Raw genomic sequence first — 115,343 nt, forward strand, 5'->3', positions numbered from 1 at the left:
CTGTAATACATTTTACCTTCATGCCAGTAAGCTCTGTGGTATAAATGTGCTTCTCCAGTAATAGGACATGTAGCGATTTGAGCTACAGTAGCTTTATAATGTGTTCTTCTCTTATCTCTTCTTGTTTTCGAGATTTTTCTCTTAGGATGTGCCATTTTACTATATTATTTATCCGTTAATAGTTTCTTTAATTTGTCCCAACGCGGGTCAATATCTTCTTCTTGTTTACTCTCTTCTTTTTGTTCTTTGACTTTGTTTACTGTCAGTTCATTTAGTTTTTTCAAGGCTTCGGTTTGCAAACTTCCGTCTTTTACTCCTGGATGAACTCGTTTTAGCGGCACCGAAAGGGCAATCATTTCATAAATGTATTGCGCAACATCTATTTCATGTTCTCCGTGCGGTAAGATCAACAGCTCTTCGTTATCATTATTGAATTCATCTCCAAAACGAACAATTAATTTCATTTTTCCCTTTATAGGAAGATCGAAATCTTCGCCTGTTAGATCACAAGGCACATTTACAGTTCCTTTGTGTTTGAATTCCAACTCTAACATGTTGCTTTTCTTATCTAAAACTAAACCTACTTTGATATCTGAACTTTGAAATTCGTCGTAATCAAAGTTCGCAAAGAACGTGTTACTTATTTGATACTCAAAATGGTGTTTTCCTAGCTTTAACCCTATGAAAGGAATTAAAAATTCTTTTGTTTTGCTCATTTCAACATCAATTTCGCCAACTCGTATCTAAAAATCAGATACCTGAATTGGGGTGCAAAGATATAAAATTATTATAAAACTAATAATCTTATTCACCTTTTTTTGTTTATAACTGTTTTTCTTTTATTTTAAGAGGTTTTTGAGTAATCTCTTCGTACTGATTTCTCGAGTGAAAAATATCTATTGCAAGATAAACTGCCTCTTTAAATGAATTATAATCTGCCATGTCTTTTCCAGCAATATCGTATGCTGTACCATGATCCGGCGATGTTCTGATCTTATTTAATCCTGCTGTGTAATTTACTCCTTTTCCAAAAGACAATGTTTTAAAAGGTATCAATCCCTGGTCATGATACGTTGCTACAATAGCATCATATTTTTCATATTGACCGCTTCCAAAAAAACCATCGGCAGAAAATGGTCCAAAAACCATCGTTCCGGCATCAAATATTTTCTTTAAAGCAGGTTTTAAAACCAAATCATCTTCTTTTCCTATTACGCCGCCATCACCCGCATGCGGATTCAATCCTAAAACAGCAATTTTCGGCCTTACAATACTAAAATCCTGAATCAAAGATTTTCTGACGGTTTCAATTTTTCTTGTAATTAATTCTTCTGTCAAATGCGAAGAAACTTCACTTAAAGGAACATGATCCGTCAATAAACCCACTCTCAAATTATCCTGAACCATCATCATCAATGCATTCCCTTCTAATTCCTGATCTAAATAATCGGTATGTCCTGGAAATTTAAAATCTTCTGACTGAATATTATACTTATTGATGGGCGCTGTAACCAATACATCAATCAAACCTTCTTTTAAAGCCTTAGTCGCCGCAACAAATGATTTTATAGCATACTCGCCAATTTTCTCATCGTTTGTCCCTAAATTGATATCTACTCCTTCTTTCCAAAGATTAAATACGTTTACTTTTCCAACCACAACCTGATCGAGTTTATCAACGCCATGAAACTGAACTGTAGAAGTAAAGCTCTTTTTTACAAAAGAAAGTATTTTAGCATTGGCAAAAATAACCGGCGTACACATTTCTAACATGCGAGAATCTTCGAATGTTTTAAGTATAACTTCGCTTCCAATACCGTTTAAATCTCCAATTGAAATTCCAACAATTATATTTTCTGCTTTTTTATTCATGAGCTCAGGTTATTTATTACTAATTTTGATGTGCAAATTTAGTAAAATAAAACAACAATGTTTACAGGAATTATAGAAACCCTTGGAAGGATTCACGAAATAAAAAAAGAGCAAAGCAATCTTCACGTAACAGTAGAAGCTTCGATTACAAATGAATTAAAAATAGATCAAAGCGTTTCGCATAACGGAATATGCCTGACGGTTGTCGCGATAAAGGACTCTTTTTATACGGTAACTGCTATTGAAGAAACGATTTCGAAAACAAATATTGGCAACTGGAAGGTTGACGATATTGTAAATCTGGAAAGAGGAATGAAATTGGGCGACCGCCTTGACGGACATATTGTACAAGGTCATGTTGACCAAACAGGAACGTGCATTAAAATCGAAGAAGCAAACGGAAGCTGGAATTATACTTTTGAATACGACAAAAACCTCAGCAATATCACCATCGAAAAAGGATCAATAACTGTAAACGGAGTAAGCCTTACAGTTGTAAACTCTAAAACAAACGAATTTAGTGTTTCGATTATTCCGTATACTTACGAAAATACCAATTTTAAAAGCTTTCAAGTTGGAACAAAAATCAATCTGGAATTTGATGTGGTTGGAAAATACATATCAAGACTTTATTCCATCAATAAATAATTTCAAAAACTCGTTTCTACAAAAAAAGCTTCAATTTACATTGAAGCTTTTTTTATTTTATGCCTATATACAACAGTAGTACCTAAAACTAATCCCGCAACCAATAAGAAAACAATATTTGTATCAATTGGCATTTCAAAATCTGGCGGCGGTGGACCTTCAGATTCATCCCCTAACATATTTGCTGATCGAGCATTTTGAGGACTAGGAGGATGAACTCCTGCTTTAACACTTGATATCGAAACCAAAACAATAAAAAACAACAAAAAAACTATTCTTATTCGCTTCATAATTTTAACATGCTGCATTACAGCAAGGTAGATTGTTAAATTTATTAAAATTTAATATAATTCGCACAAAAACAGGGGCTTAGACGCAAATATTTGACAAAAGTATATGTTTTTTACAAAAAAACAAGATTTAAAGCAAAAAACGACCAAATAAGTAAAAATAACTTTTTAACGTAAGAATAGACCCAAAAAAAAGCAAAATATCTTTTAATTATTTATGTATTATTTTACAATTTAAAACCTCAACATTAATACATTTCACCACCAAACAACAGCTAATCAGTTAACAGACATGATATTAAAGATTTTTCAGACAAAAAAATCATTAAAAAACTCCAAAAAAAAATGCCTTTACATTTCTGTAAAGGCATTTTTATGTGGTCCCACCTGGGCTCGAACCAGGGACCACCTGATTATGAGTCAGGTGCTCTAACCAGCTGAGCTATAGGACCGGTTTGAGGATGCAATATTACTACTATTTTTAATTCACTCCAAATATTTTGGGATATGATTTCTAATTAATTTCAAATAATAGTCAGTCTTTTTAAAACACAATTGATTTTCAATCGATTATTTCAGATTCTTAAAAAATATTTTTTTATCTGATTTCCTGGCAAAGCTCTACTAAAACCCCATTTGTGTTTTTTGGATGCAAAAAAACTACCAATTTATTGTCGGCGCCTTTCTTTGGGACTTCATTTATCAAGACAAAACCTTCGTTTTTTAAGCGAGCAATCTCTGCATGTATATCTTCGACATCAAAAGCAATATGATGAATCCCTTCTCCTTTTTTTTCTAAAAACTTAGCAATTGGACTTTCCGGATTTGTTGCCATCAAAAGTTCAATTTTATTGGTTCCTGTTTGAAAAAAAGACGTTAAGACTCCTTCACTCTCCACCACTTCTTCTTTATATGATGGAACGCCTAATAATTTTTCGAACAAAATAGTAGCATCTTGCATGTTTTTTACCGCGATTCCGATATGCTCAATCTTATTGACCATCTTAATTACATTTACTGATTTATATAAGTATTAAAATAACCGCATTCTGCAATTACATCCTGATAGTATTTTGTGTCTGAATACTCTTTTTTCAAAGTTTTAAAACCACTCCATGCTATAAAATTAATTTTATCATCATTTGCGTCCCACCAGTTTTTCAGATCATTGAACTTATTATTATAATATTCGTTTCGCTCGCATTTCGCCAACATATAGATGCATTTTGCTTTTTGCTCTTTTGTTGTTGCAGCTTCAAATGCTTTTTGATAATACATTTTAGGAACATCACAATTGGTAATCATTTTTTTCATCGAATCCCTAAACGAATACGGATTTGAACCGTAACCTACAATACTGGTTTCATAGAAAGTTCTGCCGTTCCCGAAATGGGTGATATTATAGAATGCATTCCCAAGCAATAAACTATTCGTATAGACATCTTCTTTTTGTGCCAGTTTATCCTGCATGGCTTTTATGGTATTCAAAAATTCAAGTTGAGAATATTTCTTTTTTTGATAAGCTGTGTGATCACAATCATGACAATCTTTAATATTCCCGTTAAACGGATTTCCTAAGAAAGTATAGTGCTGAACTGAATCTGTTTGCTGAATAAACGCAATCGCTTCAGGAATTTTATTGTTGAATGTTGCCTGAACTGCCTGAAAATTATTAATATCTTTTAATTTGAGATAGTAAATTCCAACCCCAATTTTCTCGATCTCGGTTTTATTTGGCTTAGCCAAAAATCCTTTCATATCTAACAAATTCTTCTCGTTATCATAAAAAGCATTCCCTGCACCCCAGTAATACAAATTCGAATGAGAATCGCCGCCAAATAACTCCTCCATTACAGGATTTGCTTTTGCTTTGTATAACGTAGCCAAATAATTCTTGCTCCATTGCGCCGCATTTTGATAACGGAATTCCTGACCCTTGTACGTTTTTGGAAGTTCCTGATACAACCAATTCAAATCGGCCAGGATTGTTTTTTCGTTTTTATCGGTGAGTTTATCGATTTTACTCATGTTATTTACAAAACGAAGTAATCTCAGTTGGTAATTGGCCAATTCGGTTTTTGGCATTGTTTTCTCCGCTTTATTCAAATTAGTATCGGCGGCGGCATAATCACCTTTTAAAGTTTGCAAATATCCTAATGAAATATCCCACAAATAAGGTTTTTCGGTATTTCCTGCAGCAGCAATTTTAGAAACTAAATCAAACGCTTTGGCATTCATTTTAGCTTTATTTGCTTCTCTGTTTTCAGTAACTGTTTGTTTAACCGTTGGCGAATTATAATCGTCAACATTTGTTTTTACCTCAAATGAATTATTTATTGCCTGCTCCTGATTGTTCACCAATCTGGTTAACAAATAGTTTAGATGTTCACTTTTGGGATCTAATTCGTAAATTTTTCCGATGGCCTGAGCTTCATCTTTATAATAACCATGAATGGCCCAAAGTGCTGCTTTTTCTTTATTATTTTTTGCCATTGCCAAAGACTTGTTCCAATCGGCATCGTTTTGCGGACGAAAGCTATAAGCAGTCACCACACGCAATTCAGGACATTTATCAAATACCTGCGCATACAAATAATTTGAAGTCGAATACTTTTTCTGCTGATAGTTTATTCCCGCCACGTAAGAAAGGGCGCGGTAATACAACGTATTTTTCGCTACAGAAGCTTCGGTTTTATTAAAAAACTCAATTGCTTTTTTCTTGTTGCTGCTGTAAAAATAAGCTTTCATGGTAAGAAACCAATATCTGTTTTTTAGAAATGAATCTGAGGTTGTATTGTAAACATTCTCGATGGACTGAATCATTTTTAAATCATCAAAAGTTTTTGCCACAACGGGATCATAACTCCAATAATCATTGTTTATCGAAACAGTCTCTATTTTTTGTGCCAAATACAAAAATTCGACAAAACCCATCACTTTTGCATCTTTCAAATCAATCTTTTTACCCCATTTTAATGAAGTCTGATTTTCTTTTTTATTTTTAAAGAAAACATGAAGCTGCGTAATATCTGTTTTATTTTGAGCCGTTTTTTTCTCAGAAGAATATCTTGGCGTTTCCTCTCCTATTAAAAAATAATTTACGGTTGCCGTATCTATTTTTCCTTTCAAAAACGTACTCCAATCCGATTTTATATCGTCATTGAATCTTGAATTGTGTTGCGTATCAAAACCAATTCCGTAGAAAACATCGCCGGACAAAAAAAGCGGCGAATATGATTTGTCAGTAAATGTTTCAGGCGTAAAGTTAGAATTATAACCAAAGAAATCCCAGTCATCTCCGCCTCCACACGCATGAATTATTCCGTAAACAGAAAGTAAAGCAGCACTAGAAACAAGAAATAACTTGTTTAAAAATATTCTTTTCATAGTTTTTAATATTGAATTCGTCTAAATCGTAAAATATAATTTCCTTTGGGCGCTGAACTAAATTATCATCTAATTCTTCTGCCATTTCTTTTAAATCTTCTGAAGATATGGCTTCTATTTTAAGCAAATCATTTTCTTCATAAAAAGTTCCATTTTTATAATTTGATTTTTTCACTTTAAAAAAGAGACCGTCAATCAGTTCAAAATTAGCATCTTTTTTAAGTTCTTTCGCATTGATTTTCGAACGCAATCCAATTACTTTTTGATTCCGGATATGAACTGCCCAGGAATATATGGGCAAAGCAAAATCGAGATGCAGTGGATATTTTTTCAGGCTCTTTAAATATTTTCCGGCAATTTTTTTGCTGTAAATCGAATTTAACGAATCCGGCGCAATTGTCCCCATATTATAATACATTAAAACTCCTGAATCGACATTCGGAATTTTAGTCTTTTTAAAATACTTCACCTGATGCAAACGAATTGTTGCCGAAAGTTTTTTCTTCGAAAGTTTTTTAAATTGTTCTATAAATTTAAGATAATTAGCTTTGCTTTTTAATGTCCAATCGCAATCGATTTGAATTTCCTGACAAGAAATTTTATTCTTAGCATTAATTTCTTCGACCAACCCAACGGTTTTCTGAGCCAAATCATCAATATCAAGATGAGGCAAAGACATGACCTTATTTTGAATAAAAACTACCGGAACTACATTAAAAGCATTACTATTTTCCTGAAAACGAATGGGACTTATAGGGATTGGTTCTTTGGTTTCCGGATAGAAACCTATGTCGAAATAGCGAATATAAAGCTTACTGACTTCATTATCCTGCAGGACTTTTTTCTCGGTCTCCGATAATTTAAAGATGGTTTTCCAATAATAAAAAGCTACGACTGGCTTTTCATTTTTACCACAAGAAATCAGTAAAAAAAACAATACACCAACGAAAAATCTTTTTGTCAAAACGGGGAAAAATTATATTTAAAATCAAAAGTAAGAAATTATATCGTGGCGGTAATTTCAAATTTAAAAAAATTAACCCTTGACGAAAGCTACAAATCCTAATAAATGGATAAAAAATTTCAATTAAAGCAAATATAATCGTTATTTTGTGCAATCAAATTCAGAAAACATTATGTTGAAAAACAACTTCAGATATATTTCCTTTTTACTGGTATTTTTAATGTTGAGCTGCGCCAAACGAGGCAGCATTACCGGCGGATTAAAAGACACGCTTGCTCCGGTTTTAAAATATAGTTCTCCAAAGAACATGAGTACTAATTTTGAAGGAGACGAAATTATTTTAGGATTTGATGAATATGTAAAGCTTAAAAACCTGAACAAACAGCTTATTATTTCGCCTCCTATGAAACATGAGCCGTTGATTTTGCCAACAACTGCAAGTAAAGTTATTACGATAAAGATAAAAGATACTTTACAGCCTAATACAACGTATAGCTTTAACTTCGGGCAAAGTATTGCAGACAATAATGAAGGAAATGCCATCAATCAGTTTAAGTATATTTTTTCGACAGGATCTTATATTGATTCGCTTTCTATTAGCGGACAAATTAAAGATGCGTACGAAAAAAATGTAGATAATTTTGTATCTGTAATGCTTTATGAAGTGAATGATACTTTTAAAGATTCAGTAATTTACAAACAAAGCCCCAGATACATTACCAATACTTTAGATAGTTTGAGAACTTTTAAATTAGAAAATTTAAAGGCAGGAAAATATCTGTTGGTAGCACTAAAGGACAAAGGCGGAAACAACAGATACAATCCAAAAGATGATAAAATTGGATTCCTGAAACATTATATCACGGTACCAAATGACACTGTATTTGAGTTAGAATTATTTAAAGAAGTGCTTCCGCTAAAAACTTTTAAACCTATTCAGGCATCCGGAAACAGATTGTATCTGCCTTATGAAGGAAAACAAAACTTTAAGGAGTCTAAACCTAAAATTGTACTGAAACACAATAATGAAGTTTTGGAAACAATTGTAACTGCCTTTCCTAAAAAGGATTCTCTACAAGTTTGGTATAAACCACTAAAAGCAGATTCTCTGTCTATGGAAGTTAGCAGGGATACCTATAACAAACGTTTTTCATTTAAAGTAAAAGACCTCAAAAAAGACACCTTAAATATTACAGCCGTACAAAACGGAGTTATAAATTTCAGAGACCGTTTTACCTTAGAATCAGCAACACCATTGGTTAAATTTGACAAATCAAAGATGACCTTAGTCAACAAAGATTCCGTGGCTGTAGACTTTACTACGGAATATGACGAATTCGAACAAAAACTATATGTCGACTTTAAAAAAGAACCGGTCGACAAATACAATATGACATTTTTCCCAGGTGCACTGACTGATTTTTACGAAAAAACAAACGACACGCTTGCTTTTAAATTAACTACAAAAGAACACGCAGATTACGGAAATCTTGTTTTGAATTTACGAAATGTAAAACGTTTTCCTATAATTGTTGAGATTACGAATAAAAAAGGAGATGTTGTACTCGCAAGTGCGTATTCTGAAGGAAATACAAAAATCACTTTTGACTTACTGCAGCCTGAATCCTTTACGCTGCGAATAACCTACGATGATAATAAAAACAAAAGGTATGACGCTGGAAGTTTCCTAAGCAAGACCTATGCTGAGGAAGTGTTTTATTACCAAAAAGAAGTTGATGTAAGAACCAATTGGGATGTAGACGAAACAATCGATTTAAGCATACCATATAATCCTGAAGTCGAGAAAAAACAACTTGACAAGAAGAAAAAAGAAGACGCCAAAAAAAGAACAGCGTTCTAGATTTTAATCTCAAAAATATCTTTATCATTTAAGAAATCGAGTTTTTTTCGCGTTTCTATCATGGCTTTTTTATCTAATTCAACGATAAAAACAGACTCGGTTTCTTGTGGTTCCAGAATAAAATTTCCTAAAAAATCAATGACTTGTGAATGTCCAACATGTTCGTAATTGTTGGCATCCAGACCTACTCTATTTACGCCTGCCACATAACTTAAATTTTCAATTGCTCTTGCTTTTAGTAAAGTATCCCAAGCATTCGTTCTCACTTTAGGCCAATTGGCAACATATAAAAGCAGGTCATAATTTTCGACATTTCGGGCAAAAACCGGAAACCTTAAGTCGTAACAAACCTGTAGGCAGATCTTCCAATCCAGATATTCTACAATTACTTTTTCTTTTCCGCTGGTGTAAAATTGATCTTCTCCTGCAAGCGAAAACAAATGTCGCTTGTCATAATACTCAATTTTGCCTGACGGAAAAACAAACAGCATTCTGTTATAATACTTTTCATTCTCAAGAATAATCAAACTTCCTGTAATGGCGAAGTTTTTTTGTTTTGCCAAAGATTGAAGCCAAAGTACGGTTTCACCCTGCATAGTTTCAGCAACTTCGGGAGCATTCATAGTAAATCCTGTTGAAAACATCTCAGGAAGAACCACCAAATTAACGCTGGAATCGATCTGATTTATCTTCGATTCAAAGCTTTTTCTGTTTTTAAAAACATCTTCCCAATAAAGATCTGATTGTATAAGTGCGATTTTCATTTTATATTTTTTTGGCTTAAAGCTAAATAAGAACTAAATCTGGAAAAGCTGCCTTATAAGCCTTTAACTTTTCGTTTTCCGAATCAACTTCGGTAACGATATAATCAACATCAGATAAACTTGCAATTTTCATTTTCAGCACTGTATTGAGTTTTTCGGTAATTGTTATAATTGCTGTTTTTTTTGAGGCCTGAATCATCGCTTTTTTTACTTGTACGGTTTCCCAATCTGAATCAGAATACCCACCGTCTACATCTAAAGCATTTGTTCCTAAAATCAATAAATCTGCCTTAATATTTGCCAATTGATGATATACCTCTCCACTCACACACATTTGACTGTAAGATGACACGCTACCCCCAATCATGATGACTTTTATATTAGGTTTATCCAAAAGCTGTACCGCTGTAACAACAGTAATTGTAAAAATAGTAAGATTTAAATCATTCGGAATTAATCGAATAAACTCCCTAATCGTAGTTCCCCCATCAAGCAACAATACCATACCATCATGTAGCAAATTCACTGTTTTCTGAGCAATGATTTGCTTTGACTCGATTTCATATGTTTGATTTGATGATGTATAATGATACCCTTTTGTCATAGCACCACCTTTTACCTTAATCAATAATGATTCTGATTCAAGTTCATTAATATCGCGTCTAACGGTATCTTCTGAAACGCCTAACTTAGCCGAAAGCGTTTCAAAACTTACACGGGTATGGAGGTTAATCTCTTTTAGGATATGTTTTTTACGCTCTTCCTTAGTATAATTTACTAATTCACTATCATTCATTAGGATTCATTTTATTGGAGTAAATTTAAGCATTTAATGCAATATTATTGCAAAACAAAAAACGCATCTGCTATGGCAGATGCGTTTTTTTATTAAACTAAATATAATTTAGATTATCCTTTTAAGCTTGCTGCTAAATACTCACGGTTCATACGCGCGATATTTTCAAGAGAAATTCCTTTAGGACATTCTACTTCACAAGCTCCGGTATTAGTACAGTTACCAAAACCTTCTAAATCCATTTGGTGTACCATGTTTAATACACGATCAACCGCTTCTACTTTACCTTGAGGTAATAATGCATATTGGGATACTTTCGCAGAAACGAACAACATTGCTGATGAGTTTTTACAAGTTGCAACACAAGCTCCACAACCAATACAAGCAGCAGCATCAAATGATTTATCTGCATCGTGTTTGTTAATCGGAATTGTATTTGCATCGATTGTATTTCCTGAAGTATTTACCGAGACAAATCCTCCAGCATGTTGAATTCTGTCAAAAGAACTTCTGTCAACAACTAAATCTTTAATTACCGGGAAAGCTTTTGCTCTAAATGGCTCAATAAAAATCGTATCACCATCTTTAAACATACGCATGTGCAGCTGACAAGTTGTTACTCCTCTGTCTGGTCCGTGCGCTTCTCCGTTGATGAACAAAGAACACATTCCGCAGATTCCTTCACGACAATCGTGGTCAAATGCTACTGGCTCTTCTCCTTTATTGATCAATTGCTCGTTAAGAACATCAAGCATTTCAAGGAAAGACATATCTGGTTCGATTCCGTCGATTGGGTAATCAACAATTCCCCCTTTATCTTGGGCGTTTTTCTGACGCCATATTTTTAATGTAAGTTTCATTTTGTATAAGTTTTAAGTATCAAGAAGTCTGAACTTTCTTAAATACTATTTGTAGCTTCTTTGAACTAATTTAATGTTTTCGTAAACCAGAGGTTCTTTGTGTAATACGGCATCACTTGGTTTTCCTTTGTATTCCCAGGCTGCAACGTATGCAAAGTTTTCGTCATCACGAAGTGCTTCTCCTTCTTCTGTTTGGTATTCTTCACGGAAGTGACCTCCACAAGACTCATTACGGTGTAATGCATCTTTCGCGAACAATTCTCCTAACTCTAAGAAATCGGCAACACGTGTCGCTTTCTCTAATTCCTGATTAAATTCGTTAGCGCTTCCAGGAACTTTAACATCTTTATAAAACTCTTCACGTAAAGCGGCAATTTCTTCGATAGCTTCAGCTAAACCTTTAGCATTACGAGCCATACCAACTTTATCCCACATGATTTTCCCTAATTTCTTGTGGAAATAATCTACAGAATGAGTTCCTTTATTATTGATAAATCTGTCGATTTGATCTTTTACTTCTTTTTCTGCTGCTAAGAATTCCGGTAAATCTGTAGAAATTTCTCCCATTTTAATATCCGGAGCTAAATAATCTCCAATAGTATAAGGTAATACAAAATATCCATCAGCTAAACCTTGCATTAAAGCAGAAGCTCCAAGTCTGTTTGCTCCGTGATCAGAGAAGTTAGATTCTCCAATTGAGAAACATCCCGGAATTGTAGTCATTAAATTATAATCAACCCAAGTTCCACCCATTGTGTAGTGAACCGCTGGGTAAATCATCATTGGTGTTGTATAAGGATCTTCGTCAACGATTTTGTAATACATCTGGAATAAGTTTCCGTATTTACTTTTCACGATTTCAGCTCCTAATTTTGTTACCAAAGCAGCATCATTAGCATCTAAACCTTTTACGAAAGCTTCTTCAGTTCCGTAACGTTTGATCGCTGCAGCAAAGTCCAGGTAAACAGCTTCACCTGTTTTGTTCACACCAAAACCGGCATCACATCTTTCTTTTGCAGCACGAGATGCTACGTCACGAGGTACTAAGTTACCAAAAGCAGGATATCTTCTTTCTAAGAAATAATCTCTCTCCGCTTCAGATAAATCAGTTGCTTTTTTCTTTCCTTCACGGATTGCTTTTGCATCTTCTAATTTTGCCGGAACCCAAATACGTCCGTCATTACGTAACGATTCAGACATCAAAGTCAGTTTTGACTGGTGATCTCCAGAAACCGGAATACAAGTTGGGTGAATTTGTGTGTAACAAGGATTTGCGAAAAATGCTCCTTTTTTATGAATTTTCCAGGCAGCTGTTGCGTTACTTCCCATAGCGTTTGTTGACAAGAAAAACACGTTTCCGTATCCTCCAGAACCAACTACTACTGCGTGAGCAGAATGTCTTTCTATTTCTCCAGTGATTAAGTTACGAGCAATAATACCTCTTGCTTTTCCGTTCACGATTACGATGTCAAGCATTTCGTGACGGTTGTACATTTTTATTTTTCCACGACCAATCTGACGGTTCATTGCAGAATAAGCTCCTAGCAATAATTGTTGTCCGGTTTGTCCTTGTGCATAAAAAGTACGGGAAACCAAAGTTCCTCCAAAAGAACGGTTATCTAAAAGTCCGCCATATTCACGAGCCAATGGCACCCCTTGAGCCACACACTGGTCGATAATATTTGCCGAAACTTCAGCCAAACGGTGAACGTTTGCTTCACGAGCACGGTAGTCACCCCCTTTTACAGTATCATAAAATAATCTGTAAACCGAGTCACCATCACCTTTATAATTTTTTGCTGCATTGATTCCCCCTTGTGCTGCAATAGAGTGCGCACGACGTGGTGAATCCTGAAAGCAGAAAGCTTTTACGTTATATCCCTGCTCAGCCAAAGTAGCCGCAGCTGAACCTCCAGCCAAACCTGTACCAACGATAATAATATCTAAATTACGTTTGTTTGCAGGGTTTACTAAATTAATATGATCTTTATAATCTGTCCATTTGTCCGATATTGGGCCATGTGGAATTTTTGAATCTAATGCCATTATAATTGATATTAATTATGTTGATTGAAATGATGAAATAATGCGATAATTACGAAAGCGGCTGGTACTACAACTGCAAAACCGTAACCCACTTTACTTAAAAATCTTGAATATTTATTGTGCATCCCCATTGACTGAAGCGATGAACCGAATCCATGCCAAAGGTGAAACCCTAGCAATACAAATGACACACAATATATTCCTGTACGGATTGGGTCATGAAATTTATGAACTAATTCTCCATAATACCTTGTAGCATCTGGCGTAGCACCTGCAATATATTTGTAGTTAACCTCTGGAAACCAGAAATCATAAAAATGCAATCCTAAGAAAGCCAAAATAACCAATCCAGAAATAATCATATTTCTAGAACTCCATGAAGCATTTGCAGCTCCGTTGTATTTTGCATACGAAATTGGTCTTGCAGCTGTGTTTTGAGCAGTCAATACAAATCCCATAACGAAATGGAAGATTACTCCGATTGCCAAAACTGGTTGCATTACATATTGAATCAGCGGATTGTATCCCATAAAGTGAGATGCTTCGTTAAAAACATTTTCACTAATAATAGAAATAAAATTTAAGGAAACATGCAGCGCTAAAAACGTGATTAAGAATATTCCCGAAAGGGCCATAGCCACTTTCTTTAAGATGGAAGCATTCAACTGTGCAGATTGTGCCATAATTGTTTAAGTAGTTTGTTTTAAAAAATTAAACAAAAATAACTCAATTAACAAAGAACTACAACCATTTCGCTGTTATTTATAATGATTTTAAAATAGACTAAGTAATACGTATTTTTACGTATAAACAATGTTGTATCCCAAATTATTTCATTATAAAAATCAATAAAAATGCTTTTAAACCGTATTTTAAGGATAAAAACAAGCATATTCGTTGATAAAAGTTTATCATATTATTATTTTAAGTAAACTTTTAATTTGTTTTCATCAAAAGTTACTCCTTACCTAAATTTTATAAGGTTTAAAAATTGTCATTCCGCAACATAATTTTACCTTTATCGGCTTCAAAAAAAATATAATGAAAACAGGAATTGACGCTATCTCTTTTGATGTAGCCAACATACATTTACCCATAAAAACTTTGGCAGTTGCCAGAAATATTGAACCCGAAAAATTAGAAAAGGGCCTGGGATTATTAAAAATGACTTTGCCGGACGTTCATCAGGACGCTGTGGTTTTTGGAGCCAACGCTTTGACAAAACTTATTATTGACAACAAAATAAACTTAAACGAAATTAGCCGAATCTATGTTGGAACCGAAAGTGGCATAGACAGCTCGAAACCAATAAGTTCTTTCTTAATTAGTTTAATGGAGCAAAAATTTGGAGAAGATACATTAGCAGAATGTGATGTAGTCGATTTTACTTTTGCCTGCATTGGAGGTGTTGATGCCTTGCAAAACTGTATTGATTTTGTAAAATTAAATCCAAATAAGAAAGCAATTGTGGTTACCACAGATTTTGCCAAGTACGATTTAAATTCTACCGGAGAATATACTCAAGGTGCCGGAGCTTTGGCAATGCTAATCACTTCGAACCCTCGAATCATTGCCTTTGATGAAAATTGGGCAACAAGTACAAAAGGCGTTTTTGACTTTTTCAAACCTTACAGAACTATCTCAAAAGAAGCAATTACGCAAAACAAAAACAACGAAGCGTGGTTTGATAATTTAGAAGCCAAAATCGAAATTCATAAAGATCAACCGGTTTTTGATGGCCAGTATTCGAACCAATGCTACATGGATCGTACGCGTAACGCTTACTTTTCATTTAAGAAATTAAAAAATACAACAGAAACTTTATACAATTCCTGGAACAGTATTATTATGCATCTTCCCTATTCTTTTCAGGGGCGCAGAATGTTGTCTGAAATTTATGCTTTAGACAGTGCAGATAAAATCATTTCAGAAAATATTGAACCCGCAGATTATCAAACTAAAATTAAGGAAGTTGGAAAATCTGATGAATACAGAAAGTTTGTAACCGAGAAATTACAACCCGCAGAATTGGCTTCATCTTTAATAGGAAACCTTTATACAGGATCCATTTTCATGGGATTATTATCGACTTTGGCTCATTATTATGATACAAAACAAGAAGTTGCCGGAAAAAAGTTCGGTTTTCTGGCTTACGGAAGCGGATCGAAATCGAAAGTTTTTGAAGGAACAATTCAACCGGAATGGCAATTAGCTATAGCTAAAGTTAAACTTTTTGAAAATCTGGAAGAAAGTACAGAAATTGGTTTTGAAACTTATGAAAGTCTTCATAAAAAACAAGAAAAACAAAGCGTTCGAACTCCTAAAAACGAATGGGTTTTAGATCGAATTGAAAAAGAGATTCCTAATTTGATTGGGGCTCGTTATTATAAATGGATTAATTAATAAAATTCCAAATTTTTTAAATTCCAAATCCCAATTAATTAAATACGCAGAACCTTTGTCAAAGTTTAAACTTTGACAAAGGTTTTTTTTATGCGCAATAAAATTATAGACAATCTTGTCATTTCGACGGAGGAGAAATCACACAAGTAATTCCTCAAACAAAGTCGCCAATCTTTATAGAGTTTCTAGTGTGATTTCTCCCTTCGGTCGAAATGACAAAAATACGTTAGAACCTCAATGAAGACTAATCCTTCTTATGCAGTTCTGTATAATTTTGATTTCCTTTAATTGCTTCATCATGTACGTTCATTCCGTTTGACATTCCAAGCATAAAGGTTGTAATAATTAAAAGTAGTTTCCTTTTTATCCAATGAAGTGGTTGTTTAGATTGCTCTAAACTTGTTTTATTTTTGTGTTTATACATTTTGAAAATGATAAATGATTAGACATTATTGCATCATCTTATGCGTTGAAGCGCACATAAATGCTCAGAAATTATCTAAGCGCTGTATAAACTTTTATATAAATTGTTTGAAGTGATTATTTCATTTATAAAAACAGCTTGTCTTATGAATGAATTAATATTTTGATGAAGAAGCGTTTGTAATTTTTGAATTATCTGAATTTGAGAAGTGCGAACCTGTTTAAACTCGAGATAGTTTACAGGAATTAAAAACGCAATTTTTACTTGGGAAACAAATTGATTGAATACGTATAAACGAGATTTTTCAGCATCTACTTCTCGTCTTGAAATTACAAACGAAGATTGATAATAATCCGCCGGTTTTGATTGACAAACCAAAGTACCATCACTCGCAATCACAACAAAAGCGAGAAAGACATAGATTAGGTATTTTAGGTGTTTATTCAATTTGTTTCGACTGTTATTCATTTCTTGCAACTAAAATACAAATTAAAACAAAATAGCCATTATGCTTTCTTTATAATTCTTAGAAACCGGAAGTTCTATTTGAGTCAGAATAACGGTATTTGAATTTCTCCAGGATTTAAAATGAAGTGGGTTTATTAAATGAGAACGATGAATTTGGATTAAAAAAGTAAAATCTTCCAGAATTTTTTTGAGGGAAGAACGAATCAGTTTTGAATGTAATTTTTCGTTTTCGATATAAAAAATCTCCACATAATTTTGAGCGTTAGAAATACAAACCAAATCGGATTTTTTGATTTTTAAAATATCTAGTTTATTTTCTCCTGTGAATGTTACAATATCATCTTTTACCGGAATGAGTTTGATTAAATATCTTCTTGCCAGAATAATTACAGGAGTTAAAATCAAGGCAATTTTAATGAAAATGGTGGAGAAAAATTCAGCAAAACTATAACCGCCATTTAAAATGGGACTTTTATAATAAATATAAATTCCAATTAAATAGATAATATAAAAAAGGCTAAGAAATAGAATTTCTAAACCAAAATTCCATTTTGATATTTTTTTGAAAACCTTTTTTTGAAGAACAGCGACAATACCATAACACAAAAAAGCCAACACACTAAAACCACAACTAATTAAAAACCAAGCCCTAAAATCTATAGTCCCATCGTCAAAAGGTTTTATGATGAAAGCAAAAACAAATAACCAGACACTAATTAGTAATCCAACTATTAAATGATATTTTATTTTCGGATTTAATTCTTTCATTTTTTCATAAAGCAATTATTCAGTATACAATATTAGACTTTAATTTTAAATTGTTTGAAGTAAGATTCACGAGTTTTCCACTTTTTTTAAGATGAAATTACAATAAAAGCACAAAAGAAAGAATTTAACCAAATTCATCTTAAAACAGAAGAAGATCACAAATTGTTAAATAATCAACCAGAATAGAAAGTATTTATTTTGTAAGTTTTTATTTCGAAAATAATTTGTATTTTTATCAAAGTCGTATCCGAAAAACTTATAGAGTAGGAAAATCCAAAAAACAAATTACTTATGAAAAATTTCCAAAAATTATCAAAAGAAGAATTAAAATCAATTAATGCTGGGACTACCACTTGTGAACCATATCCGCTATGTGAGGGTGAAGAAAAAACTTTTTTATCAATAAACTCATGTGGTTGGTATATATACAAAACATCAGGAAAAGGTCACTGCATGGAATACGGATTATCATAAAAACATAATTATCAATTTATTAAAACTGCTATTAACCAAAATAGCAGTTTTTTTATATTCAGTTTTCTCATCATCAGAAAGCTTATTTATAAATCGTAAACTTATTATGCGTCAGGCCAAAACCAAGATTTTCGTATATCAGCACGTTTTCTACTCTTCTTTTATTTGTTGTAACTTCAATACTTTTCAAATTATTCAGATCTGCATACTGCAAGATCCTGTTTATTAATTGTCTTCCAATTCCTTTACCACGATAATTTTCGTTGATAAAAAATTCCTGGATTTCACCCACCAAACCGCAATGATGCAGAAGATTTTGTGTATGAAAACTAATAAAACCTACTCCTTCAGTTTCGTTTTCGGCTATTAGATACAAATTCTTTGGATTCGAAATATTCTCATTGAAGATTTCTTTGAATACTTCAAAATCTAATTCTTCATTTTCGAGTTCGCAGATTGCTTTGTAGACAAAATCCAAATCTCTGTTTTCAACTTTTTTGATTTTTATTTTTGATTTCATAACCTTATAAATCGCAATGCTGTTTTTTTTAATACATTCGAGATAAATTTGCGCTTCCATTACCAATTTTTCTTAACTCTTCAAGACCTGCTAACCATTCAATTGCTATAAATTTTGAACAATCATTTTTCAAGTCATCAGACCAGTCAATTAAAATAGCTGCGCTATCGTTTTTAATTTCGTTCTTGGCAAATTGATATGTTTTATTAAAATATGCAGCTCCTTCTCCCCTAAGATCAAAAGAAACATATTTTGTTTTTGAAAAAACTGCACACAATGAAAGTCGTTTTCTCTCACTGGTTTCAAGATTTTTCACTTTGTCTTTTTTAGTAAAATTATCGATTTCGAAAATTCTCAAGACTGATTTTTTTAGATTTGCATTCTTTTTTAAATACCTTCCCACACTCATCGGATTAAATATTCTTTTTAGTGCTGATTCTTCGATTGGTGCTGCAAAAGTCAACGGTTTTATTACTTTTACATTTTCATGATGTACTTTTCCTGCAAAAATAGCCGCCAATTGCTCTTTCAGATCATCAAAATAAGCTCCACCTTCTAAATATATAATAACCAACTCTCCTTCTCTTAATTCAAAAGGCGGTATAAAATAATGATCTGTCTTGATTCCTTTACTTTCAATTATAAGTTCCTTCATAATATCTTTACAAATACTCATTTAACTCAAGACGCTCAAATTTAACCTTGTATTTCTGAACGTAATTATTCCATCCCTGTTTATGATTTTCATTATTATAAATTGCTGCTGCATAATCAACAATTTCTTTACTAAAATGATTTCCAAAAATAGCATCTAAATTCTCTATTCCAGCATCAACAATTCGTTTTAAGATCGATAATTTATCTTTTTCGTTCTCTTTACAAACCTTATCGAGCCATAATCCTTTACCTATTTTTACATATTCCTCTAGCAAACTATCGGTAATAAATTCATACGGCACGTCATTGATGTCGGGCTCATGTTTTCCATTTTTGAATGTCGTTAAAATCAATTCTTCAGAATAAAATTCTATTGGAATAAGCGAAATGAGCGTTCCGCTTTTTGCCGCTTTTAGGCAAAGTTCTTTTGTTATAAATTCATTCGGTATTTTCTGAATAGCAAATCCATCTTTAGTTACTAATTTTTCGCAAAGTTCATGAGTAATAAATTCCTGACTAACATATTGTAATGCATGAAATGTAATATTTAATGCAAGTTCACACAATTCCTGAGTTTTGTATTGAGACGGAACTAACTTTAAATCACGATAATTTACCAAAACACGATTTTTCCAATATTCATAAGTTTTCAAGGGCGGATTATTTTCTCTCAAAACCAATTCTCCGCTTTCTAATTCGCGTTTTAACTCTTCGAAAGTTTCTATTAAAGGATTTTCAAGATATTTACGTAATTCTATCGAGATAATATCTTCTTCACTTTCATCGTCATATTCACAACTATTTTTAGCATCAAAATCATCTGTTTTATCGTTGTAATAAAACAAATCATTTTTTCGCCCTGTAAAAGTCGTGTAGTGATCTTCGACTATAAAAACAGGAGCTTCTATTATGCCTGAGCATTTAAAATTTCCGTGATTATACGACGTCATGACAACTTCCTGAGCTTTTACATTGCCCATTATTTCGACATACGAACCGCCTAATAATAAACTCTGGCAATCAACATTGCCTTTTATAAAAATATAAGGTCCGTAATCGCCTTCGGCATTTATTATTGTTCCGGTTGTTGATAAATTTCCGTTTATCAAAATGCCCTCGATTCTTATTTTTTCAATTTCTTTTAATGGATGGCTTAAGATATTCGCAAGCCATTTTTTCTCTTTATCTTCATAAAGATCTAAATAGAAATCACCTTCAAAAGTCACATCTTCGTTTGCAATAAGAAAGAAATCCTGATCGTCCCATTCTTCAAAATAATCAAATCCTTCATGATCGATTAAAAATGGGAATTGAGATTTTACTTCTTTTATTGTTATTAGTTTAAAGTTTGAATTTTGCATTTTATTTTTTTATTAGAAACTGTGTAGCTTTTTATGCCACAGATTAAAACGATTTTAAAGATTTCTTAATATAACAACGCAATAATTACATTTTCAATTCCATTATGGGCAAATGTCGATCTTTGATAGAAGTTTCTATTTGACCGATCTTTACAAACCCGAATTTAATGTAAAAACTCTCCGCATTTGGTTCTGAATTCAGCACTACTTTTTGCACACTTAAGTCTTGTAAACGAACAAGAAAATCATTCATTAATAATTTCCCAAATCCTTTGCCAATAAAATCCGGCAAAACAAACAAATTATCGAGCTTTATACTATTTTCACTTTCGTGAAAGAATGAATAATAGCCCAATATTTCATTATCTAACATTAAATTAAAAACTGAATTCGTCTCGATATATTCTTCTGTAACCGTTAGAAACGGAGACCAATCTTCTATTTGTTCATTAGAATATCCCCAATAAGCTTTTGACTTTTTGGTTATTTGGGTTAAAATTTCGTGATCGCCTGGGATTGCTTTTTGTATGGTCATTATTATATTTTGCTTCAAAATTTTTATTTAAAAAAATCATTAAATTTATCTAAAAAGCTTTTTCTATTTTCATCATTTTTAATTCCAACAGAAGAATTTGAAGACTTATAATTCTTATTGTGCTTTTCTGATTCATCTATAAATTGAGGAATACCATCAAGAAGCATTTTAGATATTACTTTTTATCCATAAAAATATACAAATTCAAACAATTTAAAACTCATTTTTTACACAAACATAAATATCTTATTATTCGAGTTGCGCGAGGAATAGAGACGGTATCTCCCGATTTAGAAAAACAAGGCTTTTTAGCCGTAGTTTTTCTAAATCGGGAATATAGCCGAAAGCCCGGTTCGCCGCGGCAAAACACATCCTTATTAAGATTTTAAGGTTCTAGGAAGCTAAGTTGCTGAGATTTCTAAACCTTTGTGTCAATTCCTAAGGAGATTGCTTCGTTCCTCGCAATGACAAAACTTTGTGCCTTAGCGCCTTCGTGGCAACCAAAACAAATAAGAAAACTTTAATAAATCAACTATACGCCACTTCTGTAAAAATCACTATTTTTGAAATACGAAGTTCAAAACTCACATTATTATGAAATATCATCAAATAAACAGCGCTCTTTTTGTAAAAAATCGCAAAAAATTCACGGCAGAAATGAAACCTAACAGTGTTGCCGTTTTTAACTCAAATGACATTTATCCGGTTAGTGCTGATAGTACTTTGCCGTTCGCGCAGCACAGAGATATTTTTTATCTAAGCGGTGTAGATCAGGAAGAAAGTATTTTGCTTTTGTTTCCGGATGCGCCTTACGAGAACCAAAAAGAAATTCTTTTTTTGAAAGAAACCAACGATCATATTGCGGTTTGGGAAGGTGAAAAATTAAGTAAAGAACGCGCATTTCAGGTTTCTGGAATTAGAACTGTTTATTGGTTGCAGGATTTTCATAAAGTTTTGAACGAAATGATGACGTATGCTGATACGATGTACATTAATACTAACGAACATTATCGCGCCTCTGTTGAAACTGAAACCCGCGAAGCTCGTTTTATAAAATGGTGGAAAGAACGTTATCCGGCTCATAACGTTGCTAAAAGCAATCCAATTTTGCAACGTATTCGTTCTGTAAAAGAAAGCGAAGAAATCGATTTGATTCAGAAAGCTTGCGACATTACGGAGAAAGGTTTTCGTAGATTATTACCATTTGTAAAACCAAATGTTACGGAATATGAAATTGAAGCCGAATTGATTCACGAATTTGTTCGTAACCGTTCTAAAGGTTTTGCTTATACGCCAATTATTGCTTCGGGAAATAATGCAAATGTTTTACATTATATCGAAAACAATCAGCAATGTAAAGCCGGAGATTTGATTTTATTGGATGTTGCGGCTGAATATGCTAATTATTCCAGCGATATGACAAGAACAATTCCGGTTTCAGGAAAATATTCTGAAAGACAAAAAGCGGTTTACAATGCTGTCTTGAATGTGAAAAATGAAGCTACAAAAATGCTGACTCCGGGAACGCTTTGGAAACAATATCATATTGAAGTAGGTAAAATCATGACATCTGAATTATTAGGTTTGGGCTTATTAGACAAAGCCGATGTTCAGAACGAAAACCCGGAATGGCCAGCGTACAAAAAATATTTCATGCACGGAACTTCTCACCACATGGGACTTGACACACACGATTACGGATTACTTCACGAACCTATGAAAGCCAATATGGTTTTTACGGTTGAACCAGGAATTTATATTCCGGCAGAAGGTTTCGGGATTCGTTTAGAAGATAACATTGTGGTTCAGGAAAAAGGTGAACCTTTTAACTTAATGCGCAACATTCCGATCGAAGTTGATGAAATCGAAAGTTTGATGAATTCTTAAAGAAAGAGAAAAGAATATAGATTATTGAATAAAGACGGTTCGCAGCAATGTTGACCGTCTTTTTTTATTTTACCATATTAAGTGATATAAATTCATTTAAAATTGAACCGAATAACTATTTTTTTGACTCTATTGAACTTATACTCTTTCTAAGATTTTAGCTTTTCTTATCTTTGCAATTATAATTAAAACACTATTTTGAAAACTCTTTTATATAAAAATACCAAGATTTCTTATACTGATTCAGGTCAGGGAAGTGCAATTGTGTTGCTTCACGGCTTTCTAGAAAACAAAAAAATGTGGAAGGAATACGTGACTCTTTTCTCTGAAAAATACCGCGTTATCACAATCGATTTGTTAGGTCATGGCGATTCTGATTCTTTGGGTTATGTACATTCTATGGAGGATAATGCAAATGCTGTTCAGGAAGTTTTGCAACATTTAAAAATAGAAAAAGCGACAATTTTAGGCCATTCTATGGGAGGTTATGTTGGTTTGGCTTTCGCCGAATTATTCCCGAAGAACATTCATAAACTGGTTTTATTAAATTCTACTTCTAAGGAAGATAGTGCGGAGAAAAAACTAAACCGAAGCCGCGCTATAAAAGCGGTAAAACAAAATTACGTGAACTTTGTAAGTCTCGCGATTAGTAATTTGTTTAGCGAAAACAACCGAACAAGATTAGCTGATGAAATAGAAAAAACAAAAGTTCAGGCGCTAAAAACTCCCCTGCAAGGAATTGTAGCTTCGCTTGAAGGAATGAAAATTAGAAAAGACAGAGAATCACTTTTAAAAGAAAATCTATTTCCGGTTTTATTGATTTTAGGTAAAAAAGATCCGGTTTTGAATTATGAAGAAAACATTTCTCAAATCGAAAATACAAACGTAAAACTAGTTTCTTTTGAAGATGGACATATGAGCCAAATTGAAAATAAAGAAGAACTGAAAACTACTTTATTAGATTTTTTCGAATAATATAGTCCGTTTATAAAATCAAAAAAGGCTGTTCAAAAATTCTGAACAGCCTTTTTCTCTTTCTTGGGGGCAAAAATTATAATTTTGTTATAATGTCTTTTTTAAATTTAGCCAAAGTTGCTCTTGTTAATCCAAGATTTGCTTTAGTTGAATCTACTGCTAAATAAATAAAATATTTACCATCTTCAGACACATCTATAATATGTATTTGATCTGTAAGTGTTATTAAGATATCGTTGATTTTTTGATCTAATCCTAAAGCTTTAATTGCGCTTAATTTTGCTTTTACAACTTCTAAATTATAAGCAGATGCTAATTCCGGGTCAAAATTTGGATTTAAAGAAAGTGAACAGTAAGACATTCCTGTTTCAACTTCTGTTACTGAAACTGCAATGAATCCGTTAATATTCTCTTTTAAATCATTTTGAAAATTCTGTAAAAAATCTGACATGTTTTAATTGTATTTAAATTAATTATTGAAAACGGTATCCATCTTGCGCAGCAAAAGACCCATTTTACTTATATCTTTAGAAAGCAGCGCAACACAGTTATCCTGCTCGTCTTTATTGGCCACCACAATACCATCTTTGTTCTTAATCATGACTTGCTTAAGATCACCATTATTTACGTCTTCAGACATTTCTAAACACATCTTTAATATCATTCCAATCATTGCTGCTACATTTCCGTCATACTCTAAATTAACTGATTCAAGCAAAATGCCATCAATGTTAAAAGTTAATCCCGACTCAGCTCCAGTTTCTTCTACAAGTGTATTTAAATCAATCATATTCTTATTTATTTCATTTTTAAGAAGCTCAAAGATATTTTAATAAACAGAATTGCCCGATAAACACTTGTTAAAAAAAAGACACACCTAACCGTTTGAAACACTTTTATTTATACGATAATGTTTCTTTATTTTTAGAATAAAATTTTTAAAAAACGTTAACAAAAAAAGAAGATCTGTTTAAAAAAATAAAGTTCTGTTTCAAATACCTTAAATATTATTTTAACATTTATAACAAATTCCGTTTACAGTTAGTTTTTCATAGCTTTGCAAAAAAATTATAATCAAATGAAAACAGTTGACGAATTACGCTTTGACCTAAATGTAAAACTGATGAAGTTTAGAAGATTTCGTTTTGAGAACGGAAGTTTAAACAATTTAAATTCGAAAGAGAGCGAGAAGAAAGGCTTTTTCAAAAAAATATTCAGTTAAAAAGTACTTACAAAGATCCCAAATCTACCAGGTAACCTTTTTCTACAAGTTCTGCATTATTCCTGACATAATGTGTTTTACCTTCCTTAATCAAAATAATTTGAGATGAAATTTTGATTACATTTTTATAATTATGATCGGTAACAACAATACCCTTTTCAAGCGAATTTGCTGTTATCATTTCGCTTACTAAATCTGCCATTATTGGCGACAATCCGTTATAAGGCTCATCGAGTAAAACAAACTTCGAAGGATTGAATAATACTATTTTAATTTCCAGATATCGTAATTCTCCACCGGACAAATGGCTTATTCTTTTATTCAAAATAGTCTGAATAAATTCATCTTCGCAGAAAAATTTTATTTTTTGTTTATCGACAGATAATCGGATTGCCTTATTTACCGATAAATGATTCGGAATAAATTGCTCCTGCGACAAATAACTAATCTCATCTGAAAGGTTATTTTCGTTGTTTTTTGAAACAGAATCAATACGAATGCACTTGTTTGGAGCTGCTATAACTCCAAAAATAATCTTCAATAAAGTCGATTTTCCAGAACCATTTCTTCCTAACAAACCAATAATTTGCGAGGTTTCACATTTTAAGTAAACATCAGAAAGAATTATCCTTTCACCATATTTCTTCTGAATTCCGTCAACTTCTAAAATATGCTTTTTCAAAATATTTTCTTTATTAAAAAGACAATCAGACCGATTAAAATTGTAGCCGCAAAAGTCATCAGGTAACTAAAAACTAAAAGCCAGAGTTTTGAAATTCCGTTATTCGAATAAAACAAATAATCATTTTTTCTATACAACTCTTTAAAACCAACACTCATTAAAAATCCGAAACTCAGGAACGTGATAAAAAAATAATCAAAACCGCCTAATAAAACAGCAATAGCACAAACAGTTAAATTAATAACTAATGTCGTTTTAAAAAACTCAAAAATGTTGTTTAGCTTTCTGATACCTTAAATTATTTTTTCCTCAAACGGGATATCAATATTAAAAATTTCGATGAGCAAGAGCACAATTTCTTCCAAATAATTCTTCAAAATCTCTTTTGAAACCACCATATCCAATTCTTTTTCTTCTTTAAATCCAAAAGGAAGAAATCCTGATTTCAAATTTTTAAACGAGATAATCCCAACTTCAATTGGCAAACCTGCAGCTTCGTTCTCGAACATAAAAGCATAAGCCAAAACCTGAATGATTTTATCGTTTTTAAGCTCTTGTGTTAATCCGTTCCAGGATTTAAGTATCACATTGTTTTTTTCTACTTTGCCGGTCTTATAATCGATAATTCTTATTTTTCCGTTACGCAATTCAATCCTGTCAACATTTCCTTTTATTAAAACCGGAAAGGGCAAATTTGGATGATTTAATTCACGTCCGTACGTTTGTTCCAAGGCTATAATTTTAACCGCATCTCCGTTTTTGATCGCTTCCAATTCCATTTTCAAGAAGTTAGAAACATTTCGCTTTGCCACTTCAAAAGCCAGCAGGTTACGTCCTTTTTTAATTTCACCTTCTTTATAAACTACTTTAAATTGTCGTAAAACTTCATCGTCTAATAATTTGAAACAATTCTCAAGATCAGTAGCCGAAATAAACTTACCAATAAAAGGATCATACAATGCTTTTAAAGTTTCATGAATTATTGTTCCCAGTGTATTTAACGCGATATTTTCTTCAACCTCTTCTACTTCGCGAATACGGAGTATTTTTTGAAAATAAAACTCAATAGGATTTCGAATATAACTCGTCAATGCCGATGGCGAAAAACCAGCAGCTGCAATTTCCTTCAAACGCTCCATAACCGCATCAGATTTTGGAACTACCATAGGCTGATACGCTGATGTAGGTAAAACAGGGTTATAAATGTCAAATGTCAGATTGTGTTTAGATTGCTTCTCTACCTCCAATTGTGTTATAAAACGACTTCGTTCTCCCGCATCTAAACCGTCATTTTCGGTATTATAAATCAGATAAATATTTTTAGCTCTTTGCAATAAATGATAAAAGTGATATGTATAAATGGCATCTTTTTCTTTGAAAGTCGGTAACCCCAATTCTCTTTTTACATCATACGGAATAAATGAATTCTGAGATTTTCCGGCAGGAAATTTTCCCTCATTCATAGAAGTTACGATCACGGTATCAAAATCAAGAACACGGCTTTCTAAAACTCCCATAATTTGTAACCCATGCAAAGGTTCACCTTCAAACGAAACTTCGGCCACATCAATAATTTGTTTATAAATAGCGTGCAAAGTATCAATATTATCAATATGATGATGTTGCGAATAGTAATTAATTAATTTATTTATGACTTTAAAAACAGCAAAAACAAATGCTTTGGCAATCTTTTCTTCTTCATTATCATTACTAAAATTCTCTTTGATTAAAAGCAAAAGTGCCGATACATTTTCAAGAACTGCAATCGATCCGTTTTCCCATTTCTGAAACAACAATTGAAACAATTGCGACGGATAGGAATTAAGTTCAATAATTCGGTTATGAGTAATAAACGTATAATTGTTTTCTTTGATGATTCGAACCAAATTACCTGAATTTGCATAAGGTTCAACTAAAGGATGGGTTAAAATATCAAGTACATCTTTATAATAAAACACATAACTCTCGCCCTTTCTGGAAAGTGCATTGGTATGCATTTTAAATAATTTTGCAATCAATATTTGAGACGGATTGTTTTTCCCGGAATATCCCATTGTAATATTCAGACTTCCAACAGAAGAAGGCAATGAATACAAAACAGGCATTAATAAATTTTCTTCACCCAGCACAATGGCAACTTTATCCAAAGATGTGGAAGGATTTTCATTAATTATATTTTCGACAATACTTCCTGCTAACTTGGCCTGACCAATTGTTTTAGGAGTTCCTATTACCTGAATATTTTTAGACTGCGAAAAATCATCTACAATCCATTCAAAAATATTTGTTTTGTAATGTTTCCAGTTTTCTTTAAAACGACGAACAAAAAGTCCCGCATCATGATAAGGATCATTAAGAAAGGTTTGATCTACATCCCAATAAATTTTTGCCTGATCCAATGCCAATAAATGCTGTACAATTTTTTCTTCGGCCGCATTTAAAGCATTAAAGCCTGCGAAAATAAAATATCTGCCTGTAATAGTATTCGAAAAGTGATTCAGATTATTTACTGCTTCTCTATAAATCAGACCTTGGTATCCAATTGATTTACTTAATAAATGATTGTACAATGAATCATAGTATAAAGGAAGAAGTTTCCAAAAATCAATATAGTTTTCCAAAAGTTTGGTTTTGTTTTCGACCTCAATTCCCCATTTTTTGATATCTTCTATATCTTTCAAATAGGACAAAACATGAACCGGATCCAATAAGTAGCGATCAATTTCATTAAAATCCTGCAAAAGCGTTTTAGCCCAATTAGCAAATAACTCAAATGATTGCTGATTTTGTTTTTCTGTAACAGAAAGATAAACTTCATAAAACTCAAACAAAAGCTCAATCGAATCTATAGATCGTATTGAGGCTACGTCCTGCACAAAGTCTTCGATACTAATAATCTCCGGAGAAAGAATAGTGTTTTTCGTTTCATTTTTCAAAGCTTCAATCAAAAAAACCTTAGCTCTTTTGTTTGGCAAAACAATAGTAGTTGCAGTAAGCTTATCCGAATAATCCTGAATTATAACACTTGCTATTTTTCCGAGAAAAGATGTATTTATCATTGTATAAAAATAAAAAAAGCCATTCAATTAAGAATGGCTTTTAGTATTTATTTAGAAAGTAAATTAGATTTTACCTTGGTATTTAGAACCAATGTGTCTAATTTCTGTTCTTCTGTTTTGTGCTTTACCTGCAGCAGTTTTGTTAGTTGCAACTGGTTGAGACTCTCCAAAACCTTTAGAAACTAAGTTATCAACGTTTACTCCTCTTTCGATCAAAGCGTTCATAACAGCAGTAGCTCTTTCTTCAGAAAGTTTTTGGTTCAATTTGTCAGAACCATCGCTATCTGTGTGACCTTCAATACTGAATTTCGCGTTTGGATAGTTTTTAAGGATTTCTTTAATAGCATCTAATCTAGCTGGAGTTTCTTTGTCACCAGTTTTGAAAGTAGCTTTTCCAGAGTTAAAGTAGATAGCTCTTGCTTGAACTTTAAGATCTTCTAAAGCTTCAGTAGTTACTTCAGGACAACCTCTGTTAGAAGCAGGACCTGCAACTGTAGGACAATCATCATCTTTGTCTAAAACACCATCTTTATCAGCGTCTAAGAAAGGACAACCACCATTTTCTTTAGGACCAGCAACTGTAGGACATTTGTCATCTTTATCAGCGATTCCGTCTCCGTCAGTATCAGGACAACCTTTTAAAGCAGCTAAACCAGCAACATCTGGACAAGCATCATCTTTATCAGCAACTCCGTCTCCGTCTCTATCAGGACATCCGTTTAATGCAGCTAAACCAAATTCAGTTGGACAAGCATCACTAGCGTCAACGATTCCGTCTCCGTCAGTATCAGGACATCCGTTGAATTGTTTTAAACCAGCAACATCTGGACAAGCATCATCTTTATCATAGATTCCGTCTCCGTCAGTATCTTTACCTCCGAATTTGAAAACTAGACCAGCAGTGTGTTGAAAGTGAGATGGAGCATCTGGAGTTCCAGAAGCATCTTCTCTATCACCACTAACTGACCATTTGTATCTTGTAGCAAGCTCAAGACCAATAGCATCTGTAAACCAGAAAGTTATTCCAGCACCTGGATTCACAGTTCCGTAGCTGCTATCACCAAAGAAAGTATAACCTCCACCAACAGATAACGAAGGATCGATTACTTTAGATTTAATTAATTCCTGGAAGCTATATTTAATAGTAGCATCAATTCCGTAGTACATTAAATCGCCAGGATTACTTACAACATTACCTCTTGAATCATGCCCTGGAGCAGTTGGAGAAAAAGTAACATATTTATCAATTTTGTTTACAGAACCTTGTAAACCAACAGAGAAACCACTACCTACATATCTAGACACACCAATGTAAGATAGAGAAGGAAGAATATTCCAGTTGTCTTTTACAGCGAATGGCTGAGAAAAGTGTTGTTGAAAGAAACCACTTCCTCCACCAGAACTGGTTCTAGTGTCAACGGCATTAACTCCAAAAGAGATAGCCCATGGATTGTTACTGTCTTGTGCGTGAGAACTTAAACCCATCACCATCATCACAGCAACTAAAAGTTTGTTAAGATGTTTCATACTTAATTTTTTTTAATTACAATTTAGTTAATTACAAGCAAAAGTAACACCAAATTTTTTAAATACAAAATGAAATGTTAAAAAAAACCTACAAAAAATTCACTATGTGGAAATTATATAACTTTTAACATTTTTCCGACAACTATAAAGGCAGCTATAGCTCTATCTAAGTGATCTTTGGTGTGCGCAGCAGACAATTGAACCCTGATTCTGGCTTTTTCTTTTGGCACAACAGGAAAGAAGAATCCTATTACATAAATGCCTTGTTTTAAAAGTTCATTGGCCATTGTTTGCGATAATTTTGCATCATATAACATCACTGGAACTATTGCAGAGTCCCCGTCAATGATATCAAATCCTGCTTTTTTCATTCCGTCTTTAAAATAATTAGTATTCCATTCTAATTTATCACGCAAAGAAGTATCTTTTTCTAGTAATTCAAAAACTTTAATAGAAGCCCCAACAATAGCAGGCGCTAATGAATTTGAAAACAAATAAGGGCGTGAACGCTGACGTAATAATTCGATTATTTCTTTTTTAGCAGTTGTATAACCTCCCATTGCTCCACCAAGGGCTTTACCAAGAGTTCCTGTTATTATATCAACTCTCCCCATAACCCCTTTTGCTTCAAGCGTACCTTTACCAGTTGCCCCAATAAATCCAGCTGCGTGACATTCATCCACCATCACCATTGCATCGTACTTATCTGCCAAATCGCAAATTTTATCCAAAGGCGCCACAAGACCATCCATAGAGAAAACTCCATCTGTAACAATTAATTTAAAACGAGCGCCAGCTTCATTTGCTTTTATTAATTGCTGTTCAAGATCTTCCATATTACTATTTTCATAGCGGTAACGTGCTGCTTTACACAAACGAACCCCATCAATAATAGAAGCATGATTTAAACTATCTGAAATAATTGCATCGTTTTCTCCTAATAAAGGTTCAAAAACACCTCCGTTTGCATCAAAGGCCGCTGCGTAAAGAATTGTATCTTCTGTACCATAAAAATCAGCAATCTTTTTTTCTAATGTTTTATGAATATCCTGAGTTCCGCAAATAAAACGTACTGACGACATTCCGAAACCATGAGTATCCATGGCATCTTTTGCAGCCTGCACCACTTCAGGATGCGATGAAAGACCCAAATAATTGTTGGCACAAAAGTTCAATACTTTCTCTCCCGTCGAAATAGTAATTTCTGCGTCCTGAGCAGAAGTTATTATTCTTTCCTTTTTAAAAATTCCGTTTTCTTCAATAGTCTGCAACTCACTTTGCAAATGTTCTTTTATTTTACCGTACATTTTTATTTATTTAAAACGTTAAAAATTAACAACTTAGACCTGTTAAGATCAAAATATTTCTTTAACATCTGATTAATTTCTTCACAAATTTACTACATCGATTTCTGTTCCTATATATACCAAAGCCTTTTTTAACACTTTGTATCCTAAATCTTCAATAGCATCTTGATATTCCTGAATTTGCTGAGTATATTTCGAGTTTATAGCCCCCGTTTTGTAATCTAAAAGATAAGCTTCTTTATTAGGAGTTAAAACAATTCGGTCCGGCTTCAATATCCTTCCTTCTTTCTGAACGATTGTTTGCTCATTTAGAATAGTATAATTCCCATCAAAACAAATACTCAATTCAGGATGATTTACAATTTCCCGAAGTGATTTTAAAACCATATCTACCTGATCAATTGTAATCAAACCATTTTCGATCGCTTTTGTAATCGCCAAATCAACATCTGACTTATCTTTAACAAAAGCTAAAATCTCATGAACTATGTTTCCATAAACTATTGCTTCCTGCTGATGCGTTCCCCACATTAAGGATTCCCGTTGTGCTATTTTGATATTTTTTGGATTAAGAACATCTAAAACTACAGGAATCGTTTTTACCAAATCGATTAGTTCTGTCGATTTTGAAAGCTTGGTTTTATCTCCAAATTCATATTCTAATTTATCCGGATCAAAAACACCTTTATGAATTAAGTATTTAATAAAAAAAGAAGCCATATTACTTGGGAACTCACCATCTTTCCTTTCTTTTAACGACTGAGAAATAACATACAATTGTTCTTCTGCACGCGTTAATGCTACATATAAAACATTAATATTATCCAGTAATTCTTCTTGTTTCTTTAAATTAAAAACATTCGAAGCGCTTTCACCAAAACCTTCAACAGCACTACTATTATCGATCAGAGCTTTTGGAACCCCTAAATCTACATCTTCAGTATCAAGCCATAATTTATCCTTTGGTTTTCGATTATAATCTTCTTCTGCAAAAGGCATAATCACTACAGGAAACTCCAGACCTTTCGACTTATGAATAGTCATAATTCTAACAGCATTAATCCCTTCCGGAGAAGGAATACTAAATCTTCCGGCATTTTTATCCCAATATCCAAGAAAATCTGCAATTCCGGCCTGATTTCTAATATCTCTTTCTAAAACAATATCCAGAAAAAATTGCACGTAAGCATTTCCTTCCGCAAGAGGCACAAATTTCGAAATGATAATTTCTACCGCTTCATAAAGTGACTTTTTTCTAATATTTTCAAAAGATAATGCAACATCAAAACTCAGAAGCCAAATTTCAAAATCAACTTCTAATTTATGAGACATTCCCCGAGCAATGAAGTCATGAATGGGCATTTGAATTTCTTTGTTTGAAGCCAAAAAATGCAGAAAATTAGCTTTTGATTCAAGATCAGCACTATTGTGCAAATATTTCAACAAATGAACAATTAAACGAACTTCTGTAGCATTTTGAATCATCAGGGTTTCTGAAGACAAAAGCGGAATATTTTGTTCGGTCAAATAATTGGCAATCGCAATTCCCTGATCTCTTTTTCGGGTCAGGATAACAATATCATTATATTCAAAACCTTCACGAACTACTTTTCGAATTGTGTTTAATGTCGCTAAAACATATAAATCTGATTTTTCGACTACCTCTTCTTCATCTGCAAAATCTGATTTTTCGATTATTGGAAGAAAAGAAATATTGACATAACCTCCTTTTTTTGAATTTGAGTTTTGAAAACTATGATTCTCATACAGGTTTTTATAATCTTCATTTGAAAATTCGGTCGAAATCAGTTTAAAAAAGGAATTATTAAAATCAATTACTTCGCTGTAACTTCGATAATTTGTATCTAAATGCTTTATTACTTTTTCAGGATTATTAAAAGGATTAAGACCTTTACTCAATTCTATAAATTGCTCCGCCTTACCACCTCTCCAACGATAAATAGATTGTTTGGGATCACCCACAATCATCAAAGTTCCTTTATTACCTAAATCATCTAAACCTGAAAGCGAATTATCGATTAGCGGAATCAGATTTTGCCACTGCATCTCTGATGTATCCTGAAATTCATCAATAAAAAAATGACGGTAACGCTCGCCTATACGCTCATAAATAAATGGCGCGGGCTGGTTCTGAATTTCGCGATGGATTATGGCGTTGAATTCAGAAATCGATAAAACATTTTGTTCGGCCTGGATTTTTGCCAACTCATTACTAACAGTATTTAAGAGAGAAAGCGGCGTTATATTTTTTAGAAATGCTTTATAAAAATCTCTTTTTTCAAAATTCTTATAAATTTTTTCCAGAATCTGAAGCAGCTCCGGAATAATATTTTCGATTAATGCTTTGTCTTTAGCTGTTTTATTAATCGCAATATCATCAAACTCATGAAAAGTTTTATTTCTGGGATTAAATTTGCCATCACGAATACTTTCCAGATGATTTGGAAAAGTTCCGCGGGAAAATGATTTCAAATCTATTCCGTTTTTATCAATCAAAGCAAGTGCTTCTGTGGCAAAAACTTCATTTTCAGATTCCAGCTCTTTACAAAGAGCCAGCATTTTCTTTTTTATTACCACAAACTCCTCAATAGATTTATCATGAAAATGAGAAATTTCATTTCTGTTATTTTCATTAAGAACCAACCTTCCTGTATCTAAAATTTCACGCGATATATCCCAACTTTTATCATCATCAGTTTTTTCCATCGTAAAATCAATCAACAATTTAGTCAGGGTTTCATCCTGTCCGGCTTGCGCAATAATTGCATCAACAGCTTCTGTCAATAAATTTTCAGTATCTAAAGTAACTTCAAAAGTCATTGGCAGATTAAGGTCATGTGCAAAAGCACGAATCACCTTGTGCGTAAACTTATCGATTGTAGAAATATCAAAGGCAGCATAATTATGAATAAGATGCTTTATGATATTCTGTGATTTTATTTTGATTTTAATAATAGAAAGCCCCGTATCGCGAGACAAATCTTCCATTAAATCCATTGCTTTTGAAGAAGGTTCTTCTTTTGTAAATTCAGACAAACTTCCCACAATACGGCTTTTCATTTCATGAACTGCCTTATTGGTAAAAGTGATCGCAAGAATATTTCGATAAGCGTCATTTTTAGTAGAAGAAAGAATAATTTTAAGGTATTCTTTTACCAAAGTATAGGTCTTTCCTGAACCCGCAGAGGCATCATAAAGTGAAAAGGACGGACTTTGCATAAGTTTGACTTTAGTACTTGTAAAAATAGTACATTAAAATTTTAAATCCCAATAATTGAAAATTCCAAATTCCAATGTCTGCCGAATTATGACAAAGTTATTGGAATTTGGAATTTTGAGTTATTGGAATTTTAAAAAATTTATGTTGTTTTAGGAAAAGCTCTTTTATTAAAGAAAAGCAAAATCCCAACACCTGTAGAAATCGCCATATCGGCAACATTAAAAATAGCATTAAAAAAAGAAACCTCTTCGCCTCCCCAAACAGGAAACCAAGCCGGCAAAGTACCTCTCCAAAGAGGAAAATAAAACATATCTACCACCAAACCGTGAAACCAAGTTCCGTAAGGTTCTTTCGAGAATAATGTTGCCATATTACCATGACTATCATCAAAAATAACTCCGTAAAAAACAGAATCGATTATATTTCCGGCAGCACCCGCAAAAATTAATGCAATTGCCACGATCAAATAATTAGAATGACGTTTTTTTATTGAATCCGCCAACCAGTACGCAATCCCGAATACGGCAAAAATCCTAAAAACAGTCAAAATCAACTTTCCGTATTGCCCTGGTATTTTTGTTCCCCACGCCATTCCTTCATTTTCTATAAAATGAATTCTAAACCAATCAACAACCACAACTTCTTCACCTAAAACAAAGTTTGTTTTTACGTATATTTTTGAAAGCTGATCGACAATTAAAACTAAGAATATAAGGAAATACGCTTTTGGTAATGACATTTTATTAAATTTTGATGGGGCAAAAGTAACAATTTAATCAAAAAAAACGCTCCCAAAGGAGCGTTAATTCTTTCCTGCGGTAAACAGAGGCAATTCGGATTAATTTATTCAGTATTATTATGGTCTATTTTTTACTATTTGACTGGGCTGGCGTCTTTGGCGTATCGGCAAAAAATTCAGAAATAGACTTCAACAACCCTTTACCTTCTTTTCCTGCAGTTGCCTTTTTAGCTTCAGCTTTTTTTACATCCGCTTTTAATTTAATGCGAATTTTTTCAAATTCCTTCATTCTGTGCTCAACGTCAGAGTTTACATCTTTGAATTTCAATACTTTAGCCATAATGTAAGTTTTTTATGTTAAATAAATAAAATTATTAATGATTTGGGATTACAATGATACATAATTTAATTTATATTTGTTTAAAAAAATTAACACTTGTTTAGATCTAAAAGCAATATTTATTACCAAAAGACATCAAAATAAATTAATTTTAACATTTTTCCTAAATCCTACAAATATGAATGAAATAACATCTACTCTAAACGACTTCCTTGTTACCACAAAATCTTCTGCGGCATTAATAATAAACGGAAAAGGAAAATTAATCACATCATTAGAGATTGATTATGCAGATAGCGTTGCAGCAATGAGTGCTGCTATCTTATCAATGAGTGAAAAATTCTTAATTGATTTAGACAGAGGTGTACTAAAACAGCTTTTTCTAAAAACATCAGAAGGTGTTGTTATTGGAAACAAAATAAGCGGCACAAATTTTATAATTGCATTTTCAAAAGACGGAAGCAATCTGGGTTTATTAATGCGTTCCACTGATGAAGTCGCTACAGAATTAAGTAAGAATTCCTTATTAAAATAACATAGATCTATTCACCCAAAAACAACCCTAAACTATGAGTAACGACTTTTTGAACGTTTTTTTAAATGAAATGAAAACCAACGTAAACGGCTTTATAGCGGTAGCTGTAACCGAAATTGAATCAGGATTAAGCTTTGGAAACTTAACTGTAGACCCAGGTTTCGACCCTGAACTTGCAGCGGCTTATAATCTTGAAGTTGTAAAAGCTAAATTAAGCGCGGTAAAAGCTTTAAATTTAAACCAGGATATTGAAGATATTTTGATTACTCTTTCGAATCAAATTCACATTATCGACATTTCGCCTAACAAAAAATTTATGATCTATCTTGCAGCAGATTCTACAAAAGCAAATTTAGGAATGACACGAGCTATTTTAAGAAAACACAAATTAGAGTTAGAGAAAAACTTAGCTTAATTTTTAGTTTTATTTTATTTAATTAGAACTATCCATAATTCAGATAGTTCTAATTAAAAATATTCTTTTACTGCCCTAAATCGAATTCCCTCTCATCTTACAAAAAATTGACTTATAATTTTAGTTCTTCTTTTTTAATTATAATCAAATTCTTTCAAAAGATCTAAATTTACCTTAAACACGTTGCCGCAAAACATTAAACAAAAAAAACGCCCCTAAAAGGAGCGCTTATTTCATTAAGTATTTATTATCGTTGCAAGTTTTTCGCTTCGATACTCATTGTTGCATGAGGAACGATTTTAAGCCTTTCTTTGCCAATTAATTTACCTGTTACTTTGCAAATACCGTATGTTTTATTTTCAACACGGAATAATGCGTTTTTAAGGTCACGGATGAATTTTTCCTGTCTGATAGCCAACTGTGAGTTTGCTTCTTTAGACATTGTTTCGCTTCCTTCTTCAAATGCTTTAAAAGTTGGAGAAGTATCATCTGTTCCGTTATTCAAATCGTTCATGTAAGCGCTCTTGATTAAATCCAGATCGGCTTGTGCTTTTTGTATTTTATTTTGAATTATTTCTTTGAACTCTGCCAAATCAGCGTCAGAGTATCTTGTAATTTCATCTATCATGTTATATTTATTTTGAAATTAATATCATTGTTTTTATATCATCAAATTCAATTTCTGTGCCGTTTTCTAAACTATCCACAAAAACCAATTCATCTGTTAATGTCTCAGACTTAATATAGTCTATATTTTTCAGAATTGCTTCTTCTAAAATACCGTTTCGCTTTATTTGAACTTTAATTTTATCAGTAACTTCAAATCCGGAATCTTTACGGATGTTTTGAATTCTGTTTACCAGCTCTCTTGCGATACCTTCGCTTTTCAATTCGTCAGAGATTGTAATATCAAGCGCAACTGTTATTCCGTTTGAATTTGCAACCAGCCAGCCTTCGATATCCTGCGATGTTATTTCGACGTCTTCTAGTGATAAAGTTACATTATTTCCAGCAATAACAATATCTAACGTACCTTGCTTGTCCAACTGATTGATCTGATCTGCCGAAAAAGATTGTATCTCTTTGGAAATCAAACCCATATCTTTACCAAAACGTGGACCTAAGGCTTTAAAATTAGGCTTGATTTGTTTCACCAGAATATCTGAATCATCCTCTAAAAGCAGGATCTCTTTAACGTTTACTTCTGCTTTTACAAGCTCGGAGATTGCTAAAATTTCAGCTCTCTGATTTTCGTCAAGTACCGGAATCATTACCTTTTGCAATGGTTGACGCACTTTAATCATTTCCTTTTTACGAAGCGATAAAACCAAAGATGAGATGGTTTGCGCCTTCTGCATTTTGCTTTCTAACGTTTTATTAACAAAGTTTTCGACAAATTTTGGAAACTGAGCCAAGTGAACACTGCTGTATTGCTCAGATCCTGTAGAACTTGTTAAATCACGGTACAATTTATCCATGAAAAATGGAGCGATTGGAGCGCTTAATTTGCTGATCGTTAGCAAACAAGTATAAAGCGTTTGGTAAGCTGCAATTTTATCCTGAGCATACTCACCTTTCCAGAAGCGACGACGACATAAACGAACATACCAGTTACTCAAATTTTCCTGAACAAAGTCAGAAATAGCTCTTGCTGCTTTCGTAGGCTCATAATCCTGGTAACATTCATCAACAAATTTTATTAATGTATGCAATTCAGACATAATCCACTGATCGATTTCAGGTCTTTCGTTTAACGGAATTTCCGCTTCGGCGTATTTAAAACCATCGATATTCGCATATAACGAAAAGAATGAATAGGTGTTGTATAATGTTCCGAAGAATTTACGACGCACCTCAGCAATACCTTCAAGGTCAAATTTTAAGTTGTCCCAAGGATTTGCATTCATAATCATATACCAACGTGTGGCATCAGGACCGTATTCTGCAATGGTTTTAAACGGGTCAATAGTATTTCCTTTACTCTTAGACATTTTAATTCCGTTTTTGTCTAAAACCAAACCATTTGAAACCACATTTTTATAAGCTACTTTATCAAAAACCAAAGTTCCGATTGCGTGCAGCGTATAAAACCATCCACGAGTCTGATCGACACCTTCGGCAATAAAATCAGCCGGAAAATCTTTATTCTCGTCAATTTTGTCTTTATTCTCAAAAGGATAATGCCATTGGGCGTAAGGCATTGCTCCTGAATCAAACCAAACATCAATTAAATCGCTTTCGCGTTTCATTGGCTGGCCTGAAGCCGAAACTAAAGTTATTTGATCGACTACATTTTTATGCAAATCGATTAAATCATAATTAGATTCAGACATGTTTCCGATTTCAAAATCTTTAAACGGATTTTCTTTTTGAAAACCTGCTTCGATAGATTTCTCGATCGCATTGTACAATTCTTCAACAGAACCAATAAGAATTTCTTCTTTTTTATCTTCTGTTCTCCAAATTGGCAACGGAATACCCCAATATCTAGAACGAGATAAGTTCCAGTCGTTGGCATTTTTCAACCAATTTCCAAAACGTCCCTCACCAGTAGACTTAGGCTTCCAATTGATAGTTTCGTTCAGGTCGAACATTCTATCTTTTACATCGGTTACTTTAATGAACCAGGAGTCTAGTGGATAATATAATAACGGCTCATCAGTTCTCCAACTGTGTGGATAACTGTGCACGTATTTTTCAACCTTAAAGGCTTTGTTTTCTTCTTTTAATCGAATAGCAATTTCGACATCTACAGAACGCTCTGGCGCTTGCCCTTCGTCATAATATTCGTTTTTTACATATTTACCGGCAAGCTCACCTAAATGCGAAGTGAATTTCCCTTGTAAATCGACCAAAGGCACTGCAGTTCGGGTTTCGTCAAGAACCAACATTGGCGGCACTTCCGGTTTTGCTTCTTTTGCAACTTTAGCATCATCAGCACCAAAAGTTGGAGCAGTATGTACAATTCCGGTTCCGTCTTCTGTTGTTACGAAATCTCCAGCGATTACTCTAAATGCATTTTCAGCATTTTGATAAGGTAATACGTATGGCAATAATTGCTCGTATCTTATTTCGACTAAATCAATTCCTTTTGCTTCCGCTAAAATTTTGTACGGAAGTTTTTTGTCACCTTCTTTTACATTATCAAAGTCAGTATCATCTTCACTTGCAAAAAATCCTTTTCCGAATTGTTTCCCAACTAAATTTTTAGCCAAAACAACATTTACAGGTTCAAAAGTATATTGATTGAATGTTTTTACTAAAACGTAATCGATTTTTGGACCAACTGTTAAAGCGGTATTCGATGGCAATGTCCATGGAGTTGTCGTCCAGGCCAAGATATGAATATCTCCAAAACCTTGTAAAAACGAAGGCAATGTTTCCGGCAAAGTTTTAAACTGCGCAACAATAGTAGTATCCGTAACATCTCTGTAAGCTCCCGGCTGATTTACTTCGTGAGAAGACAATCCCGTTCCTGCTTTTGGAGAATAAGGCTGAATCGTGTATCCTTTGTACAACAAACCTTTATCGTAGATTTGTTTCAAAAGCCACCAAACAGACTCCATATATTTTGGTTTATAAGTCACATATGGATCTTCCATATCTACCCAATATCCCATTTTTTCGGTCAAATCATTCCATACGTCGGTATAACGCATTACGGTTTTTTTACACGCTTCGTTATATTCTTCGATAGAAATTGTTTTACCAATATCTTCTTTTGTAATTCCAAGTTCTTTCTCGGTACCTAATTCTACAGGTAAACCGTGCGTATCCCATCCGGCTTTTCTTTTTACCTGAAAACCTTTTTGAGTTTTATATCTGCAAAAAATATCTTTAATCGCACGGGCCATCACGTGGTGAATTCCCGGTAAACCATTTGCTGAAGGCGGACCTTCAAAAAACACGTAAGGCTCAGCACCTTCGCGAGTTATTACACTCTTTTCAAATATATTTTCTTTCTTCCAAAAATCAAGTACTTCTGACGCTACTGTTGGTAAGTCAAGTCCTTTGTATTCAGTAAATTTTGTGCTCATTTTATCCTTTTCTTAAACGAGGTGCGAAAGTAAGGAATTTTGGATTATTGACCATCAATTTCTTGAAATTTCACAAACTTTTGTTGAGATAATTGGTACAAAAACAAAAGAATTGATTAGTTTCCGGTACTAAACTCAAAAAAATGAGTAAATAAACCAAAAACCAATCAATTCTTCTTATTCTTTTTTTAAAGTATAAAAGACTATTTAAAACTTCCGAAATACACTTCTTTCATAAAAATTCTATTTCCAAAAACAGCATTTACTTCAACTTTTTCGCGACTTTCCTGATAAGAAGTATCTCCGTAAAAATCTTCAATTTCATAATTGATTTTATGCGGAATCTTTCCTGAATTTAATGCCGCTAACGGGCGATAATCTTTAAAAAGCTTTCTCTCAAAAAAACTTTTGTTTCCATCGTCAAATTCTGTTCTTTCTGTCGCTACAATCGAAAAGTTTTCTTTGTCTACAAAAAGATGATAATCTGTTTTAGGAATTGTTCTATTACTTGTATTTAATGTTTTTTCGAAATAATTCAAGTGATAACATAATTTTCCATCCACCATTTCGTCTTGCAAAAGTTCCAGTTTATTCCATAAGTCAAGCCTAAAAGCAGTTAAAAAATTCACCGGATCTAAATTTGTCGAAAGATTGCCGTACGTATAAACTGGTAATTTTGCCCATTTAGCTTCTACTCCACTTTCGCGATCGCTGTGACTCCATGCTTCCGGTCCGTTTACAATTTCATAATAGGTTTCGGGCATTTTCTTTTTCAGAAGATAATTAGTCGTCGTCGCCCATCTTTCTTCTGTTTGAGGTATCTTACTTTCTTCTAAAGTTAACTTAGATAATAAATGCGTTTTCTCGACTTTCTTCAGAACATCGCTTCCGCCAAAATTAGCAATGATTTTCGCTAACAAATCTGGATTAGATTGATAAGCAATAGAATCCAGCATATTCTCACGCTGAATTTTGCTTTTTTCTAAAGCTGCTGCTCGATTTTCTTTCTCAATACTCCAATCTGCTTCCTGACGGTCAATTTTTTCAAAAAACGCTAATCGTAATTCTTCTTTTTCCTCCGCAATCTTTAAACCTAATTTTTTAAGTTCCGCAAAACGAGGCGTATGACTTCTATTTTTTTTATCTGCAAAATAACCTCTGTTAACTCTTTCGATAATTGTAGAACCTCTTGAATCTTGCTTATCATTTTCGATCAATAGATTGGCATACTGCAAAGCTTTTTCTTTATTTTCAAGTAAAAAATAAGTTTCAGCTAAATTGTTGGTGACTATAAAACGAATATCTTCATTGGCAGGAGAAAGCGGATATTTAACCAACAAACTTTCTAAATATTGCAAATGCGGCGTTAGTAATTTCTCGTCTAAACCTTTCTCAAGAGTTACTTTCTCCATCTGAGCTGTAATTTCTGTCTCGAAAGCAAGCATTTGTTTGTATTCCGAATGTCCTTTTGATGTTACAAATTCAAATTTTTCCTTTACTATACTAGTTGTATATCCAAATTTATAATTTAAAAAATCCTGAATCCTTATTGCCGCTTTGTAAACAACATTATCAAATCCCAGCCCTACATCACTGTAATCTGAGTTCTTTATAGCTGTCTTTACTTTTTTGTCCTGTTCTGAGGCTGCAATTTTCAAAGCCCCCATACTATTTCCCGCACTTACGGAATAAGAATCTGAACCTCCAAAATCTTTAGTCAATATAATTTTATCACCAAGCTTAACATCCAGTTTTACATTATTTATATAATTAGAATGCGCATTATAAGTCCAACGATTTTTTTCCTTGTCATACACACTATCTATTTGAGTGTCTGTATATCTGGGCATCGCAAAGGTTAAGTAAAGCTTAAGCTTTCCGTTTACCGGATCTTTTATAAATCCATCAATATTAAAAAAATCCTTCTTTAAATTAGATTCTTCTTCCTGAAGCGACTTATCTATTTGATAAAAAGCAGTTTGCGTTAATACATTATCAAGAGCTGGAAATTCTGGATATCTAATTACCGGAATTTTAAATTTCTTTGTTTTCGAACTTATTTTTTCTTGTGCCTGAACTGAACCAATTACAAGCAAAGCTATTAAGAGTAATATTTTTTTCATAGGCAAAAAAAAAGCCACCAGAAACAAATTCTGATGGCTTTGGGTTTTTATTTAGTTTACTTTTTATTGAAAATTTGAATAGATTTATCAGACACATAAAAAATGTTTTGTGTGGCAGGATCTACTTCATAAACTGGTTTTGTGTTATTGAAGATGATTTTATCAACCTCAGTTCCATCAGCTTTACTCACTTTTACCAAAATTTTATCTCCACTATCTGCTTTTGCAAAAATATACGAGAAGTCTCTGTTTTGTTTCATTGCATTAAAGCGAGAATTAAATTTAGCCGCTACAATACCAAGAGCAGCTGAAGCTCCGGCCATATTCTTAGCCTGATTCATTTTTGACTTATCTTCTTCTTTAATAACAGTCGATCTCATATTTCCGCTAGAATCACGATACGTCATAGTTAACTCAGAAGCTTGTACAGCACTTACTGCTGACCCAACTCCTAAACCAATACTTCCCGCAATTGCAGCACTTTTAAGTAAACGTCTCGTTCCTTCACCTGGTTGCGTATAAGTAAGGTGGTACTTAATTGTTCCATCCATATTAACTCCCATAACCTCAACCGGTCCTGAAAGCACAACTCCCCAAGGGAATAATTCGATACTGTTTAATTCTTTTTCTTTTTTGATGTTTACTTTAGCAAAAGGCTCTGGTTTGTCCTTGATACTTGGATCAAATTTGTATAACTTCTCGTCATTATATACTAAGTAAGAATTTGAAGCTTCGTCATAAGTTGGTAAAACCGGACGATTTTTATCAAAACCGATGTTACGTTTCCAAAGTTTAACTCCGGTTTTATAATCCACCATGTTTCCGTAAGTTCCTGTAAGATACATTACTTTTTCACCTACTTTTCCTAAGTAATAAATTGGATCTTCTTTGTCATCTGAAATTTCGATGAATTTTTTCCAAAGTTTTTCTCCGTCTTTGTTGATCAGCATCATTTCATTTTCTGCAACATATAAGAAATCCTGATCAATAGGAATTACTCTTTTCAAACCATCTCCACGAGCATCTTTTTTCCAGATTTTTTCTCCTGTAGTTAAGTCAAAAAAATTAAAACCTCCGTAATGAGCAATTAATAGTTTTGTACCCCAATCTTCTAAATAAACAACACGTTTTGTTTTAATAGATTCTTTCCAGATACTTTTTCCGTTTTCGGTATTCAAAACATTCAAATATTCTTTGGCTGCAAATAAACCTTTACTGTTTACAACTACAATATTTTTATCATTTTGAGTCAAAAAGAATCTTGAATACTCTTCTTCAGCTTTCCAGTTTAATTTTCCTGAACTTCTGTCAAATGAATATAGTTTTCCGTACAATAAATAGTAAATTACCGATCCGTGTACTGTCGCTTTATTGGTATTTGCAGATTCTTTTAATGAAAAACTAAATAATGATTTTGCTTTATCTACAGTAGTATTCCATTTTAATTCTCCTGTTTTCATATCTAATAAAGCAATTGCCATATCTCCGTCTTTTTTCAAAGTAAGCAAATACTCATCTGTTTCAGGAATAAAATCTGACTGCATTACCCAGAAAGATTCTTTAGACGAATTATATACCACTTTACCAGTATCAGTATTAATGATAATATATTTATTATTGATGTAAGCCTCTACATAAGGGCTTCCGGCAACACTTGACAAGTCACTTTTTTCTTTAAAAAGTTTACCAAAATCAGGATCAGTCAGGATATCACCCGCTGAAGTTGCTCCAAAATCATCTTTTGTTAAAGTCCAAACAATTTTTTTCGTTTCAGGATCTAAACCTTTTACAGTTCCGCCTTCTTTAAAAACAACAATTCCTGTTATTTCGTTTTGAACCATGTCTTTCACACTGTTCTCTGTAGTGATTATTTCGTCGTATTTTCTTTGTGCAGTCGCCGAAAAAGCAACTAAGAAAACCAAAATAATCGAAAAAGTAATTTTCTTCATAGTAATTTTTTTCTTTAAAAAATTTAATAATTAGGCTGGGGGTTTTAGTAATGAATTCACTTATTAAAATAATAATTAAGAAAATTTTAATAAAAATTCACTGCGCAAATATATAAAAATAGCATTCACTTTAAGAAAAAATTTCTTTCAGAATATCAAGTGATTTCGGCTTCTTAAAACCGTCTAAATGAAAGCTGTAATAATCGATCAGAATCTTCAATAAAATCTGTCTTTCGATGACATGAAAAACTTTTTCGGTATTATCAAATTTCAAATCAATTAATTTTTTAAAGAGGTTGGTTTCATGTTCTGTAAGTGCAGTCAAACCATGAAAAAGGGTAAAAACACCATCGTTTATTTCGAAGTAAGGCAAATCGATCTCTGAAACATCCGGATAAAAACCTAAATACTTGGTAATTTCTAAAAGTAAAATCAAATGAAAATTAGAGATTTCGTCATGATGATCCAGCCAGGTTAAGGCCGTTTCCAGAAAAACAAAAAGCGATTCGTTTTTTTCTTCTTCCTGAATAGAATAATGAAGCATCTCAGACAAAAACATGACCATGGTACTTTTTATAATATCAGTATGAATGGTTTGAAAATGAACTGCCGATTTTATTTCTTTAAAATTTTCTAAAGTGCCTTTGTTTTTATGTACCGCTTCGATTTCGAGAATCGACAAAGGCTGAAAGTAAGCAATTTTCTGACTGGCTTTTCGGCTCGAAAAAGCATCGCGCACAAAATAAGACTTCAGACCGTTTGAAAGTGTAAAACATTTTACGATCAAACTTTTTTCCTGAAACTTTAGCGAAGAGATTACTATTGCTTTGGTTTTGACTAACAATTTTAGATTTTAGATTTTAGATTTTAGATTTTAGATTTTAGATTTTAGATTTTAGATTTTAGATTTTAGATTTTAGATTTTAGATTTTAGATTTTAGATTTTCTAAAAAAAATAAAATTGATTAATCAATTTTATTTTTTTTAGAAAACTGAGACTGAGACTGAGACTAAAAACTAACGAATAATCATTACTTTCTTAACTTTTGTTTCTCCACCATCCTGAGCTGAGATAAAAATCATATACACTCCCGATGCTACTTTATATCGCCCGAAAGCTGTTGTATCCCATTCTATCGTTCCGCCTGTAGAAGTGGTTTCGTATACTAAATTGCCTTCGATATCGGTAATTTTAATATTGGCCTTATCAATCAATCCTGCTACTTTTACTGTTCCTGAATAATTGGGGCGAACGGGATTAGGATAAACGTAGGCATTATTTAAACCTTCATTTGCCTCGGTTGCGATTCCTTTAAAAGAAACCATACCTTTATCTGTTGCAATAAAAACCTCGCCTGTTGCACTATTAATTTTTATATCATTAATAACATTACTTGGTAAAGGCGAATTATTGATCGTAAAATGATATTTGGTTTCCTGACCGTTTGGCGATACCATAAAAACACCTGAATCTCCGGTACCAATCCATTTATTATTGGCGCCGTCAACTGCAATTACATTTATAAATTGCTCGTACAATAATTCCTGAGCCAGATTATCATCCATTATAATAACGGGATTTGCTTTGAGCTGGCTCTCGGTCTGAAAGCTTCCCACATTCGACAAAACCCTTAATCCTTTTATGGTTCCAATCCACAGCTGGTTTTTTGTATCGACAGCAACAGAACGAACATCCGCAGTGGGCAAATTCCCGACATCTGCACCAAAAGTTATTTTTTTGAAGGTATTGGTACTTTCATTAAAACCAATTACTCCTTCTCTATTTGTTGCTATCCATTTTGTATTATTTTTATCAATAACAACATTGGCATAACTGGCAAGCTCTGCATTGTCGAGAATAGTCGCCATAGAATAACTTTGCCATTGTCCGTTTGTTTTTAAAACCTTTAAACCGTTTTTGATCCTGCTATTGGTAATCCAGAGATTTCCAGATTTATCAAAAGCAGTTCCGTTAATACGAACATCTATATAATTGGGGCCTTCGGTAGTGATACTTTCTAAACCACTATTTTTTTCATTATATAAAAACGTAGGTACATCCTGTTCGATCTTTAATAAACCTGAAAAAAATGAACTTGCATAAACTTGTTTGTCATTGTTGGGATTTACAATAATACGAGTCATAGATTTTGCTCCAAGAACATCATCATAGGATAGATTTAGCCATCCTGAAGTATCGTACTTACTTATGCCATAATTATCTAACGGATAAGGATTATAAGATGAAGTATAATCTCCATAAACTGTCCAAAGCACATTTGGCGCTACATCGAGTGAAAAAATATTGTTTTTTTCTGGTCCCGCCGGGGTATTATTCTCGAATGTTGAAACATTTGATAAAGTTGAGGAAAACAATCCCTTCTCTTTTGTTCCAATGTAGAGCAAATCTCCAATAGCAGTTGCGCAAGTAAAACTTAATGTATTATCTAAAACCTGAGTATTTGCAATCTGACGGTTTAAAACCATTTGATTAGAATAAACAAAAACTGTATTTGATGTTGTAACAAATAATTTCTGATTTACTGCACGCATGTCTGTAGCGGGTTGCGGAAGCTGTAAAAATCCAATAAATGTATTTGAATTATAACGATGAATATACCCTCCTGAATTGATTGCAATAAGCGTTGTATCTAAAGTTTCTATACTCGACCAATCTCCTGAATTTACCAAAGTCCATTGATTAAAATCGATCAGGTTGGCATTGGTACTATTGGCTTTTCTGATTCCGTTTGAAGTGGCAGCGTAAATAAATCCGTCGAAATAAGCGGTTTGTCTTATATTGATTTCTGCTCCGTTATCACCAATAAAATAAGTATCTCCAAATTGGGATGTTGTTAAATTGAATTGAACGATTCCAAAATCGCAGGAAACATAAACCAAACCATTATGTTCCATAAAATGATTGATTTTTTTAAGGTTCGCCGGCAATTGTTTGTTGATAATATCTACCACTTTTAAGATGCTCCCGTCTTTTTCATTTATTACGATCATCAAACCATTTTCGTAACCAATTATCGTTTTTTTGAATCCTTCGCTATGGTATAAAGCAGAAATTGTCTGGCCCGAAAGTCCATCAACAGTAGTTGTGGTTTTGATGGTGTTTGTCGCTGTGTTTTTAGAAAACAATGCATTTTCTGAAGCTGCAAAAACCGTTGTTGGTGCTTCTGAAATATCTTTTATTTCATTAAATGAAAAATAACTTTGCCACGACAATTTATTCTGAGCGAAACTAAATTGAAACAACACTAAAAACAAAACATACAGAAAGCTTCTCTTCATTACTTAAGATATTCGGATAGACAAATATACTACAAACGAAAGTATTTGATTTTTGTTCTGCTTTAAATAAAGCTCTTTTTTGAACCATTAAGAGATTAAGAAAAATTAAGCTTGAAATGTGAAAACAAATCTATCTTAAAGTGATTTAAAATAAAAAGAATTTGCGAATTCGTGGCTGAAAATAAAAAATGCCTCCAATCATCTTTAAAAAAGACAAATGAAGGCATTCTTACAATTGTAATTAAAACTTATACCACACCCTGAGCAAGCATAGCATCGGCTACTTTTACAAATCCAGCAATGTTAGCTCCTTTTACGTAGTCAACATAACCTGATTTATCTGAACCATATTTTACACATGAAGCATGAATTGCCAACATGATTTCTTTTAATCTTTGATCCACTTCTTCAGAAGTCCAGCTTAAACGCAATGAGTTTTGTGACATTTCAAGTCCTGAAGTAGCAACACCTCCGGCATTTGAAGCTTTTCCCGGAGCAAATAAAATTTTAGCTTCCAAAAATGCAGTAACTGCTTCTGGCGTAGATGGCATATTAGCGCCTTCTGCAACAGCAATACATCCGTTTGCTACTAAAGTTTTTGCTTCGTCACCCTCTAATTCGTTTTGAGTTGCACATGGCAAGGCCACATCACATTTTACTTCCCAAGGGCGTTTTCCTTCAACATATTTTGCATTAGGATATTTCTTTACGTACTCGCTGATTCTTCCTCTTAATTCATTTTTAAGCTCCATTACAAAAGCTAATTTATCTGAATCAATTCCGTCTGCGTCATAAATATAACCGTTAGAATCAGAAAGTGTAACTACTTTTGCACCTAATTCGTTGGCTTTTTCTACAGCATATTGAGATACATTTCCTGAACCTGAAATCACAACCGTTTTACCTTTAAAACTATCGCCTTTTGTAGCCAGCATACTCTGAGCAAAATAAACCGTTCCGTAGCCTGTAGCCTCAGGACGTATCAATGATCCTCCAAACTGAATTCCTTTACCGGTTAAAACTCCTGTAAACTCATTTCTTAGTCTTTTATACTGACCAAACATAAAACCAATTTCGCGGCCGCCTACTCCAATATCTCCCGCAGGAACATCCGTATCAGCACCAATATGTTTTGAAAGCTCGGTCATGAAACTTTGGCAAAACTTCATGATTTCGTTATCTGATTTTCCTTTTGGATCAAAATCAGAACCACCTTTTCCGCCGCCCATTGGCAATGTTGTTAAACTATTTTTGAAAGTCTGCTCGAAAGCAAGAAATTTTAAAATACTTAAATTTACCGAAGGGTGAAAACGCAAACCACCTTTATAAGGCCCAATGGCTGAATTCATCTGAATTCTATACCCTCTGTTTACCTGAATTTCGCCTTTGTCGTTTAACCAGTTAACTCTGAACATGATAACACGCTCCGGTTCCACCATTCGCTCTAAGAGCATTTTATTCTGATATTTTTTATTTTCTTCAATAAAAGGAATTACCGTTTCGGCAACTTCTAAAACTGCTTGTAAAAACTCTGATTCATTCGGGTTTTTTTCGCTAACCGAATCCATAAAAGCGGCAATACTTTGTGACATGATTATTAGATTATTAACATTTAAGAAAACGTTTTCGTTGTTCCATACAAAGGTAATCTAAATTGATATTTGTTAAATAAATTTTTAAATATCAATTAAAATTTTTATCTATTATATAGGCAATCTGAAAAAAATAGATTTCAGGTTTGCTAATTTACAGTAATTTACTACCCTTATATTTAAAATTTTAATAATTTTAATAAAAATTCATCAATACAGCTTTTAATACTTTTTTGTTAGTGTTGTTTTTATATATTTGCCAAGATTTGAAAGCCCAAACACATGCTCAAACCTATAATAATCACGCTATTCGCCTTATTTGGAATACCTACAATAGCAAACGCCCAATCTAGTCTCGCCCAAGAAGTAGGAATAATATTCGGACCTTCAACTTTTCAATCTGATTTTGGTCAAAGAAATAATTTTGACACGACCGTTGGAAATACCGGATTTGGAATAGGGATTGTTCATTTTATCAACTTTTCTGCCAATAATAACAGAGAAAGTTTTTTTACGGAACATTTTAAAGTAAGATCTGAATTGTCTTTCAACCAAACCAAATTAGAACATTTTGGTGAATGGGTTGAAATAGAAAGAAAAAAGAATCTTGTACAACATCTTAGAGCAATGCATGGCACCTCGACCTTCGTCAATCTTGGAGCTCAATTAGAATTTTCTCCTTTTATGAAAATTCACGATTTCGAAAATACAATTGGTGGTTTTAGCCCGTATATCAGTTTAGGTTTTCAGGTGAGTTATTACAAAACCAAAGTCGAGTCAAGACTAGGAACTTTAGGACTTCCGCTAACTACGTATCCAAAATACCTAACTCCTTCTGACGGACGCCAGTTTGGTTTTTCTAACGAAAATGGTTTGGTTTTATCAGGAACAGCAGGTGTTGGTGTACACTACAAGCTAACAACAATGAGCGATTTAATGTTTGAAGTTCGTTATCAGGGTTACGCCTCTGATTGGGTTGATGGTTTAAATCCGAATAAAGATATTTACAAAGAAAATAAAGCAAACGATTCACAAGTTTGGTTCAATGCAGGATATATTTACTATTTAGAATTTTAAATACTTCCCAAAAATATAAAATCCCAAATTCCAAAATGATTACAATTGGAATTTGGGATTTTTTTTATTTTAGAATTAGCTTTTTATGCTAAAGCCTGCTCTAAATCTGCAATTAGATCTTCGGCATCTTCGATACCCACACTTAATCGAACCAAATCATCGGTAATACCAACTTCGGCTCTTTTATCTGCCGGAATAGAAGCGTGTGTCATCAAAGCCGGATGATTGGCCAATGATTCTACTCCGCCTAAAGATTCTGCCAGTGTAAAAACTTTAAGTTTCTCTAAAAATGCAATCGAATCTTCTTTTTTACCTGATTTAAAAGTAAACGAAACCATTCCGCCAAAAGCTTTCATTTGCTTTTTTGCAATGTCATGAAACGGATGACTTTTTAATCCCGGATAATAAACGGTATTTATTTTAGGATGATTACTTAAATATTCCACCACTTTTTCTCCGTTTTCGCAATGTCTTTGCACTCGTAACGAAAGTGTTTTAATTCCTCTTAAAACCAGGAAACTATCCATTGGGCCCAAAGTTGCTCCGGTTGCAAATTGCTGAAAATGCAATTGTTCTCCTAAAGCTTCATCTTTTACGATTAAAGCTCCTGCAATAACATCAGAATGTCCGCCTAAATATTTTGTAGCCGAGTGCATTACAATATCAGCTCCTAAATCAAGAGGTTTTTGTAAATACGGTGTTGCAAAAGTATTATCGACAGCAAACCAAATTTTATGTTCTTTGGTGATTTTTGCAATTTCTGCAATATCAGCCAGTTTCATTAATGGATTTGTTGGTGTCTCAACCCAAACTAATTTAGTGTTTTCGTTGATTAATGATTTCAATTTTGCAATATCCGTCATATCAACAAAATGAAATTTAATTCCCGAATCTTTATAAATTCTGGAGAACATTCTATAAGTTCCTCCATACAAATCATCCATTGCAATAATTTCATCTCCGGCTTTAAACGATCGTAAGATACAATCTGTCGCTGCTAAACCAGATGAAAATGCCAATCCGCGAGTACCATTTTCGATACTTGCCAAAGCATTCTCTAAAGCTGTACGGGTTGGGTTCGAGGCCCTGCTATATTCATAATCCGCCAAAGGTTTTCCCGGACTAGTTTGTATAAAAGTTGAAGTTTGATACACCGGAGGCATAACAGCTCCTGTACTTGGATCATGATGCTGACCACCATGTATTACTTTTGTATTGAATTTCATATAGTTACAAATTTTAAATGCTTAAACGTGGTACAAATTTACCGTTAAATTTATTTTAATCCTGACACAACTTCTTACCTTTGTATATAATTAACACTTTTCGACATGAAACATTACACTTTTTTAGCCTTTTTGTTCCTAACCATTGCAAGTTGCAACAAAGAGCTTTCATTTGAGAATGAGACATTTGAAAAAGAATCAACAATTCCATGCAAAAAAGATTGTCCAAAAATTACTATTGATGTTCCTATTGCTAAAAATATTGATGTTGTAGCAGACAGCATCAACAAGAAAGTTTTTTCGGTCATTAAAGAGATTGTTTATTTTGAAGAAGATCCATCAAAAGCGAATGATTATAAAACTTTGGCAGCCTCTTTTATTACTTCTTATGAAGAAATGCATAAAAAATTTCCCGATGAAACCTTTGGTTGGGAAGGAAAAATAAAAGGAAATGTCGAATTTGAATCTGATCAGATCATCAATATCAAAATCGACCATTATACCTTTACAGGCGGAGCTCACGGTTATCAGGGCTTTCGATCATTATTATTTCATCCTAAAACCGGAAAGACCATTTTTACCGATGAAATATTCAAAAACGAAAATGAGTTTAAGGCTTTCGCCGAAAAAGAATTCAGAAAGAAATACAAAATTCCAGAAAAATCAAACATTAATGCAACAGGCTTAATGTTTGAAAACGACAAATTTCAATTACCTCAAAATATTTTTTATACGAATGACGGTTTGCTTTTATATTACAACTCATACGAAGCTGCTTCATATGCAGACGGACCAAAAGAGCTTTTGTTTTCGTATGCAAAAGTGAGTAAATATTTGAAATATCGATAATCATTTCTAAATACAATTCTTAAAACCATCAAATTAAAAATAAACCTTTTCTTACTTTTGTATATTTGGTTTTTATTTTAATTTTTTCGATATGTTAACCTTTAACCATTCAGGGCTATTAGTTCCTGATAATAAAATTACTTCAACAATTCAAGAGTTAGAAAATGAGTTCGTTATCAAAATTCCTTCCATAAAAAGAAAGGAAATTTTTGAAGCTTATGTTAAATATAATGAAGATTTCAAAAAAGTATGTAATTTAGACCACCTACACCAATGGATTAACGGATCTTATGTAACGAAAAAGAATAATCCCGGAGATATTGATTTAGTTACGTTTTTAGATTACAAGATTATTTCTCAATTAGGCTCAAAATTAGATAATTTTAAATATCCTAACTCAGAAATTATTTATGGTGTTGACGCTTACATTATTGAAGTTTATCCTGAAAATCACAGTAATAATTTTAGATATATAAGCGATAAAGCATATTGGCTGGATCGATTTACAAAAACAAGAAGAATTAGAGGAAATAGGTTATCAAAAGGCTTTTTGGAAATAAAATTTTAATTTACAACAAATGAAAGATAACAAGTTATATCATATTTTAGACTTGATAGAAGAGATAGATAAAGTTGACAAAATGATTATCCTACATACAGAATCGGATTCTGATTTAATGTCAAACCAGTATAAAAATCAAAAACTAAAACTAAGTAATTATTTAGTTAAAGAACTTTTGACCAACAGCGACAACAGAACAGAAGTAATGTACATCATTAAACTTTTTATAGAGAAATTCTACAATAACGAAATAAGTCATCTGCAATTTGAGGAGAATGATAACCTAAAAAAGATTGAAGAAGTGTTTATTGAAAATTACGCATAATAAATTTACAACTAAACATTGAGGCAATTTTTTTTAAAAAAACTATAACATGTATTGGGTTAGACGCACTGCTGTGCGTCTCTACAAAAAACCTTTGTCGTTTTTAAGACCTTAGCATCTCAGTCCCTTAGGAACTTAGAGCTTATTTACTCCCTTCCTGAAAATCATATTTCATCTTTCTCAAAATCCTCATAGCTTCTTTAAACGATAAATAAATACTTCCAAAGGGCTTTAAAAGCAATTTAGCATCAATCAACTTTTGTTTCGCATCATCAAAACCATTCAGATAGCAAATCATAAAAGTTGATGGAAGATTCTCCAAATCTTTTACTTCACGTTCTGACAAGGCAATTCCTTTTTGCAGTTTTTGAAGCAACGCCATATTTGCATTATAAATATGGTATAACATTTTACGGTTGAATTCCGGAGGTTGAAACAGCATTTCGCGGTCGATTTTGTAATAACCGTTATCAAAAAAATGAATCGTTTGTTTTTCCAGAGGATAATAACTCGTTTTGTCATTTAAACCTAACGGAACATACTCGGTTATCGTAAAACTATCGTCATCAAAAACAATCGTAACCACATCCTGCGCCGAATAAAAAAGTTTAATTTGTTCGTTGATCAATTCGATATCAACACGGGACAAGAAAGTTTTATCACGTGATTTATGAGGAACTCCTGCCCAGCAAATCACAAACAGTTCTTTAAAAACATGATATTTCGGTGACATGTCTTTGTGCCTGAAATTCATAAAATCGATTACACCATCAAGTGTGTACTGAATACTGTTTCTGGAACTATTTTCGATCCCAATAACCGTTTCGGTGTTCTGGTAGTTTTTCTCAATTTCCCCTTCAATAGGAACCGAATTACTGCCGCGCCTTATAAAAACGCTGTTGGCCGGAATGGTATGAATGCCTTTTTTGAAATAGGAGATTTTATTTTTTGGTTTAATGGTAACCAAACCAATAACCTTATCTTTTGGAAGATTAGGAAACGGTACATTTTCGTATTGAATTTTGGGAGGATTTTCCAGAAAAGCATTCACAAGATTCTGAATTCGGCTATCATCAAAAAAATCATCGCCTACAATTTCGTTATCCTGATCTTCTACTCCAACCACGATATAAGAATTATTGGTTGGGTTTGAATTTGATAAAGCGCAAATATGCTTCAGGAATTTTCCTTTTCCTTCGCGAGAATGCAAATTCAATTGCCTTTTTTTATCATAAAAACTGCTCTCGTCATTATGAGCGAGTAAATTTTTTATTAAAAGGCGCTTGTTGATCATTATTTTTAGACTTCTTAGAAAGTTAGATTTTTAGACTTCTTAGATTATTGGACTTTTAAATCTTAAACCTCTTAGATTATTTGATTGTTTAAATCTAAGAAGTCTAAGTTAGTCTAAAAATCTAAGTTATCCTCTCTTAACAATTGTCGACGACGCTTGCGCGGTACTCATCACCACCAAATCGGCGATGTTTACATGATAGGGTCTTGACACTACAAAGTGAATAATATCAGCAATATCTTCAGCCTGCAACGGATCGAAACCTTTGTAAACATTCGAAGCTCTTTCGACATCGCCTTTAAAACGTACTTCACTAAATTCTGTCGCTACCATTCCGGGGTGAATTGCTCCTACTCTAATACTAAACGGATTCAAATCGATTCGCATTCCGGCAGTAATGGCATCAACTGCATGTTTTGTTCCGCAATATACATTTCCGTTTGGATACACTTCTTTGGCAGCTGTTGAACCAATATTGATAATATGTCCGGAATTTTTGGCTGTCATTTTTGGAATCACTGCTTTCGAAACATACAAAAGTCCTTTAACATTAATATCAATCATCGCATCCCAATCTTCTAAATCTCCGGTTTGAATAGGGTCTAAACCATGTGCATTTCCGGCATTATTGATCAAAACATCGATATCTGAGAATACTTCCGGCAAAGAATTAATACTTTCCAGAACATCCTTTTTATCTCTGACATCAAATGACAAAGAATGTACTTCGGTAAAAGCCGAAAGTTCTTTTTCAAGTTCGGCCAAACGGTCTTTACGTCTTCCGCAAAGCACCACTTTATAGTTATTTTTTGCCATGATTTGAGCGGTTGCTTTACCAATTCCGCTTGTGGCTCCAGTAATTAAAACTGTTTTTTTCATTCTACTATTTTTATTTTAAAAGTTTTTTACCACAGATTAAATGGATTAAAATGATTTATAATCTGTGAGAATCTTTCAATCTGTGGCAAAAATTTTTCAATCTTTCCTGATCCAATTGTCTAAATTCAATTTCATATTTAGAGCGGTCCAGGTTTCATCACCCATTTCCCTAACAAACTTTTTATCAGGGTTAATGACAAAACCAATCTTTTCATAGCATTTGATTGCTCCAGTATTAAAATCAAAAACATTTAGCTCAACATTTCTTTGCTTACTATTTTCAAGAATAAATTCCAGAAGCAAAGTCACTATTTGTTTTCCAATTCCTTTTCCTCTAATGTTTTCATCCATAATCAAAATCCTTCCCAGATTTGCAAAGTTGTCTTTATAACAAATTTCACAATGCCCGATAGTCGAATCATCAGAAATAGTTACAACCCTAAAAGCAATCCTGTTTTTATCCGAAAGTGATTTTTCTATTTGTTCTTCGGTTAAAGGAAAAGTAAATTCCGGTCCTGCAAATTGCATCAACTCGCGAGCATCTTTTATACTATCAATCAATTGTGGATAAAACGCTGCATCGAATTTTTCTAATCGTATCATTATATGATCAAAGGTTTAAGCAACTTCTTCGCCTCTGCTTTCTGTCCAGATGGCAAACCAGTCTTCTTTGTCCATTTCTAATTCAACGGCTTTCATCAGCGATTGAATTCTGGCAATATTTACTGTTCCTGCAATCGGGATAACTGCTGACGGATGTTTTAAAATCCAGGCCAATAAAAGTGTATCTGATCCAAAACCGTATTTTTTAACCAAATCAGACAACAATTTTTTCAAACGACGTGTTTTTTTAGTGTCTTCTCTAAAAACAGTTCCAAGCGGATTCCATGACAACGGACGAATTCCGTGCGTTTGCATGTAATCAAAGCTTCCGTCAACCATTGGCTCAAAATTCGTTGCCGAAAATTGTACCTGATTGTAACTTACTTCTGTTTTCTGACGAATCAATTCGGTTTGAGAACTCGTGAAATTCGAAAGTCCGAAATCGATAATTTTTCCTTCTGCTTTTAATTTTTCAACAGCTTCTGCAATTTCATCAGCTTGCATTAATGGACTTGGTCTGTGCAATAAAAAAACATCAACATAATCTGTTTTTAGTTTTTTTAATGATTCTTCAACTGACCAAACAATATAATCCCTGGAGTAATCGTAATGTTTGATTTTGTTTGGGCGGCTTTCGGCTATCATCTGAATTCCGCATTTGGTAATTAATTGTAATTTCTCTCTCGAGATTTTGCTGTTGTGAAATGCCTTTCCAAAATCAGCTTCTGTGGTATACGATCCGTAAATATCTGCGTGATCAAAAGTTGTAATTTTGTTTTCGATACAAAGTTGTATCAGGTTTTCCATTTCTTTAGTTGTAAGGTTTTTATCCCAAACTCCCCAATTCATAGTGCCCGAAATTATGGGCGATAATGCTGTTTTACTCATGGTTTCATTGCGTTATTTTTGGTAATAAATATGCTTTTCTGAAGCATAATCACCAAAGTTCTTAAAAATATAAAAATAGATTCACAATTAGTCCTTAAAATTAGGTCATTGGTCGAAGTTTTAACCATTCTTTAACATCTTACTTCTCAAAAAATATTCAATTTGCACTCTCAAAAGCTACGCATAGAAATCAAGGTTTTAAAAATATTTATATGGAAGAAAATACAACGACTTTAGACATTAGAGCGATAAATGAAAAAATTGAAAGAGAAAGTGCTTTTATAGACCTTCTTACAATGGAAATGAACAAAGTTATTGTGGGCCAGAAACATATGGTCGAGCGTTTACTAATTGGACTTTTGGGACAAGGGCATATTTTGCTTGAAGGTGTTCCCGGATTAGCAAAAACTTTAGCCATAAATACTTTGTCTCAAGCAGTACAAGGTTCGTTCAGTCGTATTCAGTTTACACCTGACTTATTACCTGCCGATGTCGTTGGAACGATGATTTACAACATAAAAGCAAACGAGTTTTCTATCAAAAAAGGGCCAATCTTCGCAAATTTCGTCCTTGCCGATGAGATTAACCGTGCTCCGGCAAAGGTTCAATCGGCACTTTTGGAGGCGATGCAGGAAAAACAAGTAACTATTGGCGACACGACTTTCAAACTAGATCGTCCGTTTTTAGTACTGGCAACTCAAAACCCGGTAGAGCAAGAAGGAACATACCAGCTTCCGGAAGCGCAAGTCGATCGTTTTATGCTAAAAACGGTAATTGACTACCCAAAAATTGATGAAGAGCGTTTTGTAATTCGTCAAAACTTAAAAGGAACTTACGAAAAAGTAAATGCTGTAGTTTCTGTAGAACAAATTTTACGCGCACAAGAAGCGGTTCGTGAAGTTTACATGGATGAAAAAATCGAAAAATATATTTTAGATATCATATTTGCTACTCGTTATCCAGAAAAGTACAAATTGGCCGACCTAAAACCTCTTATTAGTTTTGGAGCATCACCACGTGGAAGTATCAATTTAGCTGTTGCAGCAAAATGTTACGCTTTCATCAAACGTCGTGGTTATGTAATTCCAGAAGATGTTCGTGCAGTTGTACATGATGTTTTACGTCACAGAGTTGGGATAACATATGAGGCTGAAGCCGAAAACATTACTTCTGTAGACATTATCAACAAAATCGTAAACGAGATTGAAGTACCTTAAAAATAGTTTTCAGTTTTCAGTCACAGTGAACATATTACAAGTAACTGCGACTGAAAACTGCGACTGAAAACTAAAGAAATGGATACAAAAGAGCTTTTAAAAAAAGTACGGAAAATAGAAATCAAAACCAAAAGACTGAGCAATCACATCTTTTCGGGAGAATACCACTCTTCATTTAAAGGACGAGGGATGACTTTTAGTGAAGTACGTCAATACCAATATGGCGATGACATTCGTAACATCGATTGGAATGTAACTGCACGCTACAACGAAGCCCACGTAAAAGTTTTTGAAGAAGAACGCGAATTGACCATGGTTTTAATGGTTGACATCTCAGGTTCAGAGGGTTTTGGTTCTAAAAGTCAATTTAAAAAAGACATCGTCACCGAAATTGCGGCAACGATGGCTTTTTCGGCTACACAAAATAATGACAAAATTGGTTTAATATTATTTTCTGATAATGTAGAATTGTATATTCCGCCAAAAAAAGGTCGTTCCCACGTTTTGAGAATCATTCGTGAACTGATCGAATTTGAACCAAAAAGCCAGAAAACAGATGTTGGAGCTGCTTTAAAATTTTTATCAGGAACCCAGAAAAAGAAAGCGATTGTCTTCATGATTTCTGATTTTATGTCTGAAAATTATGAGCAGACTTTGAAGATTGCGTCTAAAAAACACGATATTACCGGTGTTAGGGTTCACGATATTCGTGAAGAAAAAATTCCAAATTTAGGAATGGTATCTATACTCGACGCTGAAACGGGAAAAATTCAATTGGTAAATACAGGTTCAAAAACCGTGCGAATGAATTACGAAAAACACTATCAGGAAAGAGTTAATTATTTCAAAGATATTTTTAGTAAATCCGGAGCTGGAGTTGTAAACACTAGAGTTGATGAAAACTATGTGACTAAATTACTGGGGTATTTCAAATCAAGATAAGTTTATTTTAGAGTGCAGATTTTAGATTTTTTCTAAAGATTTATAAATTATTGATTTCTGCTTAACATTATATAAATAAAAAATCCGCTTAAATCTGTGCCATCCGCGTCATCCGTGTGCCATATTTAAGCATTCGTTTTAGACTAAAATCTGAAAACAAAATCAAATGAAATTAAAGTTTTACATATTTTTATTTTTACTTTCCTCATCTATTTTTGCCCAGCAAAAACAAGTAGAGACGAGCATTGATACAACAAAAAATAAAATTGGGGCGGAGTTTAAGCTAACACTTAAAACGGTTGTGAGCTCAAAGTCGAAAGTTGTTTTTCCGAAATTAAAAAACATTGGTCCGCTTGAAGTAATTCAGTCGTATCCAATTGACACGGTGAAGAAAAATGACACTTACGAATTAATCAAAAAATATGGTTTAACGCAATTTGATTCCGGGAAATATACTATTCCGAGTATTAAAATTTTAATTGATAAAAAACCTTTCTTAACAGATTCTATCCGTGTTGAAGTTGCCAGTGTAAAAGTGGATACTTTACAGCAAAAAATGTACGATATCAAAGACATTACTGCTGTTGATAACGGAATTGGTGATTGGTGGAAATATGTTTTAGGTTTAATAATCATTCTTGGAATTGGAGCTTTCGTTTATTGGTTTGTTAAGAAACGACAACAAAAGAAAATTGAAGAAGAGGTTTATAAAACTCCTATCGAAAAAGCGACAAGCTTATTAAACAACCTGGAACAAAAAGAACTGGTTCAAAAAGGAGAAATCAAAGAATATTATAGCGAATTAACAGATATTGCCCGTAATTATATCGAAGAAGCGATTCATATTCCGGCAATGGAAAGTACTACTTCTGAATTGATTCAGGCGATCAGAACGGCATCAACCAAAAAGAAGATGACCTTAACTCCTGAAACTGTTGAGAATCTGGAACGTGTTTTACGCCAGGCCGATTTAGTAAAATTTGCTAAATCGAAACCGCTTGATTTTGAAATTACCGATGACAGAAATAAAATTCAGAAAGTAATTTTAACGCTGGATAATGCAATTCCAACAGAAGTTCCTGCCGAAGAAGAAGATCAATTACTGAATGAAGCGCAAAGACAAAAACAAATTAAACAACAGTTATTAAAAAAACGCAACAAACGTATTGCTATTGCAGTAGGAACTGTTTTGTTTTTATTAATTGCGACTACGGCATTTTTTATTGTAACCAAAGGTTTCAAATTTGTAAAAGATAATTTGATTGGGCATCCAACCAAAGAATTATTAGAAGGTCAATGGGTAAAAAGTGAATACGGAAATCCTGGTGTTTTAATTGAAACTCCAAAGGTTTTAAAACGTATGGATACTCAAAAAGTACTTCCGAAAGAAACTATGGCGCTGATTAAAGAAATGCAGCTGTTTTCATACGGAAGCATGATCGACAACTTTTATATTACTGTTTCGACAAGTAAATTCAAAAATCCTGTAGAACTTGATTTGGCAAAAACTTTAGAAGGTACTTTAAAAATAATTGAAGCGCAGGGCGGACAAAATATTATTGTAAAACAAGAAGATTTTCAAACCAATGAAGGTGTTCAGGGATTAAAAGGATACGGAACAATGTCGATTTTAAATCCGGTTGATAAAACGAGCACAAAAGCCTATTACGAGATTTTATTATTCAAACAAGATCAGGGATTACAACAAATTATGATTTTGCATGAAGAAGGTGACACATACGGAAACGATATTGCAACCCGAATTTTAAATTCTGTTGAACTTAGAAAAGCGAGTAACTAATGAATAAAATAACTTTTTTAAATCCGGAATTTTTTTGGTTGTTTCTACTAATCCCAATTGCAATAGCTTGGTTTTTCTGGAAACGCAACCAGCAATCGGCTACTTTAAAAATGAGTTCGACTCAGGGTTTTAAAAACAGCGAATCGTTGCTAACGAAATTAAAACCTGCTTTATACGTTTTTAGAATTTTAGGACTAAGCTCCTTAATTATAGCTTTGGCCAGACCAAGAACGGTTGACATTAGCAGTCAGACTAAAACAACTAAAGGAATTGATATTGTTTTGGCGATCGACGTTTCTGGAAGTATGCTGGCAAAGGATTTAAAGCCAAACCGCATGGAAGCTTTAAAAAGAGTAGCTGCAGATTTTGTTGGGGAAAGACCTAATGACAGAGTTGGACTGGTTTTATACGCTTCTGAAGCTTATACTAAAACACCTGTTACAAGTGATAAAGCTATTATTCTTGAAGCTATTAAAAGCATTAAATACGATACAGTTTTACAAGACGGAACCGGAATTGGTATGGGATTGGCAACTGCCGTAAACCGCCTGAAAGACAGTAAAGCAAAAAGCCGGGTTATTATTTTAATGACCGATGGTGTGAATAATGCCGGGTTTATTGAGCCTGAAACTGCATCAGACATAGCAAAACAATACGGCATAAAAGTATACACAATTGGTATTGGTACTAACGGAATGGCCGAATCTCCTTATGCTTATGCACCAAACGGAGGTTTTTTATATAAAATGCAAAAAGTTGAAATCGACGAACAATTAATGAAAAATATTGCCCGTAAAACCGATGGAACTTATTTTAGAGCAACAAGTAATGATCGATTAGCCGAAATATACAACGCGATTAATAAATTAGAAACCACTGAAATCCAGGAATTAAAATTCTATGATTACGACGAAAAATACAGAGGATTTGTCTTATTGGCTGCCTTTTTATTATTGTTAGAAGTTGGTTTAAGAAATACAGTTTACAGAAGCTTTATATAATATTTTAGTCGCAGTCACGGTTTACAGTTTACAGCTGAAACTGCGACTGAAAACTGCGACTGAAAACTAGAACTAAAAATGGAATTAGACGAAAAAAAATATTTATACCTTTTATTATTACTCCCAATTGTGGTGTGTATTTTCCTTTTCAATATGTATTGGAAAAGAAAAAAACAGCGCGAATTTGGTGATCTCGAAATGGTAAAAAAACTAAGCCCGGAAAGATCGGTTTTTAAACCTGTTTTAAAATTATCGGTAATACTTTTGGCGCTTGCCTGTTTAATTATCGGATTAGTGAATCCGAAGATTGGAACAAAAATGGAAACTGTAAAACGCGAAGGTATTGATATCGTTTTTGCTGTCGATGTTTCTAAAAGTATGCTTGCCGAAGATGTGGCACCAAGTCGTTTAGAAAAAAGTAAACAGTTGGTTTCGCAAATCATCAACAATTTAGGAAGTGACAGAATTGGAATTGTAGCCTATGCAGGAAGTGCTTTTCCGGTTTTACCGATCACTTCAGATTATAGTGTTGCCAAAATGTTCCTGCAAAGTATGACTCCTGATATGGTTTCATCTCAAGGAACTTCGCTTGATGAAGCCATTAGATTATCATCGACTTATTTTGATGAAAAAAGCAAAACCAGCAAATTATTGATTTTGATTTCTGATGGAGAAGACCATTCTGAAGGAGCTTCAGCAGCAGCGGAAGAGGCCAATAAAATGGGAATGAAAATCATTACGATTGGTGTTGGAACAGAAAAAGGAGGCACAATTCCATTAAAAGAAAATGGCGTAGTCAGAAACTATCAAAAAGATCAAAACGGACAAACTGTTATTACAAAACTAAATCAGGAAGGATTAAGAACCATTGCAAAAGCTACAAAAGGAGGTTATGTATATGGCGGAAGCACTAAGGAAGTTTTAGAATACATCAAAAATGCTTTAAACAACATACAAAAAACAGAATTCGAAGCGACACAAATGGCCGATTTTCAATCGCAGTTTCAGTGGTTCATTGGCTTTGCCTTCTTATTATTGTTTGTGGATATTTTCCTTTTAGAAAGAAAAACAAATTGGATAAAAGAGTTGAATTTATTTAACGAAAAGAAATAATAAAGTTAGCAGCTAATTACCAGAATTTACACGAATCAAATTGTTTAGATTCTATTCGTAATTCAAACACAAAGAATTAATTAGTGAGAATTGGTGTAATTCGTGGCAAACTAAAAACATAAAACATTAGAATGAAAAATTTACTTCTTTATATTTTACTAACGTTCTCTTTGGCGGTTTCAGCTCAGGAGAAAGATAAGACATTGCCTGATGCCAATGAAGAATATAAGCAGAATAAATTTATTGACGCTGAAGCCAATTACAGAATTTCAGAATCAAAATTTCCAAAACGTGCTACTGCTCCTTATAATTTAGGAAATACTATTTACAAACAAAATCAGGTTTCTGAAGCTAAATTCGCTTACGCGAAAGCCATAAAGAATGCTAAAACAAGACCTGAAAAACATAAAGCTTACCATAACTTAGGAAATGTTTTCATGAAAGAGAAAGATTATACGCAAGCCGTTGAAGCGTATAAAGAAGCTTTGCGTAACGATCCTACCGATGACGAAACACGTTATAATTATGCCTTAGCCAAACAAAAGCTTAAAGAAAATCCGCCTAAAAACGATAAAAACAAGGACAAGAATAAGGATAAAGACAAGGATAAAAACAAAGATAAAGACAAGGACAAGGATAAAAATAAAGACAAGGATAAGGACAAAGACAAGAAAGACGACAAAGGCGATAAAGACAAAGACAAAAAAGATGGTAAAGATGATCCTAAAAAAGACGACAAGTCTGACAATAAAGGAGAACCAAAACCACAGCCAGGCGGAATTTCTAAAGACCGTGTCCAGAATTTATTAGATGCCGTAAACAACGAAGAAAAGAAAATTCAGGATAAAGTAAACGCTCAAAAAGTAAAAGGCAATCCTAGAAAAACAGAAAAAGACTGGTAAATGGTTTGTTTGTGGTTTTTGGTCTAAAGTTTTTGGTTTTTCTCCTAATTGAAATATTAAAAAGACAAATTAAAACGTTAAACAGTTAACAACAAACTATAAACAACAAACAATAAACTGATTAAAACAATTAATGAAAAGATATTTAATTCTATTACTATTCACTTTTCAAGGGCTTATGGCTCAAGTTCAATTTGAAGCCAGAGTAAGCAAAAACACGCTCGGACTGAACGAAAGATTCCGTATTGACTTCATCATGAATGTTGATGGAGATAACTTTGACCAGCCTTCATTTGACGGATTTAGAGTTGTAGGCGGACCAAGTCAACAAGTAAGTCAGTCCTGGGTAAACGGTAGAAGTTCTTTTCAGAAAATATATTCTTATATTTTACAGCCTAATCAAAAAGGAACATTTTCTATCAAGCAGGCAGCTATAGAATACAATGGGCAAATTTATAAAACACAGCCTATAAAAATCGTAGTAACAAATGCCGTTGCACAAGAAAGAGATCCTTATGACAACAGCAGACCACAAGGACAACAGGGCATTCCAAATGAAACTTTGAATCTTGTAGCCGAGATTTCTAAAACAAATCCGTATTTGAATGAGCCAATTACTGTTGTTTATAAATTATACTTTAACAACATTAACGTAACTGGTTTTAAAGAATTGGCCAAACCCAAGTATAATGATTTCTGGAACCAAAACATAGACATCAAGCAATTGTCGATTGAAGAAGGCACTTTTAAGGGACAAAGATGTTATTTTGTAATCCTGAAAAAAACCATATTATACCCTCAAAAATCAGGAAGATTAACTATTGAACCGCTATCATTAGACATAGGCGTACAATTGCCAACAGATCGTCGTAACATGTACGGCCAGATGATTCTGACAGATGACAATAAGGTAGTTTCGGCCGGAGCCAAGACCATTAATGTACGACCACTTCCGGAAACTAATAAACCAGAAGGTTTTGGCGGTGCGGTAGGGAAATTTAATTTCACTGTTACTCCATCTAAAACAACACTTAAAAGCGGAGAAAGTCTGGACTTAATCGTGAGTGCCTCAGGAAGCGGAAACATGAAATTGTTTACCTTACCAAAACCTGTTGTTCCTAATGCATTAGAAATGTACGATCCGGTTCATGATGAGCAGGTGACGACTTCACTTTCAGGAATGTCAGGAAAAATTACCGATAAGTATTCTATTGTACCACAATACAAAGGAAAATATGCGATAAAACCAATGCAGTTTTCTTATTTTGATTTGAATACCGGTTCGTATAAAACCATTACTTCTCAGGAAATTATGGTTGATGTGTTAGACGGACCAATGCAGGCAGAAGCAAATGCGACAGCAAATGCCTCTAAAAATGTATTTACAAAAACAGAACAGTTTAAATACATCAAACCAAAAACAACTTTGGTTGCCATTGCTAAAAACGATTTTTACGGTTCTAATTTATATTATCTTCTGTTATTCGCACCATTCGTCATTTTACCAATTATTGTTTTGGCTAAGAAAAGAAAAGAAGCAATTGATGGTGACGTAACAGGAAACCGTATTAGAATGAACAATAAATTAGCTAAGAAATATTTATCTCAGGCTAAAAAACAACTTAACAATAAAGAGGCGTTTTATATTGCGTTAGAAAAAGCGATGCATAATTTCCTAAAAGCTAAATTACATATCGAAACCTCAGAAATGAGCAAGAATAATATTCAGGAGCTGTTATTGTCGAGAAATGCAAATCCTGAATCAGTTCAGAATTTCATTAATCTGACAGAAAACTGTGAGTTTGCCCGTTATGCCCCGGCATCAAGCGCTTCGATTCAGCAGGATTATGACAAAGCTGTTTTAATCATTTCAGAATTAGAGAAACAAATTGTTTAGTTTAATCTTTAACCGCAAAGTGCGCTAAGAAAATTGATTTAGCTTTCGTTGAATTAAAGTTCGCAAAGTTGAAAATGTTATTACAAATCAGGAAAATGAAAAACATAGTAGTATATCTTTTTTTATTAATCACTCAGGTTTTCTTTGCTCAAAGCGGCTTTGAGAAAGGAAATGCCTTGTATCAAAAGGGACAATACCAACAGGCTGTTGATGTTTATGAAAGCATTATTAAAGAAGACAAGGAGCACTCTGCAGAGTTGTATTTCAACTTAGGAAATGCCTATTACAAACTCAACAAAGTGGCACCGTCGATCTACAATTATGAAAAAGCATTAGTTTTAAAACCTCACGATCCGGAGACTTTAAACAATTTAAAATTTGCAAAAAAACTAACCATCGATGAGATCAAGGAAATTCCTAAAGTAGGTTTTTCAAAATTAATTCAAAACTTTACAGGCATTTTTGATTATAACACCTGGGCAAAGATTTCTGTTGCTATTGCGTTTGTTTTTTTATTAAGTTTTATTGGCTATTATTTCTCTCAGCTTACGCTTTCAAAAAGACTTTATTTCATAGGAATGTTTGTTCTTTTAGTTGCTTTGTTATTGAGTGTTTCTGCGGGAATAACAGAAAAGGACCATTTTACCAATGATCGCCCGGCGATTGTTTTTGCTGAATTAAGTGAAGTCCGCAGCGAACCACAAAAAGCAGGCGCTGCCATTATATTACTACATGAAGGAGCAAAAGTCTACGTTACTGAAACTGTGGGACAGTGGAAAAAAGTAGAACTAACAGACGGAACAGAAGGCTGGATAGATAGTTCGACAATTAAAGAAGTGAAATAACGCTTTTAAAATCTAAAATTAAAATCCCAAATTCCAACTTAATAACAATTGGAATTTGGGATTTTTATGTCAATCTAAGTCTTTAAACCACATCAGTGATATAAGTAAATTGAAGTCTGATTCGATTAAGTAAATATTTTATTTATGACACGAAGTATCCAACCCAGCCTATTGTAGAGACGCACAGCAGTGCGTCTACATCTAGAATGTTGACAAACTTTGTGTAGACGCACTGCTGTGCGTCTCTACAGAATAAAATGTGAAAATTCAAAAAGATTTTAATTATAACAGAATAAGTTCTCATTACAAACTTTGCGAACTTAAAATCATCACAAACTAAGCCTTATTTCTTTGCGATCTTTGCGGTAAAAAACCACATCCAGTTTTATAATCACTTACAGGATTTAAAAACTATAAACCTTCTCAGGCGTAACACAATAATCCAACTTCACATCAGATTCAAAAACATCTCCTATTTCAGTTTCTGCTTCAAAAAAAGAAAGACCAATTTTGACGGTTTCAGGTTTACATTCGGCTAGAAACTTATCGTAAAAACCTTTTCCGTAACCAACCCGATTTCCTGAAAGATCAAAAGCCAAAAGCGGTACAAAAACTACATCGATAGTTGCTGAGGGAACTGGCAAACCATTTACAGGTTCAGGGATATTATATTCGTTTTTTTTGATTTTGGTATTATCAGTTAATAAAAAATGTGTCATTCCGCGAGTGTCAAAATCGCTTTTAGACACCACAATTTCTTTATCTTTTCCGGAAAGCAAATGCAAAACATATTCCGTATTTACTTCTTTTTGTTCCTCGATAGGCAAAAAAACATGATAATACGTTTTATCCCAGATGGGCAATTGAATTAAATTATTGGCTACAGCCAGACTCTTTTCCTCAAGATCATCAAGAGACAATTCTTTTCGTAGATTTTTATAGTGTAAGCGTAATTCTTTTTTATTCTTCTGCATTTTCAGGATTATTATCGGGGCTGTTTTTAGACATATGATAAATCGCATCGCCTTCGTAAACTATGGGCGAATGATTGGCGTTGATGACAAAACCGTCATGCGGCGCTTTTACTTTCTGTTCAAATTTACCAAACGGATCCGTAATGATAGCCAGAATAGATCCTTTAGTTACATATTTACCAATCAAATTATAATCATGCAATAAACCGGAACATTTGGCGCGCAGCCAAACCGAATTTTTAATATAAATGGAAGGTTCCTTAGCATATTCAACTACTTGCTTAGGATCCAGCATGTTTAGATAATGCAGCAAACGCTTCACTCCCATTACCCCTTCATTGGCGATTACATTATTTATATCTAATGATTTTCCACCTTCAAAAAGCAACATTTTTATATTCGCTTTTTCGCAAGTATTCCTAAAAGATCCATTGATATTTTTAGAATATAACGTAAACGGAGCATTAAAAACATCTGCCAAAATTTTCAATTCAGGATTATTTTCGGTCACCCTAATTTGCGGCGCATTAAATCTGCTGGCACCTCCGGCATGAAAATCGACCGCATAATCAATAATTGGCAAAACTTCTGCAACGATATGGTACGCAAAACGACTCGCCAGAGAACCTTTTTTGCTTCCCGGGAACACGCGGTTTAAATCACGTCCGTCTGGAAACTCGCGGGATTTATTTACAAAACCGTACATATTGATAATCGGAATACAAATTATAGTGCCTTTTGCAGGACGATTAATCTTCTTGCTAATGATTTGACGTACCACTTCGACTCCGTTAATTTCGTCGCCATGAATTCCCGCCGAGAATAAAACTACCGGACCTTCAATTTTTGACCTGCGCACAATAACAGGAATATTCAGCTTTGTGGTCGTATGCAACCTTGCAATTTCAACATTTATTGTTTTATTTTCTCCAGGCAAAATCGATTCGCCAAAAATAACCAGGGGTGTACTATTTTTCATGTAGAATTATAAAATCTAAATATAGAAATTATTCTTTTGATTTCGTAAATTTGAAACTAAATCAGTGTTAAGCTTTTTTTCCGGAATCAAAACGATTTTAGAAAATGCTTTACAGATACTTCAGAAACAAAACAGAATGCAAAAACCGTCTTTAGATCTTCAAATTCAAACCTTGCCGGACAATCCCGGTGTGTATCAATATTATGATAAAGAGGGAAAGATCTTATATGTTGGAAAAGCCAAAAATTTAAAAAAAAGGGTTTCCTCCTATTTCAATAAAATTCACGACACGGCCAAAACAAATGTATTGGTCCGAAAAATTGTAACCATAAAACACATCGTTGTTCCTACCGAAACGGATGCCCTTTTGCTGGAAAACAATTTAATCAAAACCTTGCAGCCACGATATAATGTGTTGCTTCGTGATGACAAAAGTTATCCCTGGATTTGTATTAAAAGAGAACCTTTTTCGAGAATATTCCTGACCAGACGAATGGTCAAAGACGGCTCAGAATATTTTGGGCCTTACACCAGTTTCAAAACGGTACATACCATTCTGGATTTAATCAAAGAATTGTATCCGTTACGAACTTGTAATTATGATTTAAGTAAATCCAACATCGATTCAGGCAAATTCAAAGTTTGTCTCGAATATCATATTGGCAATTGCAAAGGTCCTTGCGAAGGCCTTGAACCTCTTGAAGAATACCAACGGCAAGTTGATGCGATCCGCGAAATCCTGAAAGGAAATTTTAAAGAAAGCATGAAAGACTTCAAGCGATTAATGAACCAATACGCACAGGATTTACGTTTTGAGGAAGCCCAAAAAATCAAAGAAAAAATAGAAATTCTCGAAAATTACCAATCGCGATCTACGATTGTAAACCCTAAAATAACCAATATTGATGTTTTTTCGATCGTGTCTGACGAAAGTGCAGCCTATGTTAACTTTCTTCAAATTTCACACGGATCGATCATTCGTTCGCATACTTTAGAAATCAAGAAAAAACTCGATGAACCTGATGAAGAATTGTTAGAACTGGCAATCATAGAACTTCGCGAACGTTTTCAGTTACTTTCAAAAGAAATCATTGTTCCGTTCGAAATGAATTTGGGCGAAAACATCAAAACAACCGTTCCGCAGCTGGGCGATAAAAAACAGATTCTGGATTTATCCATTCGTAACGCAAAGTTTTACAGAATCGAACAACTCAAACAATTGCAAATTGTAGACCCGGACAGGCACACCAATCGCATCATGGCGCAAATGCAAAAAGATTTACGACTGCCAGTTGAACCTCGCCACATTGAATGTTTTGATAACTCGAATATTCAGGGAACAAATCCCGTTGCAGCTTGCGTAGTTTTTAAAGACGGAAAAGCCAGCAAAAAAGATTATCGCCATTTTAATGTAAAAACCGTCGAAGGTCCTGACGATTTCGCTTCGATGACCGAAATTGTCTATCGCCGCTATAAAAGATTATTAGACGAAAATGAACCTTTGCCCCAGCTTATCATTATCGATGGAGGAAAAGGACAACTTTCTGCAGCCTTAAAAAGTATCGACGCACTGGAACTACGCGGTAAAATTGCCATTATTGGGATCGCAAAACGTCTCGAAGAATTATTTTATCCCGGAGATTCCATTCCATTATATCTCGATAAAAAATCCGAAACATTAAAAGTAATTCAGCAATTACGAAACGAAGCGCATAGATTTGGGATCACTTTTCATCGTGACAAACGTAGCAAAGCGGCTCTGAATTCCTCTGTAGAAAGCATTCCTGGTATAGGCGAAAAAACCATGCTAACGTTAATACAACATTTCAAAAGTGTTAAAAGATTGAAACTGGCAACCGAAAAAGAAATATCTGATGTCATTGGTATATCAAAAGCCAAAAAAATTGTCGACTTTTACAAAATCAACTAGTTATTTTTTATGCGCCCAATCCAGCTGTCCATTTCAAATACTCGGTCAAAACGATTTTTTTCTACTGCAAAAAAAGGAGCTTCTAAAGTCGCTCTTTTTTTACAGGAAAAAATATCGTTTTGCCTCTCGCAGTTTTCCATTTCCATCTGGGGCGTACAGTTGGTGATTTTCACACTTTTATTTTTCAATACACAAAACTCTTTTTCACAAGAAAATAGCGAAAAGGCAAAACAAGACGAAGCCAAAAGACCAAAAATTGGTTTGGTTTTAAGTGGCGGCGGCGCAAAAGGATTTGCACACATAGGAGTTTTAAAAGTTCTCGAAGAAGCAGGAATCAAAATCGATTATATAGGCGGAACCAGTATGGGATCTATCATTGGAGGACTTTATGCCTCAGGTTATAATGCCTCTCAAATTGATTCCATTTTTAAAAGAACCAATTTCGACGAATTGATTAATGACTACATTCCGCGTTCCTCAAAAAACTTTTACGGCAAAAAAAATGACGAATTATATGCCATCGTTTTACCGTTTAGCAATTTTAGAGTTGGGATTCCGGAGGCACTTTCTAAGGGAATGTACAATTATAATTTACTAAGCAGTCTTACCCGCAACGTACGTCATGTACGTGACTTCAATAAACTTCCAACTCCGTTTTTATGTATTGGTACCAATATCGAAACCGGCGAAGAAGTTTTACTCAACAAAGGAAATCTGGTGCAGGCCATGATGGCAAGTGCCGCATTCCCATCGTTATTTACTCCGGTAGAAATCGACGGCAATTTATTGGTCGATGGCGGTGTAGTAAACAATTATCCTATTCAGGAAGTTCGCAATCTGGGTGCTGATATTATTATTGGTGTCGATGTTCAGGACGATTTAATGAAACGAAAAAACCTGAAAAATGCAACGCGTATATTGGTTCAGATTACCAATTTACAGTCGATTGATAAAATGAAAAACAAAATAAAAAACACTGATGTTTATATCAAACCGGACATTCGTGATTATGGCGTTATTTCATTTGACAAAGGCGAACAAATCATCAGAAAAGGTGAAGAAGCCGCTTTTGCCGTTTACGAAAAAATCAAAACATTGGTAAACGAAGACAATTTTTACAAAAAACCAAAACTGAAAATTGCTACCGATACCATTCAAATAGAAAAAATAAATAGCGACAAACTAGACAATTATACCAGAGAATACATTCGCGGAAAACTTCGTTTTAAACCAGGAAGTACCATTACATACGACGATCTTAAAACAGGAATAAACAACTTAAATGCTACTCAAAACTTTAGCACGATCTCCTATTGTCTGCAACCAGACGGCACAAAAGACGATCTTGATTTGGTATTAAAAGAAAACCCAACACAAACGTACCTTAAACTTGGGCTACATTACGACGGACTTTATAAAAGTGGTATTTTACTGAATCTTACCCATAAAAAAACATTCCTGAAAAATGATGTAACATCGCTGGACATTATTCTTGGTGACAATTTCAGGTATGATTTAAATTATTATGTCGAAAACGGGTTCAATATCAGCTTTGGTTTTCGTTCAAGATTAAATCAGTTTAATCGAAATGTAACAACGAGCATTAGTAATCTGGCTACAGAAAATCCAAATGTAAATTTGATTAATGTCGATTTTTTAGACATTACCAATCAGGCTTATTTTCAGACCATCTTTGTACAAAAGTTTTTAATGGGAGGCGGACTCGAATACAAATACCTAAAAATAGATTCGCCAACCCTTTCTAACACAGAAAACATTATCGAAAAGAGTAATTATTTCAGTCTTTTTGGATATTTAAAATACGATTCGTTTGATAATAAATATTTCCCTCATACGGGCTTATATTTTTCCGGAGATTTACAAACCTATCTGGCATCATCAGATTATACAAAACAATTTAAGCCTTTCTCGATTGCAAAAGCCGAAATTGCTTTTGCAAGAACCTTATTCAGGAAAGCCACCATTAAAATTGGAGCCGATGCCGGATTTAATATCGGCAGTGACAGCGTTCCGTTTTTCGATTTTATACTAGGAGGTTTTGGCTACAGCAAAATCAACAACTTCAATTATTTTTATGGATACGACTTTCTAAGTATTGCCGGAAATAGTTTTATAAAAGGAGACATTACATTAGATTACGAAATTTTAAAAAAGAATCACATTAACTTTTCAGCCAATTTTGCCAATTTAGGCGATGACATTTTCACTAGTGTTGACTGGGTTTCTATGCCTAAATATTCCGGATACGCTGTAGGTTATGGGCTGGAAACAATCATTGGCCCAATCGAAATTAAACAATCATGGTCTCCTGAAATGTCTAAAAGTTTTACTTGGTTTAGTATTGGATTCCAATTTTAATACAGTTAATTAAAAATACTGCCTTAATAAAGATCTAGGAATTTTATGGTAAAAAATATTGTTAATGTTTTTTTCACGTTAATAATTGACAAAATGTACAATTTAAATCAATAAAAATTACGACATTTGTTATAATGAAAACAAAATGGACAGGTTTATTAGAGTATCTTCAATTCCTTATCAAGAGAAATCCTGAATAAAACTACCGAATTGAGATAATTGGTCAACACAAAAGTTGAGCTGATTATCTGTTCACACAATTCAAATTTTTCGAATTATCTAATTTACAATTATCTAATAGAAAAGCCATGCCATTATATCATAAACTCGGAAACTTTCCTCAAAAAAGACACACCCAATTCGAAAAACCAAACGGAGGTTTGTACTACGAACAATTATTTGGTACTGAAGGTTTTCACGGACATTCATCATTATCATATCATGTTCACAGACCAACGCAGGTTAAAGAAATTTTAAACTCTTATTCGGTTGAACCCAAAATTGCAATTGGAAAAAACATAAAATCATTATTATTTAAAGGTTTTGAATTGAAACCTGAAAACGATTTTCTGGACAGCCGCAAAGCCATGTTAGTCAATAAAGACTGCATCATTGGATTGGCAGCTCCTAAAGAATCGCTTCGGAATTATTTCTATAAAAATGCCGATGCGGATGAAATGCTTTTCATTCATAAAGGAAAAGGAAAATTAAGAACCATGTTAGGCAATATTCCGTTTGAATATGGAGATTATCTAATTATTCCAAGAGGCATCATTTATCAAATCGAATTTGAGACTGAAGAAAACCGACTATTTTACGTTGAATCTTATTCTCCTTTTTATACTCCAAAACGTTATAAAAACCAATCGGGGCAACATTTAGAACATTCGCCATTTTGCGAACGTGATTTTATTTTGCCAAACGAATTGGAAACACATGACGAAAAAGGCGATTTTTTAATTAAAATCAAAAAAGAAGGCATGATTCACGAAGTGGTTTATGCCACACATCCTTTTGATGTTGTGGGTTGGGACGGTTACAATTTCCCATACGGATTTTCGATTCATAACTTCGAACCAATAACAGGACGTGTTCACCAACCGCCTCCGGTACATCAAACTTTTGAAACGGCCACTTTTGTCGTTTGTTCATTCTGTCCGAGACTTTACGATTATCATCCGAAAGCAATTCCGGCGCCATACAATCACAGTAATATAGATTCTGACGAAGTATTATATTACGTTGATGGCGATTTTATGAGTCGTAATAATATCGAGCAAGGTCATATTACTTTACACCCAAAAGGAATTCCGCATGGTCCGGCGCCAGGCGCAATGGAACGCAGTATTGGTCATAAAGAAACCCACGAATTAGCTGTTATGGTTGATACTTTCAGACCACTTATGGTTACAGAAGAAGCAATGGGACTTGATGATGGGCAATACTATAAATCCTGGACGTAGTAAATTCATCGAGTCGATCTAACCGCAAAGTTCGCAAGGATTTTACGCAAAGATCGCTATGATAAACTTTGCGAACCTTGCGTAAAATCCTTGCGTTCCTTGCGGTTAAAAAACAAATCTTAAAAAACATTTCGGCACATCAAATAAATGATTAACCGATTAAACAATAAACATCATGAGTAAAGAAATAAAATCAGTAGAATACGGATTAGAAAAAATCTTTGAAGGAGCACAAGATTTCCTTCCACTATTAGGAACAGATTATGTAGAATTCTACGTAGGAAACGCAAAACAATCGGCACATTATTACAAAACTGCTTTTGGATATCAGTCATTGGCTTACGCCGGATTGGAAACCGGAGTTAGAGACAGAGCCTCTTATGTTTTAAAACAAGATAAAATCAGAATTGTTTTGACAACGCCTTTAACACAGGACTCACCAATTCATGCACATCTTCAAAAACATGGTGACGGAGTAAAAGTCGCTGCACTTTGGGTTGAAGATGCCAGAAGCGCTTACGAAGAAACCATAAAACGTGGGGCACGTTCTTTTATGGAACCAACCGTGGAATCTGATGAATTTGGAGAAGTAGTTCGTTCGGGAATTTACACTTACGGGGAAACAGTTCACATTTTTGTGGAAAGAAAAAACTACAACGGAGTTTTCCTTCCGGGTTACAAAGAATGGAAATCAGATTATAATCCGGAACCAACAGGATTGAAATATATCGATCACATGGTTGGAAATGTAGGCTGGAACGAAATGAATACCTGGGTAAAATTCTACGAAGAAGTAATGGGATTCGTAAATTTCCTGTCATTTGATGACAAACAAATCACTACAGAATACTCTGCATTGATGAGTAAAGTAATGTCTAACGGAAACGGAAGAATTAAATTCCCAATCAATGAGCCGGCAGAAGGAAAGAAAAAATCGCAAATCGAAGAATACCTGGATTTCTACGGCGGGCCCGGAATTCAGCATATTGCTATTGCAACCGATGATATTATTAAAACCGTATCACAATTAAAAGCACGCGGAGTTGAATTTTTATCTGCTCCTCCTCACACCTATTACCAGGCAATTCCTGAAAGATTAGGAGTTCATATGGATATGATGAAAGAAGATATTAACGAAATTGAAAAATTAGCCATTATGGTTGATGCAGATGAAGATGGTTACTTATTACAAATATTTACCAAGCCGGTTCAGGACAGACCAACGCTTTTTTTCGAAATTATTCAACGAATGGGAGCAAAAGGATTTGGCGCAGGGAACTTTAAAGCCCTTTTTGAGTCGATTGAGAGAGAGCAGGAATTGAGAGGAACACTATAAAACCACAAAATTTTTACATTAAACAGCATAATTCTCTGTAAAATGATGATTTTTATGCAAATGTTATGTTAAACTCGCCTTTTGCTATTTCTTTTTTGAATTTTCTATATATCTTTGCACTCGCAAATCAAGAAGGGGTGGTTTCCTTCTGAATTGATATAAATTTCATAATTTATAGTTTTTTGGTTAGTTAATAGCATAAAAACTCAGTCATTCCTTGACTGAGTTTTTTTGTTTTGGTACATTTGGAATAGAATTTGCATTTCTTTATCTTTATAATGAAATGTAAAAATTGTACTATGAAAAAGATAATCCTACTTATATTAATTCTCACTACACTTGGTTTCGATTCAGCAAGAGAAGACGCTTTCGATACCGGAGAATACTTCAAATTCCGAATTCACTACGGAATTATCAATGCCGGTTACGCCACACTTGAAGTAAAAGACGCTACAATAAGTAACAAAAAAGTATTTCATGCTATTGGCAAAGGCTACACTACCGGAATGTCAAAATTATTTTTTAAAGTAGAAGATTTGTACGAAAGCTATTTTGACAAACAAACAGGAAATCCTTACCGTTATGTTCGAAAAATCAACGAGGGCGGCTACACAAAAGATCAGGAAGGTTTTTTTAATCAAAACGAAAACAGGATTTTAGTTAAAGATTACAAACGCAAAACCGAAAAAACGATTGTTATAACAGATAATGTTCAGGATATAATTTCGTCATTTTATTATTTAAGAAATCATCCTAATATTGACAAACTTAAATCAGGGGAATCGATCACAATCGACATGTTTTTTGATGACGAAATCACAAAATTTAAGTTAAAATATATAGGTCGTCAGGATATTACAACTAAATTTGGAACCGTTTCTACAATGATGTTTAAACCTTTGGTGCAAACAGGACGCGTTTTTAAAGAAAAAGAAAGCGTAACACTTTGGATAACAGACGACGACAACAAAGTTCCGGTTAGAATAAAAGCAGATCTTGCTGTAGGGTCACTCAAGGCAGACCTAGACGAATATAAAGGATTAAAAAATCCGTTTAAAGTAAAAAAATAATGAATACCACAGATCATTCTGAATCAATTTTAAAAGAAATTGACCTTAAATTTCAAGCTATTAATCAAAAAACTGAAGTTCAGTTAGAAGGATTACTTTGGTCAAAACCAATTACTTATTGGGATTACATTCAGACTGATGCTCTTTTGAATTTACAAATACAACGCACCACACTTCCTGACGAAATGGTTTTTATCATGTACCATCAGGTAAATGAATTAATTTTTAAAATGATTTTGTGGGAAATCGATCAAATTGCAGACACACAGAACATTCAGGTTGATTTTTTTAGCGAAAGATTATCCAGAATCACACGTTATTTTGACATGCTGACCAATTCGTTCAGCATCATGGAAAACGGGATGGACGTTGATCAATACATGAAATTTAGAAATACACTAACTCCCGCAAGTGGTTTTCAAAGTGCACAATACAGATTGATAGAATTTGCCTCGACAGATGTCATCAATTTAACGGATCGCAGATACAAAGATAATTTTGATGAAAATACAGATTTAGAAACAAGTTTTGAACATTTGTACTGGCAAGCTGCCGGAAAAGATTATCATACCGGAGAAAAATCATACCTGCTTAAAGAATTTGAAAATAAATATAAAGATCAATTCCTGAAACAAATTTCTGCATTCAAAACAAAAAATATCTGGCAGAAATTCACACAACTTCCTATCGAAAATCAGCAAAATCCAGCATTAATTGAAGCAATGCGTCACTATGACAAAACAGTGAATATCACTTGGGTTATGCAGCATTTAAATACAGCAAGAAAATATATTTTAGAAAGCGGAAAAGGCAATGGTGAAGCCACAGGAGGAAGCGACTGGCAAAAATATATGCATCCAAAATACCAAAGACGCATCTTTTTTCCTAAATTGTGGACCGAAGAAGAATTGTCTAATTGGGGAACTGAAACCACAGTTTAATTTCCAAAAAAATAAATAAGTTTGAAAAAAATACTCGTAATTATAATCCTGCTATTTTCAATAATTTCATGTAATAAAACCGCTGAAAAAGTTGAAATTAAAATTACAAAACCAAAAACCAAGAAAGTAGAATTTGGTTTTAATTACGCGGATTTTAATGTTCTTCAAGACACTATAAAAAAAGGAGATTCTTTTGGATCTATCATTCAAGGTCAAAATATTGGCGACAAAAAAGTCTTTGATGTTGTCGAGCAAATAAAAGATTCTTTTAATGTAAGAAGCATTCGATACAACAAACCTTACACTATTCTTCGATCAAAAAACAAAACAAACCAACTGCAGGTTTTTATTTATCAGCCAGATGCATTATCTTATTATGTAATCGATTTTCGCGATAGTATTGCAAAAGCTTACAAAAAAGTAAAACCCGTTACACTTAAACGCAAAATTATTGGTGGCGTTTTAAAAAGTTCATTATCCGAAACTTTAGGAAACGAAAGTGTAGAAACAGCACTTGCCAGCAGAATTACAAAAGTCTTCTCCTGGTCTATCGACTTTTTTAAACTTAAAAAAGGAGACCGCTATGGTTTAATTTTTACAGAACGTTTTATAAACGGTAAAACCTATGATGGAGTTGAAGATCTTGAAGCTGCATTTTTTGAATATAAAGGAAAAATAGTATACGCATTCCCGTTTGAAAAAGATACGCTATCAGGAAAAGTAGAATATTATGATGATGAAGGAAAAACACTGAAAAATTTCTTCCTGAAAACACCAATCAAATTTAGTCGAATTACTTCGAGATTTACTGCAAACAGATTTCACCCTGTTCAACACACCTGGAAAGCACACAAAGGAACTGATTATGCTGCTCCAACAGGAACACCAATTTCAACCACAGCATCCGGAGTTGTAGAAGCAACGGGATACACTGCAGGAAACGGAAATTTTGTAAAAGTAAAGCATAACGGAACTTACTCTACTCAGTATTTACACATGTCGAGAATTTTAGTAAAACGCGGACAAAGAGTGACACAAGGACAAACTATTGGCTTAGTAGGAAGCACAGGATTAGCTACCGGACCTCACGTTTGCTATCGCTTCTGGAAAAATGGAATTCAGGTTGATGCACTTCGACTTAACTTACCTACAGGAGAATCACTGACAGGAAATGACAGATCACGCTTTATGAAGCAAATCGAACCTTTGAAAAGAGAATTAGATAGCATTGGTAATTTATAAATTTCTTAAAATCTCAATTTTTAAATAGTAAGGAAATGAAAAACGCTCGTCTTAAAGCAATTTATAATGAAACTTTTTCAGGTTTAAAACTATTCTACAGAGACACCGATTTATCTGATGCGTTAATTTCAAATTACAAGGTTGGGCAAATTATTCAGGAAAAAGGTTTTACCGACATGAGTTCTTTGGGCGGCGGGATTTCCGGCAATTTAAGATATTTAATAGCGAGTGCTCATCCAAAAGATTTATCTAAATTCAATCCTGATTCAGCAAAAAACGGTCACTTTCTTTTAGATTCTATTGCTTATTTTAAAGTATTGGACATTTATAAGATTGAAAACAAAACACAGGTTTTCCTTTTAAATATTCCCGACACTTCTTTAACGCTTCTTAAAAATTCAACTTCAAACTTAGAGGAAGAAATTATCGAAAAAGCGCGAAAAAAATTTTCAAACAAAATCAATTTACCTTTAGTTCCGGAACTACAAACTGAGAAGTGGAAAGAAAGAACTAAATCCCCCATTGGAATAGATGAAAATGGCCAATTGTTTTTTGATGATTCTAAGGTTAAAACTGAACCATTAAAAAGAATAGAGATAAATGTCGCCAAGAAAACAATTGAAGTGAATAAAAAACCCTGGTGGAAAATTTGGTAAAAACCTCTTTTTCTACTCAACCATCAGTCAATTAATGAAAAGAACTTTACTACTATTTTCTTCTACAATAATTTTAGGATGTTCTCAGCCACATGCTTTTGTTTTAAACGACACAAAAGAAGATAAATATTATGTCTTAAAACTAGTCAACCAAGCCTTTAAGGAAGATCAAATTGATAAATCGCCTTTAATTGTAATAAATGGAGTTCCCTTTAAATATGACAAAAAACAGGACACCATAATATTACCTCTTAAAAAAACTGACATTATAGATTTAGATTTTTTAAATAAAAACAGCAGTCGCATCATTTATAATGAAAGAGAAAATGATGGCGCCATTATAATAACAGCAAAACAAATAAACTTATAAATCGTTTTCGTAACTATTTGTTATATAATTGTGAAGCTTAAAGCTATTAAAAGTAATTTCAGTATTTTTGTTTTTTTTATAACCACATTCTCAATTAAACAAAAAATGGCTTTAAACACAACAAACCCAACCGGGACTGAAGCGTGGAAAAATCTGCAAAACCACTATAACGCAATTCACGAAACTACGATACAAGAATTATTTCAACAAGATAATGCTCGTGTTGAAAAATTCAATTTACAATGGAACGACTTTTTAGTAGATTATTCTAAAAACAATATCAGCCAGGAAACTGTTGCTCTTTTATTAGAATTGGCCAATTCGATTGGATTAAAAGAAGCGATCTCTCAATATTTTGGCGGAGAAATCATCAACCAAACAGAAAACCGTGCTGTTCTGCATACTGCTTTGCGTGCGCCTGAATCGGCAACTATAAAAGTTGATGGCGAAAATGTAATTCCCGAAGTTTACGAAGTAAAAAATAAAATAAAACAATTCAGCCACGAAGTTATTTCTGGCGAAAGAAAAGGTTTTACAGGAAAAGCGTTTACTGATGTTGTAAATATTGGTATTGGAGGTTCTGACCTTGGTCCGGTTATGGCAGTTGAAGCATTACAGTTTTATAAAAATCATTTAAACCTACATTTCGTTTCTAATGTTGATGGCGATCACGTTAATGAAGTAATTAAAAAATTAAATCCTGAAACGACTTTATTTTTAATTGTTTCTAAAACTTTTACTACTCAGGAAACCTTATCAAATTCTGAAACAATCAAAGAATGGTTTTTGAAATCAGCTTCTCAGGAAGATATTGCAAAACACTTTGTAGCAGTTTCTACTAATATTCAAAAAGTAACTGAATTTGGGATTAATCCGGATAACGTTTTCCCGATGTGGGATTGGGTTGGAGGAAGATTCTCTTTATGGAGCGCCGTAGGTTTAAGCATTAGTTTAGCAATAGGTTTCGATAATTACAATGATTTATTGAAAGGTGCCAACGAAATGGACGACCATTTTAAATCGGCAGAATTCGACGAAAACATTCCTGTAATTCTGGCCTTGTTAAGTGTTTGGTATAACAATTTCTTTGGAGCAGAAAGTGAAGCCTTGATTCCATACACACAATATTTATCTAAATTAGCTCCTTACTTGCAACAGGCTACTATGGAAAGTAACGGAAAAAGTGTTGGCCGTGACGGAAAACCTGTGAACTACCAAACGGGAACTATCATTTGGGGAGAACCGGGAACAAACTCGCAACATGCCTTTTTTCAATTGATTCACCAGGGAACAAAATTAATTCCGACTGATTTTATTGGATTTGTTAAACCATTATATGGCAATGAAGATCACCATGATAAACTGATGTCTAACTTTTTTGCTCAGACAGAGGCTTTATTAAACGGAAAAACAGCAGCACAAGTTCAGGCCGAATTTGACAAACAGGGACTTTCGGCAGAAAAAGCATCTTATTTATTACCCTTCAAAGTTTTTACAGGAAACAAACCAACGAACACTATCTTAATTCAAAAATTGACACCTAAAAGTTTAGGTTCGTTAATTGCTTTATATGAACATAAAATTTTCGTTCAGGGTGTTATCTGGAACATTTTTAGTTTTGATCAGTGGGGAGTAGAATTAGGAAAACAATTGGCTAATTCTATTTTAGATGAAATTAACACTAAAACGGTAAAAAATCATGATAGTTCGACTTCATTTTTGTTAAATCACTTTTTGAAGAACAAATAGAAACTGAATAAAAAAAATCTCAATAAACTGAAACGCCTTAATTTAAGAAAAATTAAGGCGTTTTTTCGTATAAAAACAATACAAAAACTACCTAAAAGACTGATTATTGCAAGTTTAGCACTACAAGACAGTTCAAATCATTACGATTTTAACAAAATACAGTAGTAAAAATTTAAAAAATCGTTATTTTATTTAATAAAAAAAGAAAAAATCATTTTAATGCGCAACAGATTATATAAAACTTATTTTTCTTAACATTTTGATAACACTATCTGATTTAATTGTTATAATTTTGCCAAAAACAATAAACTAATAACAAATGAAGACAATGAAAAATTGGTTACTCACTGGACTATTGTTCATGATAGTTTCAACCGCATTTTCTCAAGGAAAAATTACAGGTATGATTACCGACGGAGTTGGATCATTACCGGGAGCAAACGTAGTGATAAAAGGATCTGCGACTGCCACTTCTACAGATTTTGACGGTAAATTTACTTTGAATGCAACAACAAGTACAGGAGAAATCGTTATTTCTTTTTTAGGTTACGAGAACAAAACTGTTAAATTTTCAGTTTCTGGCGGTTCTACAAATTTAGGAACAATCGTTTTAACTTCTAATTCAAACGAATTAAGCGAAATTGTTGTAAAAAGTTCAGTTGTCGACATTGCAAAAGACAGAAAAACTCCTGTAGCAGTTTCTACAATTAAAGCTGCTGAAATTCAGGAAAAATTAGGAACTCAGGAATTTCCGGAGATCTTAAGAAACACTCCTTCAGTATATGTTACTAAATCAGGTGGTGGTTTTGGAGATTCAAGAATCAACATTCGTGGATTCAACCAAAACAACATCGCTGTAATGATCAACGGTATGCCGGTTAACGACATGGAAAACGGTTCTGTTTACTGGAGTAACTGGGCTGGTTTATCAGATGTAACATCTGCAATGCAGGTTCAAAGAGGTTTAGGAGCTTCTAAACTTGCAACTCCATCAGTTGGGGGAACAATCAACATTGTAACTAAATCTTCTGACAAAAAAGAAGGCGGATCTTTCGCTTCTGGTTTTGGAAATGGAAGAAACTTTAAAATTCAGGGTTCATATAACACTGGTAAATTAGACAATGGTCTTTCTGCTTCTATCTTGTTATCTCAAACAATGGGAGACGGTTACGTAGACGGAACTCAATTTGAAGGTTCTAACTATTATGTAGCTTTAGGATACGGTACAAAAAGCGGTAAACATGACTTTCAACTTACTGTAACAGGTGCTCCACAATGGCACAACCAAAGATCTACAATATCTACAATTGCTACTTACCAACAATACGGACGTAACAATGATCCAAACATCAGATACAATGCTGATAACGGATATTTGAATGGTGAAGAATATAACATCAGAAAAAATTACTACCACAAACCTATTGCTTCGTTCAACTGGGATTATAAAATCAATGAAACTACAAAACTTTCATCTGTTCTTTATGCCTCTATGGGACGTGGTGCAGGAGCTAGTGCAACTGGAGGAATTAAAGGAAAAGGATATAGTGATGCTATAGCTTTTAGAAGACCGGACGGTTTAGTAGATTACGATAAAATCGTAGCATATAACTCTGGTACACCAGTTACTATTGCAGGTCTTACAGGACCTCAACAAAGACAACAAATTAATGGTGTTTACCAAAACAGTTCTTACTTTAACTCAAGTTCAAATATTGCGGATTACAATCCACAAACTAACATTAATACTACTGGTATCTCACAAACTTCATCTATCAACTCTCATGACTGGTTTGGTGCAGTAATCAACTTGAATAAAAAACTATCTAATACATTAACTTTAGATTTTGGTTTTGACGGAAGAACTTACAAAGGATACCACTATACAGTTTTGAATAACTTATTAGGCGGAGGTGAGTATTATGACAATTTTATTGCTGATCAAAAACCAACCGGTAGACGTTTAACTACAACTTATGATACCGATGTTCAATGGAATGTTTTTAAAAAGCCAGACTATGAGAAAATTTCTTTCAACAGTACTGGTAATGTAAAATGGTATGGTGTATTTACTCAATTAGAATACTCTAAAGATAATTTAACAGCATTCGTTCAGGGAGCTATATCACAACAAGGTTACAAAAGAGAAGATAATTTTGTATACAAAACAACTGATCCATTATCTTCTACTCCGTACAAAAACGTTACAGGTGGAAACGTAAAAGGTGGAGCTAATTACAACATCAACGAGAAACACAATGTTTTTGTGAATGCTGGATACTACTCAAGACAACCGTTCTTTAATTCAGTTTATCCAAACAACAAATCTACAGTAAACCCTAACCTTACTAACGAGAAAATCATTGGATTTGAAGCTGGTTATGGTTTCCGTTCTAAATTCTTTAATGCTTCGGTAAACCTTTACAACACAACCTGGAATGACAGGTACTTAAAAGGTAATGCACTTAATGCTTCAGCAACTATTCCTGCAAACTCAACTTATACCGAATTCGTAGGTCTTAACGAGGTTCACTCTGGATTTGAATTTGAAGGTAGCTCAAATATTACTGAAAGATTAAAAATCACAGGTATGTTCTCTTACGGAATCTGGGAATACAAAGGAAATGCTACTGTAAACGCTTACAACCAGGCAGACAATACACCAGTTGTAGGATACACTGCAGCAACTGTATACATGGACAAAGTAAAAGTAGGTGATGCTGCACAACTTACTGCATCTTTAGGAGCTTCTTACGAAGTTGTAACAAGAGTAACTATCGACGCTAACTACAACTTTAATGACAAATTATATGCTGGATTAAACCCGGTAAACTTTACATCTGCAACTAACAAAGGAGCTTTAGAATTACCTTCTTACGGTTTAATGGATGCTGGTTTCTCTTATAAAATGTTAGTAGGTAAGGACAAAGACAAATCGGTAAACTTCAGATTAAACGTTAACAACGTTTTTAATGAAATTTACATTGCTGAAGCAAGAACTAATACTTTTGCTGATGATAATCTTCCTGTAGCTTCTGGACAACCAGCTGGCTCAAAAGGAACTTACGCTTCAAACGGAATGCTTTATGACGGAGTTGCTAACGTAAACACTGTATTCTTCGGATTTGGAAGAACATGGAACTTTACACTACGTTACGATTTCTAATATTTAGAATCTAAATAAATACCAAAAAACGGCATTGACTTTTAGTCTAATGCCGTTTTTTTTATGCCTTTTTTGCTATATTTGTTTTAACAAAAAAATTAATTTATGTACCATTTTCTACAAAAATTCCATTCTGGCTGGGCTTATTTAGCACTTTTGCTTTTATTAGTTGCAGTTGTAAACGCTATCATTGGAGTAACGTCTAAGAAAGATTTTACCGCTAAAGACCGTAAAATTGCATTGTTTGCCTTAATAGGAACTCACACTCAATTATTGATTGGAATACTACTTTATTTTGTTTCTCCGCTTGGAAAAGCAGCTTTTGGACAAATGTCTAACGCAGAACTAAGATTAACTTCATTAGAACATCCATTAATCAATCTTATTGCTATTATTTTGATTACTATTGGATGGTCGAAACATAAAAAATTAATCAATAGCGAAGCTAAATTTAAAACTTTTGCTATTTATTACGGATTAGGATTATTGCTTATATTAAGTAGAATCCCGTGGAACTTATGGTTCTAAAAAAACCAATTAAAGCCCTAAAATAATAGGGCTTTTTTTATCTCGGCATATTATTTGTACAAACTCCCCAAGTCTGAAAAAAAATAAAAAATGAGAAGTAAAAAAAACATTATACTTACCAGCCTTACACTAACTTTTTTAAGTTGTTTTACCTATGTTATAAGTCAAACAAAACCAGCAACAGAGCCTAAACCTAAAAGTACACAGGATACGGTAAAAATGCTAAAACCGGACATACTTGCCATTCCAACTGATTCGGTTTTTACTGACAAAGGCTTAAAATTAAAACCTTATAAAAAAAACGCACACGCTTCTTACTACGCTGATCGTTTTAACGGAAAAAAAACTGCAAGTGGAGCACGATTTAGCAATAGTAAATATACTGCAGCACATAAAAAACTGCCATTTGGTACCAGAATAAAAGTAACAAATGAAGCTAACGGAAAATTTGTCATCGTAAAAGTAACAGATCGTGGTCCGTTTGTAAGAACAAGAGAACTTGATTTATCGAAAAGAGCTTTTATGGAAATCACCAAGCACAAAGGAAGTGGCGCTATGAAAGTAACAATTGAAACTATAGTAGAATAGTAAAGAAATTCTAAATGTAACCCGACAGGTTTAAAAATCTATCGGGTTTGTTGTTTTATTTAAGTACCTAACAATTAGAAGAGATTAAAGAAACTTTCTGATACTCATAATAATTCCGGTATGAATTCCTTCGTGATAATTAACGAAATTTAAAGCATCATCAACATTTTTCAAATCAAAACCCATACTTGTGGTATATGCATTGTAATTAACAAAAATATTGGCTTCAAAATCTTTTATAGTTTGATTGAGAGTCGAAGATAGTAAGCCTCTTATTTCATCAACTTCTGATTGCGACACATCGCCTTCGGGTTTTGTTCCTTTAGAATATTTCGATAAAAATTCATCAGAAACCTGTAAAGGTAAACCTGATAATTTATAAACTAAAACCTGTTGTGAAGCAATGCAATGCGCAATATTCCAAATCAGGTTATTATTAAATCCTGACGGGATTTTATTTAATTGTTCTAAGGAATGATGATCTAAAATCTTTAACAGAATTTCTCTAATGGTTTTCTGTACTTCAAAAACTGAGTTCATAATTTTATTTTTTTTCTAAAATTAGTCATTTTTCAGTTTTAAATGGATTTTCTTTGTAGTCTCTTAAATTAAAAAACATGAATAAAATATACTATTTGGCTTCTTGCGATACGTGTCGCAAAATCATCAAAAGCTTGCCTAAAGATAATGATCTGGTGTTTCACGATATCAAACAAAACCCTATTACTGAAGCTGAACTGGAGGAAATGCACAAACTTGCCGGAAGTTACGAGGCTTTGTTTAGTAAGAAAGCGCAATTATATAAATCAATGGATTTGAAAAACAAATCTTTGACTGAGGACGATTATAAAAAATACATCTTAGAACATTACACGTTTATCAGTCGTCCGGTTTTTATTATTGATGAAAAAATTTACATTGGCAATACGCAACCTGTGACATTACAGGTGATGAAAGCTTTAGAAAAATAAAGTGCTAAAATGGCCGGGTTTGGGTTAGGGATTACTTCACTATAATTTTATTTTATTTTATTTTAGTGTTAAGTGAACTTCGTTTGAAGCGGAAATCCTTTTTTTGAGCTTTTTCTGCTCAAAAAAAGATTGGGAGCGGATAGCCCGGTCCGCCGCGGCGGAAACGCCCAAAAACTAAAACGCCGGTGGCGAAAAAAGTTAGCCACAAATTGCACAAATTTTCACAAATTTCATTCTTTTTTAATTTGAATTCTAAAAATATTTTCAAAGTTAGCCTGGAAAAAATTTGTGGAAATTTGTGGAATTTACGGTAAAAAAACTTTACACAAAGCTGACTTTAACAGATTAGCGATTTAAAACTCAAGACTGCAAAGTTTTATTTATCTTTGCGCCTTTATACTCAATTATATGATACAATCTATGACAGGGTTTGGCAAAGCTTCTTTGCAATTGCCTACAAAAAAAATTACCGTTGAAGTAAAATCCTTAAATAGTAAAGGTTTAGATTTAAACGTAAGAATGCCGTCGCTTTATCGCGAGATGGAACTTGGTTTAAGAACTCAAATCTCTACAAAACTGGAAAGAGGGAAAATTGATTTCGGGATTTACATTGAAAGTACTTCTGAACAAACTTCGACAAAAGTAAATGTACCTGTTGTAAAAAACTACATTGCTCAGCTTAGAGAAGTTTATCCTGGCGCTGACGAAACTGAATTGATGAAAATGGCCGTTCGTATGCCAGATACGCTAAAAACGGAACGTGAGGAAATCGATGAAAACGATTGGGAACAAATTCAGGTGATTATTGAAGAGGCTTTACAAAACATTTTGACTTTTAGAAAAGATGAAGGTGAATCTCTGGAAAAAGAATTCAACTTAAGAATTGGAAATATTCGTCAATACATGAACGATGCTTTGGCTCTTGATCCGGAACGTGTTCAGGCGATAAAAGACCGTTTGCAAACTGCAATTTCTGAATTGAAAGTGAATGTGGATGAAAATCGTTTCGAACAGGAATTGATTTATTATCTTGAAAAACTGGATATTACGGAGGAGAAAGTGCGTTTGACAAATCATTTGGATTATTTCTTAGAAACGATTAAAGGCACTGAAGCTAATGGTCGTAAATTAGGTTTTATTACTCAGGAAATGGGTCGCGAGATCAATACAATGGGTTCTAAATCTAATCATGCTCAAATGCAGAAGTTGGTGGTGATGATGAAGGATGAATTGGAAAAGATTAAAGAACAGGTTTTGAATGTCTTGTAATATTACATTGTCATTTTCTCTATGAAAAAAATAGTGATTGTATTCTGTATTCTGATTCTCACTGCAAGTTGTAAATCTCAAAATGAAGATTTTACATTAATTGGAAAATGGAAACCAATTGAGTCAACAGGAAGCAATGGAGCGAATAAATTCACTACCAAAATTGAAGATGGAAATGAAATTACTTTTGAGAAAAATAATATTGTAATTGATCATCTTAACAACAAGGGTAAATATGAGTTTACCGGAGATAGTCTTCACCTTGTTTTTGATAAAGAAGAATTTTACTATTTCTGCCGTACGGATAAAAGAAACGCTAAAAAAATGTCGCTGGATCCTGTAAACGCTGAATATCAATTTATTTGTGACGAAGGCTGTTCGACGATTTATAAAAAAACAGAATAAACAATTACGCATTAAAACGCGAAACAACATACAAATTATAGCTTAAAGCATAACGCCACAAGCCAAAAGCATACATTAATGAACAAAGGAAAATTAATTGTTTTCTCAGCACCTTCGGGATCAGGAAAAACAACTATAGTAAGACACTTACTTGGGAAAGAGGATTTAAATTTAGAATTTTCAATCTCAGCGGCTTCACGCGACCCACGCGGAGAAGAGGAACACGGAAAAGATTATTATTTTATCTCGTTGGAAGAATTCAAAAAACACATTAAAGCCGAAAATTTCCTGGAATGGGAAGAAGTGTATCGTGATAATTTTTACGGTACTCTGAAAGCCGAAATCGAACGTATCTGGGCTTTGGGCAAAAACGTAATTTTTGATATTGATGTTGCCGGCGGACTACGTATTAAACATAAATTTCCGGAGCAGACTTTGGCTGTTTTTGTAAAACCTCCAAGTGTCGACGAACTAAAACGCAGATTGAAGGAACGTTCTACTGAAAGTGATGACAAAATTAATATGCGTATTGCAAAAGCTTCTGTCGAGTTAGCTACTGCACCTCAGTTTGACACGATCATAAAAAATTACGATTTAGATACTGCCAAAGAAGAAGCGTATCAATTAGTGAAAGCTTTTGTAAATAAAGACTAGAAACTTCATAAAATCAATACTTTTTTAGAAAAACAGCCGTTAGCTTTTGATGTAACCGCTATTAATATCTGTACTATGATTAATTTATTTGAAATAAAAAGAAACGAAAACTATCTAAGCATCATTATTCTTGTCATTAGAGTATTGATAGCATCATTGATGATTTCACATGGATTATCCAAACTAAATATGCTTTTAGCTGGAGGTGACATTCAGTTTCCTGACCCGCTTGGAGTAGGAAAAACAGCTTCGTTGACTCTTGCCGTTTTTGCAGAAGTAATTTGTTCGTTTTTTATCTTCCTTGGTTTAGCCACAAGACTGGCGACTTTGCCATTAATAATTACAATGCTCGTTGCTGTATTTGTTATTCATAGTGCCGACCCAATAGATGTAAAAGAAATGGGAATTTTATATTTGCTGTTTTATGTACTTCTTTTGGTAACCGGAAGTGGTAAATTCTCTATTGATTATTTGATTTCAAAAAAGAATCGATACTAAATTATTTAATACCACTGCTTAATTTGAATGTAATGATTAGCATTTGAATTATGAAAAAACCTCTTTTATGAAGATAGGCCTTTATTTCGGAACGTATAATCCCATTCATGTTGGCCACTTAATTATTGCCAATCATATGGCGGAGTTTGCCGATTTAGATCAGATTTGGATGGTTGTAACGCCACATAATCCGTTAAAGAAGAAATCTACTTTATTAGACGATCACCAGCGTTTAGAAATGGTGCATTTAGCTACAGAGGATTATCCAAAAATTAAACCTTCGGATATTGAGTTTAAATTACCTCAGCCTAATTATACGGTGAATACTTTGGTTCATTTGCATGAGAAGTACCCAACGCATGATTTCTCTTTAATTATGGGCGAAGACAATCTGAAAACGCTTCATAAATGGAAAAACTACGAAGTACTTTTAGAACATTATGAAATTTATGTTTATCCAAGGCTCGAAGACAAAACACAAACTGCCGAAATCTTAGAAGAAGAACCAAATACTTTAAAATCGCATCCCAATATTCATATTATTGATGCGCCAATTGTAGAAATTTCTGCTACTTTTATTCGAAAAAGTATTAAAGAAGGAAAAAACATTCAACCGCTTTTACCTCCAAAAGTTTGGGAATATATTGATCATAATAATTTTTATAAGAAATAAAAAAAAGCTGTCCGGAAAAATATTTTTCAGACAGCTTTTTTATTTAAAATTGAATTGCAACACATTATTGTCATTTCGACGGAGGAGAAATCCTCGCAAGTAGCTCCGTTCCTAAAAGCCAATCTTTGTTGAGTTTCTTGCGAGGATTTCTCCTCCGTCGAAATGACAAACAGAACGCGAACATACATTGCGAAGGACGGATTTTAATCCGTCCCTACAATATCTATTTGTTCCTACGAAACGTTTGATTAATAATGCGATATTTTATTTTCATAAAAAAAACAGGTGTCCCTACAGGACACAATGCAAAACGATAATTTTTTTTCTACCGATGAGATATTCCTACGGAATATAAAATATTGTCGTTTACGAGACTTATTAAACAAAAAAAGCCCGAATTTAAAATTCAGGCTTTTTTCTTTTTGTAATAAATTGATTTTTAGAATCAGCTCCCGAGGAACGTGATATCTATAGCTAAAATATACAGTTGGAGTTAAAGCTCCAGCGGAGCGATATTCGCTTTATAGTTTAATTGTCAATATATCACCCCGATGGGGTTCTCATAAAACAATCTTTAAAATGCTATAAAGATATCATCCCTCTGGGATTTATTAGTCCAACTTATAATCCGATTCTTTATGCTTCAATATTAACATCACTTTTAACTCTCGCTCTAACATCACTTAAAGACTGATCAACCAAAAGTTTTCCGTCTCTGAAAACTTCTTTCAATTCGCCTTGTTTTTCTTCTTCCCATGAAACATCATCTGTTAGATGGTAAACACCGTCAACTAAATCAATTTTCATTAATCCTTTGGCTGATTTTTTAGTTCCGTCATCTGTGATTGGATCTTTGAAGATCGCTCTTCCTTCTCCATCCACTTCTCCGTAAGTTGCTTTCATGGCAAAACCAAAAGTATCTCTGGTGTTATATTGATACGTAAAAGAACCAATTCCTAAAACAACGTTTGTAGAAGCAAATCCTTTTTCTTTTAATCGTTCTGCAATTTGAGTTGCACGTGCTACTGTTATACTATCGCCGTAAATAGCTCCAATTTGCGGAATAAGCTCTTTATATCCTTTTGCATTAGTTGTTCCTCCAAAAACATCCCAAAGCAGCTCAATCACACCTTTTTTCTCTTGTTCTGTTTTTCCGTTTGGATTTCCGCAGATAATATCAACCGGATCTCCACTATCAGGACGAATGACCACTTTACCTTCTCTGGCAACAATATCTTCTTTTAAACGTGGTAAATAATCGGTTAGCACTTTCCATAAATCCCAGGTATCAGAAACGATAGAAACAATTCCCTTTGGATAAACCTCAGTTACTAATCTTTTAAAAGTTTCGCACTCGCCTTCAGTCGTTCCCATACACATTACAGAATGTTCTGTTGCAGCAACTGAACCTGCGATTAATTCGTTATCAGAATTGGCATTGTAATAATCTTCAAAGAAATCAATTACCGGAATGGTATCAGATCCTGTAAAACTCAATAAATGTCCGGCTGCAGAAGTTATTGCCGCTTCGATTCCGCCCATACCTCTCATTGAGAAATCGTGTGCCTGCCAATCTACAAATTCAGGAACAGATGAAGTTTCACCAGCATATTTGTCTAATACTTTTCTGTATTCTTTTGCAATTGTAGCAGAGTTACAAGGCAGCCAAATTACGGCTGAAAGTAAAGTCTCGAAATAATTCGTCAGCCAGAAAAATTCCGGAATCGTATTGTACATCGTAAACATTGGCACTCTCAACGGAACACTTACTCCTTCTGGCAATGCTTTAAAAACCATTGGGATATAGCCTAAATCGTGCAAATCTTCGATATGTTTTGTCCCTACCTGATTTTCACCCAAATAATTATTGATTCTTCGTGAGTATTTTTTAATCACTTCTTCTTTTGGCTGTTTGAAGAAATACTCTTCAAAATCGTGAATGATATATTTTTTTATGAAATACTGCAATCCAAAAAAAACTACCTCGTCAAGACCTTCTATTCTGGATTTTCTTGGTGTCCAGTTAGAATATACTAATGTGGTTTTGTCCGGGTATTGTCTTCTGTGGTCAACTTTGTAACCATCTGTTAATAATAATGGGTTCATATATTTTAGTTATTTAAATTCTCGTAAATTTTGGGTTTCACAGAGATAACGAAGTTTATCACAGAGACTCGCCACGTTTTAATTTTCTTTGTGCTTTTTTGTATTTTTCTTCGTGTGTCTTTGTGTAATATTAAGCTTTATTTCTTCCTTTTTCGTTTGGGTAAAATGATTGCACAACATCGCTTTGCCAAAATACTTTTCTTTCTATATCAATACAACTTAATTTTCCGTAAAAACCTGCTCCGGTATCTATATTCCAGACATTACATCCTTGCATTGGAATCTCAATATTATAATGAAGCGTCGGCGTATGACCAATGTAAATTTCATTATAGAGCAATAATCTTTTAGGATAGGATACTGAATCTTTTTGTATTCTCTTATCCATTGTCAATGCCATTTCCCAAAGCGTTCTGTCCCAGGAATAATTTGTTTTGTAATGTTCCTTGTCCGGACCATGCATCGACGAAAATCCTGCGTGAATAAACAAATTATTATTTTCATCTACAAAATAATCTTTCATATTCGTGAAAAAATCAAGATGTTTCTCTTTTTCCAAAGAATCAATATTCTGATAACTTTCGATGGTTGATTTTCCTCCATGCAGAAACCAAATATCGTTTACAACATCATTCTTCAGCCATTCGTGACACCAAACATCATGATTTCCTCTTATAAAAATGCATTCTTGCCTTTGGGATAATTCAATCAGAAAGTCAATCACTTGTGCCGATTCACTCCAGCCATCGACATAATCTCCAAGAAAAATAAATCGGTCATTTTCGTTAATTCCAACTTTATCTAATAATTGAATTAAAGCTTTTAAACCACCGTGAATATCTCCAAAAACTAAAGTACGTTTCATGATTTAAATTCAATGTATTTCGCCGGAACCTCATCTGTTAACCAAACATTATTTTCAGACAAGTAAAATTTAAATCCGTCCCTGTGCATCGCACCGCTTCTTACGGTTAGAATCTGAGGAACGCCACGTCTGCTACCTACTTTTATGGCCGTTTCACGATCTTTGGAAAGATGCACGTGCTGACGGCTCATTTTTTTCAAACCTTCTTTCTGAATGTTCTCCATAAACTTTCCAACAGTTCCGTGATATAAATATTCTGAAGGTTCTGTTTCATTCAGGTTTAATTCAACCGAAATAGAATGTCCCTGACTTGCTCTTATTTTCGTTTTATCTTCATTAAAAGCAAAACGTTTTTTATCATTGTTTTCTACTACGTAATCTAAAAGAACCGCGTCTAGTTTATTTCCTTTTTGAGAACATTTTAGAATTAATTCTTCAACATCTGCCCAGCCATTTTCGTCTAGTTTTAATCCTATTTTTTCTGGTGAATGTCTAAGTACTAAACTTAGAAATTTGCTCACTGTTTTTGCTATATTTTCATTCATTATTAATATATTTTTTTCTAGAAGTCATATACAACGACTTCAACATCATTATTTGAAAGTCTTTGGAGAATAATAGGCTCTATCATCTCCCACTTTCCGCCTGCTAAACCACAGCCAATTCTTGGCATATGAACGCTGGCATTATTTTCTTTTGCGAACGAAGCTACTTCTTTCAAGCCATCTTCAATAGCATCATATCGTATTGGAGCATTTCCGTTTTCATCTTTATTGATTTTATGCTGACCAATTAAATTTGCTACCCAAAGATCTTCTTCTACCTGAACAAACTGAACTTTACCCAATTCAAAACCGTCTTTTGATTTAAACCATTCTCTATATTGATTTTCCGGTTTTTTCCATCTTTTAGAAATTGCCATAACAAATCCTTTTCCCCAACCTCCAATATCATTACAGATATGCACAATGATTTTATTATTTTCTGATTGAGGAGCCGTTGCATCTCCTTTTCTATATTGAATATCTTTCATTTATTTCATTATTTTAATCAAACGTTCCTACGGAACGTAAATACAACACAACACTATTTTTATCTACCGATGAGATGTTCCTATGGAACAGCAAAAACTCGTGTTTAAACTTTCTTATTGATCTATTCTTTCTAAAAATTATAAACTGTCTATTTCATTTTTTTTAATTTCAAAGACAGTCTTTCGCACAAATCATCAATATCATTTTTTCTTGCTAATGCAGTAATCCATTTTTGCGGAATATTGTCAATTCCGTAATACATTCCTGCCAAGCCTCCCGTAATTGCTCCAGTTGTATCTGTATCTCCGCCTAAATTCACTGCTTTTAAAACAGTTTCTTCATAAGTATTCGAATTCAAAAAACACCAAAAACTGGCTTCTAAACTGTGAAGAACATAACCTGATGATTCAATTTCATTTTCAGGATAATCGGCTATATTATTTTTTAAGATCCTATCAAACAATTGAATTTCAATTGGATTAAATTTCTTATCACTTAAAAAATCAGAAACAATCTTTTGCATATTTTTATACGCCTCTATTTTATCAATGCCTTTTAAAATTTCTAAACAATACACAACATAGATAAAACAGGCAAATACTGATCTAAAATGAGCGTGAGTTATAGAAGATACTTCTTTTACTTTTTTATAAATAATTTCGATATCAGTTTCTTTATGAAGATGAAAAACCAAAGGCAGAATTCTCATTAGAGATCCATTACCATTATCTTCTTCAAAGAAATTACCCGAAAATCTGGCAGATTCTCCTTTTACAACTCTGGCCAAAGAATATCTTGTAGTTCCTCCAATATCAAATACTTTATGATGAGCTCCCCAATATCCTTCCTGCATCCATTTAACAAAAGTTAATGCCATATCTTCTATATCAAAACCTTTGCATAAACTTTCGGCAGTACAAAAAGCCAATGAGCTATCGTCGCTAAATGTTCCGGGAGGTTGATTCCAACACATAAACCCCATCATATCCTGAACAGGATTACTTCTTAAATAATCTCTGGTTTTAAATTCTACCGGAACGCCCAAGGCATCTCCAATCGCAACTCCAAATAATCCTGATTTCACTTTATATTCAAAGACGTTTTTTATTATATCATTATAAATTTTGAAATTTTCATCATCATAACAAACAAAAATGATTTTTTCGAATTGCTCTTTATTTTCAAAAATATCAATTGAATGCAGTGCAATTTCTGCTGCTAACTCTTTGGGGAATTTATAAATACCTGTACTTATATTAGGGAATGCAATGGTTTTAATATCATTTTCTACAGCTAATTCCAGAACTCTTAAATAACAGCTTAGCAATAATTCTTCTTCGAGACCTTTACCGTCATTCCAAACCGGACCAACGGTATGAATAACATATTTTGCTGGTAAATTTCCAGCCGTTGTAATCACAGCATCTCCAACTTTACAGCCACCTTGCTTATTTCGAATTTTAACGCAATCTTCTAAAATAGCTTTTCCTCCTTTTCTATGGATAGCGCCGTCAACTCCGCCTCCGCCTAATAAGGAAGTATTGGCGGCGTTTACAATCGCGTCTACTTGAATTTCTGTTATATCGGCTTTAAGGATTTCTATTTTCATGATTAATTTATTCTAATTCATCTCTAACTTCCATCAAAGCAAAACCTAACAAATTCAAGCCTCTCCACTTTTCAGGATTCAAAATATCTTTGTGATCACCAGCCATCCCGATTCCCCAAATGGCATCTACAGGACTTGCTTCTACGATAACTCTCTCTTTTGTGTTGAGTAAAAAAGTTTTTAACTCGGGGTTTTGACTGAATTTATGATAATTGCCTTCTTTTACAATATCAAATCTGGCCGCTAACCACAAGGTTTCATTATAATTCTTTACTTCTCTGCCAAACTTTTTGGCTTCGGCAGGAGATTTAGCCTGAAGGATTTTCTCCAAAATCGCATGGTCTTTAAACAATTCAGCTTTCTTGGCCATCATCCAGTGTTCGGCGGTTTTGTAAATCACTTTATCAACTTCAAACGAACTCAGCCACCATTGACTAAAACAGGTTTTAGAAATGCTTCCGTCTTTATTGGGCTGATGTCCCCAGAAGAATAAAAACTTATTTTCTGTGGCTATATTTTGTATATTGTATTTCATTTTTTCTTTATTGGAACAAAGAAGTTAACTGTTTGAAATCCTTAGAATCGGGTGAAAATGATCCGTAGATTTCCTTAAACGCTGTTGTTAAGTTTTCAAACTCATAATCTTTTTCGATCTGATCCATGCAGGTTACCACCAAGTTTCTTTTTGCATTAAAACTGTAAGCGGCATCCAACTTTAAACTATAATTTAATAGCTCATAATCTAAATCTCCCGTTCTTAACTCTTTCTGAAAATCATTGTAAACACAGGTTTCTTCTTCGTTATTTTTTAATTTTAATTCTCTTTCATTTGCCATCCAGCCGCTTCCATGTCTTGTTGAATAACTTCTGGTAACATAATAAACCTCAACATCATCTATTTTTAATTTCTGACAGATTTCAATTGCATTTTTGGATGTTGTATTGGCATACGTAACATTTGGAAAAACACCATGATCCATGTCGAGAAGAATTCCCTGGCTTCCTTCAAAAATCAAATTTGAATAGTTTTCTAAAAAACTGTAATCGCTGATATTCCATTTTATTTTATCAATGATTTCCAAATAATGATCTACTTCTGTATCGATTTCACTTTCATTTAAAAAACCGTAGTAATAAGCGATTTTTTGCAGTTTCTCTAAGAGCATTTGTCTTGGCGCGATCAAATCTATGGCGTAAAGTTTGTACTGACCTTCATTACGTTTCATTGTCGCTCCAACGCCTTTTCCACAAGTTCCGTGATCCAGATTTCTTACGTTGTTTCGGTTTTGCCAAACATCAAACGGAGTTGTTATTTTGGCTAACGGATGAATATGAAGTGCAATATTTCCTCCTTTTTCTTCGAGTTCTTCTTTTTCATTAAATAAAAAAACGGGATGAATCGTGCAATGTTCGCTATAATAAGAAGGCAAACCGCGAAGTGCTCCGCTGGCAAAACTTGAATGAACGTGTTTTTTATCACCAATCATTACGGTATGCGCCGCCTGTTGTCCTCCTGAAAACCGAATAACTATAGATTCAGGATTTTGCTTCGCCAGAAAATCTGTTGTAATTCCTTTTCCTTCATCACCAAATCCTAAACCTATAACTATTTGAGCTGTTTTCATTTTAATATTTTTTTAAACACATAGAGACATAGCTTTGCAGAATCTAAAAAGGCATTTCACTTATAATAAATCTCATAGCACCATGTGAAATGCGGTTTCAAAAATTTTTAATTTTTAATTCTCAATTTTTAATTAAATCTACATTTCTATGTGTTTAATTTAAAGCATTTCTATATTATCTAAACCTGTGTCTTTTGTGTCAGAAACTGGTATTGTTCCTAAACCTGACCCTGAATTTTTATGTTTTTCGCAAATGATTTTCTTGATTACATTCGGGATTTCTTTGTGATCTTCGATAGACAAACAATTTTGGCCCAGTAATTCTTTCCAGGCCACATTTGCTCTTACCGCCTGATCAGAATGTAATACGCTGATATGATACACTTCGTAACGTTTCTGAGCTTCTTTTAATAATTCAAGAGACGTATACGTTTGCTGTCCCTGACCCATAATCTCTTTTATAGCAGATGCCGGAAGCGTTGGTAAATTTGGTTCGTCACCAACGGTAAACAACAATCCTTTTTGACCTCTTTTTTCGAAAGCATCTGTTTTGGTATGAAAAGCGGCAAAATACCACGCCAGAAGATAACTTTCTCCAGCATTTCCTCCGCCACCACCTTCAATGTAAGTTCTCGTTAACCACATATCCAGTTCTTCATCACCAGATTCAAATTGTCCAACCTGAAGCGGAAACCTGTCGCATTCGTGATCTCCAATTCCTAAAAATAAAAGTGCCGGATCCGGAACGCCGCCCTGAATAATTCCGCCCATTAATTTTGGTAATCCGTCTTTGATCAATTCATGCGGAATATGTCCCATACTTCCCGTAACATCCAATCCTAAAATAATTGGAACTGTATTGGGATGCACTTCAGAATCTCTGGCTTCTCTAAACGTAATGCCATTTGGATTCATAGATTCGTGTGCCATTCCTAATTGATTTTGAACGAAAATCTCACTTGCAGATTTAAATCCGTAACCTGCTGCTGTAGCTCTGCTCAAACGAGCGCCTAAATCGTATCTTGTACCTCCCATAACTAAAATGTTTTACCAAATAAATATTCGAATCTCTTTTTTGTCACTTCAAACTGAATATTTAAATTTCTGATTGTTAATGATAATTCCATATCTCTTTGCACAAATGCTTCCGGTTGAAAGTCGGCAAAAGTCAAACTATTCTTGTCAAGCGGACTAATATCGATAAGGCCCTCCTGCTCTCTTTCGAGTCTTTTTATTTTTAGTTCGATATCTTCGACTCTTCTTCTGTATATTAATTCAGAATCTTCACCAATGGTTTTGGCTCTGTCTTCTCTAATTTGATCATTGTTTCTTCTTAAAGACTCAATAAATCTTGGTTTTAAATCATCACTCATGTCTTTTGTGGTTTTGTTTCAGGTTTTCTTTGTTTCAGGTTTCAGGTTGTGCACTGAACTTGAAATTTGGAATCTTAAACTTGAAACGGTTAATAGCTTTTGTTTTTGTTTCAGGTTTCAGGTTTTTCTTGTTTCAAGTTAACGATAGAACGTGAAACTTGAAACTTGAAACTTGAAACTTAATTTAATATCACTTCAAATTGTTTAAAATTTGATTTTTTTTCAGAATTGTCAAATACTGCAAAAACTATTTTTTTGAAAGCGCCTGCGTATTTTTCTGCAATAATTTCTTTGAATAATTGTGCTACATCTTTGGGTTCGTTTCTAAAAACCCCACAACCCCATGCTCCTAAAATTAATGTTTCGCTTTTTTGTTTTAATGCAATTGCCAAAACTTTATCCATTCTGTTTTTTAACACCTTTTCTGTTTCAGCAATTTCTTCTTTTCGGTTATGCTGCAGCATCGCGCCTTTATTTGGTGCAGGTGCTGTAATTACGTCTGCGACAAATGGTTTTTCAAAATAATTTCCATTATCATCGTTCCAAAACAAAACATTCGGACTATAAATCATGTAATCTGAATATAAAAACGAAGACTGATTTCTATTAAAGTCATACATCGCTTTGTCTTTGATTTGCGTTTCATACAGGTTTGAAGATCTGGCCAGACTTTCTTCCTGAGCCGAAGCGCCTCCTAAAAATCCACCGCCCGGATTTTTTGCAGAAGCAAAATTTAAAATACAGATTTTGCCGTTTTTCTCTTCAGCAATGGCTTCAATTGTAGAACAGTTTTTGGTGACAATTTCTGTTTCAAACGTATTTGAAATTGGCGTTTTCAGGATTGCATCCCAATCGTTTGGCGCAATTGTAAACGTATCTTGTATCGATTCTTTGAGTTCTTTTTCTATAACAATCTTCTTTCCTTTGTATTCATAAAAACCATTTTTTACGATTTCTAAGGTTTTATTGGCTATTTCTACTCTGTAATTTTTATTCATAATTCTAATTTTACAACCTCAACCTTTTCGTTGTCAAAATCTTTAAAAGAGTTGGTTGTGAATATTTTGTCGAAACAATCTAAAACTTCAAAACCTTTGTTAAAGATTCCGTGGCTAACGGCTAAGTATAATTTTCCGGCATTTTTGTTTTTTAATTCTTCGGCTAAGCCAACAAAAGTTCCGCCGCCGTCGCAAATATCATCTACAATTAAACAATCTATGCCGTTTAAATCGTCTTCGTAAACTTTAAATCCAGATAATCTTCCTGTTTTTACATCTCTGCTCTTACTGCATTCTACTACATCAACTCCGCCTAAAAATTCAGACACTTTGTAGATTTTTTTAAGAGCGCCACCATCCGGAGAAATCAATTTTACGTTTTCGCCTGTAACTTTTAGAACTTGTTGAATAAAAGTATGATTCGGAATCACTTCGCAATTGTTTACCAATGCCGGAGTAACTTCAGAATGCGCATCAAAAACAAAAACTTTATTCAATTGAAGTGCGTTGATGATATCGGCATATACTTTTACAGAAAGCGGTTCTCCTTTTATCATGACACGATCTTGTCTTGCAGCCGGAAAATACGGAATAAACAAATCGATAATTTTAACATCCATTCTGCGCAAAGCATCTACTGTAATACACAATAAACCCAAATCGTTGAATGAATTTAATCTATGTGTGATGGTTACTTTTTGAGTTGTATCAAAATCCGGATTGATTTTAATGTGAGGTTCTCCGCCAGAAAATGTAAAACTTTGAAATTTGATTTCTTCCTGATTTTGAAATGGAGCGAATTGTGGGTCTAGGTTAAGTATCATAGTTTTTATAGTTTGCGTTAATTATACGCAAATGTAGAATTAAATTTTAAATAAACAATTTATTTTGTGTAAAAATTACGCAAACTTTATTTCGAAGTGAAAGCCTTTATCAATTAACTCATTGTATTTCAATTTATTAAATCGAAATAATTTTGCCGGACGACCGCTTTTTATGGGTGAAAATTTTTCTGTTTCTTCTAAAAACCCATAACTGAGGATTTTTTTTCTAAAATTTCGTCGGTCGATTTCTTTTTCTAAAATGGTACAATAAAGATTTTCAAGGTCTGAAAACAGAAATTCCGCCGGAAGCAAATCGAAACCAATTGGTTCGTAAGTCAGTTTTGCTTTTAATCTTAAAATGGCTTTTTCAATAATTAAATTATGATCGAATGCCAAAGAAGGAATTTCGTCAATTTTATACCATTGTACTTTATCTGCATCAGTATCGGCTTTAATTTCAAGATTCGAAGCATCAACTAAAGCGTAATACGCAACCGAAATAACACGATTTCTGGAATCTCTGTGAATATCATCGCCAAAAGTGTACAGCTGCTCCATAAAAGTAAGCTGAACATTGGTCTCTTCGTGCAATTCCCGAATTACAGCATCACTCAAAGATTCATCATTTTTTACCAATCCACCGGGTAAAGCCCAATATTTATCGGCTGAACCAAATTTTTGCTCGATTAAAAGAACATATAAACCGTTGTTTTTATATCCAAAAACAATGGCATCAACGGCGATTCTAATATTTTGTAAATTTTCCATAACTTAAAAAAAGAGTTTGCAACGAATTGCACTAATTTATCGAATTATTATTTTGCCACAGATTAAAAGATTAAAAATGATTTCGAATCTGTGAGAATCTTTTAATCTGTGGCTAACTTTTTAACCACAAAAAATTAGTACTAATTCGTGGAATTCGTGGCCAAAAAAAAAGATTTTGTGGCTAAAAAAATTATAATCTATTACCAAAAAACAACTTCAATTCTTTAGAAATAATATCAAAAAATGAATTCAGATTATTGTTTTTGGCACTCAGTAAATAAACGTATTCTTCCGGTACGTGAAAACTATTCCACAATAATTGCAGTTTATTTTCTTTGATATATTTTCTCGCGTTACAATTCCAGGTTATGGCTACTCCTTCATTATCAGCCAGCATTCTGAGCATTTCAGATTCTGATGGAATAATGTAATTAGGCACCATTGATGGACGTTTTTTATTAAAGGCATGTAGCCAGAATAATTTTATATGCGGAATTCTGGCATCGTGACTGTACCATTTTTGATCATTGAGCCATAACTCTAAGTCCGTAAAATTGTCTGCTTTTAATTTCTGACGAAATTCTGTTGCATCTAAATTTATCGGCGCGACCATGATCAATTTAATTTTTCCGACGATTTCATAAATAGTGTCAAACGTATCAAACCTTTTTGTCGTGATCGCAAAATCAAGTTTTTTGGCATCTACAAGCGCAAAAAGTGCATCATTATCGGCAAAAGTAAAATCGATTAAATCAAATTTAGCGATTAACAAATTCCCAATACAATTAAAAAGGTCTTTAGAAATTCCCACCGATATTAATCGGTTTGCATCTTCGGCTTTTGCCCTAAATGTATTCTCTACATTTTCAAGACGATCGAGTGCATCAATGATTAAATTATTCAGTAACTTAGCGTATTCCGTTGGTTCTACGCCCTTTGACTTTCGGTTAAATAATTTATTTCCAACATGAGCTTCCAGCATAGAGATTTGCTGGCTCACTGCAGGCTGGCTCATAAACAACTCTTTTGCAGCGATAGAAAAATTTCCGTTTTTATAAACCGCTTTAAATGTTCTGTACCATTCGAGATTTACCATGACATAAATTTATTTATAACAAACATAGTTTATTTTATTTTTACAAATATCACTTAAGCTGTAAATTTGATGAAAATTTAAACTTATGAAAAAAATAGCATTACTCGCAATTATAACCTTAACAGCTTTTAGCTCAACCGCTATAGCTCAAAAAACAAATAAAAAAAGTATGAAAAAAGTATTATTTGTTGTAACCAGTAACGATAAACTGGGCAATACAGGAGAAAAAACTGGATTTTGGTCAGAAGAACTTGCTGCACCTTATTATGAATTATTAGATAAGGGAGTTGAAATTACCATCGCAACTCCGCTTGGAGGTCAGCCGCCAATTGACCCAAAAAGCGCCGATCCTGCATCTGCAACTGAAGATACAAAACGTTTTGATGCCGATAAAACATTACAGGAAAAATTAAAACATACCGTTAAACTTTCGACCATTAATCAAAAAGATTATGATGCTGTTTTTTATCCTGGAGGTCACGGACCACTTTGGGATTTAGTAGAAGATAAAAACTCAATTGCTTTAATCGAATCTTTTTATACACACAAAAAACCTGTAGCATTTGTTTGTCACGCTCCGGCAGTTTTGAAAAACGTAAAAGTAAACGGTGAATTTTTAGTAAAAGGAAAAAAAGTAACCGGTTTTACCAATGAAGAGGAAGAAGCAGTTGGATTAACTAAAGTTGTTCCGTTTTTATTAGAAGATGCTTTGACTCAAAATGGTGCTAAATTCTCGAAAATTGCAAACTGGCAACCATATGCTGTAGAAGATGGTCTTTTGATTACAGGTCAAAACCCGGCTTCGTCTAAGCTTGTTGCAGGTAAATTATTGGAGAAATTAAAATAAGATGCTAAGGTTCTAAGTTGCTAAGATTCTAAGATTTTAGCAACTTAGCGATTAGTCAATCAAAATTAAAAAGAAAATAAAAATTGATGTTGAGATTTTGAATATTAAGTTTGAAAAAAAACTTAGAACCTCAGAAACTTAGCATCTCAGAAACTTAAAAAGACATGCTAAACTTTGAATTATATAATCCGACGAATTTAATCTTCGGAAAAGGACAAATAGAAAAACTTTCGACTTTGGTTCCAAAAGATGCTAAAATCTTATTGGCTTATGGTGGCGGAAGTATTTTTCAGAACGGAATTCACGAACAGGTAATCAAAAATCTTAAAGGTTTTGATATTGTTGAATTTGGCGGAATTGAACCAAATCCTCATTTTGAGACTTTAATGAAAGCTGTAGAAGTAATCAAAAAGGAGAAAATTACTTTTATCCTGGCTGTTGGTGGAGGATCTGTTATTGATGGAGTGAAATTTATTTCGGCGGCCGTAAACTTTGACGGAAATCCGATCGATATTTTGCAAAAACGTTTGTTGATTAAAGAAAATGCAATGCCTTTTGGAACTGTTTTAACTTTACCGGCAACAGGAAGTGAGATGAATTCAGGAGCTGTGGTTACCATTACCGAAACTCAGGAAAAACTGGCTTTTGGCGGAAGCGCAATGTTTCCTCAATTTTCTATTTGCGATCCAACCGTGATTGCTTCTTTACCAAAAAGACAATTGCAAAATGGTGTTGTAGATGCCTATACTCACGTAATGGAGCAATACTTAACGTATCCGCACGAAGGGTATTTACAAGATAGAATTGCCGAAGGAATTCTTCAAACATTAATTGAAGTAGGTCCAAAAGTAGTTGAAAATCCTACTGATTATGCTTTGGCTTCTAACTTTATGTGGAGTTGTACAATGGCGTTAAACGGATTGATCCAGAAAGGTGTTCCGTCTGATTGGGCAACGCATATGATTGGTCACGAATTAACTGCCTTATACGGAATTGATCACGCCAGAACTTTGGCAATTATTGGCCCAAGTTTATACGAGGTGATGTTTGAAACCAAAAAAGAAAAATTGGCCCAATACGGAAGACGAATTTTCGGCTTAACAGGTGCTGATGACAAAGTAGCGAAAGAAGCGATCAACAAAACTGTTGAATTTTTCCATACTATGGGAATGGATACTAAACTGTCTCAATACATTGAGGATTACGGCAAAACGGCAGATTTTATTGTAAATCGTTTCGACAAAAGAGGCTGGAAAGGTTTAGGAGAAAAACAATTGATTACTCTGGATAAGGTAAAATCGATTGTTGAGATGAGTTACTAGTTTCAGTGACAGTATTCAGTTGCAGTTCAAACTGTAAACTGTAACTGTAAACTTAAAACTAAAAAAAAAGGCGTTCTTGAATTTTTCAGGAACGCCTTTTTACAATACTAAAACAAAACTAACTAACTCAATTTTTGCTAAACTCATTAAATTCTAATTTACAAGTAGTTATAACGTAGTGGTTTTATTTTTATTGTGTATAATTAAAAATAATTTTTTATTTTTTTAATCATCTTTTAAAATTACAGAAAACAGCTTATTTAAAGTCTTCATTCATTTTCTTTTGTAATCTTTCATTCAATATTTTAATCTCTGTTTGTACATTTTTAAGGTCAACATTCTTTTTTTCTTCTAAAATTTTTCCTTTCAAAAATAATTGCAAATCATACAAATTGTTTTTATTTTTCAGGATCAGAGTTCCTATTTCCGGTTTTTTTGCTTGATTAAGCCTCAGACCAGCGATCATATTTCCTTTTGGTTCATTGCCAAATAACAATTCAACATCTTTTTCTGAAGAGATTTTTTCAGCGATCAAATTAAAGTTTTCTTCGATCGTTTTGTTATGGTCCATGTACAAAGTAAAAACAGTATTAAAAATCTCAGAATCTCGTCTTTTTTCATCGTTTCCTTCTATTGTCGTAAATAACTTTGCTTCTATTTTATCGTTGGTTTCAAAATACAAAACACTTCCGGTTTCCAGAGGAGCGACGTCATTAACTTCTAATAAAGAACTAACAACAAGCACCTTATCATCAATACTAAATTTCCCGATATTCCTATTGCCTGATTTTTCTAAGACGATTTTTCCTTTTACTTTATTATTAAATTCCTCAAGTTCGATAGCATTGTTTTTTAACTCAAAATGATAACGATTAAAATAATGCATGGCAAAAACATCAAAATCAAAACTCTTTAAAACTCCATTTTTCCAATATTTCGAAATAAACTGTCTGTCTTGTTTTATGTATTCAGGACCGTCGACTATTTTCCCTTCTTTGTAAGTCGATTTTATATCGTAATTTGGGTATTGATATTTTTCGAGATTTTCCAGATAATTGTTTGAATACTGATACTTTTTTGTACCATTTTCATAATAATCGACATAATTAAACTCTCTGAGATCTGCTGAAAAATAGCCCGAATAAGGTTTTTCATCTTTATAAATTCCTTCATAAGAATCCTGCATTTTTTCTGCAAGGGTAAAAGAGCGATCGTCTATTTTTGAGAGTTTTCCGTTTGTATAATGTTTTGATTTTAAAATATTGTTTTCATCGGTTCTTTCATATTTATTTCTATAAAAGATTTCCTCAGCAATTGCTCCTTTTTTGTAGATCGTGGTTCTTTCAGCTTCTACTAATTTCCCCTCATATGGCAAACCGTTTTTATATTCCAGTTTTCCGGTAACTTCACCGCTGTCGTAAAAAATAGTTTCACCATTTAGAACATCATTTACGCAAGTATAGGTTTCAAGAACATTATCTATATTATAACTAAAAACTTTTTGCAATCCGTTTTTCTTAAAATCTACAATACGAATTAACTCATGACGGTCTTTTCCGTTTTCTATAATAAATGTTCCGTTATAGGGTTTACCATTTTTATAAATACCAGTTGCCACAATACTATCATTTTCTTGTTTTTTTGCAATTGCCTCTCCCTCTATTATACCATTTACATAGTTGGTATTAACAAACAAACTTCCTGAAAAATTCTCATCAAAATTACCGTCAAAAGGTTCTCCCTTTTTATAGATTCGTTTTGTCATTACAGTTCCATTTTCATTATATACTATCTCATCGCCAATTTTTTCGCCATCTAAATATTTAGTAGATTCCTGAATCTTACCGTTTGAAAAATATCTAATTTCTTCTCCAAGTTTCTGTCTTTCTTTATAAGCTGTTTTTGACTTGACAGATATGGCAAATTTGTTTTGAGTATAGTATTCATAAGAAATACCGTTTGAAATCTCACTACCGTATTCCTCAAAATCATTTTGATTGATGGTTTGCAGTACTTTTCCTGTCGCATCATAATTTATCTGTTTAAAAGGATGCATTCGGTCGTACTCAATATCATACCACGTTTCCTGGGCCAATTGTTTTGAGTTAATCCAGAATATTTTTTTCTTCACTATTTTCGTTATAACCTTTTTTTTAGTTCCAGCCTGATAATCTTCAACCATTACAGGTGCCGTTTCAACCATAACTTCGGTCTGCTCCTGATAAGCTTCTTCATCCAACTTATTCTCTCTGTAATCATCCCAGTTTCTGACTTCTTCGAAATCTCCTTCAACCGGTTTACCGTTAAGATATTTACCTTTCATTAAAACAGTTCCGTCCTGATGATATACAATCGAAAATCCGTTTTTTTTACCATTTTTATATTCAGCGGTTTTACGTTTTTTTCCATTAGGATAATAGTAAGTCAAAACAGGAACGGCAGTCTTATTATAGTATTGATAAACCGATGTATCGAAACCTTTTTCATCGTACCAGACAATATCTCCAACATAACTATTTTCGTCGCTTTGCAAAGCATAACCTTGAAATTGAGGTGTTTTATTACTGTAGAAATCTTCCATTAAAAACAGATTACCTATTTTTTTTGATGGTTTAATTCTATAAAAAGAAGCATTTTCTTTAGAAGTTTCTTTCCAGTCTTTATCATAATAAATACGATCTCCATTTTGTGAAAAAGAAAAGCTGCTTGTCAAAATCAAAATAATGCTGAAAATTTTAGTTGTCATATTTGAAAGAAATTTCACCGAATGTAAGGCTTTTTTGAATTCATTTAATTTTTTAAAGATAAAAAATAGTACACAAAATTCAACTTATGACATTTAGATCTTAACCATCAATTTTAATTTCTTAAATCAGATTTTGTGATATTACTGCATTATTAAGTACTTTTGTTTTAAATTATTAAAAAAATGAGCGAAAATCTAAAATTTGCAGTAATTGGAGGAGGAAGCTGGGCAACGGCAATTGCAAAGATGTTATGTGTAAATCTTTCAGAAATTGCGTGGTATATGCGCAATGATGCTGCGATCGAGCACATTCAGAAATACAAACACAATCCAAATTATTTAAGTTCGGTTGAATTTGATACCTCAAAACTTAAATTAACGAACAATATAAACGAAGCTGTAGCATACGCAGATTATGTAATTTTTGCTATTCCCTCTGCTTTCTTAGATGCTGAATTAAAGAACTTAACAGTTTCTTTGTCTGATAAAATCATCTTTTCGGCTATTAAGGGAATTGTTCCTGAGACAAGTTTAATTGTTGGAGAACATTTTCATATTCAATACGACATTCCGTATTACAACATTGGCGTTATTACAGGTCCTTGTCACGCTGAAGAAGTAGCTTTAGAAAGACTCTCGTACCTGACAATTGCTTGTGGCGATCCGGAAAAAGCCAAAGTGGTTGCTAAAACATTATCCGGAAATTATATCAAAGCCAAAATTTCTGATGATATTATTGGTACTGAATATGCTGCAATGCTTAAAAACATTTACGCCATTGCTGCCGGAATTGCTCACGGTTTAGGTTACGGAGATAACTTTCAATCGGTTATGATGAGTAACGGAATTCGCGAGATGAAAAAATTCATCAAAAAAGTACATAAAATGAAACGTAATATTAATGATTCGGCATATTTAGGCGATTTATTGGTTACGGGATACTCTGTTTTTTCGAGAAACAGAATGTTTGGGAATATGATTGGTAAAGGTTATACCGTAAAAAGTGCCATGATGGAAATGAGTATGGTTGCCGAAGGTTATTATGCTACCAAAAGCGCTTATAAACTCAATCAGGGTTACGGAGCTAAAACACCAATCATCGACGCCGTTTATGCTATTTTATATGACGGAAAAGATGCTAAATCGGTATTTAAAAAACTGACTGAATCATTAGATTAATTTTTCATTCGCAGTAACAGTTTTCAATAGCAGTTTAAAGACTATATTTTACTACAGTAAAAAAAGAGTCAGGGAAATATAAAGTTCCTGACTCTTTTTTTTTATGCTCCATTTTTAAAATCTAAAGCAGAACCACGCGAATTAACAAGAAATATTCTGCTTCAGAATACATCAAACCTACATCTTACCAAAAAAAAGTTAAGTCTTTACACTTACAAAACCATCAAAAGATTAATCTATTGTTTATCAATAAGATAAATCAAAATTTCAGAAACTCAGTGAAGCTGCTTTTCTCACAAATGAGACATTTACAATTTTACAATCTTCTTATTTTCCATTGCTTCACAAAGAATTATTGATAGATTTGCGCATTATTTTTATTGATTCTAATTAAAGACAATGCGTTTTATTTTATTTTTCCTTCTTATTTCGGGTTCTGTTTTCTCCCAAAGAGTGATTACGGGTAAAGTTATAGATAAAGAATCCTCAACTTCTTTATCGGGAGTTTTTATTCGGGATACAAAAACAGATAATTGGACGATTTCTGACAAGGATGGAAAGTTTAAAATCACTCTTGTTTATTATCAGGACGTTGAACTAAATTTTTCTATTCTTGGAAAAAAAGACATAAACGAAATTGTAAAAAATGATCAAAACTATATTACAGTTTATTTAGAAGACAATACATTACACTTAAAAGAAGTAGTTGTTACTGCCGAAAAGGAAAGAAAATATTCTGAATTAACATTGGGAACAAATGCAATCAATAACGTTCAGGCTTTTTCTCTTGATGATGTTTTACAACAGCTTCCTGGGCAGACCACTACAGATTTTAATTTAAATCAATTTAAAAATATTGTTTTTCGTACGGCGTCAGAAGCCTCAATTTCTTATGCAACCAAAGCTTTTGGAACTTCTTTTGTTATGGATGATATTCCAATTTCAAATAATGAGAATATGCAGGCCTTTAATCCCAATTCGGGTCTTGGCGATTCTTTTGGTACAAAAACTAACACTTTTACGAATACCAATAAAGGAGTCGATTTAAGAGAGATATCCACTAATAATATTGAAGAAATAAAAGTCATTCAGGGAATTGCTTCTGCCAAATATGGCGATATGACTTCTGGACTTGTTTTAATAACGACAAAGGTTGGGAATAGTCCATATCGTATTTCTGCATCGATAAGAGATGCAACATCTCAGCTTAATTTAACCAAAGGAGTGAAATTTAACATTAATAACTCCATGAATTTCGGCATTAGTTATCTGGATTCTAAAGCTGACCCTAGAGATAACATTTTAAATTTTAAAAGGGTAAACGGAAATATATCCTGGCAGTATAAAAACAACGATGCTACTGTAAAAAATACGGTAAGTACCTCTTTTAGAATGAATCTCGATGATGCAAAGAGTGATCCGGACGATATTACGGCCGTTATAGTAAAAAATGAAAAGCAAGGATTTTCTATATCGAATAATTTAATGTGGAAACCTAAAAATTTATGGGTAGATGGAATTAATATCAACGCAAGTTTGAGTTATGACCGACAATTTACCCGTAGAGAAAGATGGCTTAACACATACACTTCAGCTGCGACCGATAGTCGTGAGGAAGGCATACACGAAGCTATCATTGTTCCTTCGCAGTACACGAGTATTAGTACCGTAGAAGGTATTCCTATTTCGACATTTGTGACACTGGAAACGACAAAAACTTTGACCAACAAAAGCAATTGGATCCATAGTCTGGTTTTTGGAATTTCAAACAGAATAAGTTCCAATAAAGGAGAGGGAAGAAAAAATGCTGCTACGGGATTATTTAATCTTTACACACTTGGAAAAGAAGGATCAGGTACTCTTGCTTACAGAGATTATGACTTCGATCAAACAAAAACAGAATATCAGACGTCTGCTTACCTTGAAGACAGAATATTTAAAAAATTTGAAAATAATCGACTTTTAAATGTTGACTTAGGCCTACGATTTGACAATCAAATGGGAAGTATTTCTTTACAGCCCCGTATAAATTCATCTTATACCCTTAATAAAACATTCAGATTACGCGCCGGAGGAGGGATATCATCAAAAGCACCATCACTAAACCAGTTGTATACAGGCGACCGTTATTTTGATAAACTAGTAGGAAGCGGAATTTATACCTATCCCGGAATTTATCAAAAAGCCTGGATACAAACCGTTATAACTCCTGGTGATAATTTAAACTTAAAACCCAGTAAATCCTATCGAACAGAAGTTGGTTTAGATGTTAAACTGCCATTTGCTTCTGTCAATTTTACAGGATATTACAACAAACTCTTTGATGGTTTTTCAGGCCAGCAGGTTCCGGTTTATAAAATAATTCCAAAGGCACAGATTATCGTTACAGGAACTGAGATTCCAACTTATGAAATTAACGGAACTGAAAAGTTTTACTACATGAGCAACTCAATAACAAACAACAGCAGCTCAGAAGATAAAGGTTTGGAAACAACCATCAATTTCAAAAAAATAAAAGCACTTAATCTGGATATAAGTATGAATGCTTCTTATACCTCTACAAAAGATTTTTCATACGTAAAAGAATATTATCCTTCATCTAGTCTTCTTTCAACTGAACTATACGGCGTATATGATAAAAAAAACTATTGGATGGATAATTTTACAACAAGCTTTAATTTTAACTATCATATTCCGGCTGTTGGCTTGCTTGTTAGCGTGAGAAGTGAACATGTTTTATTACGAAATTCCAAATCGCCAACAGGCAATTTCTTAAACGGATACCTAGATACTGAACTTGTATATCATGAAATTCCGGTTGAAGACAGAACAAATATTCAGAAATACGGACATCTGATAAGAATTCCAAGTGAAACACAGAGCAAACTTCAAAACGTCCTTCATAATTTTCATTTGAGAGTTTCTAAGGATTTTTTAAATGGTTTCAGCGTTTCGCTTTATTCTACCAACTTTTTAAACCTCAAACCTTATTATTACGACACAAGCGGCTTGAAAGTATTATCTAATATTGCCCCGCTTACATTTGGAGCAAGTCTTAATTATCAATTTTAAACTAAATATATATACCATGAAAAAAAAATTCCTTATTACTATAACTTTCATGTTAGGGTTATTAATACAATCCTGCAGCAATAACGACGACGAGGCGTTAAAACTTGTAAACCTAACCATAACGCTTAAATATGATGACACATTCAATAATCTTGCAACAAAAAAATCAACTGTTCTTATTGTAAATAACGAAACAGGAAATAAATACACTGTAGAAAGTGACAATAATGGTATTGCACAATTCAATCAGATTTTGCCTGGTATATATTCAGTTTCTGCTACTAAAGTAATGCATTCTCAAGAGTTTACAGAGACTTTTGGTTATACCCCAACTGAAACTGAAGTGAATTTTAATGGTGCCGAAGCAAGCTTAGTGGTAAACACAGAAACTACTCCAATAAATATTACAATGAAAACATCAAAAGTAGGTGACTTTGTAATTAAACAAATTTACTATGGTGGTTCTGACACCAAAAAAGGGGCTGTTTTTAGAGATCAGTTTATTGAAATTTACAACAATTCAAATACAACACAATATGCTGACGGATTGTATATCGCGCAATTATATGGTACCAATGTTACAACAGTATTTGCTTATACACTTTCTACAGGTCAATTTGACTGGAGTAAATCTGAAGAAATGACAATAGGTGATGATGCAAACAAAAATTATGTATACGCTTCTAATGTTGTACAAATTCCAGGAAACGGCACACAATATCCAATACAGCCAGGAAAAAGTATTGTGATTGCTCAAAATGCTATTAACCACCAATCGAACTATATAGACAATACAGGAAAATCGGTAAGCATACTAAGTCCTGAATTAACGGTTGATTTAAGTACTGCAGATTTTGAAGCATTTTTAGGAACTTATTCTGGTGATCTTTATCAATTTGACATTCAAAATCCTGCAGTACCAGATTTAGGAATTGCATATTGGGGGAATGGAAATAATGACTTGATTCTGGATCCAAGCGGAAGACAATCTTTTGCAATTTTTAATATGAATACTGCTGAATTTGCAAGTCTAAAAAAATACAAAAATCCTAAAGGCGATAAGAATTTGTATTTACAGATTCCTAGTACAATAATTACAGACGGTGTTGAGCTTACAAAAGATTTAGGATCTGGTCTTGTACCAAAAAAGCTGCCTGCACAAGTAGATGGAGGAAACACTTATTTGCCAAGTGGTTCTTATTCTTCAAAATCTGTGATGAGAAAGACAAAAACAACAATTGGAGGAAGAATTATTTTACAGGACACCAATAATTCGACTAATGATTTTGTAGAAACAAAAGCAAATCCAAGAGGATTTAACTAAAATTTTCATTAATGAAAATCACAACTGTTACACTTAATAATACCAAAAGTAATGCCCTGAAATATTGGGCATTACTTCTTTTATTTATTTTTAGTAATTTTTCAGTACAAGCTCAGGATACTATAATTGTAACCAATCATGTTATTGATGCCCAGCTTAAAAATCAAATATTCAAATATCCTGTAAATTATACCAAAAAGCATATCAAAGATTTCACTTTTACAGAACTATCATATGAATATCAAAAAAATCAATTTGCCAGAAAACAGATCGCGAATGAAATCAATTCTTATCAATTTTTGGCTCAGGGGTATTATACAACAAAATCAAAATGGAATTTTTTTGGTAATTTATCCCTTAAAAAAACAGATGAAAAAAATTTGGGATGGGTACTTTCTGATGATCGTTCTGAAGAGCAAGAGGTTATTCTTCCTCATTATTTTTATGTTCCAAGAAAAGCAAACTGGACCAATCAGGAATATAAAATTAGCGGGGGACTTTCTAAGGATATTACCAATCACATATCAATTGCTGCAAAACTTAATTACAATACCGGAAAATACAGTAGAAATCTGGATCCGAGGCCTGAAATTATTTCAAGGAAAATTGGAGGAGAATTACAGCTGGGATATCAGTTGAAAGAAAACCATAAAATTTTTGCTCTGGTAGATTATTCCAGATCTGATAAAGATTTTTCATACAAATACAAGGATACACATTCTAATGTAGAGGGCAATCCGGATACTTATTTGCGATTTAATACAGGGTACGGAAGAATTATTAATTATTTCAAGTCTAATTATTACAACAGTACACGATTTCTTTATAAGGAAAATCAAAACAAAATGGGCTTAGGTTATAACTTTAGTACTAATAACACCAAGTTTACTGTTTTATATTACAACCAAAAATCAGATAACAATTTCTACAGCGACGTTTTTGACAATCCAGATAACGAAAGGCTGACTATTAAAACAACTACCAATCATGCTGAGCTATTTGCTTTGCATAAATGGGATAAAAAAGAAATAAAAACAACATTGAAATTTGACAAAAGCAAGGCTCAAAATTATGATTTAAAAAACAACGGCTATAATTATAAAAACAGTTTAAATGCAATTAGTTGGTTAAGTGCTGTTTCACAAAAAACAGGCTCGCATATTGATTATCTATTTGGATTAGATGTTCTTTACCAGCAAAACCAATACAATGATATTATGGCGACAAATGATATTGAAATAAACTCGCTTAATACAGGGATATTT

General features: G+C 33.5%; 102 protein-coding genes and 1 tRNA gene (2 of these 103 cut by a window edge). 45 read left to right on the forward strand and 58 right to left on the reverse strand.

The window, feature by feature from the left end; genetic code table 11:
- The 3 genes from rpmF to pdxA all read right to left on the reverse strand — a co-directional run.
- Positions 1 to 155: the 5' portion of a 50S ribosomal protein L32 gene (gene rpmF / locus B0M43_RS03290; protein ID WP_007137315.1), read on the reverse strand. The gene continues 40 nt to the left of window position 1, outside the view; only the first 155 of its 195 coding nucleotides appear in the window; it begins with the start codon at positions 153 to 155; its stop codon lies beyond the left edge, outside the window.
- 9 nt (positions 156 to 164) lie between these two features.
- Complete coding sequence (locus B0M43_RS03295; RefSeq protein ID WP_065448668.1) at positions 165 to 716, reverse strand: DUF177 domain-containing protein; 552 nt, start codon at positions 714 to 716, stop codon at positions 165 to 167.
- A gap of 106 nt (positions 717 to 822) precedes the next feature.
- Positions 823 to 1,872, reverse strand: a complete 1,050-nt coding sequence (gene pdxA, locus B0M43_RS03300) for a 4-hydroxythreonine-4-phosphate dehydrogenase PdxA (protein ID WP_065448669.1) — start codon at positions 1,870 to 1,872, stop codon at positions 823 to 825.
- Positions 1,873 to 1,929: 57 nt separating this feature from the next.
- Here pdxA and B0M43_RS03305 point away from each other — a divergent pair, with 57 nt between their 5' ends.
- Positions 1,930 to 2,520, forward strand: a complete 591-nt coding sequence (locus B0M43_RS03305; protein WP_078006852.1) for a riboflavin synthase — start codon at positions 1,930 to 1,932, stop codon at positions 2,518 to 2,520.
- A 35-nt stretch (positions 2,521 to 2,555) separates the two neighbouring features.
- Here B0M43_RS03305 and B0M43_RS03310 read toward each other — a convergent pair whose 3' ends face one another.
- The 5 genes from B0M43_RS03310 to B0M43_RS03330 all read right to left on the reverse strand — a co-directional run bounded on the left by B0M43_RS03310 (position 2,556) and on the right by B0M43_RS03330 (position 7,161).
- On the reverse strand, positions 2,556 to 2,810 hold the full coding sequence (locus tag B0M43_RS03310; RefSeq protein WP_123921785.1) for a hypothetical protein: 255 nt from the start codon (positions 2,808 to 2,810) through the stop codon (positions 2,556 to 2,558).
- A 378-nt stretch (positions 2,811 to 3,188) separates the two neighbouring features.
- Positions 3,189 to 3,262 (reverse strand) — tRNA-Ile (locus tag B0M43_RS03315).
- Between the two features lie 146 nt (positions 3,263 to 3,408).
- Positions 3,409 to 3,813, reverse strand: coding sequence for a methylmalonyl-CoA epimerase (mce, locus tag B0M43_RS03320; protein WP_078006850.1), 405 nt, complete (start codon positions 3,811 to 3,813; stop codon positions 3,409 to 3,411).
- An 11-nt stretch (positions 3,814 to 3,824) separates the two neighbouring features.
- Positions 3,825 to 6,197, reverse strand: a complete 2,373-nt coding sequence (locus B0M43_RS03325) for a hypothetical protein (RefSeq protein WP_078006849.1) — start codon at positions 6,195 to 6,197, stop codon at positions 3,825 to 3,827.
- Entirely contained in the window at positions 6,157 to 7,161 is a 1,005-nt protein-coding gene (locus tag B0M43_RS03330; protein WP_078006848.1) for a hypothetical protein, read from the reverse strand. The genes B0M43_RS03325 and B0M43_RS03330 overlap by 41 nt, the downstream gene beginning before the upstream one ends.
- Positions 7,162 to 7,333: 172 nt before the next feature.
- Between B0M43_RS03330 and B0M43_RS03335 the strand changes: the two genes are divergently transcribed.
- Positions 7,334 to 9,022, forward strand: coding sequence for an Ig-like domain-containing protein (locus B0M43_RS03335; protein WP_078006847.1), 1,689 nt, complete (start codon positions 7,334 to 7,336; stop codon positions 9,020 to 9,022).
- Here B0M43_RS03335 and B0M43_RS03340 read toward each other — a convergent pair.
- From B0M43_RS03340 to B0M43_RS03360, 5 genes are all read right to left on the reverse strand, one after another.
- Complete coding sequence (locus B0M43_RS03340) at positions 9,019 to 9,786, reverse strand: amidohydrolase (RefSeq protein ID WP_065448676.1); 768 nt, start codon at positions 9,784 to 9,786, stop codon at positions 9,019 to 9,021. The genes B0M43_RS03335 and B0M43_RS03340 overlap by 4 nt on opposite strands.
- A 22-nt stretch (positions 9,787 to 9,808) precedes the next feature.
- A complete protein-coding gene (locus tag B0M43_RS03345) occupies positions 9,809 to 10,582 on the reverse strand; it encodes a DeoR/GlpR family DNA-binding transcription regulator (protein WP_065448799.1) in 774 nt (257 codons plus the stop codon).
- 113 nt (positions 10,583 to 10,695) lie between these two features.
- Positions 10,696 to 11,442 (reverse strand): succinate dehydrogenase/fumarate reductase iron-sulfur subunit, encoded by a 747-nt coding sequence (locus B0M43_RS03350; protein ID WP_065448677.1) that lies wholly within the window; start codon positions 11,440 to 11,442, stop codon positions 10,696 to 10,698.
- A gap of 45 nt (positions 11,443 to 11,487) precedes the next feature.
- Complete coding sequence (locus B0M43_RS03355) at positions 11,488 to 13,488, reverse strand: fumarate reductase/succinate dehydrogenase flavoprotein subunit (RefSeq protein ID WP_078006846.1); 2,001 nt, start codon at positions 13,486 to 13,488, stop codon at positions 11,488 to 11,490.
- Positions 13,489 to 13,499: 11 nt separating this feature from the next.
- A complete protein-coding gene (locus B0M43_RS03360; protein WP_078006845.1) occupies positions 13,500 to 14,171 on the reverse strand; it encodes a succinate dehydrogenase cytochrome b subunit in 672 nt (223 codons plus the stop codon).
- Between the two features lie 358 nt (positions 14,172 to 14,529).
- Between B0M43_RS03360 and B0M43_RS03365 the strand changes: the two genes are divergently transcribed.
- Entirely contained in the window at positions 14,530 to 15,891 is a 1,362-nt protein-coding gene (locus B0M43_RS03365) for a hydroxymethylglutaryl-CoA synthase family protein (RefSeq protein ID WP_078006844.1), read from the forward strand.
- 499 nt (positions 15,892 to 16,390) lie between these two features.
- Here the strand turns inward: B0M43_RS03365 and B0M43_RS03375 are convergent, their stop codons facing one another.
- Positions 16,391 to 16,762 (reverse strand): hypothetical protein, encoded by a 372-nt coding sequence (locus B0M43_RS03375; RefSeq protein WP_123921784.1) that lies wholly within the window; start codon positions 16,760 to 16,762, stop codon positions 16,391 to 16,393.
- A gap of 42 nt (positions 16,763 to 16,804) precedes the next feature.
- A complete protein-coding gene (locus B0M43_RS03380; RefSeq protein ID WP_078006841.1) occupies positions 16,805 to 17,551 on the reverse strand; it encodes a LytTR family DNA-binding domain-containing protein in 747 nt (248 codons plus the stop codon).
- Between the two features lie 291 nt (positions 17,552 to 17,842).
- Between B0M43_RS03380 and B0M43_RS03385 the strand changes: the two genes are divergently transcribed.
- A complete protein-coding gene (locus B0M43_RS03385; protein ID WP_123921783.1) occupies positions 17,843 to 18,025 on the forward strand; it encodes a hypothetical protein in 183 nt (60 codons plus the stop codon).
- 82 nt (positions 18,026 to 18,107) lie between these two features.
- Here B0M43_RS03385 and B0M43_RS03390 read toward each other — a convergent pair whose 3' ends face one another.
- The 5 genes from B0M43_RS03390 to B0M43_RS24610 all read right to left on the reverse strand — a co-directional run bounded on the left by B0M43_RS03390 (position 18,108) and on the right by B0M43_RS24610 (position 21,265).
- Positions 18,108 to 18,545: a GNAT family N-acetyltransferase gene (locus B0M43_RS03390; RefSeq protein ID WP_065448684.1), complete on the reverse strand. Its 438-nt coding sequence runs from the start codon at positions 18,543 to 18,545 to the stop codon at positions 18,108 to 18,110.
- Positions 18,546 to 18,573: 28 nt separating this feature from the next.
- Positions 18,574 to 19,200 carry a hypothetical protein gene (locus B0M43_RS03395; RefSeq protein WP_123921782.1) on the reverse strand — a complete coding sequence of 209 codons (627 nt, stop codon included), beginning with the start codon at positions 19,198 to 19,200 and terminating at the stop codon, positions 18,574 to 18,576.
- A gap of 7 nt (positions 19,201 to 19,207) precedes the next feature.
- Positions 19,208 to 20,563 carry a polymer-forming cytoskeletal protein gene (locus B0M43_RS03400; RefSeq protein WP_078006839.1) on the reverse strand — a complete coding sequence of 452 codons (1,356 nt, stop codon included), beginning with the start codon at positions 20,561 to 20,563 and terminating at the stop codon, positions 19,208 to 19,210.
- Positions 20,564 to 20,648: 85 nt separating this feature from the next.
- Complete coding sequence (locus tag B0M43_RS03405) at positions 20,649 to 21,098, reverse strand: GNAT family N-acetyltransferase (protein WP_078006838.1); 450 nt, start codon at positions 21,096 to 21,098, stop codon at positions 20,649 to 20,651.
- A 23-nt stretch (positions 21,099 to 21,121) separates the two neighbouring features.
- Complete coding sequence (locus B0M43_RS24610; RefSeq protein WP_210418046.1) at positions 21,122 to 21,265, reverse strand: hypothetical protein; 144 nt, start codon at positions 21,263 to 21,265, stop codon at positions 21,122 to 21,124.
- 427 nt (positions 21,266 to 21,692) lie between these two features.
- Between B0M43_RS24610 and B0M43_RS03410 the strand changes: the two genes are divergently transcribed.
- Entirely contained in the window at positions 21,693 to 22,985 is a 1,293-nt protein-coding gene (locus tag B0M43_RS03410; protein ID WP_078006837.1) for an aminopeptidase P family protein, read from the forward strand.
- Positions 22,986 to 23,183: 198 nt separating this feature from the next.
- Positions 23,184 to 23,960 carry an alpha/beta fold hydrolase gene (locus B0M43_RS03415; protein ID WP_078006836.1) on the forward strand — a complete coding sequence of 259 codons (777 nt, stop codon included), beginning with the start codon at positions 23,184 to 23,186 and terminating at the stop codon, positions 23,958 to 23,960.
- Positions 23,961 to 24,036: 76 nt separating this feature from the next.
- On the opposite strand, the gene B0M43_RS03420 is transcribed toward B0M43_RS03415, so the two are convergent.
- The 9 genes from B0M43_RS03420 to B0M43_RS03460 form a co-directional block, all read right to left on the reverse strand.
- Positions 24,037 to 24,411 carry a hypothetical protein gene (locus B0M43_RS03420; protein WP_065448689.1) on the reverse strand — a complete coding sequence of 125 codons (375 nt, stop codon included), beginning with the start codon at positions 24,409 to 24,411 and terminating at the stop codon, positions 24,037 to 24,039.
- Positions 24,412 to 24,429: 18 nt separating this feature from the next.
- Positions 24,430 to 24,750 carry a roadblock/LC7 domain-containing protein gene (locus tag B0M43_RS03425; RefSeq protein ID WP_078006835.1) on the reverse strand — a complete coding sequence of 107 codons (321 nt, stop codon included), beginning with the start codon at positions 24,748 to 24,750 and terminating at the stop codon, positions 24,430 to 24,432.
- Between the two features lie 439 nt (positions 24,751 to 25,189).
- On the reverse strand, positions 25,190 to 25,864 hold the full coding sequence (locus B0M43_RS03430) for an ATP-binding cassette domain-containing protein (protein ID WP_078006834.1): 675 nt from the start codon (positions 25,862 to 25,864) through the stop codon (positions 25,190 to 25,192).
- A 293-nt stretch (positions 25,865 to 26,157) separates the two neighbouring features.
- Entirely contained in the window at positions 26,158 to 28,923 is a 2,766-nt protein-coding gene (locus tag B0M43_RS03435) for a PD-(D/E)XK nuclease family protein (RefSeq protein ID WP_078006833.1), read from the reverse strand.
- A gap of 63 nt (positions 28,924 to 28,986) precedes the next feature.
- Entirely contained in the window at positions 28,987 to 30,450 is a 1,464-nt protein-coding gene (locus tag B0M43_RS03440) for an OmpA family protein (RefSeq protein WP_078006832.1), read from the reverse strand.
- 113 nt (positions 30,451 to 30,563) lie between these two features.
- Positions 30,564 to 31,757, reverse strand: a complete 1,194-nt coding sequence (gene kbl / locus B0M43_RS03445; protein ID WP_065448695.1) for a glycine C-acetyltransferase — start codon at positions 31,755 to 31,757, stop codon at positions 30,564 to 30,566.
- 81 nt (positions 31,758 to 31,838) lie between these two features.
- Positions 31,839 to 34,997 (reverse strand): exodeoxyribonuclease V subunit beta, encoded by a 3,159-nt coding sequence (locus B0M43_RS03450; protein ID WP_078006831.1) that lies wholly within the window; start codon positions 34,995 to 34,997, stop codon positions 31,839 to 31,841.
- A 140-nt stretch (positions 34,998 to 35,137) separates the two neighbouring features.
- The gene (locus B0M43_RS03455; protein ID WP_078006830.1) at positions 35,138 to 35,737 is read right to left on the reverse strand and encodes a lipoprotein signal peptidase; all 600 of its coding nucleotides are present in this window, start codon (positions 35,735 to 35,737) and stop codon (positions 35,138 to 35,140) included.
- Between the two features lie 124 nt (positions 35,738 to 35,861).
- A complete protein-coding gene (locus B0M43_RS03460) occupies positions 35,862 to 36,077 on the reverse strand; it encodes a hypothetical protein (RefSeq protein ID WP_065448698.1) in 216 nt (71 codons plus the stop codon).
- Between the two features lie 178 nt (positions 36,078 to 36,255).
- On the opposite strand from B0M43_RS03460, the gene B0M43_RS03465 reads away from it, so the two are divergent.
- The gene (locus B0M43_RS03465) at positions 36,256 to 36,612 is read left to right on the forward strand and encodes a roadblock/LC7 domain-containing protein (RefSeq protein WP_065448699.1); all 357 of its coding nucleotides are present in this window, start codon (positions 36,256 to 36,258) and stop codon (positions 36,610 to 36,612) included.
- A 34-nt stretch (positions 36,613 to 36,646) separates the two neighbouring features.
- On the forward strand, positions 36,647 to 37,027 hold the full coding sequence (locus B0M43_RS03470; protein ID WP_065448700.1) for a hypothetical protein: 381 nt from the start codon (positions 36,647 to 36,649) through the stop codon (positions 37,025 to 37,027).
- Between the two features lie 247 nt (positions 37,028 to 37,274).
- Here the strand turns inward: B0M43_RS03470 and B0M43_RS03475 are convergent, their stop codons facing one another.
- The 7 genes from B0M43_RS03475 to gdhA form a co-directional block, all read right to left on the reverse strand.
- Positions 37,275 to 37,655: a TraR/DksA C4-type zinc finger protein gene (locus B0M43_RS03475; protein WP_007807070.1), complete on the reverse strand. Its 381-nt coding sequence runs from the start codon at positions 37,653 to 37,655 to the stop codon at positions 37,275 to 37,277.
- Positions 37,656 to 37,662: 7 nt separating this feature from the next.
- Positions 37,663 to 41,064 carry an isoleucine--tRNA ligase gene (ileS, locus tag B0M43_RS03480; RefSeq protein WP_078006829.1) on the reverse strand — a complete coding sequence of 1,134 codons (3,402 nt, stop codon included), beginning with the start codon at positions 41,062 to 41,064 and terminating at the stop codon, positions 37,663 to 37,665.
- Positions 41,065 to 41,267: 203 nt separating this feature from the next.
- On the reverse strand, positions 41,268 to 43,187 hold the full coding sequence (locus tag B0M43_RS03485) for a hypothetical protein (RefSeq protein WP_078006828.1): 1,920 nt from the start codon (positions 43,185 to 43,187) through the stop codon (positions 41,268 to 41,270).
- Positions 43,188 to 43,243: 56 nt separating this feature from the next.
- A complete protein-coding gene (locus tag B0M43_RS03490) occupies positions 43,244 to 45,136 on the reverse strand; it encodes a PQQ-binding-like beta-propeller repeat protein (RefSeq protein ID WP_065448703.1) in 1,893 nt (630 codons plus the stop codon).
- 130 nt (positions 45,137 to 45,266) lie between these two features.
- A complete protein-coding gene (gene recO, locus B0M43_RS03495; protein WP_065448704.1) occupies positions 45,267 to 45,980 on the reverse strand; it encodes a DNA repair protein RecO in 714 nt (237 codons plus the stop codon).
- Between the two features lie 173 nt (positions 45,981 to 46,153).
- Entirely contained in the window at positions 46,154 to 48,436 is a 2,283-nt protein-coding gene (locus tag B0M43_RS03500; protein ID WP_078006827.1) for a T9SS type A sorting domain-containing protein, read from the reverse strand.
- A 248-nt stretch (positions 48,437 to 48,684) separates the two neighbouring features.
- Positions 48,685 to 50,028 carry an NADP-specific glutamate dehydrogenase gene (gdhA, locus tag B0M43_RS03505; RefSeq protein WP_078006826.1) on the reverse strand — a complete coding sequence of 448 codons (1,344 nt, stop codon included), beginning with the start codon at positions 50,026 to 50,028 and terminating at the stop codon, positions 48,685 to 48,687.
- Positions 50,029 to 50,310: 282 nt separating this feature from the next.
- Here gdhA and B0M43_RS03510 point away from each other — a divergent pair, with 282 nt between their 5' ends.
- The gene (locus tag B0M43_RS03510; protein WP_065448707.1) at positions 50,311 to 51,105 is read left to right on the forward strand and encodes a glutamate dehydrogenase; all 795 of its coding nucleotides are present in this window, start codon (positions 50,311 to 50,313) and stop codon (positions 51,103 to 51,105) included.
- Positions 51,106 to 51,188: 83 nt separating this feature from the next.
- Here B0M43_RS03510 and B0M43_RS03515 read toward each other — a convergent pair whose 3' ends face one another.
- The gene (locus B0M43_RS03515; protein ID WP_078006825.1) at positions 51,189 to 52,331 is read right to left on the reverse strand and encodes a cystathionine gamma-synthase; all 1,143 of its coding nucleotides are present in this window, start codon (positions 52,329 to 52,331) and stop codon (positions 51,189 to 51,191) included.
- Positions 52,332 to 52,436: 105 nt separating this feature from the next.
- Between B0M43_RS03515 and B0M43_RS03520 the strand changes: the two genes are divergently transcribed.
- From B0M43_RS03520 to B0M43_RS03530, 3 genes are all read left to right on the forward strand, one after another.
- Positions 52,437 to 53,180: a DUF3298 and DUF4163 domain-containing protein gene (locus B0M43_RS03520; protein WP_078006824.1), complete on the forward strand. Its 744-nt coding sequence runs from the start codon at positions 52,437 to 52,439 to the stop codon at positions 53,178 to 53,180.
- A 91-nt stretch (positions 53,181 to 53,271) separates the two neighbouring features.
- Positions 53,272 to 53,748 (forward strand): hypothetical protein, encoded by a 477-nt coding sequence (locus B0M43_RS03525; protein WP_078006823.1) that lies wholly within the window; start codon positions 53,272 to 53,274, stop codon positions 53,746 to 53,748.
- Between the two features lie 10 nt (positions 53,749 to 53,758).
- The gene (locus tag B0M43_RS03530) at positions 53,759 to 54,067 is read left to right on the forward strand and encodes a hypothetical protein (RefSeq protein WP_078006822.1); all 309 of its coding nucleotides are present in this window, start codon (positions 53,759 to 53,761) and stop codon (positions 54,065 to 54,067) included.
- A gap of 142 nt (positions 54,068 to 54,209) precedes the next feature.
- Here the strand turns inward: B0M43_RS03530 and B0M43_RS03535 are convergent, their stop codons facing one another.
- From B0M43_RS03535 to B0M43_RS03550, 4 genes are all read right to left on the reverse strand, one after another.
- The gene (locus B0M43_RS03535) at positions 54,210 to 55,361 is read right to left on the reverse strand and encodes an ATP-binding protein (RefSeq protein WP_078006821.1); all 1,152 of its coding nucleotides are present in this window, start codon (positions 55,359 to 55,361) and stop codon (positions 54,210 to 54,212) included.
- A 126-nt stretch (positions 55,362 to 55,487) separates the two neighbouring features.
- A complete protein-coding gene (locus B0M43_RS03540; RefSeq protein ID WP_078006820.1) occupies positions 55,488 to 56,240 on the reverse strand; it encodes an SDR family NAD(P)-dependent oxidoreductase in 753 nt (250 codons plus the stop codon).
- A gap of 96 nt (positions 56,241 to 56,336) precedes the next feature.
- Positions 56,337 to 56,843, reverse strand: coding sequence for a GNAT family N-acetyltransferase (locus B0M43_RS03545; RefSeq protein ID WP_078006819.1), 507 nt, complete (start codon positions 56,841 to 56,843; stop codon positions 56,337 to 56,339).
- A 15-nt stretch (positions 56,844 to 56,858) separates the two neighbouring features.
- Positions 56,859 to 57,731, reverse strand: coding sequence for an aldo/keto reductase family oxidoreductase (locus tag B0M43_RS03550; RefSeq protein WP_078006818.1), 873 nt, complete (start codon positions 57,729 to 57,731; stop codon positions 56,859 to 56,861).
- 212 nt (positions 57,732 to 57,943) lie between these two features.
- Here B0M43_RS03550 and B0M43_RS03555 point away from each other — a divergent pair, with 212 nt between their 5' ends.
- The 8 genes from B0M43_RS03555 (at position 57,944) to B0M43_RS03590 (ending at position 67,449) form a co-directional block, all read left to right on the forward strand.
- Positions 57,944 to 58,948, forward strand: a complete 1,005-nt coding sequence (locus tag B0M43_RS03555) for a MoxR family ATPase (protein ID WP_059116622.1) — start codon at positions 57,944 to 57,946, stop codon at positions 58,946 to 58,948.
- A gap of 78 nt (positions 58,949 to 59,026) precedes the next feature.
- Entirely contained in the window at positions 59,027 to 59,890 is an 864-nt protein-coding gene (locus tag B0M43_RS03560; protein WP_078006817.1) for a DUF58 domain-containing protein, read from the forward strand.
- Between the two features lie 166 nt (positions 59,891 to 60,056).
- Complete coding sequence (locus B0M43_RS03565; protein ID WP_065448715.1) at positions 60,057 to 61,691, forward strand: hypothetical protein; 1,635 nt, start codon at positions 60,057 to 60,059, stop codon at positions 61,689 to 61,691.
- Complete coding sequence (locus B0M43_RS03570) at positions 61,691 to 62,692, forward strand: VWA domain-containing protein (protein ID WP_065448716.1); 1,002 nt, start codon at positions 61,691 to 61,693, stop codon at positions 62,690 to 62,692. The genes B0M43_RS03565 and B0M43_RS03570 overlap by 1 nt, the downstream gene beginning before the upstream one ends.
- A 78-nt stretch (positions 62,693 to 62,770) precedes the next feature.
- A complete protein-coding gene (locus B0M43_RS03575) occupies positions 62,771 to 63,805 on the forward strand; it encodes a VWA domain-containing protein (RefSeq protein ID WP_078006816.1) in 1,035 nt (344 codons plus the stop codon).
- Positions 63,806 to 63,936: 131 nt separating this feature from the next.
- Positions 63,937 to 64,707, forward strand: coding sequence for a tetratricopeptide repeat protein (locus B0M43_RS03580; RefSeq protein WP_078006815.1), 771 nt, complete (start codon positions 63,937 to 63,939; stop codon positions 64,705 to 64,707).
- 133 nt (positions 64,708 to 64,840) lie between these two features.
- Positions 64,841 to 66,604: a BatD family protein gene (locus B0M43_RS03585; protein ID WP_078006814.1), complete on the forward strand. Its 1,764-nt coding sequence runs from the start codon at positions 64,841 to 64,843 to the stop codon at positions 66,602 to 66,604.
- A 95-nt stretch (positions 66,605 to 66,699) separates the two neighbouring features.
- Positions 66,700 to 67,449 (forward strand): tetratricopeptide repeat protein, encoded by a 750-nt coding sequence (locus tag B0M43_RS03590; protein ID WP_078006813.1) that lies wholly within the window; start codon positions 66,700 to 66,702, stop codon positions 67,447 to 67,449.
- A 404-nt stretch (positions 67,450 to 67,853) separates the two neighbouring features.
- Here the strand turns inward: B0M43_RS03590 and B0M43_RS03595 are convergent, their stop codons facing one another.
- Positions 67,854 to 68,423 carry a 5-formyltetrahydrofolate cyclo-ligase gene (locus B0M43_RS03595; RefSeq protein WP_078006812.1) on the reverse strand — a complete coding sequence of 190 codons (570 nt, stop codon included), beginning with the start codon at positions 68,421 to 68,423 and terminating at the stop codon, positions 67,854 to 67,856.
- A complete protein-coding gene (locus B0M43_RS03600; protein ID WP_078006811.1) occupies positions 68,410 to 69,402 on the reverse strand; it encodes a succinylglutamate desuccinylase/aspartoacylase family protein in 993 nt (330 codons plus the stop codon). Before B0M43_RS03600 ends, B0M43_RS03595 begins: the two co-directional genes overlap by 14 nt.
- Before the next feature lie 136 nt (positions 69,403 to 69,538).
- Here B0M43_RS03600 and uvrC point away from each other — a divergent pair, with 136 nt between their 5' ends.
- The 13 genes from uvrC to B0M43_RS03665 all read left to right on the forward strand — a co-directional run bounded on the left by uvrC (position 69,539) and on the right by B0M43_RS03665 (position 86,820).
- Entirely contained in the window at positions 69,539 to 71,332 is a 1,794-nt protein-coding gene (gene uvrC / locus B0M43_RS03605) for an excinuclease ABC subunit UvrC (RefSeq protein ID WP_065448801.1), read from the forward strand.
- A 9-nt stretch (positions 71,333 to 71,341) separates the two neighbouring features.
- Complete coding sequence (locus B0M43_RS03610) at positions 71,342 to 73,711, forward strand: patatin-like phospholipase family protein (protein ID WP_123921780.1); 2,370 nt, start codon at positions 71,342 to 71,344, stop codon at positions 73,709 to 73,711.
- A gap of 308 nt (positions 73,712 to 74,019) precedes the next feature.
- Positions 74,020 to 75,174, forward strand: a complete 1,155-nt coding sequence (locus B0M43_RS03615; RefSeq protein ID WP_078006810.1) for a homogentisate 1,2-dioxygenase — start codon at positions 74,020 to 74,022, stop codon at positions 75,172 to 75,174.
- Positions 75,175 to 75,349: 175 nt separating this feature from the next.
- A complete protein-coding gene (gene hppD, locus B0M43_RS03620) occupies positions 75,350 to 76,510 on the forward strand; it encodes a 4-hydroxyphenylpyruvate dioxygenase (RefSeq protein WP_065448724.1) in 1,161 nt (386 codons plus the stop codon).
- Between the two features lie 299 nt (positions 76,511 to 76,809).
- The gene (locus B0M43_RS03625; RefSeq protein WP_078006998.1) at positions 76,810 to 77,580 is read left to right on the forward strand and encodes a DUF3108 domain-containing protein; all 771 of its coding nucleotides are present in this window, start codon (positions 76,810 to 76,812) and stop codon (positions 77,578 to 77,580) included.
- A complete protein-coding gene (locus tag B0M43_RS03630; protein WP_078006809.1) occupies positions 77,580 to 78,521 on the forward strand; it encodes a tryptophan 2,3-dioxygenase family protein in 942 nt (313 codons plus the stop codon). The genes B0M43_RS03625 and B0M43_RS03630 overlap by 1 nt, the downstream gene beginning before the upstream one ends.
- Positions 78,522 to 78,542: 21 nt before the next feature.
- Positions 78,543 to 79,763: a peptidoglycan DD-metalloendopeptidase family protein gene (locus B0M43_RS03635; RefSeq protein WP_078006808.1), complete on the forward strand. Its 1,221-nt coding sequence runs from the start codon at positions 78,543 to 78,545 to the stop codon at positions 79,761 to 79,763.
- A gap of 35 nt (positions 79,764 to 79,798) precedes the next feature.
- Positions 79,799 to 80,419, forward strand: a complete 621-nt coding sequence (locus tag B0M43_RS03640) for a hypothetical protein (protein ID WP_078006807.1) — start codon at positions 79,799 to 79,801, stop codon at positions 80,417 to 80,419.
- Positions 80,420 to 80,453: 34 nt separating this feature from the next.
- Positions 80,454 to 80,789 (forward strand): hypothetical protein, encoded by a 336-nt coding sequence (locus B0M43_RS03645; RefSeq protein ID WP_065448728.1) that lies wholly within the window; start codon positions 80,454 to 80,456, stop codon positions 80,787 to 80,789.
- 105 nt (positions 80,790 to 80,894) lie between these two features.
- The gene (pgi, locus tag B0M43_RS03650; protein ID WP_078006997.1) at positions 80,895 to 82,538 is read left to right on the forward strand and encodes a glucose-6-phosphate isomerase; all 1,644 of its coding nucleotides are present in this window, start codon (positions 80,895 to 80,897) and stop codon (positions 82,536 to 82,538) included.
- Positions 82,539 to 82,857: 319 nt separating this feature from the next.
- Positions 82,858 to 85,704 (forward strand): TonB-dependent receptor domain-containing protein, encoded by a 2,847-nt coding sequence (locus B0M43_RS03655; protein WP_065448730.1) that lies wholly within the window; start codon positions 82,858 to 82,860, stop codon positions 85,702 to 85,704.
- Between the two features lie 105 nt (positions 85,705 to 85,809).
- Positions 85,810 to 86,232, forward strand: coding sequence for a hypothetical protein (locus B0M43_RS03660; RefSeq protein ID WP_065448731.1), 423 nt, complete (start codon positions 85,810 to 85,812; stop codon positions 86,230 to 86,232).
- Positions 86,233 to 86,322: 90 nt separating this feature from the next.
- Complete coding sequence (locus B0M43_RS03665; protein WP_078006806.1) at positions 86,323 to 86,820, forward strand: septal ring lytic transglycosylase RlpA family protein; 498 nt, start codon at positions 86,323 to 86,325, stop codon at positions 86,818 to 86,820.
- Positions 86,821 to 86,904: 84 nt separating this feature from the next.
- Here B0M43_RS03665 and B0M43_RS03670 read toward each other — a convergent pair whose 3' ends face one another.
- A complete protein-coding gene (locus B0M43_RS03670) occupies positions 86,905 to 87,360 on the reverse strand; it encodes a DinB family protein (RefSeq protein ID WP_065448733.1) in 456 nt (151 codons plus the stop codon).
- Positions 87,361 to 87,437: 77 nt separating this feature from the next.
- Here B0M43_RS03670 and B0M43_RS03675 point away from each other — a divergent pair, with 77 nt between their 5' ends.
- The 6 genes from B0M43_RS03675 (at position 87,438) to nadD (ending at position 91,290) form a co-directional block, all read left to right on the forward strand.
- The gene (locus tag B0M43_RS03675) at positions 87,438 to 87,791 is read left to right on the forward strand and encodes an arsenate reductase family protein (RefSeq protein WP_065448734.1); all 354 of its coding nucleotides are present in this window, start codon (positions 87,438 to 87,440) and stop codon (positions 87,789 to 87,791) included.
- 408 nt (positions 87,792 to 88,199) lie between these two features.
- Positions 88,200 to 89,060, forward strand: coding sequence for a YicC/YloC family endoribonuclease (locus B0M43_RS03680; protein WP_065448735.1), 861 nt, complete (start codon positions 88,200 to 88,202; stop codon positions 89,058 to 89,060).
- Positions 89,061 to 89,081: 21 nt separating this feature from the next.
- Positions 89,082 to 89,465 (forward strand): hypothetical protein, encoded by a 384-nt coding sequence (locus B0M43_RS03685; RefSeq protein ID WP_078006805.1) that lies wholly within the window; start codon positions 89,082 to 89,084, stop codon positions 89,463 to 89,465.
- 78 nt (positions 89,466 to 89,543) lie between these two features.
- The gene (gene gmk, locus B0M43_RS03690) at positions 89,544 to 90,119 is read left to right on the forward strand and encodes a guanylate kinase (protein ID WP_065448736.1); all 576 of its coding nucleotides are present in this window, start codon (positions 89,544 to 89,546) and stop codon (positions 90,117 to 90,119) included.
- 75 nt (positions 90,120 to 90,194) lie between these two features.
- Positions 90,195 to 90,617: a DoxX family protein gene (locus B0M43_RS03695; RefSeq protein WP_065448737.1), complete on the forward strand. Its 423-nt coding sequence runs from the start codon at positions 90,195 to 90,197 to the stop codon at positions 90,615 to 90,617.
- A 67-nt stretch (positions 90,618 to 90,684) separates the two neighbouring features.
- Positions 90,685 to 91,290, forward strand: a complete 606-nt coding sequence (gene nadD / locus B0M43_RS03700) for a nicotinate (nicotinamide) nucleotide adenylyltransferase (RefSeq protein WP_078006804.1) — start codon at positions 90,685 to 90,687, stop codon at positions 91,288 to 91,290.
- A 636-nt stretch (positions 91,291 to 91,926) separates the two neighbouring features.
- Here the strand turns inward: nadD and B0M43_RS03705 are convergent.
- The 13 genes from B0M43_RS03705 to B0M43_RS03765 all read right to left on the reverse strand — a co-directional run bounded on the left by B0M43_RS03705 (position 91,927) and on the right by B0M43_RS03765 (position 103,588).
- Entirely contained in the window at positions 91,927 to 93,396 is a 1,470-nt protein-coding gene (locus B0M43_RS03705; protein ID WP_078006803.1) for a nicotinate phosphoribosyltransferase, read from the reverse strand.
- A 130-nt stretch (positions 93,397 to 93,526) separates the two neighbouring features.
- A complete protein-coding gene (locus tag B0M43_RS03710) occupies positions 93,527 to 94,261 on the reverse strand; it encodes a metallophosphoesterase family protein (RefSeq protein ID WP_078006802.1) in 735 nt (244 codons plus the stop codon).
- Complete coding sequence (locus B0M43_RS03715; RefSeq protein ID WP_065448742.1) at positions 94,258 to 94,806, reverse strand: RNA 2'-phosphotransferase; 549 nt, start codon at positions 94,804 to 94,806, stop codon at positions 94,258 to 94,260. The genes B0M43_RS03710 and B0M43_RS03715 overlap by 4 nt, the downstream gene beginning before the upstream one ends.
- 17 nt (positions 94,807 to 94,823) lie before the next feature.
- Entirely contained in the window at positions 94,824 to 95,294 is a 471-nt protein-coding gene (locus B0M43_RS03720; RefSeq protein WP_078006801.1) for a macro domain-containing protein, read from the reverse strand.
- Positions 95,295 to 95,443: 149 nt separating this feature from the next.
- Positions 95,444 to 96,904 carry an O-acetyl-ADP-ribose deacetylase gene (locus B0M43_RS03725; RefSeq protein ID WP_078006800.1) on the reverse strand — a complete coding sequence of 487 codons (1,461 nt, stop codon included), beginning with the start codon at positions 96,902 to 96,904 and terminating at the stop codon, positions 95,444 to 95,446.
- 7 nt (positions 96,905 to 96,911) lie between these two features.
- Entirely contained in the window at positions 96,912 to 97,439 is a 528-nt protein-coding gene (locus B0M43_RS03730) for an NADAR family protein (protein ID WP_065448744.1), read from the reverse strand.
- A gap of 7 nt (positions 97,440 to 97,446) precedes the next feature.
- Positions 97,447 to 98,529 carry an adenylosuccinate synthetase gene (locus tag B0M43_RS03735; protein WP_078006799.1) on the reverse strand — a complete coding sequence of 361 codons (1,083 nt, stop codon included), beginning with the start codon at positions 98,527 to 98,529 and terminating at the stop codon, positions 97,447 to 97,449.
- A gap of 159 nt (positions 98,530 to 98,688) precedes the next feature.
- A complete protein-coding gene (locus B0M43_RS03740; protein WP_078006798.1) occupies positions 98,689 to 99,564 on the reverse strand; it encodes a hypothetical protein in 876 nt (291 codons plus the stop codon).
- A 2-nt stretch (positions 99,565 to 99,566) separates the two neighbouring features.
- On the reverse strand, positions 99,567 to 99,902 hold the full coding sequence (locus B0M43_RS03745) for a hypothetical protein (RefSeq protein ID WP_078006797.1): 336 nt from the start codon (positions 99,900 to 99,902) through the stop codon (positions 99,567 to 99,569).
- Positions 99,903 to 100,081: 179 nt separating this feature from the next.
- Positions 100,082 to 100,900, reverse strand: a complete 819-nt coding sequence (locus tag B0M43_RS03750) for a TIGR02452 family protein (protein ID WP_078006796.1) — start codon at positions 100,898 to 100,900, stop codon at positions 100,082 to 100,084.
- The gene (gene prs / locus B0M43_RS03755; protein WP_078006795.1) at positions 100,897 to 101,724 is read right to left on the reverse strand and encodes a ribose-phosphate diphosphokinase; all 828 of its coding nucleotides are present in this window, start codon (positions 101,722 to 101,724) and stop codon (positions 100,897 to 100,899) included. The genes B0M43_RS03750 and prs overlap by 4 nt, the downstream gene beginning before the upstream one ends.
- A gap of 75 nt (positions 101,725 to 101,799) precedes the next feature.
- The gene (locus B0M43_RS03760) at positions 101,800 to 102,492 is read right to left on the reverse strand and encodes an NUDIX domain-containing protein (protein WP_065448749.1); all 693 of its coding nucleotides are present in this window, start codon (positions 102,490 to 102,492) and stop codon (positions 101,800 to 101,802) included.
- A gap of 190 nt (positions 102,493 to 102,682) precedes the next feature.
- Positions 102,683 to 103,588, reverse strand: coding sequence for a LysR family transcriptional regulator (locus tag B0M43_RS03765; protein WP_065448750.1), 906 nt, complete (start codon positions 103,586 to 103,588; stop codon positions 102,683 to 102,685).
- 85 nt (positions 103,589 to 103,673) lie between these two features.
- Here B0M43_RS03765 and B0M43_RS03770 point away from each other — a divergent pair, with 85 nt between their 5' ends.
- Positions 103,674 to 104,435 (forward strand): type 1 glutamine amidotransferase domain-containing protein, encoded by a 762-nt coding sequence (locus tag B0M43_RS03770; RefSeq protein WP_078006794.1) that lies wholly within the window; start codon positions 103,674 to 103,676, stop codon positions 104,433 to 104,435.
- A gap of 164 nt (positions 104,436 to 104,599) precedes the next feature.
- On the forward strand, positions 104,600 to 105,757 hold the full coding sequence (locus tag B0M43_RS03775; protein WP_078006793.1) for an iron-containing alcohol dehydrogenase: 1,158 nt from the start codon (positions 104,600 to 104,602) through the stop codon (positions 105,755 to 105,757).
- Between the two features lie 256 nt (positions 105,758 to 106,013).
- Here the strand turns inward: B0M43_RS03775 and B0M43_RS03780 are convergent, their stop codons facing one another.
- Positions 106,014 to 108,503: a toxin-antitoxin system YwqK family antitoxin gene (locus B0M43_RS03780; protein ID WP_078006792.1), complete on the reverse strand. Its 2,490-nt coding sequence runs from the start codon at positions 108,501 to 108,503 to the stop codon at positions 106,014 to 106,016.
- Positions 108,504 to 108,686: 183 nt separating this feature from the next.
- Here B0M43_RS03780 and B0M43_RS03785 point away from each other — a divergent pair, with 183 nt between their 5' ends.
- The 4 genes from B0M43_RS03785 to B0M43_RS03800 all read left to right on the forward strand — a co-directional run.
- The gene (locus B0M43_RS03785) at positions 108,687 to 109,682 is read left to right on the forward strand and encodes an NAD(P)H-dependent glycerol-3-phosphate dehydrogenase (protein WP_078006791.1); all 996 of its coding nucleotides are present in this window, start codon (positions 108,687 to 108,689) and stop codon (positions 109,680 to 109,682) included.
- 399 nt (positions 109,683 to 110,081) lie between these two features.
- Entirely contained in the window at positions 110,082 to 112,754 is a 2,673-nt protein-coding gene (locus B0M43_RS03790; protein ID WP_078006790.1) for a TonB-dependent receptor domain-containing protein, read from the forward strand.
- Between the two features lie 16 nt (positions 112,755 to 112,770).
- Positions 112,771 to 114,078 (forward strand): DUF4876 domain-containing protein, encoded by a 1,308-nt coding sequence (locus B0M43_RS03795; RefSeq protein WP_078006789.1) that lies wholly within the window; start codon positions 112,771 to 112,773, stop codon positions 114,076 to 114,078.
- A gap of 11 nt (positions 114,079 to 114,089) precedes the next feature.
- Positions 114,090 to 115,343 carry the 5' portion of a DUF6850 family outer membrane beta-barrel protein gene (locus tag B0M43_RS03800; protein WP_078006788.1) on the forward strand. The gene runs 345 nt beyond the window's last position, so only the first 1,254 of its 1,599 coding nucleotides appear in the window; the start codon lies at positions 114,090 to 114,092; its stop codon lies off the right edge, out of view.

It is taken from the genome of Flavobacterium sp. KBS0721 (assembly GCF_002007065.3).
In the GTDB taxonomy this organism is placed as follows: Bacteria; Bacteroidota; Bacteroidia; order Flavobacteriales; family Flavobacteriaceae; genus Flavobacterium; species Flavobacterium piscis.

What these genes read in the sequence shown, in the direction of transcription:
- B0M43_RS03675 (WP_065448734.1), top strand. Translation starts at nt 87,438, where the DNA reads ATGAATAAAATATACTATTTGGCTTCTTGCGATACGTGTCGCAAAATC.
- gdhA (WP_078006826.1), bottom strand. Translation starts at nt 50,028, where the DNA reads ATGTCACAAAGTATTGCCGCTTTTATGGATTCGGTTAGCGAAAAAAAC.
- B0M43_RS03360 (WP_078006845.1), bottom strand. Translation starts at nt 14,171, where the DNA reads ATGGCACAATCTGCACAGTTGAATGCTTCCATCTTAAAGAAAGTGGCT.
- B0M43_RS03385 (WP_123921783.1), top strand. Translation starts at nt 17,843, where the DNA reads ATGAAAAATTTCCAAAAATTATCAAAAGAAGAATTAAAATCAATTAAT.
- B0M43_RS03770 (WP_078006794.1), top strand. Translation starts at nt 103,674, where the DNA reads ATGAAAAAAATAGCATTACTCGCAATTATAACCTTAACAGCTTTTAGC.
- B0M43_RS03455 (WP_078006830.1), bottom strand. Translation starts at nt 35,737, where the DNA reads ATGTCATTACCAAAAGCGTATTTCCTTATATTCTTAGTTTTAATTGTC.
- B0M43_RS03400 (WP_078006839.1), bottom strand. Translation starts at nt 20,563, where the DNA reads ATGCAAAATTCAAACTTTAAACTAATAACAATAAAAGAAGTAAAATCT.
- B0M43_RS03610 (WP_123921780.1), top strand. Translation starts at nt 71,342, where the DNA reads ATGCGCCCAATCCAGCTGTCCATTTCAAATACTCGGTCAAAACGATTT.
- B0M43_RS03695 (WP_065448737.1), top strand. Translation starts at nt 90,195, where the DNA reads ATGATTAATTTATTTGAAATAAAAAGAAACGAAAACTATCTAAGCATC.
- B0M43_RS03535 (WP_078006821.1), bottom strand. Translation starts at nt 55,361, where the DNA reads ATGATCAACAAGCGCCTTTTAATAAAAAATTTACTCGCTCATAATGAC.
- B0M43_RS03575 (WP_078006816.1), top strand. Translation starts at nt 62,771, where the DNA reads ATGGAATTAGACGAAAAAAAATATTTATACCTTTTATTATTACTCCCA.
- B0M43_RS03465 (WP_065448699.1), top strand. Translation starts at nt 36,256, where the DNA reads ATGAATGAAATAACATCTACTCTAAACGACTTCCTTGTTACCACAAAA.
- B0M43_RS03380 (WP_078006841.1), bottom strand. Translation starts at nt 17,551, where the DNA reads ATGAAAGAATTAAATCCGAAAATAAAATATCATTTAATAGTTGGATTA.
- B0M43_RS03510 (WP_065448707.1), top strand. Translation starts at nt 50,311, where the DNA reads ATGCTCAAACCTATAATAATCACGCTATTCGCCTTATTTGGAATACCT.
- B0M43_RS03410 (WP_078006837.1), top strand. Translation starts at nt 21,693, where the DNA reads ATGAAATATCATCAAATAAACAGCGCTCTTTTTGTAAAAAATCGCAAA.
- B0M43_RS03785 (WP_078006791.1), top strand. Translation starts at nt 108,687, where the DNA reads ATGAGCGAAAATCTAAAATTTGCAGTAATTGGAGGAGGAAGCTGGGCA.
- B0M43_RS03520 (WP_078006824.1), top strand. Translation starts at nt 52,437, where the DNA reads ATGAAACATTACACTTTTTTAGCCTTTTTGTTCCTAACCATTGCAAGT.
- B0M43_RS03765 (WP_065448750.1), bottom strand. Translation starts at nt 103,588, where the DNA reads ATGGTAAATCTCGAATGGTACAGAACATTTAAAGCGGTTTATAAAAAC.
- B0M43_RS03715 (WP_065448742.1), bottom strand. Translation starts at nt 94,806, where the DNA reads ATGAATGAAAATATAGCAAAAACAGTGAGCAAATTTCTAAGTTTAGTA.
- B0M43_RS03775 (WP_078006793.1), top strand. Translation starts at nt 104,600, where the DNA reads ATGCTAAACTTTGAATTATATAATCCGACGAATTTAATCTTCGGAAAA.
- B0M43_RS03630 (WP_078006809.1), top strand. Translation starts at nt 77,580, where the DNA reads ATGAATACCACAGATCATTCTGAATCAATTTTAAAAGAAATTGACCTT.
- B0M43_RS03340 (WP_065448676.1), bottom strand. Translation starts at nt 9,786, where the DNA reads ATGAAAATCGCACTTATACAATCAGATCTTTATTGGGAAGATGTTTTT.
- B0M43_RS03405 (WP_078006838.1), bottom strand. Translation starts at nt 21,098, where the DNA reads ATGACCATACAAAAAGCAATCCCAGGCGATCACGAAATTTTAACCCAA.
- uvrC (WP_065448801.1), top strand. Translation starts at nt 69,539, where the DNA reads ATGCAAAAACCGTCTTTAGATCTTCAAATTCAAACCTTGCCGGACAAT.
- B0M43_RS03425 (WP_078006835.1), bottom strand. Translation starts at nt 24,750, where the DNA reads ATGATTGATTTAAATACACTTGTAGAAGAAACTGGAGCTGAGTCGGGA.
- B0M43_RS03580 (WP_078006815.1), top strand. Translation starts at nt 63,937, where the DNA reads ATGAAAAATTTACTTCTTTATATTTTACTAACGTTCTCTTTGGCGGTT.
- B0M43_RS03665 (WP_078006806.1), top strand. Translation starts at nt 86,323, where the DNA reads ATGAGAAGTAAAAAAAACATTATACTTACCAGCCTTACACTAACTTTT.
- B0M43_RS03705 (WP_078006803.1), bottom strand. Translation starts at nt 93,396, where the DNA reads ATGAACCCATTATTATTAACAGATGGTTACAAAGTTGACCACAGAAGA.
- B0M43_RS03560 (WP_078006817.1), top strand. Translation starts at nt 59,027, where the DNA reads ATGGATACAAAAGAGCTTTTAAAAAAAGTACGGAAAATAGAAATCAAA.
- B0M43_RS03345 (WP_065448799.1), bottom strand. Translation starts at nt 10,582, where the DNA reads ATGAATGATAGTGAATTAGTAAATTATACTAAGGAAGAGCGTAAAAAA.
- mce (WP_078006850.1), bottom strand. Translation starts at nt 3,813, where the DNA reads ATGGTCAATAAGATTGAGCATATCGGAATCGCGGTAAAAAACATGCAA.
- B0M43_RS03450 (WP_078006831.1), bottom strand. Translation starts at nt 34,997, where the DNA reads ATGCAAAGTCCGTCCTTTTCACTTTATGATGCCTCTGCGGGTTCAGGA.
- B0M43_RS03530 (WP_078006822.1), top strand. Translation starts at nt 53,759, where the DNA reads ATGAAAGATAACAAGTTATATCATATTTTAGACTTGATAGAAGAGATA.
- B0M43_RS03545 (WP_078006819.1), bottom strand. Translation starts at nt 56,843, where the DNA reads ATGATACGATTAGAAAAATTCGATGCAGCGTTTTATCCACAATTGATT.
- gmk (WP_065448736.1), top strand. Translation starts at nt 89,544, where the DNA reads ATGAACAAAGGAAAATTAATTGTTTTCTCAGCACCTTCGGGATCAGGA.
- B0M43_RS03395 (WP_123921782.1), bottom strand. Translation starts at nt 19,200, where the DNA reads ATGAAGGAACTTATAATTGAAAGTAAAGGAATCAAGACAGATCATTAT.
- B0M43_RS03615 (WP_078006810.1), top strand. Translation starts at nt 74,020, where the DNA reads ATGCCATTATATCATAAACTCGGAAACTTTCCTCAAAAAAGACACACC.
- pgi (WP_078006997.1), top strand. Translation starts at nt 80,895, where the DNA reads ATGGCTTTAAACACAACAAACCCAACCGGGACTGAAGCGTGGAAAAAT.
- B0M43_RS24610 (WP_210418046.1), bottom strand. Translation starts at nt 21,265, where the DNA reads ATGCTTCTTGATGGTATTCCTCAATTTATAGATGAATCAGAAAAGCAC.
- B0M43_RS03590 (WP_078006813.1), top strand. Translation starts at nt 66,700, where the DNA reads ATGAAAAACATAGTAGTATATCTTTTTTTATTAATCACTCAGGTTTTC.
- B0M43_RS03475 (WP_007807070.1), bottom strand. Translation starts at nt 37,655, where the DNA reads ATGATAGATGAAATTACAAGATACTCTGACGCTGATTTGGCAGAGTTC.
- B0M43_RS03730 (WP_065448744.1), bottom strand. Translation starts at nt 97,439, where the DNA reads ATGAAATACAATATACAAAATATAGCCACAGAAAATAAGTTTTTATTC.
- B0M43_RS03390 (WP_065448684.1), bottom strand. Translation starts at nt 18,545, where the DNA reads ATGAAATCAAAAATAAAAATCAAAAAAGTTGAAAACAGAGATTTGGAT.
- B0M43_RS03295 (WP_065448668.1), bottom strand. Translation starts at nt 716, where the DNA reads ATGAGCAAAACAAAAGAATTTTTAATTCCTTTCATAGGGTTAAAGCTA.
- B0M43_RS03305 (WP_078006852.1), top strand. Translation starts at nt 1,930, where the DNA reads ATGTTTACAGGAATTATAGAAACCCTTGGAAGGATTCACGAAATAAAA.
- hppD (WP_065448724.1), top strand. Translation starts at nt 75,350, where the DNA reads ATGAGTAAAGAAATAAAATCAGTAGAATACGGATTAGAAAAAATCTTT.
- B0M43_RS03725 (WP_078006800.1), bottom strand. Translation starts at nt 96,904, where the DNA reads ATGAAAATAGAAATCCTTAAAGCCGATATAACAGAAATTCAAGTAGAC.
- B0M43_RS03555 (WP_059116622.1), top strand. Translation starts at nt 57,944, where the DNA reads ATGGAAGAAAATACAACGACTTTAGACATTAGAGCGATAAATGAAAAA.
- B0M43_RS03795 (WP_078006789.1), top strand. Translation starts at nt 112,771, where the DNA reads ATGAAAAAAAAATTCCTTATTACTATAACTTTCATGTTAGGGTTATTA.
- B0M43_RS03435 (WP_078006833.1), bottom strand. Translation starts at nt 28,923, where the DNA reads ATGATAAATACATCTTTTCTCGGAAAAATAGCAAGTGTTATAATTCAG.
- B0M43_RS03600 (WP_078006811.1), bottom strand. Translation starts at nt 69,402, where the DNA reads ATGAAAAATAGTACACCCCTGGTTATTTTTGGCGAATCGATTTTGCCT.
- B0M43_RS03685 (WP_078006805.1), top strand. Translation starts at nt 89,082, where the DNA reads ATGAAAAAAATAGTGATTGTATTCTGTATTCTGATTCTCACTGCAAGT.
- B0M43_RS03565 (WP_065448715.1), top strand. Translation starts at nt 60,057, where the DNA reads ATGAAATTAAAGTTTTACATATTTTTATTTTTACTTTCCTCATCTATT.
- B0M43_RS03335 (WP_078006847.1), top strand. Translation starts at nt 7,334, where the DNA reads ATGTTGAAAAACAACTTCAGATATATTTCCTTTTTACTGGTATTTTTA.
- B0M43_RS03440 (WP_078006832.1), bottom strand. Translation starts at nt 30,450, where the DNA reads ATGAAACATCTTAACAAACTTTTAGTTGCTGTGATGATGGTGATGGGT.
- B0M43_RS03525 (WP_078006823.1), top strand. Translation starts at nt 53,272, where the DNA reads ATGTTAACCTTTAACCATTCAGGGCTATTAGTTCCTGATAATAAAATT.
- B0M43_RS03310 (WP_123921785.1), bottom strand. Translation starts at nt 2,810, where the DNA reads ATGAAGCGAATAAGAATAGTTTTTTTGTTGTTTTTTATTGTTTTGGTT.
- B0M43_RS03625 (WP_078006998.1), top strand. Translation starts at nt 76,810, where the DNA reads ATGAAAAAGATAATCCTACTTATATTAATTCTCACTACACTTGGTTTC.
- B0M43_RS03710 (WP_078006802.1), bottom strand. Translation starts at nt 94,261, where the DNA reads ATGAAACGTACTTTAGTTTTTGGAGATATTCACGGTGGTTTAAAAGCT.
- B0M43_RS03515 (WP_078006825.1), bottom strand. Translation starts at nt 52,331, where the DNA reads ATGAAATTCAATACAAAAGTAATACATGGTGGTCAGCATCATGATCCA.
- B0M43_RS03750 (WP_078006796.1), bottom strand. Translation starts at nt 100,900, where the DNA reads ATGAATAAAAATTACAGAGTAGAAATAGCCAATAAAACCTTAGAAATC.
- B0M43_RS03355 (WP_078006846.1), bottom strand. Translation starts at nt 13,488, where the DNA reads ATGGCATTAGATTCAAAAATTCCACATGGCCCAATATCGGACAAATGG.
- B0M43_RS03740 (WP_078006798.1), bottom strand. Translation starts at nt 99,564, where the DNA reads ATGGGAGGTACAAGATACGATTTAGGCGCTCGTTTGAGCAGAGCTACA.
- B0M43_RS03485 (WP_078006828.1), bottom strand. Translation starts at nt 43,187, where the DNA reads ATGAAAAAAATATTACTCTTAATAGCTTTGCTTGTAATTGGTTCAGTT.
- pdxA (WP_065448669.1), bottom strand. Translation starts at nt 1,872, where the DNA reads ATGAATAAAAAAGCAGAAAATATAATTGTTGGAATTTCAATTGGAGAT.
- B0M43_RS03655 (WP_065448730.1), top strand. Translation starts at nt 82,858, where the DNA reads ATGAAGACAATGAAAAATTGGTTACTCACTGGACTATTGTTCATGATA.
- B0M43_RS03680 (WP_065448735.1), top strand. Translation starts at nt 88,200, where the DNA reads ATGATACAATCTATGACAGGGTTTGGCAAAGCTTCTTTGCAATTGCCT.
- B0M43_RS03350 (WP_065448677.1), bottom strand. Translation starts at nt 11,442, where the DNA reads ATGAAACTTACATTAAAAATATGGCGTCAGAAAAACGCCCAAGATAAA.
- B0M43_RS03460 (WP_065448698.1), bottom strand. Translation starts at nt 36,077, where the DNA reads ATGGCTAAAGTATTGAAATTCAAAGATGTAAACTCTGACGTTGAGCAC.
- kbl (WP_065448695.1), bottom strand. Translation starts at nt 31,757, where the DNA reads ATGTACGGTAAAATAAAAGAACATTTGCAAAGTGAGTTGCAGACTATT.
- B0M43_RS03500 (WP_078006827.1), bottom strand. Translation starts at nt 48,436, where the DNA reads ATGAAGAGAAGCTTTCTGTATGTTTTGTTTTTAGTGTTGTTTCAATTT.
- B0M43_RS03790 (WP_078006790.1), top strand. Translation starts at nt 110,082, where the DNA reads ATGCGTTTTATTTTATTTTTCCTTCTTATTTCGGGTTCTGTTTTCTCC.
- B0M43_RS03325 (WP_078006849.1), bottom strand. Translation starts at nt 6,197, where the DNA reads ATGAAAAGAATATTTTTAAACAAGTTATTTCTTGTTTCTAGTGCTGCT.
- B0M43_RS03420 (WP_065448689.1), bottom strand. Translation starts at nt 24,411, where the DNA reads ATGTCAGATTTTTTACAGAATTTTCAAAATGATTTAAAAGAGAATATT.
- B0M43_RS03490 (WP_065448703.1), bottom strand. Translation starts at nt 45,136, where the DNA reads ATGAAGAAAATTACTTTTTCGATTATTTTGGTTTTCTTAGTTGCTTTT.
- B0M43_RS03570 (WP_065448716.1), top strand. Translation starts at nt 61,691, where the DNA reads ATGAATAAAATAACTTTTTTAAATCCGGAATTTTTTTGGTTGTTTCTA.
- B0M43_RS03735 (WP_078006799.1), bottom strand. Translation starts at nt 98,529, where the DNA reads ATGAAAACAGCTCAAATAGTTATAGGTTTAGGATTTGGTGATGAAGGA.
- nadD (WP_078006804.1), top strand. Translation starts at nt 90,685, where the DNA reads ATGAAGATAGGCCTTTATTTCGGAACGTATAATCCCATTCATGTTGGC.
- B0M43_RS03760 (WP_065448749.1), bottom strand. Translation starts at nt 102,492, where the DNA reads ATGGAAAATTTACAAAATATTAGAATCGCCGTTGATGCCATTGTTTTT.
- B0M43_RS03470 (WP_065448700.1), top strand. Translation starts at nt 36,647, where the DNA reads ATGAGTAACGACTTTTTGAACGTTTTTTTAAATGAAATGAAAACCAAC.
- B0M43_RS03640 (WP_078006807.1), top strand. Translation starts at nt 79,799, where the DNA reads ATGAAAAACGCTCGTCTTAAAGCAATTTATAATGAAACTTTTTCAGGT.
- B0M43_RS03540 (WP_078006820.1), bottom strand. Translation starts at nt 56,240, where the DNA reads ATGAAAAAAACAGTTTTAATTACTGGAGCCACAAGCGGAATTGGTAAA.
- B0M43_RS03585 (WP_078006814.1), top strand. Translation starts at nt 64,841, where the DNA reads ATGAAAAGATATTTAATTCTATTACTATTCACTTTTCAAGGGCTTATG.
- B0M43_RS03670 (WP_065448733.1), bottom strand. Translation starts at nt 87,360, where the DNA reads ATGAACTCAGTTTTTGAAGTACAGAAAACCATTAGAGAAATTCTGTTA.
- B0M43_RS03780 (WP_078006792.1), bottom strand. Translation starts at nt 108,503, where the DNA reads ATGACAACTAAAATTTTCAGCATTATTTTGATTTTGACAAGCAGCTTT.
- B0M43_RS03720 (WP_078006801.1), bottom strand. Translation starts at nt 95,294, where the DNA reads ATGAAAGATATTCAATATAGAAAAGGAGATGCAACGGCTCCTCAATCA.
- B0M43_RS03645 (WP_065448728.1), top strand. Translation starts at nt 80,454, where the DNA reads ATGAAAAGAACTTTACTACTATTTTCTTCTACAATAATTTTAGGATGT.
- B0M43_RS03595 (WP_078006812.1), bottom strand. Translation starts at nt 68,423, where the DNA reads ATGCAGAAGAATAAAAAAGAATTACGCTTACACTATAAAAATCTACGA.
- B0M43_RS03745 (WP_078006797.1), bottom strand. Translation starts at nt 99,902, where the DNA reads ATGAGTGATGATTTAAAACCAAGATTTATTGAGTCTTTAAGAAGAAAC.
- B0M43_RS03365 (WP_078006844.1), top strand. Translation starts at nt 14,530, where the DNA reads ATGAAAACAGGAATTGACGCTATCTCTTTTGATGTAGCCAACATACAT.
- B0M43_RS03660 (WP_065448731.1), top strand. Translation starts at nt 85,810, where the DNA reads ATGTACCATTTTCTACAAAAATTCCATTCTGGCTGGGCTTATTTAGCA.
- B0M43_RS03550 (WP_078006818.1), bottom strand. Translation starts at nt 57,731, where the DNA reads ATGAGTAAAACAGCATTATCGCCCATAATTTCGGGCACTATGAATTGG.
- ileS (WP_078006829.1), bottom strand. Translation starts at nt 41,064, where the DNA reads ATGAGCACAAAATTTACTGAATACAAAGGACTTGACTTACCAACAGTA.
- prs (WP_078006795.1), bottom strand. Translation starts at nt 101,724, where the DNA reads ATGATACTTAACCTAGACCCACAATTCGCTCCATTTCAAAATCAGGAA.